Below are 113,295 nucleotides of genomic sequence, written 5' to 3' on the forward strand. Positions count from 1 at the left end.
GTCGCATCCGACATCAAGTGATCGGCGATGGCGGCGCGCAGCAAGCCACTTGCCTGGTTCGCCGCGCCGCTGGTGCTGTGGCTCGCGCTGGCCGGATCGGTGGCGGCCGAGCCGGAGCAACTCAATACGATCAGGGACGTTGTTCTGGCGATCCATCGCTGTTGGCGGCCGCCGCCGGCGGACAAGGCCGGCCCGATCGACATTACCGTCATTGTCAGCTTCAACCGAGAGGGCGCGATCCTCGGGCATCCCAGGATCAGCTATGAATCGCAGGAGGCGACCGACAACGACCGGATCGCGTACCGGGTCGCGGTGATGGAGGCGTTGCAACGCTGCACACCGATGCCATTTACCGAGAGCCTGGGCGGCGCGGTTGCGGGTCGTCCATTCGCAATCCCGTTCCGGAACAAGAAATATCCACCCCGAAGCCAGGAGAAGCGAGCATGGCTGCTACCGAAAATACTCTGATCCTCGAAACCACGCAGGGCCCGGTCACGATCGAGATGCGCCCGGATCTCGCACCCGGTCACGTCGCGCGGATCAAGGAGCTGGTGCGCGAAGGCTTCTACGACGGCATCGTGTTCCACCGCGTGATCGACGGCTTCATGGCGCAGACCGGCTGCCCGCAGGGCACCGGCATGGGCGGCTCCGGCAAGAAGCTGAAGGCCGAGTTCAACAAGGAGCTGCATGTCCGCGGCACCGCCTCGATGGCCCGCGCCGCCAATCCGGATTCCGGCGACAGCCAGTTCTTCATCTGCTTCGACGACGCCTCGTTCCTCAACGGCCAGTACACGGTGTGGGGCAAGGTCACCGAGGGCATGGAGAACGTCGACAAGATCAAGCGCGGCGAGCCGGTGAAGGATCCGGACAAGATCGTCAAGGCGCGCATGGCCGCCGACGCGGCTTAGGCAATTCGCTGTCATTCCGGGCGTCGCTAAAGCGGCGAACCCGGAATGACAACGATGCAGTAGTCGCGCCATGCGCACCGATCTCTTCGATTTCGAACTGCCGCCCGAGAGCATCGCGCTCCGCCCCGCGAGCCCGCGCGATTCCGCGCGGATGCTGGTGGTGCATCCGGACGGCGTGCTGCGCGACGCCACCATCGCGGACCTGCCGCGTTGGCTGGAGGCGGGCGATCAGATCGTGGTCAACGACACCAAGGTAATCGCGGCCCAGCTCAAGGGCCGCCGGATCGGCCGCGAGACCGAGCCGAAGATCGAGGCGACCCTGATCAAGCGGCTCGACGGCTCGCGCTGGCAGGCGCTGGTGAAGCCGGCGAAGAAGCTCGCGCCCGGCGACACGATCCGCTTCGGCAATGAGGGCAAGGTCTGCCTGCTCGGCAATCTCGATGCAGAGGTCGAGGCCAAGGGGCAGGAAGGCGAGGTGACGCTATCATTCTCGTTCCATGGTCCCGTGCTCGACCAGGCCATCGCCGATGTCGGCGCCACGCCGCTGCCGCCCTACATCGCCTCCAAGCGCACGCCCGACGACCAGGATGTCAGCGACTACCAGACCATGTTCGCCGCCAATGAAGGCGCGGTCGCCGCGCCGACGGCGGGGCTGCATTTCACGCCGGCGCTCGAGGCCACGCTGAAGAGCCGCGGCGTCGATCTGCATCGCCTGACGCTGCATGTCGGGGCAGGGACGTTCCTGCCGGTGAAGGCCGGTGAGACCTCCGAACACAAGATGCATGCCGAATGGGGCTGCATCACCGCCGAGACCGCTGCTGCCCTGAACGCCGCGCGCGCAAAGGGCGGCCGGATCGTCGCGATCGGCACCACGTCGCTGCGGCTGCTGGAGAGCGCTGCCAATGCCGACGGCACCATCCAGCCGTTTGCGGCGGAAACCTCGATCTTCATCACGCCGGGCTATCGCTTCCGCGCGGTCGATGTTCTGCTGACGAACTTCCACCTGCCGCGTTCGACGCTGTTCATGCTGGTCTCGGCCTTCTCCGGCCTCGAGACGATGCAGAACGCCTACGCACACGCGATCAGCGACGGCTACCGGTTCTATTCATACGGCGATGCCTGTTTGCTGTTCCGCGCAAAGGCGTAGAGTGGGTTAGGCGAAGCCGTAACCCACCGTTCCCATGTGCGGAGCGATGGTGGGTTACGCTTCGCTAACCCACCCTACGAACTGCGCAGTTCGTCTCCTCACGCCATCGCGCGTTCGGGCAACAGCTCGGCGATCTGCACCGCGTTCAGCGCAGCACCCTTGAGCAGCTGATCGGCCGCGACGAACATCGAGATCGAGTGCCCGGAGGGATCGCTGAGATCCTTGCGGATGCGGCCGACCAGCACATCGTCCTGGCCGGACGCATCGATCGGCATCGGGAAGTAGTTCTTCGCGCGATCGTCGACGATCTTGACGCCCGGCGCCTGCGCCATGAGCGCGCGCACCTGGTCCTCGGTGATCGGCTTCTCGCATTCGAAGGTGATCGCCTCGCAATGCGCGCGCAGCACCGGCACCCGCACGCAGGTGACGCCGACGGCGATCCTGTCGTCCTCGAAGATCTTGTGGGTCTCCTTGATGACCTTGGTCTCTTCGTCGTTGTAGCCGGTCTCCGGATCGATGGCCGTGTTGTGGTTGAACAGGTTGAAGGCGTAGGGGTGCGGCATCACCTTCGGGGTGTAGACCTGTCCGTTGAGATTGGCGCGGGTGGATTCGACGAGCTCCTCCATTGCGGCTGCTCCCGCGCCGCTCGCGGCCTGGTAAGTCGACATGATCACGCGCTTGATGCGGTTCTTCTGGTGGATCGGCCACAGCGGCACCAGCGCGGTGATGGCGGCGCAGTTCGGGTTGGCGATGATGCCCTTGTGGTTGCGGATGCGGTTGGCGTTGATCTCGGGGATCACCAGCGGCACGTTCGGATCCATCCGGAAGGCCGACGAATTGTCGACCACGACGGCGCCGGACTTCACCGCGACAGGCGCGAACTTCTTCGAGATGCCGCTGCCGGCCGAGAACAGCGCGATGTCGACGCCCTCGAAGGCGCGCTCGGTCAGCTCCTCGATCACGACCGGCTTGCCGCGGAAGTTGACGGTCTTGCCGGCCGAACGGGCGCTCGCCAGCGCCTTCAGCTTGCCGACGCGGAAGCCCCGCTTGTCCATGGTTGCGATGAATTCGGCGCCGACTGCGCCGGTGACGCCGACAATCGCGACGACGGGATCGTTACTCACTTTGTCCTCCATTCGAATTTGAGCATGACGCGGGCAACAAAAAAGCCCCGGACCTTCATCAGGCGGGGCTTCGGGTAGAGATGATGCTGTACGACCGACTACGCGCGCACGCCTCCCGAGGCCCCAGAGGGCTTGGTGGTTTTGGTCGTGCGTTTGGTCGCGGTGATCATGGTGCGGACTTATGCGGCAGAGATCGGCGTCCGTCAACGGCTCTTGGGCGAAAACTTGGCAAGGGAGAACCTGGCAGCGCCCGTGCCGCTCTCAGCGCCGGCGCGCGCCGGGCGGCTCGAGGATCACCTCTTTCAGGTCGCTGCCCGTCAGCACCACGATGACGAAATTGAGCTTGCCGCGTTCGCGCATCAAGCCGCCGCTGATCGCCTTGCCCGAGGTCGTGTGCTCGGCGACGCGCACCGCATCGGCGAGCCGATGCCGGAGCGCCCTGAGCACGGCAAGGTTGTCGCGGTCTTCGGCGTCGAGGGAGGCCAGCGGCGAAGGCGGCTCGCCGCCGACCACTTGGCCGGTCGAGGCGTCGATCGCATGTTGCCAGATGCGGTTCTGCTGCATGGTCTTGACCCGGTAGACCGCGGGATCCGACGCGCCGTCGAAGCTGATGTCGGCGGTGATCGAGCCTGAGTGCAGCGCCTCCGCAATCGCCATCGCCTTGCGCAGCGAGATCTGGGCGGACTGGAAGCTGTCGAGCTCGCGGCGAACCGCATGCATGTCGAGCGCGCTGTCACTGTCCTGCGGGGTGAGCGCGGCGGCAGCCGAACTCGTGATCGCATGGGCCGGCGACGCGAAGGGCAGCGCCAGCAGCGCGGTTGCAAGCAGCCGTGCTCCCAATGCCCAATGCCTCAGTGCGCGCAATCGTCCTGTCCTCATCGTCGAACCTGTATTGAACATGTGCACGCGCGTGACCCGCGCTCGCAGAGCGAGGGGCGGGCCGAGAAGGGTGCGGCCGACCTCTGTTAGTCAGAGGTCGGCCGCCGAACGTTCAGGCGGAGCGATGGCGGCAGCTCCGTCGTGACGATCGCAGTTACAAGGTGACGCAGAACCCTTGGGGGGCGATCCGGGCTGAGCGTCTCTTTGCAACTAAACAATACGGTTTCGTTCTGTTTATTCAAGACTCATCACGGCAACGTGTAGGGCGACGAAATGATCCCATAAAACGGTCAGCGCGCCGGCCGGCGACGAGCCTTGGCGGCGTCGCGCAGCCGGTCTCGCGGTCCCACGGCACCGGCGAGGAACAGCCGGATCGAGACTTCCATCCGCGTCACGGCGGCTTTCATGTCGATCGGAATCCCGAATGTCGCCATCCGGTGGGTGTGGCCGACCACCATGTTGAGAAAGGTCTCGGCCGCGATCGTCGTGTCCTCGAGGTCGAGGGCGCCGTTGTCGACCAGATGGTCAAAGAAATCCGCCGTCGTCGACACCGCCTTCGACCAGCCTTCGTCGACGGCTAGCTTGGCGACCTCGGGGAAATTGATCGCCTGCGCGGTCAGTATCCGGCTGAAAGCGATGGAGTCGGCGCTGCAGTTCAGCACCAGCAGCTGGCGCCCGAGCTCGATCAACCGTTCCTCGACCGAGCCATCGCAGCTATCGCCGGCCTGCGCTTCGGCCGCCGCGGCGGCGAGCGGGGCAAGCCACCGGGCAATTTCGCGCCTGAGCACCGCGGTGAACAGGCCGCGCTTGTCGCCGTACTGTCCGTAGACCGTGGGCTTGCTGACGCGGGCGGCCTCGGCCACGGCGTCGATCGACGTCGCATCGAAGCCGCGCTCGAGGAACAGGCGCGTAGCGACCTCGATCAGCCGCTGGTCGCGCTCGATCGCAGCATCCCGGGTCGGCCGGCCGCCACGTGACTTGATCACGCCGCGCTTGGCCACCTTGGCCTTGGTTGCCGTCAATCCCATTGCCCATTCATCTCGTTGTGCCTTCGGACGGGTCTGTCCGGTCTATAACCCGCGCAATGCGGATTCGTCCATTCGGTGGTACCGGGGGCTGGCCCGCTCAGGGCGGCGTCGCGGTCCAGGCCTGCCCCGCGGCGGCCTTCTCGTAGCCGTGCTGGTAGAGCGCGCGCATATAGGCGGTGTCGAAGCCCTGGGTTTGCGGCGCCGAATAGTCGCGCTCGATGTAGGACAGATGGAAGCCCAGCCGGTTGCGCCGGGCGAAATCATAGGTCGAGAGAATGACCGAGCGCGTCTGCGCCTGCGTGATCGCGGAAATGCTGCGCGAGGCGACGTCGATCGTCGAGTTCGACACCAGCTCGAAGTTGCCCTCGAGCTTCTTGTTGACGAGGATGTAAATTTTCATGCGGCTATCGGCGGGCCAGGCACGCTCGCGGAACAGCAATGCGTCCGGCAACGTCAGGACCGGCGCAGTCACGCCGCCGTCGACATGCATCTCCTGGAAGCGGCGACCCTGGCCGTCGGCGTCGATCATGATCGGCGGAAATACCAGCGGGATGCTGGCGGAGGCCGCCATCACGTCGCGAAACAGCTGCAGCGCCTCGGGCGTTCCGACGGAGGCGATCCGTCCCATGTCCCAAATCACCGTGCGCTGGGTGTCGAGATCGGTGGTGACGATCAGGAGCTTTCGGCCCTTGGCGTTTTCGCGCGCCACCTCGCTCAGGACGTCCTGGCCGACGTAACGGGCCACCAACTCGCGCAGTCGCTTGTTGCCGAACAGGCCGGAGCCGAACAGCACCCGCATCAGGCTCGGGTCCTGCAGCAGGCTTTCGGCGATGCCCGACGTGTAGACCTCCCTCAGCGTATCGTCGTAGCGCGGGCCGAGGAATGCAAAGGGCGCAATCAGTCCGCCGGTGCTGACACCGGAGACGACTGAGAAGCTCGGGCGGTTGCCCGCCGCGGTCCAGCCGTTGAGGACGCCGACGCCATAGGCGCCGTCGGCGCCGCCGCCGGAGAGGGCGAGATAGGTCTTGATCGGGGCGCGGTCGCTCTTCTCGAGCCGGAATTTGGACACCGGCTCGTCGGCGTAGCGGCGCAGCCCGTCGAGACCGAGCACCCGCGAATTGGCGGCGTCGGCAGCCGTGTAAGGCATGCGCGGCAGCGAGCTGCAGGCCGCCAGCGCGAAGGCAAGCCCGCACAGCAGCACCGCTTGCCGGATCGCATGAGCGGTAGTCATCCGATGGCGGACGCCGTCAGGCCGGGCGCTGCAGGGTGGGAACATCTCGGCCAGTCAGGTTTCACGCGGATTGCAGTCGCGGCGGGAACGATCCTCCGCCTTATTCTCGACCTAAAACGATACGGTTTCGTTTTGTTTAACGGAAGGACCGTTCCGGGGCAAGCATCCGCCCGGCAGCCGCCGTTCACGAAGTCGCGCGGAGACCGTTACCCGACGGGTTGATCGGGCACCGGCGACACGCAATAAGCAGCCGCATGACTCTTCCCAATCATTTCGAACTGCTGGCCACTGACGGCGCCGCCCGCACCGGGCGCCTGACCACGCCGCATGGCGTCGTCCGGACGCCCGCATTCATGCCGGTCGGCACCGCCGGGGCGATGAAGGGCATGCATTGGCGCGAGGTGCGCGATGCCGGCGCCGATATCGTGCTTGGCAACACCTATCACCTGATGCTGCGGCCGGGCGCCGAGCGGATCGCGGGGCTTGGCGGCCTGCAGCGCTTTACCGGCTGGGGCGGCCCGATGCTGACGGATTCCGGCGGCTTCCAGGTGATGTCGCTCTCGGAGTTGCGCAAGGTGACCGAGAAGGCCGTAACCTTCCGCTCGCATATCGACGGCGCCAAGGTCGAGCTGTCGCCGGAGCGCTCGATCGAGGTGCAGCGGCTGCTCGGCTCCGATATCGCGATGCAGATGGACGAGTGCGTACGGCTGCCGGCCGAGCGCGCCGACATCGAGCGCGCGATGCAACTGTCGCTGCGCTGGGCCGAGCGCTCCAAGCGCGCCTTCGAGAGCGCACCGGACGGTTACATGCTGTTCGGCATCGTCCAGGGCGGCGACATCCCCGATCTCCGCCACGTCAGCGCGCGCGGCCTGACGGGGATCGGCTTTCACGGCTACGCGATCGGCGGGCTGGCGGTCGGCGAGCCGCAGGCGGTGATGCTCTCGATGATCGAGGAGACCGCGCCGGCGCTGCCGTCCGATCGGCCGCGCTATCTGATGGGCGTCGGCACGCCGGAGGACATTCTGGAGGCGGTGGCGCGTGGCGTCGACATGTTCGACTGTGTGATGCCGACACGGAACGGGCGGCACGGCATGGCGTTCACCCGGTTCGGGCAGATCAACCTGCGCAACGCCCGGCACATCGGCGATCCGCGTCCGCTCGATGAAGAGAGCACGTGGCCGGCGGCGCGCAACACTTCGCGCGCTTATCTGCACCATCTGGTGCGTGCCGGCGAAACACTTGGGGCAATGCTGCTGTCCGAAATCAACGTCGCCTATTACCAGGAGCTGATGCAGGGCATCCGCGACGCGGTGGCAAACGGCACCTTCGAGGATTTCAAAACGAAAACGCGCGCCGGTTGGGCGCGCGGTGACATCGCTCCGAGGTGAGCTGTGTGATCAGTTGCACACGATCGGTTTCACCGTGTGCTTGGTCACGAACCCGTAACCGCAATTGTCGCAGGTCCAGAGATAGCTGATCAAATTGTCGAACAGGTAGGCGGACGCTTCTGCCGCTACCATGGAGTCAGCACACACAGGACAGGTCGGCAAATCGCTGCCTCGCGGATCGGGCCTGGACGCTGCGGTCGACAGAACTTCAGCGAGAGCTGGCATGTGACCTCCTTTGCGTTCTGAGCTGCACCTTACCAAAGTATATAGACGCATTTGTTTGACCTTGTCGCAACACAAATGCGTAGGTTTTACGTTATTTTCGCAGGTTCTAATTTTTGCGATGCAACGAATTTGAGTCTCGGCGGTTTCTCACTTGCGCGTCATGATGCGCTGCTTCTAATGAGAGAAGACCGCATATTTCCAGCATATCCGCAGCAGGAGCCGCTTGATGGACGCGCCGTCGACAACGAGTGCAGTGCAACCCGGACGCGGCCGCGTCTTTGACTCCATCGTCGATGCGATCGGCTCGACGCCGATCGTGCGGCTGCGCAGACTGCCGCAGGCAAGCGGCGTCAACGCGACGATCCTCGCCAAGCTGGAATACTTCAATCCAGCGGCCAGCGTGAAGGACCGCATCGGTGCGGCGATGATCGTGGCGATGGAGAAGGCCGGCATCATCAACGCCGACACCGTGCTGATCGAACCGACCTCGGGCAACACCGGGATTGCGCTTGCCTATGTCGCGGCATCGCGCGGCTATCGGCTGAAGCTCGTGATGCCGGAATCGATGTCGATCGAGCGGCGGCGGATGCTCGCCTTTCTCGGCGCCGAGATCGTGCTGACGCCGGCGGCGCAGGGAATGAAGGGCTCGATCGCGACCGCGGAAGAACTCGTGCGCACGACCCCCAACGCCGTCATGCCGCAGCAATTCAAGAACCTCGCCAATCCCGAAATCCATCGCCGCACCACGGCAGAGGAGATCTGGAACGACACCGGCGGCACCATCGATTATTTCGTCGCCGGCGTCGGCACCGGCGGCACCATCACCGGCGTCGGGCAGGTGCTGAAGCCGCGCAAGCCGTCATTGCGCGTCGTCGCGGTGGAGCCGGAGGAGAGCCCGGTGCTGTCGGGCGGCCAGCATACGCCGCACAAGATTCAGGGCATCGGTGCGGGCTTCATTCCTGACATCCTCGACCGCTCGGTGATCGATGAAATCGTCAAGGTCAACAGCGCGACCGCGATCGAGACCGCGCGCGCGCTGGCGCGCAACGAAGGAATTCCCGGCGGCATTTCGTCGGGGGCGGCGATCGCCGCCGCCTTGCAGATCGGCAAGCGGCCGGAGGCTGCGGGCAAGACCATCCTGGCGATTGTGCCGTCATTCTCGGAGCGCTATCTCTCGACGGTGCTGTTTGAAGGAATCTAGGACATGGCCGACCAGCCGAGACGACCGCGAACCCTGAACGATGCCCGCAGCGAAGCCGAGGCGGCGTTCAAACGGGCCACCACCAAGGTCGCGGATGCGCTGCCGAAGACTGCGGCCGTCCCGGTCCCCGGCGTCCGGGAGCAGGTCACGCTGCGGATCGATCAGGACGTGCTGGCATATTTCCAGGAGGGCGGCCCCGGCTGGCAGGACCGCATCAACGCGGCGCTGCGCAAGGCCGCCGGGAAGTAGCACGCTTTCGAAGCAGAGCAGCCCAGGATGATCCCCGGGCTTTGTGGTCGAGCGGCAGCGGTGTAGCGCTGCGCGGCGGTCATCTTGCGCGCGCCGGCAGCTTTGCGCCGGGCTTCAGGTTCAGGAGGTTGCCGGCCAGAATCATGGCGGCGCCAAGCACCGTGTAGGCGTCGAGCTGCTCGGCATAAATCAGCCACCCGACGATCGCGGTGAGCGGGACCCGGACGAAATCCATCGGGATCACGACGGTCGCATCAGCGTGGAGCAGGGCGCGCGCCATGCAGTAATGCGAGAAGGTGCCGCAGAATGCGATCACGGCAAGCCAGCCCCAGGTGGAGAGCGGCGGCCAGGTCCAGACATAGAGCGCAGGCCCGATGCTGGCGAGCGACTGCACCACCAGCATCCAGAAGATGATCGTCAGCGCCTGCTCGGTCCGCGTCAGCGATTTGACCACGACGATCGAGACTCCGAAGCCCATGGCCGCCGCAAGCGCGATCAGCTGGCCCGGATTGATCGCACCGGTCGCCGGCCGCACGATCACGATGACGCCGATAAGGCCAAGCACGATCGCGACGATCCTCCAGGATGTCATCCGTTCGCCGAGGAAGCCCGCCGCGAGGATCGCGGTCCAGATCGGCATGGTGAACTCGATCGCGACCACCTGGCCGATCGGGATCAGTGTCAGCGCATAGAACCAGCCAAGCTGCGCGCAGAAATGGATCAGGTTGCGCGCAATGTGCAAGTGCACGCGCGCGGTCTTCACGATCGCAAGCCCGCCATGGATGTGGACCAGCGGATACAGCATCACGAAGCCGAGCACGCCGCGCACGGCCATCAGCTGGAAGACGTTGACCTCGCGCGTCGCCTCGCGGCCGGCCACCGCCACGATCAGCATCAGCGCGAGCCAACCGGACATCCACAGTGCTGCGCGGGTCTTTGAGGGCGTGCGATCCATGATCGGAATGAGATGAGGAGGGATTCCCGGTATCGGCGAGCCGATATGAATTTGCAACGCGCAATTCTGCGATGCGGTGGTGCGCCAACCGCGTGATCTCTGCTAAGCAGGGCGGGAATAATCACATCAGGAGGATCTGCTCATGCGTGTCTTGCAACCGGCCGAGTGGTCGAAACCCCGCGGCTTCTCGCACGGTGTCGCGTTCGATGCGCCCGGCAAATGGATCGTCTTGGCGGGGCAGACCGGCGGCGATGAGAAGGGCGAGTACGCGCCCGAGATGGCTGCCCAGGTCGGCACGGCGCTGAAGCGCATCATCAAGCTGTTGAACGAAGCCAGTGCCGGTCCCGAGCACATCGTCCGCCTGACCTGGTACCTGACCAGCCGCAGCGAATACGAGGCCGCGGGCGCCGGTATCGGCGCGGCGTGGAAGGAGACGCTCGGACGCAATTTCCCGCCGTCCACGCTGCTCTATATCGACGGACTGGTCGATCAGCGCGCCAAGGTCGAGATCGAGGTGACGGCGTTCGTGCCTGCCGCATAGAGGCACATGCGAGCCATTGCCTGCGCAGCCAACAAAAAAAGCCCTCGGGGATGACCCGAGGGCTTTTGTCGTTCGGCGTGTCGATTGGTTACTTCGACAGCGTGATGTTGGCGCCGCGGAACTGGCTGTCGGCCCTGATCGTAACGGACTGCTTGTTGCCGGCGGTGCGCATCGCAATGTCGGCATTGAAGCCGGGCGCGCTGGCAACGACCTGGAAGTTGCCGCCGCCGCCGCGACCTCGCAGATCGCCGTTGACGTTGCGGCTGGACTCGCTCCAGGAGCCCGTGACCGCATTACCCTCGGCCTGGACATCGGCCGCCAGGTTGAACTTGTAGGCGTCGCTGGCGCAGGTGAGGCCCATAGTCATCCGGGGCCCGCCGACGTGGTAGGTCGCACGGCAGCGGATCCGCTCGCTGGAACCGTCATCCAGGGTGACGGTGCCGGCGCCCGACCAGGTGCCAGCCATGCCGGCGAACGGGCTGGACTGGGCATGGCTCGCGGTGCTTGCCAATGCGGTCACGAAAAACGCGGCGGCTGCAAATGCTGGCCGCCGCGCGATGGCGAAGAAACTCGATACGCTGGTGATCTTACTGACGGGATGCTTCCCATCGGCCGCTGCACGGTACGCCAGCTGATGCCCCATTCCACTTCCCCGATCCGGAGTTGCCACTGAGTTGTCCGTTCGCATATGCACCATTGATCGAGACTCGCACAAGGCCCCCGCTGCCCACGGTTCCGGAGATCGCCGCACCCGGCGCGGTGATCCTTCCGTCCGAGACGGTCAGGGTCGAGCTGGACGACGGCTCGCAGCTGCCGGTCTTGGTGACCACAGTGACGTTCCAGAGGCCGTCATAGGGCTGCTGGGCGGATACGGGAGCAGCGGTGAGGACAACAGCCGAAGCGACCGAGGTGACCAAAATCAGGTCGCGAATGCGGATCGAACGCATGAATCAAATCCCTGTAATTTCGTGTGATGACGCGGCTTATCCTGTCACAATGTGTTCAAAATTTGCTGCGTCGCGGGAGCCTTTGAATGTTCCTGTGAACTCAAACACATCATAGTGAATCTGGTTCCGAGTCAGGAACGAGAGTTTGTTCCGTCGTTTGATTGCTTCAGGTATTTGGATACCAAGTGCGCATTAGTGTTTGCCGGGGCTGAGGTTAGGCGCCTTGGTCGCAAACTGCTCATCCTGGGGTTTGGCCGGGAGCGTCTTGAAGGCCTTCGCGTAATCGATCACTTCACCGAGCAGGCGCAGGCCGAGCGGTGCCAGCGCACGCTCCCACAATTCGCGTGCGGTCTCGCCCTTCTTGACGAACACCCAGTCCTGGGCGGCGATGGCGCCGGCGTCCATGCGGTCGGCGAGGTGATAGATGCTACCGCCGGCGATCGGATCGCCTTCCTTGATGGTCCATTCCACCGCCGCGATGCCGCGGTGGCGGGGCAGCAGCGACGGGTGGTAGCCGACGCCACCAAACTTGGCCACGGCGAGGGCCTCCTTGCTGACCCGGGCGTGGCTGTGGGCCGTGACGATCAGGTCGGTGCCCGGCGCGATCTCGGCGGCCGTCACCAACTTGGGATCGGCCTGGACCACGACCTCGATGCCGGCCGCCCGGGCCGCGGCCGCCAGCCGGTCCTCGCCGTCATGGACGACCACCCGGGCGATCTCGACGGCGTGCTCGCGCAGCATGTTCAAGGTCGTCACGCCGAAATGGCGGGAACCGACGAGGGTAAGGCGCATGGGATCAATTCCGTGGGGGTTACGCGGGATTTGCTTGGGCTGCCGCCATGCCGATAGCACACCGCGGCCGCCTGTTTTGTTGTCCTGCCCGTTATCAACAGGTCGGCCGGCTGGCAACCTCAGGCCGCCGGCCGCTTGCTCGCCAGCACCTTGTCGATACGCCGGCCGTCGAGATCGACGATCTCGAAGTCCCAACCCTGCGCATTGATTTTCGCACCAACATCGGGGATCGCGCCAAACGCATGCAGCAGGAAGCCGGCGGCGGTCTGGTAGGGCCGCGGTGAGGGCAACGAGATGCCGAGCAGTTCGCTGAACTCGAGCGCCGGCATCCAGCCCGAGATCAGATAGGAGCCGTCGTCGCGCCTGACATAGGCGGGCTCGGCCGGGCCTTCCTCGGTATGGAAGGCACCGACGATGGCCTCGAGGATGTCGGCGCTGGTCACGACGCCCTGGAAGGTGCCGTATTCGTCGTGCACGAGGCCGATATGCACCGCGGAGTCGCGCAGGATCGCGACCACGTCTCGGGCGTCGACGGTCTCCGGAATGATCGGCGCATCGCGCGTCAGCGCGCGGATGTCGGGTGTCTGGCCGGCGAGGTAGACGTCGAGCACGTCCTTGGCCTGCACGATGCCGAGCGCATGATCGCGGTTGCCGTCGAACACCACGCAGCGCGAATGACTGCTCTTTTGCAGCGCCGCCAGGATCTCGGGCGCGGGGGCGGCGAGGTCGATCAGGCTGACCTCGTGGCGCGGCGTCATGACGGCGCCGACCGGCAGATCGCCAAGCCGCATCACGCCGGCGATCATCTCCTTTTCGCCGGGTTCCAGCACGCCGGCGTTTTCGGCTTCCACCACCAGCGTCTTGATCTCGTCCTCGCTGACGCGGTCCTGCGCATCCTCGCGATGGCCCAATAGCCACAGCAATGACTTGCCGGAGCGGTCGAGCAGCCACACCACCGGCAGCGACAATTTCGCCATCACCGTCATCGCCGGCGCGGCCCGCACCGCGATCGCTTCGGGATCGCGCAGCGCGATCTGCTTCGGCACCAGTTCGCCGACGATCAGCGAGGCATAGGTGATCACGCCGACCACGATGCCGACACCGGCAGCGTCGGCGACGTTGGCCGGCACGCCAAGCTCGAACAGCCATTGCGAGAGGCGCTGGCCCAGCGTCGCGCCCGAGAAGGCGCCCGACAGCACTCCGATCAGCGTGATGCCGATCTGCACCGTGGAGAGGAATTTGCCGGGATCGGAGGCCAGCGCAAGCGCGCGGCGCGAACCGCTGACGCCGCGTTCGACCAGCGCGGCGAGGCGCGCCGGACGGGAGGAGACGATCGCGAGCTCCGACATCGACAACAGACCGTTGACGACGATCAAGACCGCCACGATCGCAAGTTCCAGATATAACACGGGAGTCCCTGAGGTTTGGCGGCATGGGCCGCTCTGCAACGCCTTATATAGGCATATCGGGGCCGTCTTGCTGTGCCTTGTCAGGCGCCTCTGCACAAGCAGAGGGTGCGTATGGCGCGCATGCAGCAGGAGATCGCGGCATTTTGGGGCGCTGGCGCTTGTGACAGCGGTGCGTTTGCTTCGCGCGGGCCGCAATCCGCTGCGCTAGAAAACGCTCCTAGGCGAGTATCCGCAGCTGAGGTCGGACGAACGTCTTGCCCGATGCAGAAGGCTGGCTCAGCATCTGTTTGGAAGCGGCTTGCAGCCGCACGCGCAAATCGGCGTTGCATTGCTTCATCTGGTTGCGCAGTTCGCGTCGGGAGAAGGCGGTGAGCGAGGGGTCCGCAAGCTGCTGCCAGGCAGTGCGGAGCCATTCCTGCAGCTCGCGAATGTTCTGATCCAAAATCTTCTGATCCAGGACGCTGGGCTGGGTCATGCAGCCAAATCCCACGAAGTGATCAGTTGCAAAGTAACGCTGATTCGCGTCGCTTCACCTAGCGCTATGTTGCGCAGGCGCGTGTTCGGCAGGGGAGATCGGATGCGGCAGGCGCGCCGTTACCCGGCTCAGCGCGCCTTACCAGGGCCGGTGCGCAGGAAATCCAGCGCGATCGGCAGCGCCAGGAACAGCGCGGCCATCATCGAAAGATGGCGCGTCTGCGTGGCGGTTAGCCCGACATCGTATTGGGCGAGATAGGCGAGCATGATCGCCGTGTAGGCGGCGACGCAGATCGCGACGGCGACGCTCCCGAAATCGGTCTTGCTGTCGGTCTTATAGGTCATGGCGGCACCACTTCGTTGCGGGAGTGGTGGTAGCGTAGCTTACCTGCACCGACTATGAGCTGGATCACGGGCGCGAGACGGACGATCGGCTTCATTGGTCGCGGCGATCGATCAGGCTGGTTCGCGGCAAGAAGCCTAGCGAGGCAGCTTTCGTTCCGGCGGGCTTTCCTGCGGAAGCTTGATCGGGATGTGGGGCGATGTGCTCACCACACGCAGGCTTCCGTCGGAATGGGTTTGGCCGTTGAGCAATGTCTCGAGAACCAAAAAGAACTTTTCAGAAAGCATGGGCTTAGCCCTCGTCGTCTAATGTCCTTATGTCGCGGCGACCGGCGGAAAATTCGATCAACTAAAAGGGAGGCGCACCGCCATGGCGATGCTGCGGCGCGGGGGCTGCCCTGTGCAATCCGGGAGATTACCGGCGCCGAAGCCTTCAGCTTGCGCGTCGATGGTTGCCAAATTCCTAGCGGCGGCCGGTGCAGCGGCTGATCGCGTCACACCGTTCCTTCAAGGATCGACGTCAACGAGAGCGGCATGGATCGGGACCAGGACATCGACGAGGGATTTGGGTCGGCGCTGCGCCGCAGCTACGGCCGGCTCGCCTGGTGGATCGTGCGGCTTAACCGCGTGCTCGAGCCGTCGCGCTCGGCAGAGCCGCCGCACCCCGCCATCCCGCCGCGGCGATCCATCCCGCCGCGCCCGGAATAGACCACCAGAATACCGCCGTGTCCTGTATCGGCCGTTCGGCCGGACTGCTATGCATGCGCCATCCGCGGACCCTAAGGGTCCGCCGTTTTGACGATGCGGCCGCGAGGCGGCGCAAGCGACGAGAAGGGACAGACACAATGATCGAGACGGTTGGCATCATCGGCGCCGGAACCATGGGCAACGGTATCGCGCAAATCTGCGCGGCGGCGGGGCTTGCCGTGACCATGGTGGATATCTCGGACGCGGCGGTGCAACGCGGCCTGAAGACGGTCGGGTCCAGTCTCGACCGACTGGTCGCCAAGGAGAAGATGACGGCGGCCGATCGCGACGCGACGCTCGCGCGGATCAACGCGACCACCGACAAGTCCAAGCTTGCCGCCTGCGATCTCGTGATCGAAGCCGCCACCGAGAACGAGGAGCTGAAGGTCAAGATCCTGAAGGATCTCTGCGCCGGGCTGAAGCCGAGCGCGCTGGTCGCGACCAACACCTCGTCGATCTCGATCACCCGCCTTGCGGCCTCGACCGATCGTCCCCACCGCTTCATCGGGATGCACTTCTTCAATCCGGTCCCGGTGATGGCGCTGCTCGAACTGATCCGCGGCCTGCAGACCTCGGACGACACGGTCGCCAAGGCCGAAGCATTTGCCAAGCGTGTCGGCAAGGTCGCGATCACCGCGAAGAACAGCCCGGGCTTTGCGGTGAACCGCATCCTGTGCCCGATGATCAACGAGGCGATCTTCGCGCTGCAGGAAGGCATTGCGACCGCGGAAGAGATCGATGCCGGCATGAAGCTCGGCTGCAACCATCCGATCGGCCCGCTCGCGCTTGCCGATCTGATCGGGCTCGACACCATGCTGTCGGTGATGGAGGTGTTCTACACCGGCTTCAACGATCCCAAATACCGGCCGGCGCCGCTGCTGAAGGAGATGGTCGATGCCGGCCATCTCGGCCGCAAGACCGGGCAGGGGTTCTACAGCTACAGCAAGTGAAATCTGCGCGCGCCTGACCCCGTAGTCATCCGGGATGGATCGCGCGGACAAGCTCGCGTAACCACAACGCCTGATCCGCCACTGAGGCGGGGGACATCAGACACGAGGCTCGGGCTCCTAGGCACACCGGGCCTCGTGTTTTTTGTATGGTCCCGCGCCCATCCAGGGCGCCTGGCTTCCGATGCGAGCCTCCGCGCTCGGGTCACAGCTTCTTGAGGCGGTGAGCGGAAACCTCGCAGATCTTCCCGGCGTACCTAAATCAACGGCTGGGTGCCGATCGAGAAGGAAGCAGGATCATGCGCAGGTCGAATTTGGCAATTCTGGCGTTCGCGGCGCTCGGGACGAGCTGGATTGTCGGCTCCGCACAGCCGGCGGCGGCCGATCCCTACGACTATCCCTGGTGCATCCAGGGCAGGGATGAGGGATACCCCGGCTATTGCGGCTACCAGACCTACGAGCAGTGCCAGGCGTCGGCGTCAGGCCGCGATGCCTATTGCGGCATCAATCCGCGTGTTGCGTTCAGCCAGCAGCGGATAGCGCCGCGGCGGATACGGTAAGCGCCGCGAGCATGTCGGCCAGGGGCCATCAGGCATGATGGTTGCATTGCCGATGGTCGGAGAATTCACCCTGCGTTGGAGAGCACATGGGCGAGATCATCAGGTTCATCTCGAAGTCTGAACGCGAGCGTGCGCGTCTGATCCGCGAGGCCCGGGCCAACTACGAACGCATCTTTCCATCGGCCGATTCGGCTGATGTGCAAGGCGCCGCGGTCGAGGGCGACGGCAGCGAGGCGTCGTCGAAGCCGTAGCCACCGGTGTTTCGCTCGAGAGGATGCGGACGCCGCGATGTGGAAACGGAACTGGCGGCAGCTGTGGCAGCGGTTGTGGCAGACTTGGACGATCGACAAGCCGGCCGCGCTTGGCGACTGGCTCTGGCAGGTCCTGGTCGTTGAGCTCACGGCCTTGCTGGATCGGCTGACGTTGCGGAAGCTGGTTGCGCTGATCCCGGTCGTCATCTTGATCGGTGCCTATCTGCACCGGATTCCGCTTCCTCCCGAATTGATGCTCGTCGGCGATGTGCTGGCCTATATCGACGTGTTCTCGATGATCTTCCTGATCGGCCTGTTCACGCGCGTGGCGACCGTGATGGCCGTCGTGAGACAGGCCGTCGAGCTCGCTCAAGGCCTCGCGCGGCGTGTGCCGATGGCGCTACGCCGGTTGGACACGCGTCATCGTCGCGCCAAGGACAGCCCGCGCCGAAGACGCCTCACCGGTGCGAGGACCGACGATGATGAGCCCGCTGTCGCCGCCGGCCTGGCGTGGGCTTAGATCGAGGCGATGCGGCGGTGAGGAACGCAATTGCGCCAGCTATCGCGGCTGTCGGGCCTGTTCGTCGCTGTCGTCGGCCGCGGGCCGGGCAGGGCTACTTGCAGACGAGCCGTCCTGAGCGCCATCTTGGCCACGCCGGTGCGAGCTGGAGAGATCGGTTGCGCCCTGCCGGGAGCGATGAAACGCGATACCCATCTGGAAGCTCCAGACACCGAACAGCAGCGCGCCGGTCACACAGGCAGCCACAAAGGCCCAATCGCGTTTCTTCATCGGGTTCAACAATGCCAACTCAAGGATGCGCCGGCCACGGGCCTGCGCCAACGACCCCACCAAATGCATCGCCACCGCAATCCGCGCGAAGATGCCCCAACACTGCGGTCAAGACGTTGCTGCGTCCGAAGCAAGACTCACGCATACTGAAGCGATCAGGTGTGCTTGTCGATCCGCGCAGCACGCACCCGCGCTGGTCACGGAGCAGTGATTATCAAATCGCGCATCCAGAAACACTCCGACCAGATCATCCCGCGTCCGCAACAATCTTGCCAAACTTTCACTAGGTCGTTGGCGCACTGAGTTCGAAGATGCAGATGAAATCGGACGAATCGCAATGACTGAACTTGAGGAGCTTCGCTACTTCGAGCACCAGTGCCTGGAGATGGCCAAGCAGTCCACGCTGCCGGATGCTCGACGCGCGCTCCAGATCCTGGCGCGCAACTACGCCACGGCGGCCGAAATCCTCGAACGGCGCGCACAATCCGCCAACACGGCGCTCGCCCAATTGTTTCGATGCCTGAGGCTCTGACGAGCGGCCGGGCCGACACGGCTGCGACGCCGTGCGGATGATCCTGGCCCCATTGCGGTGGATGCCGCCACCGCGCCAACAACGTTTCGTTAACTCGACTCATTCACGCTCCCCTTGGGCCGTCTGGATGGGCCGCTATGCAGAAGGCCGCCACGACAAGCTCCGTGGCGGCCTTTTGCGTTCCGAGAGTGCTGCAGGAGACGACCGATGGACTACGGCGCCTTCACCGACGCCAGCCTGAAGATGATGTACGAAGCCATCCGCGGCGCGCTCAAAGCCGACGATGAATTCGAGGCCAACGGCGAAGATCCAAAATTCCGGGTCCGCTCGACGCCCGAGTGGAAACGCCACGCCGGCAGTCTCGAAGCAGAGATGCTGAAGCGCGGGCTGCAGCTCGATATCATCGACTGGACCAACGGTCAGGGCGAGCTGCCGCTGACGGTCGGGCCGTGAGCGCTCATCGAAGCTTGGTCGGCATTCGCTTCTGTCGCTCCTCGATCGGCTTTCGCTTGATGGACATAATCCATAGATGGCCGGCGGGCAGCTCCCCTGCGATTGGGCGGGACCGTCGCTCCTTGGGCTGGAGCGGCGATCCCTCATCGCGCGATATGCATGGTCGGTGTGTGGGTTGGTCGGCCAATCCGCACGATTGGGTACATCGTAAATCGAGTAATGCCCGCGGCGATTGCGATTATGAACTAGCCGGCGGATACCGCTGGAAGGCCAATCCCTCGCGCAAAGGTGGTGGTGCGCCGCAGCAAGAGAGGGGAGCAAGATCAGAACTGGTTTCGTTGCAATCTTCAACGAAACCTCAAAGCGGCCCTCGAGCGCGACGTCGTGGATTTTTTCACCGCGATTCACACACGTTATTTCCGGAACCTCAATCGCTCGGAATCATCCGAGACATGGGCAGGCAATTTCATTTCGTATTTTTACAGGCCCAGCACGGCCGCTGAATTTCGCTGCAATCGGCGGTCGGCGATAGCAGAGGAAGATGACGGCCTCAGCGTTGTTCCCCAACGCTGAGGCTGTTTCCGTTGTGCACGGACTCGATCGACTGAGAAAAGGAACGAAGCGCGTTGGGTAATGGTTGTCGTGATGCAGTGCCGACCTGCTGCCTCAACGGCGCTGACCCAAGTGCAACTTGAGTTTAATTTGGCCTCAGCTTGCCCCCCTCGCTGGGGCCGTTTCTTTCGGACCAAGACGGATGGAGAACCGTCCATGCAGGATGATTGCGAGATCTTTCGCGACGCAGAGCTTTGGTTGGCTGCTGGGGTGAGCTGCGCGCCGGCGTTACTGATCGCGGCCCTGATGATAGCATCGCTTATTCAGCCGCAGTTCCCGGGCTGACAAACTATGATTCAATCGGCGAAGTCGCGAGTAACAAGCAAAGTGCTAGACATGGTAGCAGGAGCAATTGTTCTGCTGGCGCTGTTGCTCATGGGCTTCGTTTTTAGCGCGATATAGCGAAGCGGCTGTATCGACGCCATGAACTAGTACCCTACGAAGATCGCGTTCGGCGAAATGCGCGAAACGGGCGCAACGTGCATCATTGCGGTTCTCTGCAAAGGCTATCAGTGCCAAGCCGCCTCCAAGTTGTCTGCCCGACTGGACAGCCGCCTGGATGTGAAAAGTACGCCGCCGGGCCCGAAATGGTTTGTCCCGGCGGCGGCAAGTTCTCGAAATTGAGGAGCCGGTGGGCAGGGCAGCGCGCCGGCTCCTCCGAAACGTGGCCGTAAGACGTCCCCAAACCGGCCCCGTCCCCCCGGGAAGCCTGCGGTCGACCTGCTTGCTGATCTGCTAACGGCCTCACCCAGCCAGCCCAATTGAACGAAGAATCGACATCGTTTTTCGGCGAGCACCACAGGCCGCCGATTCATGCTCGGTCGGTTTTCCTTGCAGCCGGCTGCGTTACCGACTTAGGCTGCCCTCGCTTATTTCAAGGAGGAGAGCCGGCGTGGCGACAGGTACAGTGAAGTGGTTCAATTCGACGAAGGGTTATGGCTTCATTCAACCCGACAACGGGGGGAAGGATGTCTTCGTACATATTTCAGCCGTTGAGAAGGCAGGGCTGAGCAGTCTCAACGAGGGCGCCAAGGTTAGCTACGAAGAGAGAGAAAACCGGGGCAAAACGTCGGCAGAGAATCTGAGAGTAGGCTAACGAACCGGGGCCGCCGGTTCATTTGGGCGGACTTTTGTCTGGGTTTTGAGGGGAGCGGCGACGGGTTGATCCGGCTTTCTGGATTGATGCCTTTCGGGCCGGCGCGTTTCCACTGGCCGCGTAAATCTGGCGGCCCACCGCCGCTCGAACTTTCTTTGTATATCCCGAGGAACGTCGCACATAACCCACCTCTAGGTTCAGCCCCTCGATGGGGCTCAACGCGCAAGGCCCACTCAGGGATCCCTAAACGGCGCTCCTGCAGTCACTTTCCCCCGACAACGGGAGCATTAAGTAACGGCCCCGATGTTCCCCACGTCGGGGGCCGTCCTTTTTTGGTTCGCCGTTGCCGGAAAACGGGACGGGAACAATCGGCAACCTAAAGCGTCATCATTTGCTTCCAGAGGTCACCAATGCCCAACCCCGACTGCTGGGAGTCAAATAAGCGGCCTCGATGCTCCCCGCGTCGGGGTCGTTTTCATTGTGCAGCCGCCGGGTATCACCCACCCGGTCTCAGGCTTTGCCGCAGCATCAAGTCCGCGTGAGATGTAAGGCCGTTCACATTTGAAAATCGCGAGTCGTTCTAACGACCGGCAAACCCCGTCTCGGAGAATCGCGATGCCATCATTCAGCAGCGAAAATTGGTCCGGAGTAGCGACCGCCTCGGTGCTCGGCATTCTCGTCGTAGCGCTTGCCTTTGCAGTCGTTGGTTATGTGGAGTGGTCATCGGACGCCAATCTGGCCCAATTCATGAGCCGGTCCACGACCGCGGTGGCCGTGGCCAGCTCCACTTCGATTCTGCCTCTCAAGGGACGAACAGGTTGCGGGCAGGCCAATAAGTCGCTGCCGTCGCTTGCGCTACCGCTCGAATGACATCGCTCGAACCGTAGTTGGCAGGCGATTATATCGCCTTTGACGACGACAAAAACTCCGCTCGCGCGCATGCTGTCTGACGGGCGGAGTTGATTCGGCCATGATGCTGGAAGCCGTCGTATCGCTGATGGGACTAGGCGCTTGCGCCTTGCTGCTCATTGCCTTCTGGGGGCTTACGTCGCGCTAATCCCAAAAAAAGACGCCGCCGGTCTCACAAATACACGCCCGGCGGCGTTTTCTTCCTGAACTGGGACACTGAAATCCCCAGCAGCAAGCAAATTGCAGGGACTATGCCACGGGCCGATGACCAAGGCCGGCCGGTTCGCGCCCGGCGGGTCGTCTTTCCGAGACGCGTTAGCGTCCCCGGCATGTCCCCAAGCAAAGCAGTGTTGCGTGCCCGGTCGTCTCAAATTTCGGAAATGCTTGGATCTATTGGTGAGCGCGGAGGGACTCGAACCCTCGACCCCATGATTAAAAGTCACGTGCTCTACCGCCTGAGCTACGCGCTCACTCACCTGAACATCGGAACCGGACGCAGGCCTTGAGCCGTTCCGGATCATGCTCCAGCCCGCGCTGTGTAGGGGGCAGGGCCCATCGGGTCAATAGCCGAAGGGCGGTCAATTGTGCACCGTGACGGCGGATTTGCCGTTCCGGCGCCTCGGGTTAGGCCGGTTTCTTGAAGTTAGTCAGCTGTCGTGGTGGATTTCCGAGCCGACCGGCTGCGACGGGGCGGCGACCGAGGGCAGGCTGACCGGGCGGAGCCCGATCAGTTCCGCCGTCCGGATCGCGCTGTTGCGCCAGAACGCGAACTCGTTGATCCGCGAATTCTCCAGGATCGCGATGGCGACGGCGGAGAGGAACGGCAGGCTTTCCAGCACCAGCACTCCGGCAAAGATGTAGATCTCCCGCACTTGCTTATAGCCGTTGGTGACGACAAGCACGATGGCGCCGACCAGGAGCAGCACGCCGATCACGGCTTCCCAGAACGCCTGGAATTCGATCGACATCCGCGACAGGCCGCCTTTCGAGGTGCGGGCGAACGCGAGGTGCTCGGTGATCAGGCCCTGCGCCACCGCGCGCGACACTGTCCATTGCACGCTCATCGCCGCGATCATGGCCCCCAACATCTGGCCGGCCTTGATGTTCACCCGCAGCCGGTAGAGCGCGACGAAATGCACCAGCGAGACGATGAAGGAGGCGATGATCGGCAGCGTCAGGATCTTGTCGGGGATCGCGATGTCGGCGAAGGCGACGATCGGGACCCAGATCAGATTGAGGATCGCGACCACGACGCCGAGGCTTTCGGCCCCGAGCCAGTTGAGCCAGCCGAGCGAGAACTCGCGGCGCTGGTCCGGCGTCAGCCGGCTGGCGCCGGGCAGGAAGCGCCGCCAGTGCTTCTTGACGATCTGGAAGCCGCCATAGGCCCAGCGGTGGCGCTGCTTCTTGAAGGCCTCATAGGTGTCGGGCAGCAGGCCTTCGCCGTAACGCACATTGGTGTAGTGCGTCAGCCAGCCCTGCTGCTGGATGGAGAGGCCGAGATCGGTGTCCTCGCAGATCGTGTCAGAGGACCAGCCGCCGGCCTTGTCCATCGCGGCGCGGCGGATCAGGCACATCGTGCCGTGCACGATGATGGCGTTGAACTCGTTGCGCTGCACCATGCCGATATCAAAGAACCCGGCATATTCGCCGTTCATGATGTAGTGCATCAGCGAGCGGTCGCCGTCGCGATGCTCCTGTGGCGCCTGCACCAGGCCGACGCGCGGATCGGCAAACGCCGGCACGAGGTCCTTGAGCCAGTCCGGATGCACGACATAGTCGGCGTCGATGATGCCGATGATCTCGGCATCCGCCGCGGTCCGCTCCATCGCAATCCGCAGCGCGCCGGCCTTGAAGCCCTGCACCTTCTCGGCATTGATGAACTTGAAGCGCTCGCCGAGCATCCGGCAGTGATCCTGGATCGGCCGCCAGAAGTCGGGATCGGGTGTGTTGTTGATGATGCAGACGCACTCGAAATTCGGATAGTCGAGCCGCGACACCGCATCGAGCGTCTGCTTCAGCATCTCGACCGGTTCGAAATAGGCCGGGATGTGGATCGAGACCTTCGGAAACGTCACATTCTCGCCCATCGTGGCCGGCGCAAGCGGCTCGCTTTTGCCGATCAGCCGGCGCGGGCCGCGGCCGAACGCCACTGCCGCGATCTCCTCGATCCGCGCCATCGCGATCAGGACCAGAGGAACCAGCAGCACCAGGCCGAGGCTGAGCGCGAAGGCCGAACCCCAGACGAAGTAGTGCGTGGTCCAGTACGAGAACACGGTCGCTACCCAGGCGCCGACACCGTTGGCTGTGGCCGACAGCAGCAGCGCCTGCATCACGGTCGGCTGCTCCAGCCGCAGGATCGGCAGCGACATGAAGAGGCCGACCAGCACGGCGACCAGCGCGATCTTCCAGTAGTTCAGATCGGTGACCGGGCCGGTCCAGGCGAACTTCGCCTCGCGGTCGGCATTGAGGATGCCCCAGTAGGGACCGACGCCGCCTTCATTGAACTTCCAGGGCTGATCGATGGCTTCGACGATGTTGTAGTCCATGCCGATGGCGTCGGCGCGGGCGACGAAATTGCGCAGCACGGTGGCCTGCTGGAACGCGCCCGGCTCGGCATTGCGAAGATTGTAGCCCTGGCTCGGCCAGCCGAACTCGGCGATCAGGATGCGCTTGCCGGGGAAGGAGTCGCGCAACAGATTGTAGCGGTCGACCGCTTGGTCCACCGCCTGCTTGTCGGTGAAGTTCTCCCAATACGGCAGCACGTGGGCGGCGACGAAGTCGGCCGAATTGGCGAGCTGCGGATGGTCGCGCCAGATGTTCCAGATTTCGCCCGTCGTCACGGGAACGCTGACCGATTTCTTGACGCGCTGGATCACCTTGATCAGTCGTTGGACGTTGTTCTCGGCAATCGCCCATTTCACGGCTTCATCCCGCTTGTCCTCGGGCTGTGCCTTGGCGTCTTGAAGTCGTGCCTCCTCTTCCTGATCGATGCGCGGGGTTTCCTCGCGCAGGAAGCGCGCAGATTCAGCAAGAAAGCGCTCGTTCTCTTCTTGAGTTGGCTTGAGCTTTGGTATCGGCCCGAGGTTTTCGATTGGAACCTGTTCGCCGCGATAGATAGCTTCGTTGCCGATCACGATACCTGTGACGTTGCTGTTGTTCTTTGCAAGATCGACAGCGGCTGCAAGTTCACGACTGTTGCGGTCGGCATCCGTGCCCATCCAGACGCCAATCGTGACCTTCATGCCGAACTCGGCAGCAATCGGCGGCACCAGTTCGTTGCCCTCAGTCGAGGAGTAGCCACGGACTGCCCGCGTCAAGGCGGAGAGCTTCTTCAGGTCGGCGCGCACCTTGTCGGAATCGCCATCGACGACCGTGTGCTTCGGCTCGAAGGGCGTATAGGACAGGCTCGGCAACGTGCCACGGAAATCGGGCGCCGACTGCTTCTCCTGGAAGAGACCCCACAGGGCGGCGTGGGCGGCGGTGACAAGCAACAGGACGGCGACGACGGCGCGCATCGCGGTTAAACCATACGGGGCCTGAGATTGAGGACTAAGCGAACCCGTCCCCTGGGTTCGACCAACATAGCGGCAGAGGGAAAGATATCTCCGCCATCCGATTTAACAACTGGTATGCCGCAATGGCGTTTTAAGGGCGCAAGCCGTTTCAGCCGCGAAAAAAAATCGCGGCCGTATCCGATCGTGCGATGCGGCTATTTCGATGTCGGCGCCGGTGTCGCCGACGGGGTCGGCGCAGGCGAGGGCGAGGCGGCCGGCGCAGGGGCGGCATTGCCGGCCGTCGACGGCGACGGGGTAGACGCGGCGGCTGCCGCGGCCTGCGGCTGGGCACCCGGATTGATCCAGCAGGCGTGGATGCGGCCGTCGAGGCTGCCGCGCACCTTGTCGTCGATCTGGGCGCCGAACCGGGTCAGGCAGCGGAAGGCGGCCTGGACGTGGCCGCCGGGGCAGCCGAACCGGTCATAGAGGTCGAGATGGCGGAAGGCGGTGTCGAGGTCGTCGTTCCACATCAGGCGGACCACGCGGCGGCCGAGCCAGACGCATTCCGGGTTGCCGGCCGGACCGTTGATGGCCTGCTGGGCCTCGACGAACTCCTCGACCTTGCGCTGGTTGGCTTCCCGCACGGCGTTGGCATTGGCGTCGGGCTGTCCAGGCTGCTGTTTGGCCTGATCAGGCGGATTCGGCGTGCCGCTCTGGGCGAACGCGCCGCCGGCTCCGTTCAAGAGCGCGAGCGCTGTGACGAGGCCCGTTACGGCAAGATGGCGCAAAGCAGTGTTCTTCAACTCAAGCAGCCGTCGACGCATGCATTCCCCGATATGTTCCGGCCCCGGCGGGATCATCCTAAACGGCTGGCGTGATGCCGTCCAAATAGGTCTCCAGTGCGGCGGAGACTCTGGCGAAGTCTGATGACTGGAATTTGGTATTTTGTCCAGCAAACTCACAACTTTATCGGCCCAGCGCAAAACTGTCGCAGGACAACCATGGTATTGACCGATTCCTGGACTTGGCAGACGGGCCGTGACCGGCTAATTCGACGGTCCCCCGGAGGATGGAACCGATTTCGCTTCGTACGCCGCTGGCGCTTCTCCTGATTTCGCTCGCTGTGATTGCATCTGTGTGGTGGTGGCTCGCCACGCCGATTACGCTCGCGCGTGCGCCGATCGATCCTGCCGCAAAGCTGCAATGCGTGTCCTACACGCCGTTCCGCGGCGCCCAGACGCCGCTCGATCCCACCACGCAGATTCCGGTCGAACAGATCGAGCAGGACCTCGCCGATCTCGCCAAGGTCACCGATTGCGTGCGGACCTATTCGATCGAGAACGGCCTCGACCAGGTGCCCGGCGTGGCGGCCAAGGTCGGGCTGAAGGTGATGCAGGGCATCTGGCTCAGCAGCAACCGCTTCAAGAATTTGCAGCAGATCGCGATCGCGGTCCGGCTCGCCAAGGAATATCCCGGCGTCGTCACCTCGCTGATCGTCGGGAACGAGGTGCTGCTGCGCGGCGAGATGACCGCCGCCGATCTTGCCGGCAACATCCGCGCGGTGAAGGCCGCGGCGGGCAATCTCCCTGTCACCTATGCCGACGTCTGGGAATACTGGGTGAAGAACCGCGAGATCTATGACGCGGTCGATTTCGTTACCATTCACATCCTGCCATATTGGGAGGACATCCCGGTCAAGGCGAAGTACGCCGCGGCGCATGTCGACGATATCCGCAAGCGGATGGCGGTGACGTTCCCGGGCAAGGAGATCCTGATCGGCGAGACCGGCTGGCCGAGCGCGGGGCGGATGCGGGAGGGCGCCTTGCCGTCGCGCACCAACCAGGCGCGGGTGGTGTCCGAGATCCTCGATCTCGCCAAGCGCGAGGGTTTTCGCGTCAATCTGATCGAGGCCTATGACCAGCCCTGGAAGCGCAAGCTCGAGGGTACGGTCGGCGGCAATTGGGGCCTCTTCGATGCGATCAAGCGGCAGGTGAAGTACCCGCCGGGCGTTGCGATCAGCAATTATCCGGACTGGAAGCTGCAGATGGCGGGCGGCATGGCGCTGTCCATCGCCACTTTCCTCGCGGCCTGGCTGACGCTGCGCCGGCGGCCCTGGACGCCGCGGCCGTCGGCCTGGATCGCGGTCGCGATTTCGGCGACGACGGCGGGGGCGCTGCTCGGGATCGCCGGCGACAAGATGCATTACGAGAGCTACGGTGTCGGCGGCTGGCTGCATTGGGGCATGCTGCTCGCAGCCGCGATCGCATCGCCCCTGCTGACCGCGCATGCGCTGATCGCCGGGCGCTCGCTGCCGACCTTCCTGGAGCTGGTCGGGCCGCGCGACTATCGCGGCAAGGGTGCGATCGGCGCATTGCTGGCGATCGTGCTGGTCATCACCACGGTCATCGCAGCCGAGACCGCGCTCGGCTTCGCCTTCGATCCGCGCTACCGCGATTTCCCGTACGCTTCGCTCACCATGGCGGTGGTGCCGTTCGCGCTGCTCACCATGCTCAATCGCCCGAAGGAAGGCGTCCGGCCGCTTGCGGAATCCGTGTTCGCCGGTCTGTTGGCGATCGCCGCCCTCTTCACGATCTACAACGAGGGCACGATCAACTGGCAGTCGGACTGGACCTGCGTGATGTACCTCTTGCTCGCCGCTACGCTGTGGCGGGCGCGGGCCGCGCAAAACCCAGGATAAACAAGCCGATCGCGAGCCCCGACAGCACGACGTTGTAGAGCACGATCCCGAGCCCGGCTGCGATCAAGCCAACGGTGAGCAGCACGATCGACGGCCGCGTCAGGTTCAGCACCGCAATCACCAGCGCGGTGATCCCGAACACCGAATTCTTGAACAGCACGGTCGAGAGCGCGCGGGCCTTGCAGATCATGGTCTGCGTGCCGGCGTCGCAGGCCAGTGCAACCGGCGAGAATTCGATGGCGAGATAGCGCACGTACAGCGCGTAGCCGACGGTGACGAAGCCCACAACCATCAGGAACTGGACCTGATAGGGGGAGAGGCGGAACGGAGGTTTTATCATCGCGGCACTATGGTCGGGAACGGGGTTTCGGACAAGGCTCGGTCAGAGCAGCGAAATCGGTTGAGAATTTGGGCGCAATCCTTTGCCGGACATGATTATTGGCTGTTCCGCCGGAACATCGAGGAGATTGTCGTCGGCTCGGGCTTCTTTTCCTCGGCAACCGGCTGCGACGGTGCGACTGTGCGCCTCGGCGCGGCCCGCCGGTGCGCCAACGCCGGCTTGGCTCCGGCAGGCGGCTCGTTCAGGGCCAACCGCTGGCCGTCATAGATCGCCGTCTCGCAGGTCCGCTGGACCAGGCTGAGGCCGGCGCAAATCCTGGCGGCGGTCCCGGCGTCGTTCAGCGGCCCGGCCACCAGGCGCAACTGCATGCCGAGCCCGTTGCCATTCTCCTTGATGACGATGATCGGTCGCAGCGCAGCCAGCGGCGCGTTGGCCTTCGACTTCAAGAGGCTGCGCCAGAGCGCGCGCAGTCCGTTGACCGAATTTGCCGTGCCGAGATCGACGCCGAACTCGGTGCGCTGGATCTGGGCCTTCGGCGCCTCGTCTTCGACGTCGGAGTCCGGATCCCGGGTGATCATCAGCGGCGGGATCGGCGCGGCGTTGACATCGCTCGAGGTCGGCGGCTTGGGCGCTTCGGTTGCCTTGCTCGGCGCAGGATCGCGCGATGCCATGAGCGGCTTGTCCGCAGCCGGCATGGCCGCGGGCGCTGGCGCGGCCGCCTTTACTTGGTCGGTACTGGCCGCAGCGGTCGCGGCGCTCATCGGACTGGCAACTGATGGGGCGGAAGCAGAAACCGGCGGCGAACTCTCGGAGGTCGACGGCTTCTCCGCAGCAACCGGCGGCCTGCTCGCGGCGGCCGTCGGCTTCTTGTCGGCCGGCATGGGCTTCTCGGCCGCTGCCACTGGTTTCTCGACCGGTGCCGACGCCTTGCTGTCGATGGATGCCACCACCTTGTCGATCGCGGTCGGCTTGTCCAACGGGGCAGGCGGCGTCGTTGCGACGGCGGCAACGGCTGGTGCCGCCGTCGCCGGCGCCGAATTGGCTGATGCGGGCGCCGTAGCAGGCGACGCTGCCGGAGTTGGTGGTGCCGGTGCGGCCGCCACCGGCTGCTTCGCGATCGTGCCGGTCACGGAGTCGAGACCCTGTTCCAGCGTGGTGACGCGCGAATACAGCCGGTCGCGGTCGGCGTTGAGCGTATCGATCGCGGATGCCAGTCGCCGCGTCTCGTTGTGGCTCTCGTTCGCCAGCGTCTGCAGCTGCTGGGCCTGGCGCGCGACATCAGATGCGGCGACCTGGTCGCGCCGCAGCGTCAGCGCCGACTGGTTGGCCATCACGGCGATGGTGAACGCACCGACCGCAACCACGCCCCACGAGCCGAGCCGCCACAGCACGCGGCGATCGAAAGCATCCTCCTCGGCCAAAAAGCCGGTGGTGCTTTCGGTGTCGAAATCCGCCGCCAGATTGTCGGGATCTTTGGCCAAAGCCCGCTTGGCCCTCCTCAAGGCCCGCCGAATCACGAGGCAAAGATTAACAGGAAATGGACCGGGAACTTGAATCTGGGGAGCCACGGAGGCGAATCGGTTTCTTCTGCCGGGGAAAACAATTAAAGACGGCCTCGAAGAAAGCGTTGCGCAGCTGACTGCGCGAACCGTCGAGGATGTGAATGACTGCGCGTACGAGCCTGACAGTGGTGCTTGCGGCCGGCGAGGGCACGCGGATGCGCTCGTCGCTGCCGAAGGTGTTGCACCCTGTGGCCGGGCAGTCACTGCTGGCGCATGTGCTCGATGCCGCCGGCTCCGGCGAGGGATCGCAGCTCGCGGTCGTGATCGGTCCCGACCACGAGGCGGTCGCCGCCGAGGCGCGCCGGGTGCGGCCCGATGCGCAGACCTTCGTGCAACGCGAGCGGCTCGGCACGGCGCATGCGGTGCTGGCGGCGCGCGAGGCGCTCGTCCGCGGCTCCGACGACCTGCTGGTCGCGTTCGGCGACACGCCGCTGATCTCGGCCGAGACCTTTGCGCGGATGCGTGCGCCGCTGCGCGACGGCGCTGCGCTTGCGGTGCTTGGTTTCCACGCCGCCGACCCGACCGGCTACGGCCGGCTGGTGACCGAGAACGGCAAGCTGATTGCGATCCGCGAGCATGCCGATGCCAGCCCCGAGGAGCGCAAGATCACGCTGTGCAACGCCGGCGTGATGGCGTTCGACGGCAGGAAGGCGCTCGCGGTCATCGAGAAGATCGGCAATGCCAACGCCAAGGGCGAATATTATCTGACCGATGCCGTCGGCATCGTCAGGGAATTGGGACTGGAGGCCGTCGTGATCGAAACCAGCGAAGACGAAGTGCGCGGCATCAACACCAAGGCGCAGCTCGCCGAGGCGGAGGCCGTGATGCAGGCGCGGCTGCGCAAGCAGGCGCTCGAGGCCGGCGTGACCCTGATCGCGCCGGACACCGTTTATCTCGCCGCCGACACCAGATTCGGCAAGGACGTCGTGATCGAGCCGTTCGTGGTGATCGGATCGGGCGTTTCGATCGACGACGGCGCCGTGATCCATTCCTTCTCGCACATTGTCGAGGCCCGTATCGGCAAGAAAGTGTCGGTCGGTCCCTATGCGCGGCTGCGGCCCGGCACCTCGCTCGGCGACGGCGCGCGGATCGGCAATTTCGTTGAGACCAAGGCCGCGACGCTGGAGGCCGGCGTCAAGGTCAACCATCTCTCCTATGTCGGCGACGCCCATGTCGGCGCCAATTCCAATCTCGGCGCCGGCACCATCACTTGCAACTATGACGGCTTCCTCAAGCACAAGACGCTGATCGGCGAGGGCGCCTTCGTCGGCACCAACACCTCGCTGGTCGCACCGGTGACGATCGGCAAGGGCGCCTACATCGGCTCGGGCTCCGTCATCACCAAGGACGTCCCCGACGACGCGATGGCGCTCGAGCGCAGTGAACAATCGATCCGCGAAGGCGGCGCCGCCCGCTATCGCGCGGCGAAGCTGAAGGCGAAGGCCGCGAAGGGGAAGTGAGGCCGTTGCGTCGCTGGCATGCGCCTGCCTGACGATGTCGTTGCTACGCATCCCAATCCAAGGTGTCATCACCCGCGTCAGTGATCTGTCCGGTCTAAACACCATGCGGGTGATCCAGTATTCCAGAGACGCCAGTGCTTGAGCCGTGAGGCCGCGGCGCACTGGATCGCCCGGTCCCCGTCTCCGCCAAGGCTTCGACGAGGCAACGCGTCATAGGCGCGCCGAAGCTTTAACGGAGGCCGCGAGCCGGGCGATGAAAGTGTGGGTGGGGACGCAACTGCGGATCTCGCGACATGATCCGCCCGAGCTTTGCTGTTCGTTTCGCCACTCTGAGACACACCCGTGACAATGCGCAGCGCCCCTCGATCGGGTGAGACGGGACAATTCACGGCACTTGACAGGTTTTGGCTGCGTTGCCCGTCGGGTCCGTTTGTCGCAGATGCGTCAGGCGGCACGCGCAGACTGGTCCGAGCCTTGAATCAGATTGTTCAGCATCTGACGTTCTTCCTTGATTCTTCGCTTGAATAGCTCCCGATCGTGCTCCGACTTCGCAGTATCGAGCAGGAATTGATAATGGCCTATGATTTTTTCACTGCCACGTACGAGCAGACGCTGCAGTTCTGTCATGGCTGCGCCTCGCCAGATCGGCTGATAATTTCATCGTCCGGTGGTCGGTCAACGGCGAGAGGCGGTATGTCGGCCACCAATATCTGCATCGCCATCTTCTCTTCAGAAAGACGTCGTTCAATGAACTTGCGTTCCAAGTCGGAAAGCTCGGTATTGAGCAGCCGCCTATACCGGCCGATATTGTTCCGATGCGTGCGCAGCCGTTCGAGGCGCTCGTCAATCAATTCTGAAGTTCGCTGCTTCTCTTTGCTGAATCGTGACCACCAACGCTCTTCAATCCTCTCGATGACTTGCTTCGGCAGTCTGATGCCGGTCATGGAACAGCACTCCTATGCAGCAGCGACGTTGCGCAGCGTGGAGCGCAGCCGAGCCGGCCTTCCTCCGGGTGGTTCACGCGGATCATCAAGGGCGCGTAGCGCGTCCAGGATATCGCTGACTGGAACGGGCGATCTGAGTTCTGCAGGAGCACGCAGCGCAGGATTGGACGCAACGGCGCAGGCATCCGAAGCCCAGGATGCCAGAATGGCTCTCTTCGTCGCCTTCGTCAGGTAGGGGTCGCGCACCAGATCGCGAGGATGCTCGTACTTTTGCCTGCCTCTTGTTGGCAGGCGAAATGCAAGGACATTGTCAACAGGCGCGGTCGTCGGCCGCATGGGTGCCTCCATTCTCAGGACGAAATCGGAAATGAGGAGCCGCGCTCCAGCGGAGCGCGGCTATGCGGGGCGTCAGGCTGCAACGCCTTCCAACTGGCGCGTTGCCTTGTTTGGAAGCGCATTGATCGCAATTCGCCTCGGCTTCATGGCCTCCGGCACTTCACGGGCGAGCTCGATCTTGAGCAGGCCGTTGTCAAAGGCAGCGCTCTTGACCTCGACATGATCGGCGAGACTGAACTGCCGCTTGAAGCGACGGGTCGAGATGCCCTGATAGATATATTGACGTTCGGCCTTTTCGACCTTCGTCCCCTCGATGGTCAGAACGTTCTGCTCTGCCGTCACCGAGATCTCGTCAGGTGCAAAGCCGGCAACCGCGAGCGCGATCTGGTACCGATCTTCCGCAAGCCGCTCGATATTATAGGGGGGATAATTGTCCTCGCCAGCACGCTGGACGGTTTCAGCGAGGTCAAAGAGCCGGTCAAAGCCGATGGCTGACCGGAACAGGGGAGAGAAGTCGTATGTGCGCATAGCCAAATCCTCCATAGAGCAAGATGGGTATGAACGGCACCGGACATGACCGGTGCCCGTCTCGCCTGAACCCGATTGGCGTTCAGGAGCCAAGCCCGTGGGGGCCTAGCGAGCAAAAAATTAGAAAACGGGTTTTCAAAGTCAAGAAGTGCGGCAAAAAAAATCTTGGCCTTAGCCAGCCGCTTTCGGCAGCGCCTGCTGGGGGCCGGGCGGGTGGGCAGCCGCTGCAGGCAAGGCAGGGTATTTGGTGCTTTGAGGACGAGCCGTCGCCGAACGAAGTTGAGGGAACCGGTGCCGGCAAGAACGCGATTTTGTCGTCGATCGGTCGACGCTGTTCAGGCCGCATTCTTCGCCTGATCCTGCGCGTCGGTGCTCGGCTGAACCGGTCCGAGCAGGATGCGCCGCTGCATCTCGTCAAAGGCGAGATTGGCGTTCTTCTCTGTCGTGACCAGCGATAGCAGGATCGCGACCGCGAAGGACAACGGCATGCTGATGATCGCCGGATTGCGCAGCGACACGAACCACCATTGATGCTCGACCGCGGTCAGCGGCTTGCCGAGAATGTCGACCTGGATGGTCGGCGACAGATAGATCAGCACCAGCGAGCTCAGCGTGCCGACGAGGATGCTCGCCGCGGCTGCAGGCGTCGTGAAGCGGCGCCAGGTGATGGCGAGCACCAGCGAGGGAAAGTTGGCGGCGCAGGCGATCGAGAATGCAAGGCCCGCCATGAAGGCGACGTTCTGGCCCTCGAACGCGATGCCGAGAAAGATGGCGAAGATCGAGATCATGACGGTCGCGACACGCGCGACCTTGAGCTGCTCGGCCTCCGAAGCGCTGCCGTTGCGGATCACGTTGGTCCAGACGTCGTGGCAGAGCGTGGCGACGCCCGACAGTGTCAGCCCGGCGACGACGGCGAGCATGGTCGCGAATGCGACCGCACAGATGAAGCCGAAGAAGGCATTGCCGCCGACCGTAAGCGCCAGCAGCGGCGCTGCCATGTTGCCGCCGCCTCCGGCTTTTGCCACCGCGTCGGCACCGACCAGCACCATGGCGCCGAAGCCGATGATGAAGACCATGAGATGAAAGACGCCGATCAGGCCGGTGGCATAGAGGATCGACAGCCGCGCGGCCTTGGCATCCTTCACCGTATAGGCCCGCATCAGCACATGCGGCATCGCGGCGGTGCCGAACATCAGGCCGAGCCCGAGCGAGATGGCGTCCCATTGGCCCGAGACCACCTTCGATCCTGGCTGCAGCACCTTGGTGCCGTATTTCTCGGATGCCGCGGCGAACAGCTTGAGCGGGTTCATCTCGAAATGGGTCAACACGAGGAAGGCGAGCAGGATGCCGCCGCCCATCAGCAGCGCAGCCTTCACCACCTGCACCCAGGTCGTTGCCAGCATGCCGCCGAACAGCACATAGACCAGCATGACGCTGCCGACCACGCCGACCGACCAGGTGTAGGGCAGGCCGAACAGCAGCTTGATCAGCGATCCCGTCGCGACCATCTGGGCGATCAGGTAGAACAGGATGACGGCAAGTGTCCCGACGGCGCCGGCGAGGCGCACCGGGCGCTGACGCAGCCGATAGGCCACGACGTCAGCGAAGGTGAAGCGGCCGACGTTGCGCAACGGTTCGACGATCAGGAACAGAATAATCGGCCAGCCGACCAGCCACCCGATCGAATAGATCATGCCGTCGAAGCCGTTTGAGGTGACGATACCGGCAATGCCGAGCAGGGCGGCGGCGCTCAGGAAGTCACCTGCGAGCGCCCAGCCGTTCTGCCACGGCGTGACCTGGCCGCCGGCGGCGAAGAAGTGTTCGGTGGTGCGCGTGCGCCGTGCGGCCCAATAGGTGATCGCCAGCGTCAACGCCATGAAGGCGAAGAAGAACCCGATCGAAAGCGTGCTGCTGCCCATCTTGCTCTGGTCCCTTTAGCGAAGATTGCGGATGCCGGCATCGAACACCCGGTTCGCCCACAGCACGTAGACCAGGCAGAGCGCGAAGGAGGAGATGATGACGAGCGGGCCGAGCACAATGCAGAGCGACAGGCCGGGCACGAGGATGGTGCCGAGCAGCGCCTTGTCGAACGCGAACAGCCCCATGAAGCTGAAATAGATCACGATCATCGCTGCACTGAGCACGAGCGCGACGATCAGCCGCTTCTTGGCCAAGGCGCTGACGCTCGGCGCCGGATCGGTATTGCCGGGAATAACCACGTTCATGTTTGCCCCCTCAAAACTTCAGCGCGCGCTACCTTGCGCCAATCGGACGAGCTTCAGCCGGGCTCCGATGGAAGGGAACTATGGATTTTTGCAATCTGCCGTGCGCGGCTGCGGCAGGGCATCGGCTAGCGTGACCTGCATGTCGGGGTCCTGCTTCAGGGTATTTTTCAGAAACGCGCGGACGGCGCGGATGCGCGGGGCAAATTGCAAGTCGCTGTGGACGTTGAGCCAGACCTCGCGAACGGTGCCGGCGAGGGTGGGCAGCACGGGGATCAGGTCGGGCCGGTCGTTGGTGGCAAAGCTCGGCAGCATGACGATGCCGAGGCCGCCCGCCGCGGCGTTCATCTGTGCGATCATGCTGTTGGAGTGGAAGGCGATCTTCGGCTCCTCGATGACGTCGGCGAGCCAGCGCACCGAATCGACCTGGATCAGGTCCTCGATATAGGAGACGAACCAATGATCGGCGAGGTCGCGAAGGCTTGCAGGCATGCCGTGATTGTCGAGATAGCTCTGGCTCGCGAATAGCCCGAGCCGAAACTTGCCGATGCGCTCGGAGATCAGGCCCGGACCGGGTGGCCGGAAGAACGACACGAACAGATCTGCTTCGCGCTTGTGCACATAGACCGTCTGCGCTGAGGTGACGAGTTCGACGGAGAGTTGCGGCGCGGTGCGACGCAGTTTCGCGAAGCGTTGCGCCAGATAGAGCGAGGCGATCCCCTCCATGGTGGCTAGCCGCACGGTCCCGACGAGTTCCTGGGTGTCGCTGGCGCTGGCTTCCTCGCGAATGGCGATCACCGCGCTCTCGACCCGCTCGGCATGACGCAGCAACCGCTCGCCGACTTCGTTGAGCTTGAGCCCGGTGCGGTGGCGTTCGAACACCGCAATCCCGAGGGAAGCTTCCATCTGGGCGATCCGCCGACTCACGGTGGAATGATCCAGCCGCAGCCGCTTTGCCGTCTGACTCAAATTTCCGGCACGCGCGGCACAGAGAAAGACCCGCAAATCGTCCCAGTTGATCGTATCGAACATGACCTGCCTCCGGATTGCGGACCTTGCCAGCAAAGCAATTCCCGTTCCAACGCGCGGTCGGCTCCGATCCTTCGCAACCGACCTTGCGACAATTCCCATGCATGCCGCGAAGGCAGGGATGATACCGCTTCGCCTCCCTAGTCCTAGTCGGGATTTTCGTCATGCTCCCTCGTTTCAAGGCTGCTGCCGTCCACGCCGCGCCCGTCTTCCTCGACAGCCGGGCGACCACCGAAAAGGCGATCGCCATCATGCGCGAGGCAGCCAGGGCCGGCGCCGAGCTGATCGCATTTCCCGAAACCTACATTCCCGCTTTTCCGGTCTGGGCCGCGCTGTGGCCGCCGATCGACAATCACGATCTGTTCGTGCGGATGGCGGAGCAGTCCGTGCTGGTGGACGGACCGGAAGTGGCGCGGCTGTGCGCCGAGGCGCGCGGCCTCGGCGTCACCGTCTCGATCGGCATCAGCGAGCGCTCGGCCGTCAGCGTTGGGGGGCTGTGGAACTCGAACCTGTTGATCGGCGAGACCGGCGAAATTCTGGTTCATCACCGCAAGCTGGTTCCGACCTTCTATGAGAAGCTGGTGTGGTCGTCGGGGGACGGTGCGGGCCTCAAGGTCGCCGAGACACGGCAGGGCCGGATCGGTGGGTTGATCTGTGGCGAGAACACCAATCCATTGGCCCGCTTCGCACTGATGGCGCAGGGTGAACAGGTGCACATCTCGAGCTGGCCGCCGATGTGGCCGACGCGGCGCCCGGCAGGCGGCGGCAATTTCGACAACGTCGCCGCCAACCGAATCCGGGCCAGCGCCCATTGCTTCGAAGCCAAGGTATTCGGGATCGTCACCGCCGGCTACATGGACCAGCCGATGCGGGCCTTCCTGGTTGAACGCGACAGAACCATCGCCGACGTGATCGACCAGACGCCACGTGCGGCTAGCTTCTTCGTCGATCCGACGGGTGGGGTCTTTGGCGATGAATTGCAGGACCAGGAAGGGATCGCCTACGCGGAGATCGATCTCAATCGCTGCGTCGAGCCGAAGCAGTTTCACGACGTCGTCGGCTACTACAACCGCTTCGACATCTTTGGCATCACGGTCGACCGCAGCCGGCTGACCCCGGCACGATTTAGCGACGAAGAACAGCCGATGGCAAAAGCGCAGGACGAGGCAATTCTGTCCGTCGATGCTGACGCCGTATCGAATGGGCAGAGGCGCGATGCCAGGAGTTGACCAAAAAGTCAGATCTCATTTGGGTCGCATGCGGACATCGCAGAGCCCGACGCTTTTGATCAGTGCGGAAACGAGCACCGTTGCCAATGCGGAAATGTATGGCTACGCTTTACCCCAGGTTAGCCCCCAAAGCGCTCGTTCGATCGGCCGGACGCTCATGCCCAAATTCCTTCGCATCGGAGTGCATCAGTCGAACGTGTCCGGATACACGTCAAAGGCATGGTGCATTCGACGGGCTGGCTCGACGGTCTTCCTGAAATGGGGCGCCGTTGAGGTTCAGGGCGCCGGAGCCGGGCGAAAGGTCTACTGGACGTTTCCACCGCAGGAAAAAACCATTCGCTGCCGCACGGTGCAGCGTGCCCAGGACTACACCAAGGCCGCAATCGCGCGGCGGCGCAGCCATCGCTATGAACCGCTGACGGGAAATATAGCGAACCGGCGTCGCACCGCCGATCGAGGCTCGGAGCTCAAACAGGCGCTCGCCACCATCCTCTTCGTCGATATCGTCCGATCCACCGAAAAAGCCGCGCGGCTCGGCGACTCGCGCTGGGCAACGGTGATGAATCACTACTACGCCGCCGTTCGCCGCGAGCTAAAGGCCTTGCGCGGCAAGGAGGTCGTGACGACAGGGGACGGCGTGCTGGCGACGTTCGGTGCGCCGGCTGCCGGGATCCGCTGCGCGACCGCGATCCGTGAAGCGGTGCGCACGCTGGGGCTCGAGATCAGGGTGGGACTGCACGCGGGCGAATACAAGGTGAGCGGCGCGGAGGTCATCGGCCTCGCGTTCCACATCGGTGCGCGCGTCGCCGCCAAGGCACGGGCCGGCGAGGTGCTGGTCTCGAGCGCGGTCAGGAATCTGATGTTCGAGTCTGAAATCCGTTTCAAGGATCGCGGCGCGCACCAGCTCAAGGGCGTGCCGGAGCGATGGCGGCTCTACCGGGTAGAACCTTAAGGCGTCCGGCAGGAATTGGACGCCGGTGTTGCGATCAACGCGGACGTGACGCGCTTATGACTGCATGCGCTAACCCTTGCGGGTCGAGATGCTCTCTCGAATTCGTTCCAGCCAGGCGATGATGGCGCCGAGCGCCTGATCGCCCTTGCCGAGAAGTCCCGCCAGTTCGCGCTCCGCACTGCCGCGTCGCGTGGAGTCGGGTTCGGGCAATGGCGGAAGAATGTGGGCGTAGTATGTCTTGTCGAGCAGCCGGTGCAGCAGGCGTTCACCCGGGAATGGTTCGTTGTTGTTCAGGGCACGCGCCCCCTTCAGGATGGTGCGGATATCATATTGCGTGGGGCTGATGTCCGGCACCTGCTTGGGGAGTTTGAGCAGCGTGTACACCGCGACCCGCGCGGTGCGGACCGAGCTGTCCATTGTGAAGATGATGTCGTTCGAGGTTTCCACGAACTGGCCCATCAGCCCCAGATTGGTGCAGCCCGCGGGGACTGGATGCGGCCGGTCGCCCGCCGCGCGGGGCATGAACATTGCGGTGATGTAGGGCATCAAGGCGAGGCGGGCCTTGGTGTTCGCCACCACGGCGTCCAGCTTGTCCTCGATGCCGAGGTGATAGCAAAGCTCCGCCAGGATTTCGCGGCCGGTGCAGGCCGGCATCGGCTTCTTGACGTAGTTGCCCTCCTTGTCCATCAGCAACGCATAGACCCAGACGACCAGGACGTCCTTGGGCTGGGTCGGAAAGTGCGGCTGCCGGTTGCAGGTGAAGCTGAGCACCCAATTGGAGTCGGTGAAGGTGATGATCCCGCCGGTGACCGTCTTGCCGGAATAGGGATCGTTGACCGAAAGCTCCTTCAGCCGGTCGACGAAGGGCGACGGCTTGCAGGTGAGGGTGACCGACTCCCACATCGACTTGTCGACATTGCCGTAGAATTTCTCCGGCTTGCCGAAGATCGGCGATTTCTTCGCCAGGTTCGTCCACAGCGTCCAGTCGCTGGATTCGCCCGGATCATGCTTGCCGCGCTGAAGAACCGGGGCGTGGTCCATGTCGCCATAGGCGGTGCCCTCGGTCATCGATCCCGTGAGTGCAAAGACCAGGTCTTTCGGACCGATCGGAATCCTGGTGTCGGCGCCGCCCACCTTGGCGTGGATCGCGGTCACCGTGCGGGCATCGCCCTCAACCTGGATGTCGAGATCGTGGACGCGCGTATCGAACTGCACCTTGACGCCGCGTTCGCGCAGATGGGTCACCAGCGGACGGACGAAGCTGTCGAACTGGTTGTACTTCGGAAAGATCAGCGCCGACATGTCGGTCAGCCCGTCGATCGCATCGAGGAAGCGATGCATGTAGAGCTTCATTTCGAGCAGGCTTTGCCAGTTCTCGAAGGCGAACATCGAACGCCAGAGGAACCAGAAATTGGTCTCGAGGAAGCCCGGGCTGAAATATTGCTCGATGGTGATGTCGTCGAGATCCTCCTTGCGCTTGAGGAGCAGGCGGATCAATTCCCATTGCTGCGGCTTCGACAGGCCGAGCGTCGAGAAGTCGCGGATCTGGCCGCGCTTGTGCATCAGTCGCGCCTTGGAGAAGTTCGGATCGTTGTCGTTGACGAGCCGGTATTCGTCGAGAACGCTGTATCCTTCGGGTAATTCGAGCGCCTGCACGTCCTGGAACATGTCCCAGAGATTGTCGTAGTTCCAGTTCATCTCGCGGCCGCCGCGGATGATGTAACCGTTCTCGGGATCGCCGGCACCGTCGAGCGAACCGCCCTCGATGTGCATCGTGTCGAGGATGGTGATGTCCTCGCCCTTCATGCCGCCGTCGCGGATCATATAGAAGGCCGCAGCCAGTCCCGCGATGCCGCTGCCGACGATCCAGGCCTTGCGGGCTTCGACCGGCCCCTTTGGCACCGGACGGTTGCGCATGTAGGCGCCCATCATGTCCGGCGGCGGCAGCGTGTTGTGGCTGCTGTTGTGCCAGTAGCGCCTGGACGCGTCGGTTTCGACCTCGAAGTTGGGCGTGCCGGAAGCTGTGACGTCAATCATTGGCGACCTTTCTGGGTGATTGGCATTCGCGATCTCCGTGGACCCGATGTTGGCAGGTCGCCGTGTCATTTTCTGGCCCAAGCCGGTTGCGGCGAAGATGTCGCGCCATGACCGGCGATGCTCCGTCAAGGAAGCGTGTCACGGAGCCGGCAAATTTTCTGTGATTTGGGGACGTCGGCCGCAATGCGGTGCAACGCTACCGCGCGCCGAGGATACGCTGCCACAGCCTGCCGCCGACCAGCTTCCAGCCGAGATAGAAATACAGCACGATCAGCGCGACAGCAGCAGTGCGGGGCCGCCGGTCTGATCGCTCGACATCGAGGTTCCTCATTATCCGCGACAGGCTATCTCGCTTGGCCGGTCAGGTGAAGGCGACCTCGATCCGGTTGTCGGCCTTCGCGGTGATGCGGCACGCCCGCGACAGCGCGTCGGCGGCGATCGCGAGCTTGAACTGATCGGGGATGCCCGAGATGGACAGCACCTCGATCGTCGCGGTGTCGCGCGACAGCCCGCGCACCGTGCAGTCGATCGTGGAATGGCCGGCGTTGAAGCTGATCTTGCCGGCCTTGAACACCCGCCGCGCGGTCGGCGCAATCGACGGCGCCCGGTCGACCCAGGCCATCGCCTGGTTGCGGCCGGCCTGCTTTGCGCCGTACATCGCGAAGTCGGCGTTGCGCAGCATGTCGTCGAAGCAGTTGCCGGGCGAGAGCACCGCGCCGCCGAGGCTGCAGGTGACACTGACCGTGCCGGCCGGCGTCTCGATCCGGGTTGCCGCGACGGCGGCGCGCACCTTCTCGAGCACGCCCATCGCCTGGTCGAGCCTGGTGTGCGGCAGCAGGATGCCGAATTCTTCGCCGCCGAGCCGGCCGATCACATCGGAGCCGCGCAGCGCACAGCGCGCGGAGTCCGCGACCGCCGCCAGCACCATGTCGCCGACGGCGTGCCCATAGGTGTCGTTGACCTGCTTGAAGTGATCGACATCGAGCACGGCGCAGGCCAGCGGACTGAGATGCCGCGCGGCCAGCGCAGTCAGCCGTTCGCCTTCGCCGCGGAAGGCGCGCCGCGACGAGCAGCCGGTGAGGCCGTCCTGCATGCTCAGGTTCCGCAGCATCATCTCGTCGACGGCGATGGCCGCAAGATCGCACAGCATGCTGACGGCATCGGCATCGAACTCGCGGGGACGGGTATCCATCGCGCACAACGTCCCGACGATCGCGCCTGAGATCTTGAGCTGGGCGCCGGCATAGAAGCGGATATGCGGCTTGCCGTGCACGAAGACATTGGTGGCGAGGCGCGGATCGAGCAGCGTGTCCGGAATGACGAGGGGATGGTCCTGCGCGATCGCAAAATTGCAGAGCGCAGGTCCGCGTGCGGTCTCGCGACTCTCCATGCCGTCGCAGGCCTTGAACCATTGTCGATGGCCGTCGATCAGCGTCAGCGTCGACATCGGCACGCGAAAGATCTTCCGGCACAGCCCGGTCAGGCGGTCAAAGGCGAGTTCGCGCGGCGTATCGAGGATGTCGAGTTCCGCCAGCACGTCGAGGCGCTGCGTTTCACGGTCGTGCGTGGCTTGCATCGGGGTACCTCCGGCCGCGGCACCCTCTCCGAAAGGCGTTAACGGTGCGTTGATGTTTGGAACACGTGGTGGTTGCCGGGCATGCCAGCTTCACCCGCCTGGACGCGTGCCGCATCGGTTCCCGCGCGGCCGGCAGGCGATCAGCCGGCACGGCACGCCGGGCTTTCCAATCCGTCGGCGCGGCCGTCTTCGGCGGAGTTCGAAGGCTTGCGGGCCTGACGGATCTTGAAGCGCAGCGCCGGTTGCTCGATGACGCGCCAGGTCGCGGCCGCCGCGATGGTCGTCGCAACGATCAGGAGGACTGCGGCCGGGAAGCCTTGCCATCCGAAGGCATGCAGCAGCATCACGATCGGCACGTGATGCAGATAGATGCCGTATGACAGGTCGGTGCCCGCGAGCGGCTTTGACAGATTGGTCCAGCTGAAGGCTGCCGACATCACGCAGCAGGCAAGAAGGATCGTCAGCACGGTCGATCGCAGTGTCGGGTGGTCATACACGATGCCGTGCTGGTCGCCGAAGAAGGCAATCGCCTCGGCATAGAGCAGGGCCACAGGATGAACTTATCGCGGAACAGCCGGTCGATTCGGCTCCAAAGCAGCGAAAAAAGCGAGCCGATGCCGAAGACCCAGAAATAGAACAGCGGATTTATGCCTCGAGTGACCTCGTCGGTCGCGGTCACGCTGGTCAGACGATGCGAATAGATGGTGAGGGCGAGAACCACGGCCACTGAGGCCCATCGGTAGCGCAGGACCGGCGGCAGGAAAATCACCGGAACGATCAGATAGAATCCCAATTCGAGCACAATGGTCCACAGCGCGACAACGGGCAGGAATGGCAGCGCGTCATTCCAGGCGAAGGGGTATGGCGGCAGCAGCCAGTTGGCGAGCGCGTCGGACCCGGTCGCAAGGATCACCGTCCAGTATCGAAGGAAGTCCGGGTTGAGCAGTGCGCCGAGCGGCAATGCGCCGAATGCGACCAGCAGCGCGAGAACGATCGCGAGATTGAGCCAGAGTGCCGGATAGATGCGCAGGCATCGATTGCGGAGAAAGGTGACGACGTCCCCATCACTGCGAAGGAAGGTGCCGGTGATGAGGAATCCGCTGATGATGAAGAAGATTGGAACGCCGGACGTGTAAGCGACCAGCAGAGGTATCGGCCTGGGCCACGGAACCTGCAGAAAGGCCGCATGCTGCAGCAGGACGTTGCAGGCTGCGAACAGCCGCAACGTGTCGAAATTATTCCTGTGGCCCACATTGCCCCCAGCCAGAGCAAACGCACTCTTGGCATGCTGCGCGAACTGTGTTTGATCGTGTTGGATTATTTCGCGCCGTGTCCGAAGTTGCCGTGGAGGGACTAACACACTCTTAACGTGTGTATTCGAACTCCGGGCATCGGGTCGCGCGAGGCGATTTTGTCGGGCCATGGTTAGCCCCGATTAACCAGCCTTTCGCATCCACCTTGCCGTTTAAGACTGTCGCAATCGGCAATAATTATTGAGTATCTTGCGGCCGGCGATTCCCGTTAAGGGACCGTGTCGCCGCTTTGGCAAATTTTCGGCGATTTTTGGGGACATTGAACCGCATGTGCGGCATCGTCGGCATTCTTGGACGCGCTCCGGTCGCGGAGCAACTGGTGGATTCGCTCAAGCGGCTGGAGTATCGCGGCTATGATTCCGCGGGTGTCGCCACGCTGGAGAACGGCGGCCTGGCGCGGCGCCGCGCCGAGGGCAAGCTGAAGAATCTCGAGGCCCTGCTGGAGGCAAAGCCGCTCGGCGGCCACACCGGCATCGGCCACACCCGCTGGGCCACCCACGGCAGGCCGACCGAGAACAACGCGCATCCGCACGCCACCGAACGCGTCGCCGTGGTGCATAACGGCATTATCGAGAATTTCCGCGAGCTGCGCGAGGAACTCGAGCACAAGGGCGCGGTATTTTCGACCGAGACCGATACCGAGGTCGTGGTGCATCTGGTCGACGATCTGCTGAAGGGCGGCGTCGCGCCGGTCGAGGCGGTGAGGGCGGTGCTGTCGCAGCTGCGCGGCGCCTTCGCGCTCGGCTTCATCTTCGCCGGCCAGGACGATCTGATGATCGGCGCCCGCAACGGCCCGCCGCTCGCGGTCGGCCATGGCGAGGGCGAGATGTATCTCGGCTCGGATGCGATCGCGCTCGGGCCGTTCACCGATACGATCAGCTATCTCGAGGACGGCGACTGGGTGGTGCTGACCCGCAAGGGCGCGACGATCTTCGACAAGGACAACGCCATCGTCCATCGCGAGGCGATCAAGCACACCACCGCAACGGCTTTGGTCGACAAGGCGAACTATCGCCACTTCATGGCGAAGGAGATCCACGAGCAGCCGGAAGTGGTCGGGCACACGCTCGCGCGTTATGTCGACATGGCGACCGAGCGCGTCGCCATGCCGGTCAAGCTGCCGTTCGACTTCAAGGATATCCAGCGCATCTCGATCACGGCCTGCGGCACCGCGAGCTATGCCGGCTTCGTCGCAAAATACTGGCTGGAGCGGCTGGCACGCGTTCCGGTCGAACTCGATGTCGCCTCCGAATTCCGCTACCGCGAGGCCCCGCTGCGCAAGGGCGACCTTGCGATCTTCATCTCGCAGTCCGGCGAGACCGCCGACACGCTGGCGGCGCTGCGCTACGCCAAGGCGCAGGGCGCGCATACGCTGTCGGTCGTGAACGTGCCGACCTCGACGATCGCGCGCGAAAGCGAGACGGTGCTGCAGACGCTTGCCGGTCCCGAGATCGGCGTCGCCTCGACCAAGGCGTTCACCTGCCAGCTGATGGTGCTGGCCGCGCTTGCGGTTGCCGCCGGCAAGGCGCGCGGCGAGCTGTCCGATGCCGACGAGGCCAAGCTGGTGCATGGCCTGGTCGAGATCCCGCGGCTGATGTCGGAAGCGCTCACGTCCGAGCCGCAGATCGAAAAGCTGGCGCGCGAGATCTCGAAGTCGCGCGACGTGCTCTATCTCGGCCGCGGCACCAGCTATCCGCTGGCGCTGGAAGGCGCGCTGAAGCTTAAGGAAATCTCCTACATCCATGCCGAGGGCTATGCCGCCGGCGAGCTCAAGCATGGGCCGATCGCGCTGATCGATGAGCACATGCCGGTTGTGGTGATCGCGCCCTATGACAAGGTGTTCGAGAAGACCGTCTCCAACATGCAGGAGGTCGCCGCCCGCGGCGGCAAGATCATCCTGATGACCGACGCCAAGGGCGCCGCGGAGGCGACCATCCAGTCGCTGGTGACGATCGTGATGCCGGACATGGGGGCGACGTTCGCGCCGATGGTCTATGCCGTTCCGGTGCAGCTGCTCGCCTATCATACTGCCGTGGTGATGGGCACCGACGTCGATCAGCCCCGGAATCTGGCTAAATCGGTCACGGTCGAATAGCCGCAAGTGACGCTGTCACGCAGCCCTTCAAAAACCTGCTAGAATGGCTTAGCTCAGGGGTGCCGCGCGCCGAAGTTCGGGGCAGGATCATCATCTCGCGCTAGCCTTTTGTTTATGCACGATCTTTTCGGAACTCCGCGGCGCACTTTTCCGGATCATGCTGGTGAGGACGGCCGCTTCGACCATCTGGAACAGCAATGACGTCCAACAAAGTGCCTCCCCCCGCGCCAGGTGAACTGCCCCCGGACGCTCCCCGCGGGCTGATGGCGCGGTTCCGCAACTATTTCCTGACCGGCCTGGTGGTGGCCGGACCGATCGCGATCACCTTCTATCTGACCTGGTGGTTCGTGAACTGGGTCGACAATCTGGTCCGGCCGTTCGTGCCCACAGCCTACCGGCCGGAAACCTATCTGCCGTTCGGATTGCCAGGTTCCGGCCTGATCGTCGCGGTCATCGCGCTGACGCTGCTTGGTTTCCTCACCGCCAACCTGATCGGGCGAACCCTGGTCGATCTCGGCGAACGGCTGCTCGGCCGTATCCCTGCGGTGCGTGCGATCTATCGCGGCCTGAAGCAGGTGTTCGAGACGCTGTTCTCCGGCAACGGCTCGAGCTTCCGCCGCGTTGGCCTGGTCGAATTTCCCTCGCCCGGGATGTGGTCGATCGTGCTGATCTCGCAGGCGCCGAGCGCCGAGCTCGCGGCCAGCCTGCCCGGCGAGGAGGAGCACATCTCGGTGTTCCTGCCTTGCGCGCCGAACCCGACCACCGGCTTCTTCTTCTACGTGCCGAGGAGCAAGATCATCGAGATCGAGATGAGCACCGAGGATGCCGCGACGCTGATCATGTCGGCCGGCGTGGTGCAGCCCGGCGCCAACGACCAGAAGCAGCGCGCCGCGGCGCTCGCCGGCATGGCCAACGCCGCGCGCGTCGCCAACCAGGCCTCGCTGCAACCGGCCACACAGCCCGCGCCGGCGAAGGTGGAGTAGAGGCGCGCGCTCCCATGCGGCGTGTCTAGGCGTACGATCGCGCTATTGCACCGTCGTCCTGAGGAGCGCGCTCTTGCGCGTCTCGAACGATGAATCGGCCCGGCTGGTGGCCGTCGATCCTTCGAGACGCGCTTCGCGCTCCTCAGGATGACGGGACGGACGGCGGCGTGTGTCGCTTTGAATCACCCCGCGCCGATCAGCGGCACGGCCTCGTCGCGTTCGTAGAGATAGAGCAAGCAGCGCAGCGCTTCGCCGCGTTCACCCTTCAGCTTCGGATCGTCCTTCATGATCCGCAGCGCCTGGTCGCGCGCCTGGGTGATGAGCTGACCGTGCACCTCGGAGCGCGCGATGCGATAGCCGGGCAGGCCGCTCTGGCGGATGCCGAGCACGTCGCCTTCGCCGCGCAGCTTCAAATCTTCTTCGGCGATCCGGAAGCCGTCCGTGGTCTCGCGGATCACTTTCAGCCGCGCCTTCGACATCTCGCCGAGCGGCTCCTTGTAGAGCAACAGGCAGGTCGAGGCCTCCGAGCCGCGGCCGATCCGTCCGCGCAGCTGGTGCAGTTGCGCCAGCCCAAAGCGTTCGGCGTTCTCGATCACCATGATGGTCGCCGCCGGCACGTCGACGCCGACCTCGACGACGGTTGTTGCGACCAGGAGCCCGATCTCGTGCGCGGCGAATTGAGCCATCACGCGATCCTTCTCGGTGCCCTTCATCTGGCCGTGCACCAGGCCGACGCGATCGCCGAACCGCTTTTGCAGGCTCTCGAAACGCTCGGTCGCGTTGGTGAGGTGCTCGGTGCCCTCGGCCTCGGATTCATCGACGAGCGGGCAAATCCAGTAGACCAGCTTGCCCGCGCCAAGCGCGCGGCCGACGCCGTCCATGACGTCCTCGATCCGGCTCATCGGCACCGCGCGGGTATCGATCGGCTGGCGGCCGGCGGGCTTTTCGCGCAGCTCCGAGACGTCCATGTCGCCGAAATAGGTCAGCACCAGCGTGCGCGGGATCGGCGTGGCGCTCAGCACCAGCACGTCGACGGCCTCGCCCTTGGAGGTCAGCGCTAGGCGTTCGCGCACGCCGAAGCGATGCTGCTCGTCGACCACGGCGAGCGCCAGCGCCTTGTAGATCACGTCGTCCTGGATCAGCGCGTGGGTGCCGACGAGGAGATTGATCTCGCCGGCCTCGAGCCGCGCCAGCAGTTCGCGGCGCTCCTTGCCTTTCTCGCGGCCGGTGAGGATGGCGACGCGCATGCCGGCACTCTCGGCGAGCGGCGCGATGGTCTTGATGTGCTGGCGCGCCAGAATTTCAGTCGGCGCCATCAGCGCGGCCTGCTTGCCGGCTTCGGCGACGGCAGCTGCCGCCAGCAGGGCCACCACGGTCTTGCCGGAGCCGACATCGCCCTGCACGAGGCGCAGCATGCGCACCGGCTGGCGCAGATCCTCCGTGATCGCGGCAACCGCCTGTTGCTGCGACCTGGTCAGCGCATAGGGCAGGGCGTCGATGATCCGGTTGCGCAGATGACCATCGCCGGCATTGCGGATGCCGGCCGGGCGGCGCAGCGTGGCGCGGATCAGCGCCAGCGCGAGCTGGCCGGCGAGCAGCTCGTCGAAGGCGAGCCGCGACCAGAACGGGCCGTCGGGCAGGATGTCGGTCAGCTCGACCGGTATATGGACGCGGGTCAGCGCCTCCCTGATCGGCGGGAAGTTGCAGCGGCGTAGCACCTCGGGGCTGATCCACTCGGGCAAATCCGGCAGCTTGGTGAGCGCCTGCGCGATGGCGCGGCGGAGCGAGCCGATCGCGAGCCCCTCGGTGAGCGGATAGACCGGATCGATGCCGGACAGCTTTGCGAAGCCGGCTTCATCGACGACGCGGTCGGGATGCACGATCTGCGGGATGCCGTCATACATTGCCAGCGTGCCGGAGACGTAGCGCTTCTCGCCGACAGGCAGCAGCTTTTCGACGTAGCCGGGCTGGGCGCGGAAGAAGGTCAGCACCACGTCGCCGGTGTCGTCGCTGGCATAGACGAGGTAGGGCGCGCGCGAATTGCGCGGTGGCGGCGGACGATGGCGGTCGACGGTGACCTCGAGCGTCACCATGGTTCCGACCGCGGCATCGCGGATCTTCGGCCGTGCGCGCCGATCGATCACGCTCGCCGGCAGGTGCAGCAGCAGATCGACCAGTCGCGGTGTCTCGCTGCGGTCGAGCAGATAGCGCAGCAGCTTGTCCTGCTTCGGGCCGACACCCTGGAGGGTCGTGACCTGGGCAAACAGCGGATTGAGCAGGCTGGGGCGCATCAGGAGAATCTAGGTCCGTTTTGACACGTCATGCCCCGCCTTGTGCCGGGCATCCACGTCTTTTTTTTTAGCGAGCATGAATTGCCGGGTCCCGTCTACGCCAAGAACCTGCACCAAGGCTTCGACGGGCACGCAAGCCCGGCAATGACGGCATGCGCCCAAAGCATCTCCAAAACGCGGCGAAAGAGGGCTGACATCGGCCGTCCCCATCGCTATATCAAACCCCGCCCGGCACGTCCGGGCTTTTGGCGTTCGATGGATTTTGGGACATGACGGGATCGACACGATCGAGCCACGGGCTCGATGACCGCCGCAAGCGGCTTTTATTTCGCTGCTGGCATCGCGGCACCCGGGAGATGGACCTGATCCTCGGCCGCTTTGCCGATGCGACCATCGCGGACCTTTCCGACCAGGAGATCGGCGAGCTCGAGCATCTGATCGAGGTGCCGGATCCCGACCTCTATGCCGCGCTGACCGGCGACAAGGTGCTGGCGGGCGAATATGCCACCGCGTTGTTTGACCGTATCAAGGCGTTCCAGGGCGCGGATCCCAGCGCATGAAGCAGCCGATGAAATCACCGGCCGCGATGCTCGCGCCCGGCCGGGTGCTGACCATCGCCAACGTCGCCGAGGGCGCCGAAGGGCTCGTCATCTCCGATCTGGCGCGCGCCATTGCCGCGCAGCCGAAGCGGCCGGCGGTCAGCCTCGCCGTGGTGTGCCGCGATGGCGCGCGGATGCAGCAGCTCGCCCGCGCGCTGGAATTCTTTGCACCCGATATCGCTGTCATGCAGGTTCCAGCCTGGGACTGCCAGCCCTATGACCGCGTCTCGCCGCATTCCGGCATTCTGGCGCAGCGGCTGACTGCGCTCGCCAAGCTGTCGCGGCTGGTCGGCAGCGACAAGCCGCTGATCGTGCTCACAACCGTGAACGCGGCCGTACAACGCGTACCGGCGCGCGATCAGGTCGCGGCGCAGGCGCTGTCGGTCGCGCCCGGCAACGTCGTGCCGATGGACTCGGTCGTCGCCTGGCTCGAGCACAATGGCTACACCCGCTCGTCCACGGTGCGCGAGCCCGGCGAATATGCGGTGCGCGGCGGCATCCTCGATCTTTTTCCGGCCGGCCTCGACCAGCCGGTGCGGTTCGACTTCTTCGGCGACTCTCTGGAATCGATCCGCACTTTCGATGCCGAGACCCAGCGCACGCTGCTCGACATGCGCGGGCTCGACCTCGTGCCGGTGTCTGAATTCCAGCTCACGACCGAAACCATCCGCCGCTTCCGCATGGGCTATGTCGCCGCGTTCGGCGCGCCGGGACGCGACGACCAGCTCTATGAAGCGGTCTCCGAGGGACGGCGCCACCCCGGCATGGAGCACTGGCTGCCGCTGTTCCAGGAGCGGATGGACACGCTGTTCGACTATCTCGACGGCGCAACGATCGCGATCGAGCCGCAGGGCGAGGACGCCGCGCGCGAGCGCTTCACGCAGATTGCCGACTACTATGACGCGCGGCGCGAGGCGCTGGAGCATCCGGGCAGCGGCGCGATCTACAAGCCGTTGCCGCCGGACAAGCTCTATCTGTCCGAGGCCGAATGGACCAGGCTGCTCGGCGAGGCACCGCTGGCGCGGCTGACGCCGTTCGCGGTGCCGGAAGGCTCGCCCGACGTGTTCGACGCCGGCGCGCGGCAGGGCCGCAATTTCGCGCCGGAGCGTGCCGACGGCAACGTCAACGTGTTCGAGGCCGTCGTCGGCCATATCGGTGCGTTGCAGTCGCAGCGCAAGAAGGTGATCGTCGCGCTGTGGAGCGAGGGCTCGCGCGACCGCATGGGCGCGATGCTGCGCGACCACAAGCTGCTCAACACCACCAGCGTCAACACCTGGCGGATCGTGCAGGCTACTCCCCGCAACGAAACCATGCTGGCCGTGGTGGGCATGGAGTCCGGCTTCGAGACCGACGAATTCGCCGTCATCAGCGAGCAGGACATTCTCGGCGACCGCCTGGTGCGTCCGCGCAGGGCGAGCCGCAAGCTCGACAATTTCATCTCCGAGGTGACGAGCCTTGCGACCGGCGATCTCGTGGTCCATGTCGAGCATGGCATCGGCCGCTTCGTCGGGCTGCAGACGCTGGAAGTCTCCGGCGCGCCGCATGACTGTCTTGAGCTGCATTATGCTGCGGACACCAAGCTATTCCTGCCGGTCGAGAACATCGAACTGCTGTCGCGCTACGGTTCCGACAACGCCAATGTCGAGCTCGACCGTCTGGGTGGCGGCGGCTGGCAGGCGCGCAAGGCGAAGCTCAAGAACCGCATCCGCGAGATCGCCGGCGAATTGATCAAGATCGCGGCCGAGCGGCAGCTGCACGAGGCGCCGAAATTCCCGCTGCAGCCGCATGTCTATGACGAGTTCTGCGCGCGCTTCCCCTATGAGGAGACCGAGGATCAGTTGGGGGCCATCAACTCGACCTTGAAGGACCTCGAAATCGGCCGCCCGATGGACCGCCTGATCTGCGGCGACGTCGGCTTCGGCAAGACCGAGGTGGCGCTGCGCGCGGCGTTCGCCGTCGCGCTTGAAGGCAGGCAGGTCGCGGTCGTGGTGCCGACCACGCTGCTGGCGCGGCAGCACTCGCGCACCTTCACCGAGCGCTTCCGCGGCTTCCCGGTCAATGTGGCGCAGGCGTCGCGGCTGGTGTCGACCAAGGAGTTGAACCAGGTCAAGAAGGGGCTCACCGACGGCAGCGTCGACATCGTCGTCGGTACTCATGCGCTGCTCGGCAAGGCCATCAAGTTCAAGGACCTCGGCCTCTTGATCGTCGACGAGGAGCAGCACTTCGGCGTCAGCCACAAGGAGCGGCTGAAGCAGCTGCGCGCCCAGGTCCATGTGCTGACGCTGTCGGCAACCCCGATCCCGCGCACGCTGCAACTGGCTTTGACCGGCGTGCGCGAACTATCCATCATTGCCTCGCCGCCGGTCGATCGCCTTGCGGTGCGCACCTTCGTCGCGCCGCATGATCCCCTGATGATCCGCGAGGCGCTGCTGCGAGAGCGCTACCGCGGCGGGCAGGCGTTCTATGTCGTGCCGCGGATCGAGGACCTCGCCGGCGTCAAGGATTTCCTCGACAAGAACGTGCCGGAGATGAAGGTCGCGGTCGCCCACGGCCAGATGCCGCCGACCGTGATCGAGGACATCATGTCCGCGTTCTACGACGGCAAATACGACATCCTGCTGTCGACCACGATCGTCGAGTCCGGGCTCGACATCCCGAACGCCAACACGCTGATCGTGCACCGCGCCGACATGTTTGGTCTCGCGCAGCTCTACCAGCTGCGCGGCCGTGTCGGGCGGTCGAAGCTGCGCGCTTATGCGCTGTTCACGCTGCCGGCACAGCAGAAGATCACGGCGCAGGCGGAGCGGCGGCTGAAGGTGCTGCAGTCGCTGGAGACGCTGGGCGCGGGCTTCCAGCTCGCCTCGCACGATCTCGACATCCGCGGCGCCGGCAATCTGCTCGGCGAGGAGCAATCGGGCCACATCAAGGAAGTTGGCTTCGAGCTGTACCAGTCGATGCTGGAGGAGGCGATCATCAACCTCAAGGCCGGCGTCGCCGAGCCCGCCGCCGACCGCTGGTCGCCGCAGATCACGATCGGCATGCCGGTCCTGATTCCCGAGGACTACGTCAACGATCTCAGCGTGCGGCTGTCACTCTATCGCCGCCTCGCCGACCTCGAGACCGACGACGAGATCGACGCTTTCGCCGCCGAGATGCGCGATCGCTTTGGCGTGCTGCCGGACGAAGTCCGCTACCTGTTCAAGGTCGCCGCGATCAAGGCCTACTGCCGCAGGGCCAATGTCGGGAAGGTCGATGCCGGCCCGAAGGGCGCCGTGATCGCGTTCCGCGACAACAGCTTTGCGCATCCGGAGCGGCTGGTGTCCTTCATCCGCCAGCACGGCCAGGCCGCCAAGGTGCGGCCGGACATGAAGGTGGTGTTCTTCCAGGACTGGGAGACGCCGGAAGAGCGGCTCGCCGGCACCACCGAGATCCTGCGCCAGCTCGCCAACCTCGCGGAGAGCAAAAAGGCGGCGTGAGGTTTCGGCCTCCGAGTTGCCGGGCAGACTTATTGGGAGTTGGAACCGCGAGCGACACCACGATCAATGGCGGCCGACTGACACTTGACAGTGGCTCAACCGCAAGCGTCACCAAGGTCGGCAGCAACGGCAGGCTGACCGTGTTCGGCGGCACCACCAGCGATACCACCATCGATGGCAACGAGGAGCCGGCGGAGGAAATCTATGGCGGCACCGTCATCAATACGACGATCAAGAACGGTGAGTTCCAGTACGTCTCGAACGACTGCAACAACAACCGTGGCGCCTACGGCAGCGCAGTCGTGTCCAACATGCTGTGGAAAGCGGCTCCGAACCGATCGTTGGATTTCTTAGGGTTGCCACCGCGATCGTCAGAGCAGACTTCGCCCAAGGCAAGCTGGTGCGGCGCTGGGATGCTGTTCATCGTTGTATGTTGTTTTGTTCCTGCGATTCCGGAGCAGCCCCGAAGGGGTACTCGCCAAGGTTTCGTTGACGAGGTTGTCAATCTCGCCTAGCTTTTTCTTACGTTTCGAGCAGTTGCTTTGTATTTCAGTGCAGGGGTTTTTCGTGAATGCGATTACCGTCGCGCCGGCGATCGCGCTGAAGCGCCCGGCGGACCATCTGCCGGAACATCCCAACGTCATCGTTGAGCGTTCGACTGACGCCGCGCCAGTCATGGTGACTTTTTCATTGGTCTGTCGAGCGGCCTATCGTGGCTTGCATGGGCGTCAGGAACGCCGGTCATCATGATCAGCGGGTTCACCCATCCCACCAACGAATTTGTAACGCCTTACCGCACTGTCAATTTTCACGCGTGCAACAGTTGCTGGAACGATCCGCGGATGCGTTTCGACCACAAGGATCTCCTGTGGCGTCCGCAGCATGCGAATTCACTGCGACAATTTGAATGCACGCGGCTGATTGCGGTCGATCACGTCAAGCAGGTTATTCAGCGCTTACCGGGATTTCCGGTCGGCGCCAGAGCATAGTGCGTAGAAGATATCGACGCCGACGGGCATCGATGCCCGAAACCGGCAAATGAATTTTATTCTGGCCTAGAGGCAGAGCCATGCAGACGATTTCAAGCGGCGTGACCGTTACTGTATCTTCTGGCACTGAATCCGGCGATACAGTCCTGACTGGCGGCACGCTAATCATCGAGTCCGGCGGCAGCGCCACTGGAACGACTGTGTCGGGTGGCGACGAGGTGATTTCGAGCGGTGGTGTCGACAGCGGCGCCACAATTCTGTCCGGCGGCAGCCAGAATGTTTCGAACGGCGGCCTCAGCGTCTCGGCCACGGTGTATGCAGGCGGCGCGATCAACGTTTCCTCGGGCGGTGAGGCGTCGTTCCTTGCCGTGTCGTCGGGCGGCACGCTGAACGTCGCCGGAACGGTGACAAGCCACGTTGAGGTCTATTCGAGCGGCCTTGTTGTGATCGCTTCCGGCGGCATCGAGACGGGCACTCCCGGCAGCGACGAGACGATTGTGTCGGGTGGCACGGTCAGCGTGACGTCGGGCGGCCAGCTGTCCTACTTCACGGTCAGGAGCGGCGGCCTTGTCACGGCCGACAATGGCGCGACGATCCACGACTTCGGCGTCAGCAGTGGCGGCACCCTCAATCTCGCAGGTTCTCAGACCAGCAACTCGGAGGTCTTCGCCGGCGGCACCGAGAACGTTTTTTCGGGAGGCAACGCGCAGAACTTCGATGTGTCGGGGGGCACGCTGAACGTGCTTTCTGGCGGCAATGCGCAGGACTTCACGGTGTCGGGAGGCTCGCTCAACGTCCTCTCCGGAGGCCTGTCCGAGTTCTTCACCTTGTCGTCCGGAGCCTCGGCCAGCGTCGCAACCGGCGCCACCGTTCACGATCTTACTGTATCGAACGGAGCAACGCTCAGCCTTCTGGGTACGGCGACGAACTTCATGTTCATTGCGGGCGGCGCCACAGTGAACGTCTCTGCCGGCGGTGCCATCAACGGATCATTGGATCCATCCGCCCTCCCAACGGTCACCGTTGTGGGCACAGTGAATGCATCCGCGGGTGCGTCCGTCAGCTACGTTGCGGTCAACGGCAACGGCGCCTTGAACTTGCAGGCCGGCGCGTCCGCGCATGACATCAATGTGAATAGCGGTGGCCAATTCAATCTCGCGGGAAGCACGACCAGTAACATCAACATCCACAACGGTGGCCTGGAAACCGTTTCGTCCGGAGGTGCCGAGAACGGCGCCAATATCTTCGGCGGCGGTGAACTCGATGTCCTTTCCGGCGGATCGGCAAACGCCACGATGGTCAATGGTGGTCTGCTGAAGCTGTTCTCAGGCGGGTCCCTCAGTGGCGTTTCGGTCAATTTCGGCGCCGTAGAACTGGTCAGCGGAGCGTCCGTTTCGCAGCTTTCCAACACCACTTTCGCTGCCGGCACCCACCTTGAGGTGGGTCCTGGCGCTGTCGTAAGTGGCTACTCGGCGGGTAGTGGCCCGATCCTCGACGTTTTGTCAGGCGGCTCAACCTCCGCCATCACCGTCGCCTCGAATGGGACGGAGAACGTGTTCGCGGGCGGCACGGCCCTGGGCACCTTCATTGGCGATGGCGGCTTCATGCAAGTCGGCATTCCGTCGTTCCAGGGATCGGGTGGTTCGGCGGGCGGAACCGCGAGCAATACGACCGTGGCGGGCGGTCAGCTCAGTGTGAACTCCGGTGGCCTTGCGGTGTCCACCACGATTTCCGACAATGGCGGCGCGCAGGTCACCTCGGGCGGTGCAGTATCCGGAACGACGATCTCCAACTCTGGCGGCATGACCGTCCTGAGTGGCGGCACGGCGACCGTCACGACGGTGCTGAGCGGTGGCTACTTCCAACTCGGATCGTTCAACGGCAGTGCCGTTTCAGCCGGTGGCAGCGCGACGGGCACGATCCTGTCTGGCAGCTTCGAGGCCGTCTTCAGTGGTGGAGTCGATTCCGGCGCCACGATTCTGTCGGGTGGAAGTCAGACGATTTCCTCTGGTGGCGTCACCATTGGCGCCATCGTTTCAAGCGGCGGTGTGTTGAATGTGTCGGCCGGCGGTTCGGCTGCGGCGGAAGTTTCAAGCGGAGGTGTTGAGAATGTATCGTCTGGCGGCCTGACGTTCAACACCGCGGTCTTCAGAGGCGGCGCCTTGAATGTTTCCGCCGGCGCGACGGCGCACGACCTCACCCTGTCGGGTGGAACGCTCAATCTTGGCGGCACCATCACCAGCAACGTTTTCATCTCGAGCGGCGGCATGGAAAACGTGCTGGTGGGAGGATTGGTCTCGGCATCCTCCAACGGTGTCGGGACGACGGTTTCGGCGGGCGGCATCCTTAACGTGATGGGGACCACCTCCAACATCGTGGTGGTGTCCAGCGGCGGCGTCGAGAACGTCTCGTCCGGTGGCGTCATCCAGGGCACCATCAGCGGCGCGGCCAGTGCGGGCACGTTCGTCGCGACCGGCGCAACGCTCAACGTCCTGGCCGGCGGCTCGGCCAGCATGATCAACGTGTCCGGCACGCTTAACGTGCAGGGCAAGATCACCAGCAATGTCACCATTCAGAGCGGCGGCCACGAAATCGTCTCTGCAGGTGGCTCCGTCACCGGCGTTACCGGTTCGGGGACCGTAATTTCCGGGCTGGTCGACGTTCTCTCCGGCGCGTCTTTCGAATACGCGACGGTCTTCAATGGTGGTGACCTGAATGTGTCGTCCGGCGCGACGGCGGACCATATCTCCGTCTCGAGCGGCGGCATCTTCAACGTTGGCGGCACGGTTCTGAGCAATGTCTCGGTCTTTGCCGGCGGCATCGAGAACGTATTCTCCGGAGGTGTGGTTACCGGTGTGACCGGCTCCGGAACCGGGATTTCGGGCGGCACGGTCAACGTGTCGTCGGGAGGCGCGATCGACCACACGACCGTCATCAGCGGTGGCGTGCTGAACATTAAGTCTGGAGCCGCGGCGCACGACATCGCGGTGTCGAGCGGTGGTGCGCTTAACGTTGCCGGCGCGGTGACGAGCAACGTCGCGGTCTTTGCCGGAGGCACGGAAGTCGTTTCCTCGGGCGGCTCCACGGGGCCGGTCACGATCTCCGGCGGCGTGGTCGAACTGCGGGCCGGCAGCGTCGCAAGCGGCGGCGTCACCTTCAGCGGTTCCGGCGGTCAGCTCAAGATCGATGGCACCTCCCTGGCCGGCACGACCATCAGCAGTCTGGTGCTGGGCGACAGCATTGATCTGGCAGGCCTCAATTTCGTATCGGGTGGGTCGGCGACCTTGCAGGCCGGCAACATCCTGCACGTCACCGAGGGGGCATCCTCCTTCGATCTGCAGCTTGATGCGATACCCGGCGTGCGGTTCAGCGTCAGCGCGGATTCAGGCGCCGGAACGCTGGTCACGACGCGTGCCGATATCGCGCCGGTCACGTCAGCGTCCAACATCCATGCAGGCTCTGGCCAGACCTCCGTGCTGGCTTCCAGCCTCTTTACGGTGTCGGACGCCGATGGCGATCCGATCACCACCTACGCGTTCTGGGACACCCAAGGTCACGGACACTGGGTCGTCAACGGCGTCGTCCAGGCTACCAATGCGGAGATCGATGTTGCGGCGGCGAACCTGTCGCAGGTGAGCTACGTCTTCGGTCCAAGCGGATCGACTGATACCCTTCTCGTTCGAGCCAATGACGGCACGGTTTGGGGCGGCTGGACTCAATTTACGGCCAAGGCATTTGGCGACACCGCGCCGACCGTGAACGCAGTCAACGTGACCGCGGTTCACGGTGAGACGTCGATTGCTGCATCGAGCCTGTTCACGGTGAGCGATCCGGACGGCGACACGATGACCCAGTACGCGTTCTGGGACACCCAAGGTAACGGACACTTTGTCGTCAACGGCGTCGTCCAGGCCACCAACGCCGAGATCGATGTGTCGGCGGCGAACCTGTCGCAGGTGAGCTACGTGTTCGGCCCCGGCGGTTCGACGCCCGATACGCTCTGGGTGAAGGCCAATGACGGCAGCATGTGGAGCGCCTGGAAGAGCTTCACGGCAACACCGGGCCCCGACACGGCCCCGGTCGTGACGGCGCCGAACGTGACCGCGGTTCATGGTGAGACGTCGGCGCTCGCCTCGAGCCTGTTCTCGGTGACGGACGCCGAGAACGATACGATTACTCAGTACGCGTTCTGGGACACCCAAGGTAACGGACACTTTGTCGTCAACGGCGTCGTCCAGGCCACCAACGCCGAGATCGATGTCTCGGCGGCGAACCTGTCGCAGGTGAGCTACGTGTTCGGCCCCGGCGGTTCGACGCCCGATACGCTCTGGGTGAAGGCCAATGACGGCAGCATGTGGAGCGCCTGGAAGAGCTTCACGGCAACACCGGGCCCCGACACGGCCCCGGTCGTGACGGCGCCGAACGTGAACGCGGTTCATGGTGAGACGTCGGCGCTCGCCTCGAGCCTGTTCTCGGTGACGGACGCCGAGAACGATACGATTACTCAGTACGCGTTCTGGGACACCCAAGGTAACGGACACTTTGTCGTCAACGGCGTCGTCCAGGCCACCAACGCCGAGATCGATGTATCGGCGGCGAACCTGTCGCAGGTGAGCTACGTGTTCGGCCCCGGCGGTTCGACGCCCGATACGCTCTGGGTGAAGGCCAATGACGGCAGCATGTGGAGCGCCTGGAAGAGCTTCACGGCAACACCGGGCCCCGACACGGCCCCGGTCGTGACGGCGCCGAACGTGACCGCGGTTCATGGTGAGACGTCGGCGCTCGCCTCGAGCCTGTTCTCGGTGACGGACGCCGAGAACGATACGATTACTCAGTACGCGTTCTGGGACACCCAAGGTAACGGACACTTTGTCGTCAACGGCGTCGTCCAGGCCACCAACGCCGAGATCGATGTGTCGGCGGCGAACCTGTCGCAGGTGAGCTACGTGTTCGGCCCCGGCGGTTCGACGCCCGATACGCTCTGGGTGAAGGTCAATGACGGCAGCATGTGGAGCGCCTGGAAGAGCTTCACGGCAACACCGGGCCCCGACACGGCCCCGGTCGTGACGGCATCGAACGTGGCCGGAATTCACGACCATTCGGTCGCGGCCTCGACCCTGTTCTCGACCACCGATGCCGAGCACGACACGATCACCCAGTACGCGTTCTGGGACACCGGCGGCAACGGCCACTTTGTGGTGAATGGTGCCATCCAGGCAGCCAACACCGAGATCGATGTCTCGGCGGCGAATCTCTCGCAGGTGAGCTACGTGTTCGGCCCCGGCGGTTCGACGCCCGATACGCTCTGGGTGAAGGCCAATGACGGCAGCATGTGGAGCGCCTGGAAGAGCTTCACGGCCACCGCAACCAACCAGGCACCGACGGTCTCGGTCTCTAACGTCGTGACGGTCTCGGGGCAGACCTTTCCTGCTGCGAACCTCGTCACGGCGACGGACGCCGATGGCGATGCCATCACGAAGTATGCGCTGTGGGATTCCAACACCAACGGGCATTGGAGCGTCAACGGAGCTACGCAGGCCGCGAATACCGAGATCGACATCACTGCGGCGCAACTTTCCCAGACGACCTATCAGGCCGGCTCGGGTACCGACCAACTCTGGATCCGGGCGTATGACGGCATTGCGTGGGGAGCCTGGCAGCCGTTCAACGCGACGGGCGAGAGCTCCGGCAGCGCCCACATCGCAGCGGGCGCCACCCTGGAATTGACCGGGGCGTCGGGCGCCACCGTCGCATTCCAGGGCTCGACGGGGACGCTGAAGCTCGACAATTCCGCGAGCTTTAGCGGAACCGTCGCCGGAATGACCGGTTCGGACGCGATCGATTTCGCGAACATCAGTTTCGCGAACGTTCACACGCCGACCTTCAGCGGAAGCAGCACGAGCGGAACGCTCACGGTGACGGACGGCACCGTCACGGCGAGCATTGCGCTGCTCGGCAACTACATGGCCTCGACCTTCACGACCTCGAGTGATGGCCATGGCGGGACCCTGGTTGTCGATCCGCCGGCGATGCAGGTCAGCCAGCTGGCGCAGCCGCAGCATGCGTGAGGCCTGAAGATGAGGCATGCGGAGCCGCCGCCGAGACAAGGTGGCTTCGCCTGCCGGCGCTGCCCGCGCAGCGATCGCGGCAACTGACAAGCGGCATGGAGCTTGTTACGACGCCGCGCGTTCCGGCGTGCCGAACAGGCGTCCGAGCAGCGAGAGGGCGGAATCGCCCGGCAGCAGCGTTGCGATGCTGACGGCCGGCTCGGCTCTGACATCGCGGCGGCCGTTCTGGGTGTGCCGCATCACGCTCGCTAATCGGCGCGTGATCGCCTGCGCGTTGCGCAGGTCGGTCCCGGCGAACGCCACGACCAGCGAGCGGTCGTCATGCACCGCGCCGAAATCGGTCTGGCGCATCAGCCGGCTGATGATCCGCGCACCGTCGAATTGCGCGCGCGGCTGCGTGTTGTCGAAGGTGAAGCGCGCCACCGAGAGCGCGCCGCCACGCTCGGCGGTCTGGTAGACGGCGGTCGCGAAGTCGCGTTCGAATGCAGCCTTGGTGAGCAGGCCGGTGCGGGGATCGATCAGGCCCTTCGCGTCGATCGCCTTGAGCATGCGGCCGAGCCGCGCCTCGAAGGCATGCTGCCGGATCATCGGCAACACCATGTCGCCGACGCGCGTCGGCCCGGCCGTGACGATCTCGAGATTGGGCAGCTCGTAACGCGGCGTCAGCTCACCGGAGGCGACGATCACGGGCAACGGACGGAAGCGAACATCCTCGGTCAGCACCGTCAGGAACGCATCCATCACGCGCGGGGTGAAGCCTTCGGCCAGCACGATGCCGTCGATGTCACGGTTGGAGAGATGCTTTGCGGCCGCCTCGATGCTCAGCGCGCCGACCACGCCGGCGCGCTCGCCGAGCGCGACCGACAGGGCCGGGTAGGCGCCGCCGCGACCGATCAGGAGCGCGGTGGCCTCTCCGACCGGATCGATATCGGATAATGCGATCGGCGTCGGCGGCACCAGGCGGCGCATCACGGTCGCATGCAGCGCGCGAACGCGTAAGGACGCGTTGAGCCGGGCGACCAGGCGATCCGGTATGCCCTTGTGCTGGAAGAACGCAATGACCGTGTCGGGCAGGGTGGTCGCGGGATCGACCGCGATCAGCGGCAGATAGGGCGCGCGGGCGGCCGCGCGCTTGGCGAGGCCCGACAGGGTGACGAAGTCGACGCCCTCGGCGGCCGCGATGATCGCGGCCGGCTTGACCTGCTCGATGGCGCGTCCGACCTCGCTCCAGTCGGTGACCACGACCGGAAACAGTTTCGTCTCATCGAGGACCGCGGCAAACGGCGGCTTTGCCGACGCCGATACGATGAGGACCGGACCTTGTTGAGACATTCGAACGCTCGAAACCAATGCTTAAGATCAGCAAACGGTTACGATGCTAGTTGGCATGGCTTAATGCGGCGTCAACACAATGCTAAGACTAATGCAATGATAAGAGTTTAAGGCATTCCGGTGCCGCTACGGTCCCGAAATGCTTCGACCATCAACGGGTTAAGCCCAAGTTCTGTCAGGGCGTCGCGGGCCCGCGCATTGTCCTGAGCCCGTCCGGCCAGCCGGTGGCCGCTCAGGCGGTCAGGCAGTGCCGTCAACAATGCGCCCTGGCCGAGTCGGCGCGACCACTCCTGCAACTCCCCGGCAAGGAAGCGGTAGCCGCCGACCGTCATGACCCCCGACGGCGGGGCGGTGATGTTGACGGCGCCGGTCGCGCGGTCGACCCGCGCGGCATATTCGGTGTCGACGTAATCACGCGGTGGCGGCGCAATCAGACTGTCGCCCGGGGGCGGCGGCGGCGCATAGGCGGCGACCGGCACCATGGGGCCGCGCAGGCCCAGCGTCCCCTTCGGGGTCAGCAGGATCTCGCCGGCGATCGATGCGCCGGGAGCCTCACGCGGCGCGCCGTGCGGACCGGGCTTGATCGGGGCCGGCGATCCATCCTCGGCGTTGCGGCGGGCGCCGAACAGCCCGGCCTCGCCGAACAGATAGACGTCGGTCAGGCTCACCCGCCGCGAGGTCCAGTGCGCACTGGAGGCAACCTGCTCCGGCGTCCGCCAGAGGCCGATCGCGTTGCGCAGGGTGGGCATGCGCTCCGACAGGCCGCACTCGTCGAGCCGCAGCGCGAGCTGCGTCGGCGCAATCAGCGTGTCGCAGCCGTGATCGTTGAACTGGGTTTCGAACGCTTCCTCGTCGAACGGGTGATGCATGACGAGCGTTCCGCCCGACAGCAGCCAGGTCACCAGCGACGAACAGATGCCGGCAAACGACATCGGCGCGAATGCCGACATGATGGTCGCGCCCTGGGCCAGGTCGCTCTCCAGCGACATCGCGAGCCCGCCGGCGATCACGCCGAAATGCGCGCGCGGCACGGGACGAAAACCCCCGCTGGTGACGTCGAAGGAGATCAGCGCCGGCTTGCGGCCGTCCTGGATCATCGGGCGGGAGGTCCGGGAGTCCTGCAGGATCGCGTCATCGAGCGACGCCATGCCTTCGGGCAGATCGGTGCCGAACCCGCAGACATGGCGGATCGAAAAGGCTTCCGCCGCGGCGTTCATGGCGATGTCGGCGTAGGAGACGCCGTCGATCCTGCCGCAGGTGACGATCGCTCGCGCCGCAGTGCGGTTGAGCACAGAGGTCAGCTCGGCCTGCCGCCACAATAGCGGCAACGGCGCCACCACGAGGCCGACACGATAGGCGGCGAGCACGGTCAGGGCGAATTCGATCGTCGAGGGAAGCTGAACGGCGATCACCGTATTGGCCGGCAATCCGCTCTCGACGAAGTGAGCGGCGATCGCCGAGATCGCGCGGTCGGCCTGGGCATAGCTCAGGCGCTTGGGGGGCTGTCCGGTGACGCGCTGCTTGTCGATCGGGTCGACCAGCGCCAGCGCCTCGGGGTGCCGCGCCAAACTGCGCTTGAACAGCGTATCGAGCGTGGGCGAGGTGATCGACTGGTTCACAGGTTCAACGTCGGTTGCATCGCTTCGATCAGATCGGACCATGCCGCGTCGGCTCGCAGCTCACTTGGCAGCTCACTTGGATTGCGCGCCGGGCTTCTGCCACCAGGTCTCCGGCAGGTAGCCCGTCAACGCTGTGGCCGAAGGTCGTTCTATCCGATTCCAGCGCGCGATCCATTGCTCTCCCAAGTTAAATAGGGGGATAGCGTAGAAGCCGGACATCAGGGCCCGGTCCAGCGCCCGCACCGCCGAGACGAAGGCCGGCCGCTCCCGCGCCGCGAGCAGCGCGGCGATCGTGGCGTCGATGGCCGGATCCCTGGCGCCCATGTAGTTGCGGGTGCCCGGCACGTCGGCTGCCTGGCTGCCCCAGTAGAACCACTGCTCGTTGCCTGGCGACAGCGACTGGTCCCAGCGAATGGGGATCATGTCGAAGTCATAGGCGACCCGGCGCTGCTCGAACTGCACCGCGTCGACCACCCGGACCGCGGCGTCGATGCCGGCCCGCTTCAGGTCGCGCTGATAGGCGAGGGCGATCCGTTCATGCTCGCGTGTCGTCACCAGGATCTCGATCCGGAGCGGCGTCCCGGTCGAGCGCTGCTTCAACACCGTGCCGTCGAGCGCATAGTCCGCTTCCGACAGCAGCGCGAGCGCGCTGCGCAGAACGGTGCGGTCGCGGCCTGAGCCGTCGGTGTCGGGGAGGCGATAGCGGCCCTCGAGAATATCGGGCGCAATATGCGACAGATACGGCTTGAGGAGATCGCGCTCGCGGTCATCGGCCGGGCGGCCATAGGCGGACAATTCCGAGCCGGCGAAATAGCCGCCGGCCCGCGAATAGAGTCCAAAATAGTAATTGCGGTTGATCCAATCGAAATCGAACAGCATCAGCAACGCCTGGCGCACCCTGACGTCGGCGAACTTCGGCCGCCTGGTGTTGAACACCAGGAATTCGGACGGATCGGGCGTGCCGATCTTGATGGTGTCGCGGATCACGTCGCCGCTTCTCGCGGCGGGAAAGTCGTAGCCGTCATGCCAGCGAAGCGGCTCGGGTTCGGTCCTGAAGTCATAGAGGCCGCGCTTGAACGCCTCGAACTGGCCGTTGGCGTCGCGATAGTAATCGAGCCTGATCTCGTCGAAATTCCAGAGGCCGCGGTTCACCGGCAGGTCGCGCCCCCAGTAATCCGGATTCCGGGTGAAGGTCACGCTGGTGCCGGGTTTGACCGCCGTCACGCGGTACGGGCCGGAGCCGATCGGCGGCGCCAATGTGGTCTCCTCGAATTTAGAGACGTCGGTGGCGTGGCGCGGCAGGATCGGCATCAGGCCGAGGATCAGCGGCAATTCGCGGTCCGCAACGCCGCCAAAATCGAACCGTACTGTGAGCGGGTCGAGCACCTCGGCCTTTGCGACTTTCGAATAATACTGGTGATGCAGCGGACGACCGTGATCGCGCAGCAGTTCGAGCGAGAATACCACGTCGTCCGCCGTGACCTCGTGCCCGTCGGAGAAGCGCGCGCGAGGATCGATGTGGAATGTCACATAGCTTCTGGCATCGTCGGTCTCGACGCTGCGGGCGAGCAGGCCGTACAGCGTAAAGGGCTCGTCATTGTTCCGCACCATCAGGCTTTCGTAGACGTAGCCGCGCTCGTAGGCGTAGCCCCGGAGCTGCTGCACGGCGAGACCCCTGACGATCAGGGGATTGAGGCTATCGAAGGTGCCGTCCCGGGGGCTCAGGACCAGACGCCCGCCCTTGGGTGCGTCAGGATTGGCGTAAGGCAGGTGGCTGAAGTCGACTGGCAGGGCCGGCGCGCCATGCATCGCGATGGCGTGGCTCTCGGTGGCGGCCGCGCTCGTCAGGAATGCCGGGATGGATGCCAGGACAAGCCAGATGGCGGCCAACGGGACGCGCCAACCGTGCCCGGGAACACGCGCGTGAGGCGCCGGATTTGATTCGCGAAACGTCACGCCCTGAGGTTTATCACAGGGCGCTGAAACTCGCCGTGACATGGGCGCAAATACGCTTGTCGGCATTGATCTTTCCGCGCGCCGCTGTATTGAAGGCGTGCAATTCGAAGGCGGGAACGCCTGTCACGTATCCGCCTCAATTGACTAGGAGACAGCCGCCCAAACGGCTATGTGTCGGCGCCTGCAGCGGTTTCGGGCGCTGCCGTTCAGAAAGGGTTTTCCGCAATGAATTTCCGTATCTTGGCCGCCCCGGTCCGGCCGCATGGGCGAATTGTTGCCCTGATGGCGGCGACGGCATTCTCTGCAGCGCTCCTGGTTCCTGCCGCTTGGGCCCAGCAGCCGGCAGCGCCGGCGCCTGCGGCACCGAAGGCAGCGCCCAAGGCGGCACCGAAGGCAGCTCCGAAGGCGCCGGCAGCCCAGCCGGCGCCCCAGGCACAGGCACCGGCCGCAGGTCAAGCGCCTGCCGCAGCCGCCCAGCAGCCGCCCCAGGATCAGCAGATCCAGCTGATCTACGCCCCCTGGACCAAGTTCTGTCTGAAGGGCCAGGAAGCCAACGCCAAGCAGGTTTGCTTCACCGGCAAGGACGGCCGCATCGAGTCGGGCCAGCCGGTGATTGCCGCCGTGATCATCGAGCCGGAAGGCGAGCCGAAGAAGATCCTGCGCGTCACGCTGCCGCTCGGCATGCAGCTCGTTCACGGCACCCGCATCATCGTCGACGGCAACCCGCCGCAGCAGGCGCCCTATGTGATCTGCTTCCAGAACGGCTGCATGTCCGACTATGAAGCAACCCCCGAGCTGATCGCCAACATGAAGAAAGGCCAGAACCTCGTGGTCCAGGCGATCAATTCGAACGGCGCGCCGCTGACGCTGCCGCTGCCGCTCAACACCGAATTCGCCAAGGCCTATGACGGCCCGCCGACCGATCCGAAGGTGTTCGAGGAAAACTCGAAGAAGCTGCAGGAAGAGTTGCAGAAGCGCGCCGAAGAGCAGCGCAAGAAGCTGGAAGGCGCGGGCGGTGGTGCGGCGCCGGCTCCGGCCAATCCGGCAGCCAAGTAACAACGTCGCGTTCAAGAAAGCGCGAGACCGTCGCAAGCAAAAGGCGCCCGCAAGGGCGCCTTTTTTGTCATGCGAAACAGACAGGCTGATGGCAGCCTGCCGCGCTGGTGATCGCGCGGGTCGTGTGCGATGGTCGCCTCAAGGCAAATCGATCGCGCCGAGCCGCATCGTGATTGCCTTGTCCGGACAAGTCCGGCGTCGAAGCACAATCATAAAATCCGTCACGGGAGGCCAGACGAAAGCGCGGAACGCGCGCCTTCGATGCGCAAATGCGCGCGTGGTTCTGTACGAACCCTGGCCGCCGTGCGGACGCCTGATGGCGCGACGCGACTGGACCTTGCTCGGGTCGCAAGCCCGTCCGCCGTTCGCAATCACGGAAGTCTCCCCAATGTCCCAGCGGGTCAACACGCAGCGGCGGGAACCGCTCTCCCGGCCTTCGGAGCAGCCGACCGAGCGCGCTTCGGCCCATGCCGGCGGGCGCCTCAATCAGGACAACGCCCGCGGGAACGTTCATCCGGGCATCGTTCATCTCGCGCTGGCGATGGGCGGGTTCGCGATCGGCATCGCCGAATTCGCGACCATGAGCCTGCTCCCGTTCTTCGCCCACGATCTGCACATCAGTGAGCCCCAGGCCGGTCACGCGATCAGCGCCTACGCGCTCGGCGTCGTGGTGGGCGCGCCTGTGATCGCCGTGCTGTCGGCGCGCATGGCGCGGCGGACGCTGCTGATCGCGCTGATGGGCTTCTTTGCGCTGATGAACGGCCTGTCCGGGCTCGCGCCCGACTACCACACCATGCTGGTGCTGCGCTTCCTCGCCGGGCTGCCGCACGGCGCCTATTTCGGCATCGCCATGCTGGTCGCGGCCTCGCTGGTCCCGATCGACAAGCGCACGGCGGCCGTCGGCCGCGTGCTGCTCGGCCTCACCATCGCAACGACGATCGGCGTGCCGCTCGCAAATGGCGTGGGGCAGGCGATCGGCTGGCGCTGGGCCTTCGCGATCGTTGCCGGCCTCGCGCTCTTGACCGCCATCCTGGTCCTGATCTTCGCCCCGCGTGACGTCGCCGACAGCAAGGCGAGCCCGTTGCGCGAGCTCTCGGCGCTCGGGCGCAAGCATGTCTGGCTGACCCTTGGGATCGGCGCCATCGGTTTCGGCGGACTGTTCTCGGTCTACACTTATCTGGCGTCGACCATGCTGGCGGTGACGCACACGTCGCCCGCGCTGGTGCCCGTCACGCTTTGCGTATTCGGGGCCGGCCTCACCGCCGGCAACATCATCGTGCCGCGCTTTGCCGATCGCGCGCTGATGACGACCGCGGGCGGGCTGCTGCTGTGGTCGGCGGCGACGCTGGCGTTGTATCCGCTGGCGGCGGCGAACTTCTGGACGCTGAGCGCCGACGTGTTCCTGATCGGGCTGGGCGGAGCGCTCGCCACCGTGTTGCAGACCCGGCTGATGGATGTCGCGGGCGAAGCCCAGAGCCTCGCTGCTGCGCTCAACCATTCCGCCTTCAACGTCGCCAATGCGCTGGGGCCGTGGCTCGGCGGAATGGCCGTCGTAGCCGGTTACGGCTGGACCTCGACCGGCCTCGTCGGCGCCGGACTGGCGTTGGCGGGTTTCGCGGTCTGGGCGATCGCGGCGGCGCTGGCCGCGCGTGAGGGGGGATGAGCAGGCCGGAAGCCGCGCCGTCGCGTCCGTCGCCGGACAGGCGCCGCGCGTCAGTTCAGCGACGGGTTGCGCGGACGGTAGCCGCCCGATTTGTCCTTCACGAAGATCTCCGCCACCTGCGAGTGCCGGATCGGCTCGCCGGAATCGTCGGGCAGCAGGTTCTGCTCGGACACATAGGCGACGTACTCGGTCTCCGAGTTTTCCGCGAGCAGATGATAGAACGGCTGGTCCTTGTGCGGCCGCATGTCCTCGGGGATCGACAGCCACCATTCCTCGGTGTTGTTGAACTCCGGGTCGATATCAAAAATCACGCCCCGGAAGGAGAACACCCGGTGACGGACGATCTGCCCGATCTGAAATTTGGCGGTGCGCGCTTTGATCATGGTTCGTCGATAGACCAACATTGTGGCCGATGCTAGGGGCTAAGCCTCGAATTAACCCCCGGTTTACCGATTCTAGCCGGGCCAATACGACCCGAAATCCGGCCGAGAAACTACTTTCAGAATGATCGATATCCTCAATCTGGCGTTGCCGTATTTCGGCTTGATCTTCATCGGCTACGTGTGCGGAAAAGCCAAGGGTTTGCCCGAGAGCGGGCTCGCCTGGATGAATTTCTTCCTGCTTTACGTTTCGTTGCCGGCGCTGCTGTTCGGGATCATGTCGAAGACACCGTTCGCCGAGCTGAACAACCCGCCATTCCTGATCGCCACCACGCTCGGAACCGTGATCGCGTTCTTCCTTGCGATGGTCGCAGGCAAGCTGATCGGAGGGCTGTCGCTGCGCGAGGCGACGCTGGCGGGCCTGTCCGGCGCCTACGGCAATATCGGCTATATGGGGCCTGGGCTGGCGCTCGCCGTGCTCGGCACCAAGGCGGCGGCGCCGACCGCGCTGATCTTCTGCTGCGACAGCATCTTCCTGTTCTCGATCGTGCCGCTCCTGATCGAACTCACCGACCGCGACCACCCCTCGCTGCTGCACGCGTTCGGCGTGGTGGTGCGGCAGATCGCGCAGAACCCGCTGATCATGTCGGCGGTGTTCGGCGCGCTTGTCGCCGCGTTTCACATCCCGATTCCGGTCGCGCTCGACCGCACCATCCAGTTCCTGCAGAACGCCGCCGCGCCGATGGCGCTGTTCGCGCTCGGCATCACCGTGGCGTTGAGGCCGTTCGAGCGGGTGCCGTGGGAGGTGCCCAGCGTGGTCGCGATCAAGCTTCTGATCCATCCGCTGTTGGCCTTCGGACTGATGCTGCTGTTCGGTCCGTTCGCGCAGCCGTGGGCTGCGACCGCGGTGCTGATGGCCTCGCTGCCGCCGGCGCTCAACGTGTTCGTGATTGCACGGCAGAACGACACCTGGATCGAGCCTGCGTCGGTCGCGGTGCTGATCGGCACCTTCGCCTCGGTGGTCACGCTGACCAGCGTGATGTGGTTCATCCAGAGCGGACGGCTGGTGTTTCCCTAGAGCATGATCCGGAAAAGTGCGAAGCGGTTTTCCGAAAGGATCATGCGCAAACAAGAAGCTAAAGCGCGATGACGATTCAACCTGATCTCATCGTGCTTTAGACGAACACTACCGCCGCCATGACGGCGCGAGGCCCTCGCGCATGGCCAGCCGCCGCAGCGGGCCGAAGGCGCCGAGCAGGTGCAGGCCGGCGGCACGCGCGGTCTGCACGCCGAGGAAATCGCTGAGCAGCGAGCGGTTGGCGATGTCGATCGCCCAAATCCGGCTGGCGACATCGGGACGCCGCGCCGCCTGGTAGCGTGCCAGCACATGTGGCGCGCCGGGATCCTCGCCGCGGCCGATCGCCTGGCCTGTGATCTCGGCGATATCGGCGGCATCGCGCAGCCCCATGTTGAGGCCCTGCGCGCCGATCGGCGGCAGCACATGGGCGGATTCGCCGACCAGCGCGATCCGGTTTTTGGCGAATTGCCTCGGCCGCTCGATGGCGAGGGGAAACACGTGACGGGCGCCCTGGACTTCGACGCGGCCGAGAATCGAATGCGACTGCCGCTCGGCCGCTTCGGACAATTCGTCATCGCCAAGCGCCTTCAGCCGTTCGGCTTCCTTGGGCGCCGAGACCCAGACCACGCTGCTGCGGTTGCCGCTGAGCGGCACGAACACGCAGGGGCCGTGCTCGGTGTGAAACTCGGTCGAGATGTTGTTGTGCGGCCGGCTGTGGCTGATGTTGAAGGTGAGGGCGGATTGGCCAAGCTCGCGGCTGACCACCTCGATGCCGGCGGCCTCGCGCGACAGCGAGTTGCGTCCGTCCGCGCCGACCACGAGCCGGGCCGACAGCGACTGGCCCTGCCGCGTCACCACCGTGACCGCAGCAGCATCCGGTCGTACCGAGGCGGCCTCATCGTCGAACCGCGTCAGCGCGGCCATCTCGCCGGCACGCTCCTCGAGCGCCGCCACCAGCGAGCGATTGTCGATGTTGAAGCCGAACTGCTCGCGGCCGATCTCGTCGGAGCAGAACCGCACTTCCGGGGCGCGGATCAGGCGGCCGGTATCGTCGACGAGGCGCATGGTCTTGAGCGCGGCGGCCTTGTCGCTGCAGCGCCGCCAGACGTCGAGCCGCTCCAGGATCTCGGTCGAGGCGCCGAGCAGCGCGGTGGTCCGGTTGTCGGCATAGGGGGCGCGGCGCGCCAACAGCGCGGTCCGCGCACCGGCCTCAGTGAGGGCAATCGCAGCCGTCAATCCCGCCGGGCCGCCGCCTATTACGATAACGTCATAATCCAGGGAGCTGTCGGTCATATCAGGACATTTGACATGCTTGGCCCGATTTTCAAGCCATCGGTAACCACCAAGAGTTTCCAACGATCTGCGCGGCGGAACGCCGCAAGACTGCATATGCAAAGCTGGCCGATTCCTGATAGCACTTCGGCCGATGGAGCACTCGAGCCAGCCGGATGCGTTGCCAGAACGGATGCGGACCGCCGCATTCTCCGTTCATATCTTCACGGCGCTCGGCGCCGGGGTCGCGCTGCTGGCGATGCTGGAGGCGGTGCGCGAGCACTGGGCCAACATGTTCGCCTGGCTCGGGATCGCACTGATCATCGACGGGATCGACGGCCCGCTGGCACGCCGGCTCGACGTGGTGCGGCTGCAGCCGAACTGGTCGGGCGAGGTGCTCGACCTGGTGGTTGATTTCGTCACCTATGTGTTCGTGCCGGCCTATGCGATCACCGCGAGCGGCATGCTGCTGCCGCTGGCCGCGCCGGTCCTCGGCATCGGCATCGTGGTCTCGAGTGCGCTGTATTTCGCCGACCGCCGCATGAAGGCCGACGACAATCATTTCCGCGGCTTCCCGGCGCTGTGGAATGCGGCGGCGTTCTATCTGTTCCTGCTGCATTTGCCGCCGGTGCTGTCGACGATCGTGGTCGCACTCCTGATCGTGCTGACCTTTGCGCCGTTCCATGTGCTGCACCCGTTCCGCGTGGTGCGGCTGCGCTGGCTCACGCTGTCGCTGCTTGGCGCCTGGGCGCTGCTCGGCTTGTACACGCTCGCCAACGATTTCATGGTCGGAGCCCCGATCACCTTCGGTCTCTGCGCCATCGCCGTCTACATCGTCGGCAGCGATACCCTGATCCGCCGGATGAAAGCCTTCAGAGCATGACGCAATTGATCACCAGCCCGGAAGCCTGGGCGGCGCTGCTGACCCTGACTGCGCTCGAGATCGTGCTCGGCATCGACAACGTCATCTTCCTGTCAGTGCTCGTCTCCCGGATTCCGCAACCGCAGGCCAACCGCGCGCGGCAGATCGGCTTGCTGCTGGCGCTGGTGTTCCGCATCATCCTGCTCAGCGTTCTGGTCTGGCTGATCGGGCTGACGCAGCCTGTGATCACCATCGAGAGTGTCGCGCTGTCGTGGCGCGACATCATCCTGATCGGCGGCGGCCTGTTCCTGATAGCGAAGGCGACCCACGAGATCCACGGCGAGGTCGAGGCGCGTGACGCCGAGGAGAATGGCGCGCCGAGCCCCAACGCGTTCTTCTGGGTGATCGTGCAGATCATCATCATCGACCTGGTGTTCTCGCTGGATTCGATCATCACCGCGATCGGCATGGCGCAGGACATCGAGATCATGATCGCGGCGGTGGTGATCGCCTGCATCATCATGTACGTCTCGTCGGGACCGGTGGCGCGGTTTGTCGCGGAGCATCCGACCACCAAGATGCTGGCACTGGCGTTCCTGGTGCTGATCGGCGTGGCACTGGTGGCCGACGGCTTCAAATTCCACATTCCGCGCGGCTACATCTATTTCGCCATCGCATTCTCGGCGGCAGTCGAGATGTTCAACGTGCTGGCCAGGCGCAACCGCAAGAAGCCGGCGCGCTAGCCCCGGTTCCAGGCCGCTTGGTTGACAAGCCGGTGCCGATGGCATTCGCTCGTCTGACGCTAATATCCGAGGGGAGCGACGACATGACCAAGGCTGTGCGGGTGCACAAGGTGGGGGGCCCCGAGGTCCTGACCTATGAGGATGTCGAGGTGGGGGCGCCGGGGACCGGCGAGGTCCGCATCCGCCAGCATGCGGTCGGGCTGAACTTCATCGACGTCTATTTCCGCACCGGCCTCTACAAGGCGCCGGGCCTGCCGTTCATCGCCGGCAACGAAGCCGCGGGCGAGGTCGTGGCCGTCGGTCCGGGGGTGACCAATTTCCACCCCGGCGATCGCGTCGCCTACTACTACAATCTGGGCGGGTACGCCTCCGAGCGCGTCATCCCGGCCGACAAGCTGGTCAAGTTGCCCGACCATATCACCTACGAGCAGGGCGCCGTGCTGATGCTCAAGGGGCTCACGGTCTGGTACCTCCTGCACAAGACCTTCAAGGTCGAGCAGGGCCATCGGGTGCTGATCCATGCCGCAGCCGGCGGCATCGGGCTGCTCGCCTGCCAGTGGGCCCACGCGCTCGGCGCGCATGTCATCGGTACCGTCGGCTCGAAGGCGAAGGCCGATATCGCGCTCGCCAATGGCTGCGACCACGTCATCCTCTACAACGAGGAAAATTTCGTCGAACGCGTCAAGCAGATCAGCCGCGGTGAGCTCTGCGACGTCGTCTATGACGGCGTCGGCAAGACCACCTTTCCGGGATCGCTGTCGTGCCTGCGGCCACGCGGCCTGTTCGTCTCGTTCGGCAACGCCTCCGGCCCGGTGCCGCCGTTCCCGCTCGCCGAGCTCAACAACCACGGTTCGCTGTTCGCGACGCGGCCGAAGCTCAACGACTATGTCGGCACCCGCAAGGAGCTGCTCGAAGGCGCCGACACGCTGTTCGCCGCTGTGATCAACGGCAAGCTGCACGTCCCGATCAACCACGCCTATGCGCTCAAGGACGCCGCCAAGGCGCATATCGATCTGGAGAGCCGGGCGACCACGGGGGCGGCGATCTTGAGGCCGTAAGCCTCTCCTCGTCATTGCGAGGTGCTCGCGACAAAATTGCAAAGCAATTTTGCGCTGAAGCGACGAAGCAATCCATTGTCCCGCACGCGTGGAGGGATGGATTGCTTCGCTTCGCTCGCAATGACGGGCGTAGCGGCCGTTACGCGACCCGCCGCGCCGCGCCGACTTTCGTCAGCACGGTATCGAGGCAATCGATGACGGCGGAAATCTCCTCCCGCGTCACGTTGAGTGCCGGCATGAAGCGCAGCGTGTCCGGCTGCGGCGAGTTGACCAGCACGCCGGCCGCGAACGCCTCGGCGACGACGGCGGCGCCGATCGGCATCTTGAGATCGAGCGCGAGCAGCAAGCCGCGGCCTCTGATCTCGCCGAGCCCGTGCCGTGCCGACAGCCGCTGCAATTCGCGCTCGAGCAGGAGGCCGGCGTCGGTGACCGATTTCAGGAAATCGGGTTGGCCGATCTGATCGAGCACGACACGCCCCGCGGCGCACATCAGGGGATTGCCGTTGAAGGTGCCGCCCTGATCGCCGTGATCGAAGCAGGAGGCATGTTCGGTCGCAAGCAGTGCCGCGAGCGGCACACCGCCGCCGATGCCCTTACCGAGCGTCATGATGTCGGGTTCGATTCCGGCGTGCTCATAGCCGAACAGCTTTCCGGTCCGGCCCATGCCGGTCTGGATCTCGTCGACGATCAAGAGCAGGCCGCGCTGTTGGGTCAGCGCCCGCAGCTCTTGCAGGAACGCGTCGGTCGCCGGCCACACGCCGGCTTCGCCCTGGATCGGCTCCAGCATGACCGCGACCGTCGACGCCGTGATCAGCTGGCGGACCGACTCGATGTCGTTCAGCCGCGCTTTCCGGAAGCCCGAGACTTTCGGCTCGAACAGCGGCTCGAACGCCTTCTTGCCCGACGCCGACATGGTCGCGAGCGTCCGGCCGTGGAAGCCACCCTCGAAGGTGATGATCTCGTGCGCGCCGTTCTTGTACTTGGCGCCGAATTTGCGCGCGAGCTTGATCGCGCCCTCGTTGGCTTCGGCGCCGGAATTGGCGAAGAACACCTGATCGAAGCAGCTGTTGTCGACCAGCGCCTTTGCCAGTTTCAGGCTCTGCTCGTTGTAGAATGCCGGGCTAGGCGTCAATAGCCGCCTGGCCTGCGCGGCCAGCGCGTCGGCAACGATGACCGGCGAGTGGCCGAGCGGATTCACGGCCCAGCCCTGCACGAAATCGAGATAGCGGTTGCGGTTGGAGTCCCACAAATACGAGCCCGCGCCGCGCACGAAGACGACCTCGGGGCGAGCGGTGATGTCCATCAGCGCATCGAACGGATGGGGTGCGTTGGTCATGTCGATCTCCTCTGGGGTCGGTGTGGGAAAGGGCAGGCCGAAAAAGCGAGAAGGCCGCGCTTTGCGGGCGCGGCCTTCTCGAAAACCTTGGCTGATTTAGCTAATCAGCGATGGCGTCGGACACGGCGCAGCCCAGCATCGTCGCGGGTGCGACGACGGTTGATGGCGCGGCGGTGGGTCCGGTTCAGCTTCATGGCGCAGGGCCATACAGCCGAAGGGACGGCAGTGTCAAGCGGGTCAGAATCCGGCGACACTGCCGTGCAGGTCGTATTCATCGGCGCGCTCGATCTTCGCGGTGACGATCTCGCCGACCTTGAGCGGGCGGCGGCTGGTCAGATAGACCGCGCCGTCGATCTCGGGCGCGTCGGCCTTGGACCGACCCTTGGCGACCGTCGGGCCGACCTCGTCGATGATCACCTGCTGGCGGGTGCCGACCTTGCGCTTGAGGCGCCGGGTCGAAATCTTCTGCTGCCGCGCCATCAGCGCATTCCAGCGCTCCTGCTTGACCTCGTCCGGCACGGCATTGGGAATCGCGTTCGACGTCGCACCAGCCACCGGCTCGTATTTGAAGCAGCCGAGACGGTCGATCCCGGCTTCGTCGAGCCAGTCGAGCAGATAGGCGAAATCGGAATCGGTCTCGCCGGGGAAGCCGACGATGAAGGTCGAGCGCAGCGTCAGCTCCGGGCACTGCTCGCGCCACTTCTGGATTCGCGCCAGCGTCTTCTCCTGGGCGGCCGGGCGCTTCATCGCGCGCAGCACGTCGGGGCTCGCATGCTGGAACGGGATGTCGAGATAGGGCAGCACCTTGCCCTCGGTCATCAGGCCGATGACCTCGTCGACATGCGGGTAGGGGTAGACGTATTGCAGCCGCACCCAGGCGCCGAGCTCGCCGAGCTCCTTGGCGAGGTCGAAGAACTTCGCGCGCACGCTGCGATCCTGCCAGGGGCTCTCGGCATATTTCAGATCGACGCCATAGGCCGAGGTGTCCTGCGAGATCACAAGCAATTCCTTGACGCCGGCCTTCACCAGCTTCTCGGCCTCGCGCAGCACGTCGTTGGCCGGCCGCGACACCAGATCGCCGCGCAGCTTCGGGATGATGCAGAAGCTGCAGCGGTTGTTGCAGCCTTCGGATATCTTCAGATAGGCGTAGTGCCGCGGCGTCAGCTTGACGCCCTGCGGCGGCACCAGGTCGACATGCGGGTTGTGCGCCGGCGGCAGTGCGCGGTGCACGGCGTCCAGCACGCTCTCATATTGCTGCGGCCCCGTGATCGAGAGCACGCCGGGATAGGCCGCTTCGATCTGCTCCGGCTCGGCGCCCATGCAGCCGGTGACGATGACCTTGCCGTTCTCGGCCATCGCCTCGCCGATCGCCGCGAGCGATTCCTGCTTGGCGCTGTCGAGGAAGCCGCAGGTGTTGACGATGACGATGTCGGCGCCATCATGCTTCCGCGCCAGCTCGTAACCTTCCGCGCGCAGCCGGGTGATGATGCGCTCGGAATCGACCAGCGCCTTGGGGCAACCGAGCGATGAAAAGCTAATACGCGGCGCTCTGCTCATGTGTTAGACCGTGAATGCATCTGAATTTTCCGATCTAACTAATTGGTTCGATAGTAAAATTCAATCTCATATCAGGCTCATTAGATGATAAAGTAATGTTCGGATTCGGCGAAATTAAATTCACCAAAGCCTAAGGCGTCACGGATTTGCCATAATTCAACGCGCGTGAGCGCATGAGGATAATGGAGTGGAAACGACCATCAAGAACGCGCCAACCGCGCCGAGGCCATACGGCTTTGGCGCGCGAACGCGTGCGCGGGAAGCATCCGCACCGACGACCACATCCGCGAGTTGGTGAAGGACGCCGCGGAAGAGATCGCGAGACTGCGGCAGCTTCCCAGTGATCAGCCGCGTGCAGGTACGCCAAAATAAGCTGCACAGGAGCGGACATCGGCCAGCCCACGCGATGGGCAAACGACAGACATTAACTATCGCTCGTTCTTGCCGTGAAAGTGCTTTGGATATAATTCGGAATGGCGGGGTCTCGGGGAGCGCGTTGCGAATGAGCACGGCCGAATTGCGGGTTGTCTACAGGTCAGATGACGAGTGGACGGGCGAAATCATCGCAACTGTGAAATCGGGCACTTTCTCTGCACGGGGATCGGCGTGGTTTGACCGCACGCACGTGAAGGAGACTTTTCTTGCCAACCTTCGATCCTTCCCGCTGACGCCAGCAAATCCGCCGACAATCGAGGGCGGCTTCTGGAATGGCACGGGCAGCCTCGAACAATGCCATCTCAGGATCAGCATTAAGCCCTACAACACCCGTGGAACGCTTCTTGTCCACGTCGACCTCGCCTCACAGGTCGGGAAAACGAAAACACCTGATGCCGATTTGCAGAACAGCGCCACTATACGGTTCCTGACGGAGTATGCGGCCGTCGACGGATTTGCCGAGCAATTCGAAAAGGTCTTGGATGGAAAAGAGGACGATGCTGTCCTACAAGGTGATGCGAATTGAAGACTGCGAATTTCTCTTCGGGTGATGGTGCTTCCGCCCGGGATTGAGCACGTGTGACCTGCTCCCCGATTTGCCCTCGTTTATAAGGAGAGTCTGTTCTGGGTTTGGCCCCTGTTGGGGCGGGTTGCAAACTCGGTCGGTGTGAGCCCGTTGAGGCTCGTGTGCGGTCGGTTGGTGTTGTAGTCGATCCTCCACTCTTCGATGATCCGGCGAGCCTCGTTGAGATTGGCAAACAGGTGCTCGTTCAGGCACTCGTCGCGCAGGCGGCCGTTGAAGCTTTCGACAAAGCCGTTCTGCATCGGCTTGCCGGGCGCAATGTAGTGCCACTCGATCCCGAGTTCTTCCTGCCAGGCCAGGATCGCATTTGAAGTGAACTCGGTGCCGTTGTCGCTCACGATCATGCGTGGGCAGCCCCGGCTTTCAATGATGTGGCCAAGCTCACGCACCACACGCAGGGCGGTGAGCGAGGTGTCGACGACCAGACCCAGGCATTCCCGGGTGAAGTCGTCGACCAGGGTCAGGACACGGAAGCGCCGGCCACTGACCAGCGTGTCCATCACGAAGTCGAGCGACCAGCGCAGGTTCTGATCCTGCGGGATCGTCATCGGCGCCCGGGTGCCCAGTGCCCGTTTGCGGCCACCACGCTTGCGCACGCTCAGCCGCTCCTCCTTGTAGAGCCGGTACAGCTTCTTCCGATTGATCCGGACCCCTTGCCGAGCCAATAGCAGCCCCAGGCGACGGTAGCCGAAGCGGCGACGTTGCGACGCCAATTCCTTCAGCCGGGCTCGCAACGGACCATCGTCCGGTCTCGTCGGGGCATAGCGATAGGTCTTCGGTTGCAGGCCAACCAGCCCGCAGGCCCGCCGCTGCGAGTAGCCCTTCTCATCGATCGCCCAGGTCACAGCGCGTCTCCGCAAGCTGGGCGTCAGAAGTTTTTTCCGAGCATCTCCTTCAGTGTCGATGCGTCTAGCATCGACTCCGCCAGCAGCTTCTTGAGCTTGCGGTTCTCCTCTTCCAGGGCCTTCAGCTTGCGGCCGTCGGAGATCTCCATCCCGCCATAGCGCGACCGCCACTTGTAGAAGGTCGCATCGCTGATGCCGTGCTTGCGGCACAGATCGCTCGCCGACATTCCGGCAGCGTGTTCCTTCAAGACCTTGATGATCTGCTCTTCCGTGAACCTGCCTTTACGCATCGTCTGTCTCCTCGGTGGAGAACAGAACCCTAACTCAAAACCGGGGGCGTTTCAGGGGAGCAGGTCACCACCAGCGCTTCGACTCGGGTTTCAGCCAAAATTCGAACCTTCTCGGATTGATGCTTCTTCTCAGAGAGACGTTCTCAATTCCTTCAAGCAGGCCAATCGTGGCCGCCTCTCTTACGTAGGCGTCCCCGTGGCAATGCCATCGCTCAACAACATCAAATACCGCGTCGAAATTTTGGGTCGCACCGGCTTCGAGCTGCTCCACGAGATGGTGAGCTAAATCTCCAAGCGCCAAATAGTACGGCAGTTCTTCGTTACTATCTTTCCATTGATCGAGGAAAGCGCGCCAGGCCGGGACGAATACCGGACACGCGACGAGCATCGGCTCGAACATCTCATTCTTGCAGATCATTGCCGGCACTGACGCTTGATAGTCCGGAGGACAGCCGCCTCCGGATGGCCATTCTTGGGAGCATGCGCCGAAAAGTTTACATTCGTTGTCTCAGGATCACCCCAAGGACACAAAGCTCACTTTCGGCGCGGCGGCCTCTTGCATATCTCTGAATCTGCCTGATTGATGGGCAGGAGCTAGTCCCAATTGCCGAGAATTACAACCCTTTCCGCACCGTCCCGGCGTGATATGGATGGTTCTTGCCGGGCTTTAAGAGTGGTCGATGAGCGCTGAATCGTCTCCCAAGATCGTCATCGTCGACGAGAGCCCGATCCGTGCGGCCATCCTCGAGGAGGGACTGCGGGAGGCCGGCTATACGGACGTGGTCCATATCAGCGAGATGCAGAGCCTGCTGTCGCGGATCTATGCGCTCGACCCTGAAATCATCGTCATCGATCTCGAGAACCCCAGCCGCGACGTGCTGGAACAAATGTTCCAGGTCAGCCGTGCCGTCCGCCGGCCGATCGCGATGTTCGTCGACCAGAGCGACGCCGCTTCGATCCAGGCGTCGGTGGAGGCGGGCGTCTCCGCCTACATCGTCGACGGCCTCAAGAAGGAGCGGATGAAGCCGATCCTCGACCTCTGCGTGTCGCGCTTCAATGCCTTCTCCAAATTGCAGGATGAGCTCGACCGCACCAAGCATGCGCTGGAGGAGCGCAAGGTGATCGACCGTGCCAAGGGCATCCTGATGAAGGTGAAGGGGCTGACCGAGGAAGAGGCCTACGTGCTGATGCGCTCGACCGCGATGCGCGAGAAGAAGAAGATCGGGGAGATCGCGCAATCGATCCTGACGGCGTCGGAGCTCTTGAAATGACCACACCCCTGCACATCGGATTCATTCCGCTGGTTGACGCTGCCGCCCTGATCGTCGCGGTCGACAAGGGATTTGCCGCAGCCGAAGGCCTCGATGTTGCCCTCGTGCGCGAAGTGTCGTGGTCGAACGTACGCGACAAGCTCAATATCGGACTATTCGACGCGGCTCATCTGCTGGCGCCGGTGGCGATCGCATCACACCTCGGGCTCGGCCACGTCAAGGTGCCGATCGCCGCGCCCTTCAGTCTCGGGCTCAACGGCAACGCCATCACGGTATCGCCGGCGCTGCACGCGGCGCTGATGGAAGAGATCGACGGCGACCGCTTCGATCCGATGGCGACCGCGCGCGCGCTTGCCCGCGTCGTGGCCAAGCGGCGCAAGAGCGGGGCCGAGCCGTTGACGTTCGGCATGACCTTTCCGTTCTCGACCCACAATTATCAATTGCGGTTCTGGATGGCCGCCGGCGGCGTCGATCCCGACGAGGACGTCCAGCTCGTGGTGCTGCCGCCACCCTACATGGTGGACAGTCTGGCCAACGGCCATGTCGACGGGTTCTGCGTCGGCGCGCCCTGGAATTCGATCGCGGTCGATCGCGGCGTCGGCCACATCCTGCACTTCGTCTCGGACATCCTGCTCAGCGCGGTGGAGAAGGTGCTGGCGGTGCGCCAGAACTGGTCGGAGAAGAACGCCGACGTCGTGGCCTCGCTGGTGCGCGCGCATCTGCGCGCCGCGGAGTTCATCGAGCAGCCGGAAAACCGGCTCGAGGTCGCGCGCATCCTGGCGCAGCCCGAGCGGCTCGGCGTCGACGCCGACGTCATCCAGCGCACGCTCGACGGCCGGCTGAAGATCTCGCCCGACGGCACCATGCGCGAAAGCAGTCGCTATTTGCTGGTCGGGCGCGAGGCGGCGGCGCGACCGGACCCGGGGCAGGCGGCCTGGCTCTACGCGCAGATGGTTCGCTGGGGCCAGACGCCGTACCGGCCGGAGGCACTTAAGGCTGCCATGGCGGTGTTCAGGCCGGACCTCTACGACGCCGCATCCGGGCGCCCGGCTGGCACCTCCAACGCCATCGGTGCGTTCGCCGGTCCGCCGTTCGATCCGAACGACGTTCCTGGCCATCTGGCGGCCTTCAAGATCGGGCGCTGGAAGCCCTGAGCGCGGTGCAGCGGCCGCTTCCACCGGCATGTGCACGGCTGTTACGTTTTGTTGCCGGGACAAGGATGAGCAACAGACACGGCAGCGGCCGCGCCTCAGCTATCCACCTCCGGCTACTTTGCATGGGGTTGTTTTCGAGAATTTCGATTATTGCGGGACTGGCGCGGGTTCCCGACGCCTCAGATTGCAACGAATAAGATTCTCGGCCGAGCGCACGGGAAAGAATTTTCCTCTCGGAACCGTGTTCCCGAAGGCGGTGGCATCGCTATTTTTGCTGCCCGCTTGAATCGGCGTGGGAACGCTATTCCATATGCTCGAGAATGGGGCGTTGGAGATCGACCATGCGCGAGCTATCGGCGGAAGCCCGCCTGCACTTTTACGCGCGACAAATTTCAAGGAAGTCCGCGACCGGAATTCACACTGCGGCGCTCTACAGCGCGTTCGCCGTGATCGCGGCCATCGTGTTCGGCACGCTGTCCGTCCACCCGTTCTGAGCCCTTCTGAAAATTCAAAAGCCGCCGTCTGATGTCCCCAGGCGGCGGCTTTGTGTTGTCTGGATGCTGACGGCTCAGTAGCCGTAGCCGCGTCCATATCCGTAGCTGTAGCCATAGCCATATCCACCGCCGCAGGTGTTGCAGGTCGGCTGGACCGGCGCGTAGTAGGAATAGCCCGGCGAGACCATCTGCGTGCGTTCCTGGGTGGCGTATTGCGGCGCGATGCGCTCATAGGCGACGCCTTCGGGCGCGACCATCACGGTCTTCGGCACCATCACGGTACGATACTGCGCGGGCGTGCGATGCGCGATCACGCGGCCCGGCGACACCATCACGGTCTCCTGCACGGTGCGATACTGCGGCGGCACCGTCTGCACCTGATAGCAGGTCGTGCAGGGCTGGGGCGGCGGCGTATAGCAGCTGTAGCAGCCGGCGGAGGCTGCGCTGGTGAATGCGGCCGTGGCAACCGCCGCAATTGCGAGGGAGAGGCTGGTGCGGAACATGCTTTCGTACCCAATTTCCTGAGAGGACAATCAAAGGCTCGGAAGCTGCACCTAGCAATCAAACGGCAAGTTTGGGTTTAAGAAGACTCTTAACGGAATCTAAAAGGGTCGGCGCGACAGCCGGCCCTTTTCAATCGATGCGTTGGCGGCTCAGTGCGCGGTCTTGAACGGCGCAACCGTGATGCCGGCCTTGCTCAACGCCTCGCGCAGACCGCGCGCGATCTCGACGGCGCCATGCGTGTCGCCATGGATGCAGACGGTATCGGTCTGCATCTTGATCACCTTGCCGGTGACCGAGACGACCGCGCCATCCTGCACCATCCGCACCACGCGCTCGGCGATCGCCTTGGGATCGTGCAGCACCGCGCCGGGCTTCTTGCGCGACACCAGATTGCCGTCGTCCTCATAGGCGCGGTCGGCAAACACTTCGTGCGCCATCCGCAGATTGGCGGCTTCGCCCGCGCGCACCAGCTTTGAGTTGGCGAGCACCACGAAGATGAGATTGCGGTCGACCGCCTTGATCGCATTGGCGATCGCCCGTGCGGTCATGTCGTCCTCACAGGCGACGTTGGAGATCGCGCCGTGTGCCTTCACATGGGTAACCTTGTGGCCGGCCGCGGTTGCGATCGCCTGCAGGGCGCCGATCTGATAGGCGATCAGGTTCTCGATCTCGGAGGATGTCAGCCCCGGCATCGGGCGGCGGCCAAAACCGTGCAGGTCGCGGTAGCCAGGATGGGCGCCGACGCTGACGCCGCGCGCCTTCGCGAGCTCGACGGTCTTGCGCATGATGTCGGCGTCGCCGGCATGGAAGCCGCAGGCGACGTTGACCGAGGTTGCAAGCTCGATCATCGCGGCATCATTGCCCATTTCCCAAGGGCCAAAACTTTCGCCGAGATCGCAATTGAGGTCGATGGTTGCAGTCATGACGATCGATCCGTTTGTTGTTCGTATTTGATTCAGGGTAGCGCAACTTGCCAGGTCGACACATCGACGGCGCTGACGGCCTGACCCGCGACATTCGCATCCCGCAGCGCCTCGATGTTGAGGCCAAAATCGTCGATGCCGCGGAGGCGATCGGGCAGGGAATGCAGAAGCGCGTGGAACTTGATCGCCTCGGCCTGCGCTTCCGCCATGGTCACGGCCTTGAAGCGGAACGGCCGGCCGGCGGAGGTCTGCGCGAAGCGGCCAAGGTCGGCCGTGATCACGGTTGCGATCTTTGGATAACCACCGCTGGTGCCGCGGTCCGACATCAGCACGATCGGCTGGCCATTGCCGGGCACCTGGATGCTGCCGTTGACGGTGCCGTCGGACACGATGTTGTGGCCGTCGCGGTGCTTGATGACGGCGCCTTCGAGCCGGTAGCCCATGCGGTCGCTGGTGGCCGAGATCTTCCACTCGCTGTCGAGGAACAGCTGCTTGTTTTCTTCGGTGAACTCGTCGTCCTGCGGGCCGAACACGATGCGTATCGGCGCATCGGTAGCGGCCGGCAACTCGATGCGGCGCTCGGCGGCGCCGCTCGCAGCTTTCGTCTTCAACTCGTCGCCGCTTTGCAGCGGCCGCGGGTAGGGGCTGCCGAGCCCGGCCCGGGCATTGACGGCGAGGCTGCCGAACATCGGCTCGCCCTCGATGCCGTGCTCGATCGCGAGATAGCTGAACGAGCCGCCGCGCGCAAAGCCGAGATTGAGCGTCTCGCCTTCGGCGAGCGTCGCCGAACTGTCGAACGCCACCGGCCGCCCGCCGATGTCGGCATTGCGCGATGCGCCGGCGAGTCCGATGCGCACCGCGCCGCCGCGCGCGGTGAAGGTGGCGCCGAATGGACCGATTTCGACCGCGGCGGCGAACGGCTCATTGCCGACCAGCGTGTTGGCGGCCGCCAGCGAAAGCCTATCCATCGCGCCGCTCGGCGTCAGACCGTAGCGCTGCGAGCCCGGACGTCCGCCGTCCTGTACCGAGCTTGCCGGGCCGATCGAGGTGACGACGAGCTTGCTCATGGCCTCACCAGTTCCGCGACGAACGCGCCGGCCTCGGCGGCGCGGTCCTGTTCGGCAAAGGTCTTGGCATCCACTGCCGTGAAGCTGACGGCATCGCCCGGCTCCAGCAGGAAGGTCGGTTCGCGATGCAATTGGTAGGTTCGCACCGGAGTGCGGCCGAGCAGGTGCCAGCCGCTCGGGCCGGCGAGGCACTGCACGCCGGTCTGGATGCCGCCGATCGAGATGGTGCCGGCTGGGGTCACGAGCCGGGGCTCCTTGCGCCTGGGTATATGCAGGAACTTTTCCAGCCCGCTGAGATAGGACCAGCCGGGCGTGAAGCCGATCATGGCGACGCGATAGTCGCCGGCGGCGTGGCGCGCGACGATCTCATCGGGCGTGGTCTGAAGTGCCTTCGCCACATCCTCGAGATCGATGCCGTGCTCGCCGCCATAGGTGATGGGGATCCGCCAGCGCCGCGTTCCGCCTTCGGTCGGCGGTGCCTTGGCGGCGCGCGCAAGCAGCTGCTCGCCGAGCGCATCGAAGGTGATCTGCGCGGGATCGTAATGCACCAGCAGCGACCGGTAGGTCGGCACGGTCTCGGTGATCCCGGCGATCGGCCCGGCTGCTATCACGCGGTCGAGCGCCAGCACCCGCCGGTTGGCGGCGTCATCGATGGTGCGGCTGAATTCCACCGTGATGGCGCTGTCGCCACTCGGCAAAAGGCGGGGAGGACTTAAGGGTTCGGCCATCGGCTCAAGCAGATTGGGTCGGCCATCAAGCTAGCGTGTTTCGATTCAAAACGGAATTCGCTTCGTGCAAAATGATGCAGCAACTTCAATAAATTAATCGGCATACCGACGATAAATTCAGGTGATCGCAGCTTTTTCGCGCAGCCCTTGACGCAGGGCCTTCGCCCGGCAACATGCGCCGGTCTTTTCCTCCCATCGGAGCAAGCTTTCCAGATGTCACTGTCCGCCGAAGCGATCGCGACGCTGTCGCACGTGTCCACCGCCACCATCACCACGGTCCTGCTCAAGAAGGGCCTGCGCAACATCTGGATGCGCGGCACCAAGCCCTTGAAGCCCGGGCAGAAGCGGTTGGTCGGACCGGCCTTCACGCTGCGCTTCGTGCCGGCCCGCGAGGATCTGGCGACGCCGGAATCCTGGTCGTCGCCGATCTCGACCCGTACCGCGATCGAGGCGATGCCGGCGGGCTGCATTGCCGTGGTCGATGCGATGGGCATCACCGATGCCGGCATTTTCGGCGACATCCTCTGCGCACGCATGGTCAAGCGCGGGGTGACGGCGCTGATCACCGATGGCGTGGTCCGTGACGTCGAGGGCGTGCTCGGCACCGGCCTGCCGGTCTGGTGCGACGGCTACGCGGCGCCGCCGTCGGTTGCAGGTCTGACCTTCGTTGGCTGGGGCGAACCGATCGGCTGCGGCGGCGTTGCCGTGTTTCCGAACGACGTGGTGGTGGCCGACCAGGACGGCGCGGTGCTGATCCCGCAGGCGTTCCTTGACCAGGTGCTGGCCGAAGGACCCGAGCAGGAGCGGATGGAAGCCTGGATCGTCAACGAGGTGAACAATGGCGCCCAGCTGCCCGGCCTGTATCCGATGAATGCCGAGACCAAGGCGCGCTACGCCGCAACCAAGAAATAGCGTCAAGAGAGGGAGGTAACCCCATGGATATCCACGTTTCCGGCTCGCGGCCGACCCGCCGCGCGCCGAAGGAGAACTTCACCGGCAGCGTGCTGCAGGACCCGATCAACATGGCGCCGGCGCCGGCGCGGCTGAATGCTTCGCGCGTGTCATTCGAGCCCGGTGCGCGCACCGCCTGGCACACCCATCCGCTCGGTCAGACGCTGTATGTGATCTCGGGCATCGGCCGCGTGCAGGCCAAGGGCGGGCCGATCCGGGAAATCCGCCCCGGCGACGTCGTCTGGATCCCGCCGAACGAGAAGCATTGGCATGGCGCTTCGCCCGACAACAGCATGACCCACATCGCCATGCAGGAGGCGCTCGACGGCGTCTATTCGACCTGGATGGAGCACGTCACCGACGAGGAATACAACGGCAAGGTCGGCTGAGCCGGCGTTGCTGGGCCACAAGAAAAAGCCCCGCTGATCAAGCGGGGCTTTTTGATTCCGGACCGCGATTTCGCGTCGCTCAGTTCACCCGCGTCCAGGTCTGGCCACCACAGAACATGCCCCCGAACGCGCAGCCCTGGACACGCAGCGTGTCGGGGCTCTTCAGGGCGATGGTGGAATCGTAGGTGCTGCCGCTGTTGGGATCGAAGATCCGGCCGCTCCATTTGTCCTTGCCCGGCTTCATGTTGATCAGAACCTGCTCGCCGTTGGCGTTCGATGTCTTGTCGACCGAGTAACCGCAGAGATTGGCGCCGCATTGCTCGATGCGGACCTTGCCTTCCTTCTCTTCAGTCAGCCAGACGCCGAGCGGCGAGTTGGCTGCTTGTAGGGGGTTCGCCGCCGGCTTGGGCGCGGGCGATGCGGCGCCGACCGTCGGCGCCGGGGCCGGCTTTGCCGACGCTGGCGCGGCACTTTGTTGCACAACTGGCGGCGCGGGTGGTGGTGGCGGTGTGGTTGCTGCCGTAGGCGGCGGTGACGCAACGCTCGTGTTTGCAGGCTCTGTCGTTGTTGCTGACGACGCTGGCGCCGCGGCCTGATCAACGGCAGTGGAAGAGGGTGAGGCAGCGCCCGCAGGTGGCGTGGCAGGCATGGACGCAGAATCCGTTTTGGCGTCCTTCGGAGCCGTCTCGCGCTTCTGCTCGGCGTCCCTGTGCTTGGCGCGCTTGGTGCTACGGCCGGTATTGTCATAGACGCCGGGGATCGAAACCGTTCCACGATCGGGATCGATGCGAATGGTGCGGCCGCCGTAATCGAACGTATATTGCGCCTGCGCTGTCGCCGTGCTCGCCAGCACGAGCGTGGCGATCGCCAGAAGCTTCCTCATCTCGACCTCCAGTGCAGGGAATCCCGTTCGCGAGGCTATTTGGTAGGCGCCTCGCTGAACGTGCCCCAAATCACGGTCAGAACATGAGTCGTGTCCTCGCGCCCCAGGTTCAAATCACTGGATGCGATCCGGTTCAGGCCGTGCGCATCAATTTGCCGCACGCGAGCAGCAAACTTGGCGCAGGCTATTCAAACCACGCGGCATAGATCTTCGCGTAGCTGCCGTCTTCGCGCGCGATATGGAGCCACTGGTCGACAAACGCCTTCAACGCGACGTCGCGCTGCATCCAGTAGGCCTTTTCCGCGAAGTCGAACGGCTGGTCGGGATGCACGGCGCAGAGCACGCCGGGATGCAGCTTCTGCTGATAGCGCGTCTCGGACGCGTCGGTCATCATCAGGTCGGCGTCACCCTTGGCGATCTCCTCGAAGATTTTGGTGTTGTCGTTGAAGACACGGATGTCGGCGGCCTTCACGTTGGCGCGCGCAAAACGCTCGTTGGTGCCGCCGGGATTGACGATGACACGGGTGCCGGGCTTGTCGATCTCGGCGATAGTCTCAAACTTGCCCTTGTCGGCGCAGCGCGCGATCGGCGTCTTGCCCTCGCGCATGATCGGCGTCGAGAACAGGCCCTTCTTCTGCCGGTCGAAGGTGATGGAGACGCCGCCCATCGCGATGTCGAAATTGCCCGATTCGAAATCCTTCATCATCTGCGGCCACGATGTCGGCACGAACTCGACCTTGACGCCGAGCGCCTTGCCGAGCGATTGCGCCATGTCGACGTCGAATCCGCGAAACGCGTTCGTCTCCTTGTCGAGCGCCGTGAAGGGCAGGTAGTCGCCGGTCATGCCGACGCGCAGCGTGCCGCGCTTGACGATCTCATCGAGCCGGGACGGCGCCGGCTGCGCTTGCGCGGCAGAAACAAGCAAAGCGAGAGCGAGGCCGGCCAGCGCGCGAAACATCAAATTTTCTCCATCCGCTCTTTTGCGATGCCCGTGAGCACGTATCGCGTGTCAGGTCTCGTGGCGGTCCTTGCTGGCCTGAAGGACGGCCGCCGTACGGCTGACGATCTCATGCTTGAAATGCTCGAAGCGGCGCCGCGCTTCGGCCTCGCGATCGTCGACGAATCTGATCGCGGCATCCCGGTCCATGGGGCCATTGACCAGCGGGGTCGATCCTTCGCCGACGGTCTCGTCGACATAGTATTGGGCGCCGTCCTCGCGCACCGTCCAGCGGAAGCGCAGCGCAGCCATCGGGCCTGGTCCGGACTTGGAATAGCCATTGGCCTCGATCGGTTGGGGCGGCTGGATCGGCTCCGGCTCCGGCACGCTCGGCTCGGGTTCGCTCAGCTCGGTCTCACTCGGCTCAGACTGTTCGACCAGGAACTCGGGTTCCTCGATCGGCGGCGGCTCGGCAAGCGCGGCCTCCACGGACACGGTCTTAATGGACACGGTCTCGACGGTAATGATCTCGACGGACGAAGGCAGGGGCGGTGGCATCGCTATCGAGACCGGCGGCTCCTCCACAGGCTCGGATGCCTTGTCCGCCGTCTTGCCGGAGGACTTGTTGTCCGACGACTTGGGCTTCTCGGGAGGCGACGTCGTCTGATCGAGAATGCTCGCGATTGCGGCGAGCGCATTGTCGGTCGGGTCACTCACGGTTCGGCCTCCCAGGCATGACGCCGGCGGAATCGTGCCGGCGCCCCTTCTATCTACCTGATCTGACTGCCCTTTGTCAGCCCAGCGCTTCGTTCCTGATTGCTAGGCGCAGACCGGGGGCCGCCGGTCCTTCCAGGGGCGAACCTGCTCGAGCTGGCTGGCGAGGCGGAACAGCAGTCCTTCTTCGCCAAGCTTGGCCGCGAACATCATGCCGAGCGGCAGACCGGCCTTGTTCCAGGCCAGCGGCACCGACATTGCCGGCTGCCCGGACATGTTGAACATCGAGGTGCCAGGCATGTAGCGGCGCAGCACCGGCGCGATGTGGGTCAGGTCCTCGGACATCGTGTTCAACTCGCCAATGCGGAGCGGCGGCGCGCACAAGGTTGGGCTGAGGAAGATGTCGCAGCCCTCGAAGAAGGTCGCAAGCCCGCGCGAGATCTGGAACGCCGCAAGCTGCGCGGCGACGTAGTCGGCGGGGGTCATCTTGACCGAGTTCTGACCGCTGGCGAGCGTCAGCCGCTCGACATCGTCCGACGTCAGCGTGCGCCCGACGCGCTGTTCGAGCAGGCGGATCGTCAGCGCCGTGTTGCCGCCGACGATCGTCGTCATGACCGCGGCGGGATCGGCGGCAAGCGGCGGTGCACGCTCCTCGACATGATGGCCGAGGCCCGCCAGCAGCTTGGCAATGTCGCGGACCGCCGTGGCGATCTCGGGATCGATCGCATCGCCATAGGGCGACTTGTCGGTGAAGCTGATGCGTAAATGGCCGGGGTCGCGTCCGACCTCCTGGGAAAACGGCCGCTCCGGCGGCGGCGCGACGTAGAGGCTCGACGGCTCAGGACCATGGATCGCATCCATCATGACCGCGCTGTCGCGGACGCTGATGCTCAGCACATGGCCGACGGAGAAGCCGCCCCAGCCCTCGCCGCGATCGGGGCCGCAGGGGTTGCGGGCGCGCGTCGGCTTCATGCCGAACACGCCGGAGGCGGAGGCGGGGATCCGGATCGAGCCGCCGCCGTCGCTGGCATGCGCAACGGGCAGGATGCGCGCGGCGACAGCAGCCCCCGCGCCGCCGGACGAGCCGCCGGAAGAATGGTCGAGATTCCAGGGATTGCGGGTCGGGCCGAACAGGCGGGATTCCGTCGTCGGCATCAGGCCGAACTCCGGGCTCGCGCTCTTGCCGAAAATCGCAAGACCCGCATCGAGGAAGCGCTGGGTCAGCGTGCCATTGTGGTCCGCGACGAAGTCCTTCAGCAGGCTGGCGCCCGACGTGGTCCGGGTGCCCTCGAGCAGATCGAGATCCTTCACCAGGAACGGCACGCCGGTGAAGGGGCCGTCGGGCAACCCCTTGGCGATCTGGCGCTCGGCGTAGTCGTAGTGCTTGACGACGACTGCGTTGATCTTCGGATCGACGGCGGTCGTGCGCGCAATCGCCTCGTCGAGCAGCTCCTTTGCCGTGACGTCCTTGTTGCGGACGAGCTCGGCGAGACCGACCGCGTCGTAGTTGCCGAATTCCTTGAAAGCCATGTGCATGCTCCGCATCGCCGGGCCGACCTCGGGGGATCGGCCGGGGCGCAAACGAGAAAGGCCGAAAGCTCAGCCGAGGACGTCCTGATTGATCACGTTCTGGCGCAGCGGATTGCCGTCCAGCACGCTCAGGATATTGCGCGCGGTCTGCTCGCTCATGCGATCGACAGCCTCTACCGTCACGCCCGCGACATGCGGTGCCATGATCACATTCGGCAGGGCGTGCAGGGGCTGGCCGACCGGCGGAGGCTCGACCTCGAACACGTCGAGGCCGGCGCCGGCGAGCTTGCCCGACACCAGCGCGTCGTGCAGCGCCTTCTCGTCCACGATGCCGCCGCGGGCGGTGTTGATGAGATAGGCGGTCGGCTTCATCAGCCTGATCCGTGCGGCGTTGAACAGGCCGACTGTCTCGGGCGACTTCGGGCAATGGATCGTGACGAAATCCGCCCGCGGCAGCGCTGCTTCGAGGCTCGGCACCGCCTCACAGCCGGCCGCGGTGATCTCGCCGGCCGCCTTGTAGGGATCGTAGACCAGCACGTTCATTTCCATCGCAAGGCAGCGCTTGGCGGTGCGGGTGCCGATGCGGCCGAAGCCGACGATCAGGACCGTCTTGCCGTAGAGGTCGAACGGCAGCACGCCGAGCCGGCTCGCCCAGGTGCCTTCCTTGACCATCGCGTGCATTTCCTGCGCGCGCTTGGCCAGCGTCAGCATCATGAACAGGGCCTGCTCTGCCACCGACGGCGAGTTCGCGGTGCCTGCGACCATCAGCGGCACCTTGCGGCGCGACAGCGCCGGCACGTCGACCGCGTCATAACCGACGCCGATCCGGGTCACCACCAGCATGCCCTTGGATGCCTCCAGCTCCGCCTCGCCGAAGCGGGTCGCGCCGAGCGCCACGCCATGGACCGGCGCATGCTGCTCCAGCATCGCCTGGAAGTCCTTGGCCGAGATCAGGTTGGGAAATTCGACGAGTTCTACATCATCCCGTTCATTGAGGAGGGCCCGTGCCCCCGGAGACAGAGTCTGGGTGATGAAAATCTTCTTCTTGTTGGTAGCCATTTCCTGCCCTTGAGGTTTCTTGTGCGCCGTCAAAGCACGGCGCCGGTCACCTCGTTTAGCAAATGCATATTGTTGAGGTCCACAGCCAATCGGAGCGGGCTGCCATCCCGCGCGCCGGCATTGGGATTGACCCGGCCGCAGAGCTGGGAGCCCTCGAGCGTGAAGTAGACCAGCGTCTCCATGCCCATCGGCTCCGTGACGTCAAGCATCGCATCGAAGGGCTCGATACCGGGCTCGGCGTGCGGCCGCGCCTCCATGACATGCTCGGGCCGCAGACCCAGCAGCAGCTTGTCGGTGCGGGAAAGGCCCTGGTAGCGGGCGGCGCGCGCCGGCGGCAGCGGGAAGGAGAGCCGATCGGTCAGCCGCACGTTGAGCTTGCCGCCGACGTCCTCGAGCCGACACGGCACGAAATTCATCGCGGGCGAGCCGATGAAGCTTGCGACGAACCGGGTCGCCGGCTTGTGATAGAGCTCGTTGGGCGTGCCGATCTGCTCGATCTTGCCGTGGTTCATCACCACCACGCGGTCGGCCAGCGTCATCGCCTCGACCTGGTCATGAGTGACGTAGACGGTCGTGGTGCGGACCTTCTGGTGCACCTTCTTGATCTCGATCCGCATCTGCACGCGCAGCTTGGCATCGAGATTGGACAGCGGCTCGTCGAACAGGAACACCTTCGGGTTGCGGACGATCGCGCGTCCCATCGCGACGCGCTGGCGCTGGCCGCCGGAGAGCTGCTTCGGCTTGCGGTCGATCAGGTCGGTGATGTCGAGCATGCGGGCGGCTTCCGTCACCCGGCTCTTGATCTCGGCCTTGGGGTAGTGCTTGAGCCGCAGCCCGAACGACATGTTCTCGGCGACGGTCATGTGTGGATACAGCGCATAGTTCTGGAACACCATTGCGATGTCACGGTCCTTCGGCGGCACGTCGTTGACGACATCGCCGCCGATCATGATATCGCCGTCGGAAATGTCCTCGAGGCCGGCGATCATCCGCAGCGTCGTCGACTTGCCGCAGCCGCTCGGCCCGACCAGCACCACGAACTCATGGTCGGCGATATCGAGGTCAATGCCGCGCACCGCCTCGACCTCGTCGTAACGCTTCACCACCTTGCGCAAACTCACGTCGGCCATGAATCCTACCTTTGTCGCGTTCAACCCTTTGTCGCACCGGCGGTCAGGCCGGCAATGTAGTAGTCCATCAGGAAGGCGTAGATGATCAGCGGCGGCGCGGCGCCGAGCAGGGCGCCGGTCATGATCTGCCCCCAGTTGAAGACGTCGCCCTTGATCAGGGTCGTGATGATTCCGACCGGGAGCACAAGCTGATCGGTGGAGGTGGTGAACACCAGGGGATAGAGGAACTGGGCCCAGGAGACGGTGAAGGCAAAGATCGTTGCCGCGATCAGGCCGGGCAGGGCGACCGGGATGAAGATCCGGGTCAGCGTCTGGAACCAGCTCGCGCCGTCGATGATCGCAGCTTCGTCGAGCTCCTTCGGGATCGAGGCGAAATAGCCGATCATGATCCAGGTGCAGAACGGCACCGTCAGCGTTGGGTAGATGAACAGCAGCACATACCAGCGGTTTATGAGCTGAATGCCGGTCCAGTCGCCGATAACCGCGAACATCTTGAACAGCGGGATGAACAGCAGGCTGTCCGGAATGAGGTACGTCAGGAACACCCCGGTTGCGAGCGTCGCCGAGCCCCAGAACTTCATCCGCGCCAGCGCAAAGGCCGCCGGCACGCTGATCAGCATCGTGATGGTAACCACGATGATCGAGACCCAGGCCGAATTCCAGAAGAAGCGCAGGAACTGGTTCGAGGTCAGGAGCTGAATGTAGTTCTCGAGTGTCGGGTGGTAGACCCACCACGGATTGGTCGCTGCCGAGATCTCCGCGCTGCCTTTCAGGGAGGTGATCAGCATGTAGAGCGGCGGCACCAGCGAGAAGATCGCAAACAGCGTCAGGAAGAAATAGGACCAGCGTAGCGCCCAGGTCCGGTCGCGACTCATGCTGCCGTATTTGACCTTGCGGGTCGGTCCCGACTTGTCGATCGTCACCGTGCTCATCAGGATTCATTCCCGCGTTTGGTGATGTCGCGCAGGATGAAGATCGCCGCGACCGCGAGGATCGGCACCATGAACAGCGAGACGCTGGCGCCGAGCGGAATGTCACTACCCTCGATGCCGACGCGGAACGCCCAGGTGGCGAAGATGTGGGTGTGGTCGAGCGGCCCGCCCGCGGTCAGGATGCGCACGATGTCGAAATTGGCGAAGGTCACGATCAGCGAGAACAGCGTCGTGATCGCGATGATGTTGCGCATCATCGGCAAGGTCACGTACCAGATCCGCTGCCACCAATTGGCGCCGTCGATCGCGGCCGCCTCATAGAGCTGCTCGGGGACCGATTTCAACGCCGCCAGATACATGATCATGAAGAACGGCGCGCCGTACCAGACGTTGACCAGGATCACCGAGAAGCGCGCCCACATCGCGTCGCCGGTCCACGGGATCGGCCCGAGGCCGAAGAACGCAAGCGTGTAGTTGAAGGCGCTGTAGGAGGGGTCGAACAGCCACAGCCAGGCCAGCGTGCTCATCGCCGGCGGGATCACCCATGGCACCAGCAGCATGCCGCGCCATTTGCGCTGCTTGTTGGCGGGGACGTTGTGCACGAAATGCGCGACGATGAAACCGATCAGCGCTTTGAAGACCACCGCCGAGATCGCAAAGATGCAGGATTGCTTGACCACCAGCCAGAAGGTTTCGCGCTTGAACAGGAACTCGAAATTGCCCAAGCCGACGAACTTCGTCATCGCCTTGTTCAGCGTCGCCAGATGCAGGGAATAGAGGGCCGGATAGATCACGAGCACGGCGATCAGCAGGATCAGCGGCAGCGTCATCAGGAACGCGGACATCGACTTGCGCCGCAGCGCGTTGCGCAGGCCGGCGCGCCTTCGCCCTGTCGGGGCCGCAGCTGTGCGGTTGGATTGGAATGCGACATCAACCATTACGCAGGTTCCTCGCGCGGGTTGGTTGCACGGCTCGCCGGTCCGGCGGTTGGGCTATAAAGACGAGACCTCGCGCGGCCCGCACGGTCGGCGGCCGCGCGCGAACTCGTCCGTTCGTCAGCTTCGCATGAAGCCTTCACACTCGCCTTCGGCCCAGGCGAGCGTCTTTTCCATGTTTTCACCCTGATAGTATCGCAGACACATCTTGGTCAGCGTGGCCTGGAAGTAGATCTGCTGCGCGACCTTGGGCGGCGCGGGTGACGCCGCGATCGACAGCGTCTGATGATGGTAGGGGTTCGGGTAGTGGTAGAGCGTGCCCTTTGGCGGCGCAGCCTCGGCCCAAACCTTCAACGTCGTGAGCTTTTCGTAGGCCGGCAGGTCATATCCGCCGCTCGCGACCACCATCTTTTCGATCGATGCGGGTTGCGACAGGAAGGACAGCAGGCTCTTGGCCGCCTCCTTGTTCTTCGAGAACGACCAGATCGACCAGAAGAACGGCAGATAGGGCGCGAAGCGTCCTTTCGGCCCCGCTGGGAACCCATGGGTCCAGCATTGCTCTGCGACCTGCGGAGCATCGCGCTTGGCGACCGCCCACGCGCTCGGCGGGTTCATGATCATCGCACCCCGGCCCGAGACCAGCCACTTGTTGTTGGAGGCATCGTCCCACGCGGAAACATCGGGCGGCAGGAAGGCGAGCAACTTCTTGTAGAATTCGAGCGACTGGCGCACCGCGTCGGTCTTGACGGTGAGGTTGCCCTTGGCATCGACCAACTGCGCGCCGAACGACTGGAAGATCGCGCCGGCAGTGTCGACACTGTCGCTGGTTTCGCCGAGACCGATGCCGAACGGGAAGCCGGCCTTGTGGCAGGCTTCAGCCGCCTTGAGGAACGTATCGAGGGTCCAGTTGTCCGCTTTCGGGGGGCTTCCGGCCGGATACATTTCCTGCACGTCGATATTGGCATACTTCTTCATGAGGTCGATGCGGGAGCAGGGACCCTTGATCTGGCTGCCGACGCTGGCGGGAACGCCGAGCCATTTGCCGTCGGCCTGGCCGAGATACTTCACGGTACCGTTGACGTCGCCGTTCAGCTTGATGAGCGGGTCCATGATGTCGTTGACCGGCTCGAGCAGCTCGGCATTGGACTGCGGCCACCACGTCGGCATCTGGAAGATATCGTGACCGGATTTCGCCTGCGCCTCGGCGGCGATGGTGACGATGTTCTTGTTGCCCTGGCTGGTGATGTAGTCGATCTCGACCTCGACCTTTTCCTTGGCGCCCCATTCCTTGACGAGTTCGGTGGACGCACTGTTCGCGCCCGGCACCCAATGATCCCAGAAGCCCATCGTGAGCTTTCCGGCTGCGTAGGCGCCACGTACGTAGGGGGCTGTAATGAGCGCCGCCGATGACAGCGCTGTCGCTGCAACGAATTCTCGCCGCGAAAGCTTCTTCCGTGACATGGCATTCCCTCCCTGGTAGCCGACGGACAAAGACTTTTTAAATCCCGTTGTTGTTTTTGTGCGTCGCGTTCGCGCGACGTCGCGGGATTTCGTTCACACTGATCAGAACAGAATTGCCGGCTGCTGTCGAGAAACGAGATGCCTGTGCCAAGTAGTACTAACGTTGTGGTCAAATCGCAGGCAGTGTCATCGGCATCACTGCAGTTGCCCATGGTTTGCCGCGCTTCCGGTGATCATGCTGCGACGCACGCGAAGGTTGGCGCAGCGATGCTCGTAGACGGCGCGCGGTTGAGCCGCGGGTTTCCGGCCAAGCCCTGACCGAGCCGTGTTTCGTCATGTTGACGGCCGGCGCGACCGATAGACTTGCCGAAGCCGGAAACGATAAGCTCCGGATTCGTCAAACCTGCCCGCCGCGTCAGTCCAATCCACTATCGATCACGGAGACCCGATCATGCTCATCCCGGTAGCGAAGCTGCGAGCGCAATGGAGATTGTGCGCCGCGGTTGGGGCCGCCGCCGTCACGCTGCTTGCAGTGCCTCATATGGTCGATGCGCAGATCGTGCAGGGCGTCGAAAACGGCGCGCGTGAAGGTAACAAGGCCGCCGGACCGGTTGGCGGCGTTCTGGGCGGAGCAATCGGCGGCGTCGTCGGGGTGGTGACCGGCGTGACCGGGGTGCTGACCGGTAACAACAACGCCAACCCTAATGCCGGCAACGGCAAGAATGCACAGGCTCCGGCGTCCGGTGACAAGCAGGGCGCCAAGGCCGCCAAATCGGCCAAGACCGCCGCCAAGGACAAGGGTGCGAAGCAAGCGCCGACCGTGCTGACCCAAGCCGGCGCACCGCAGCTCACGGCCGAACAGATCGTCGCGAACAGCGACGCCAACATCGAGCGGATCAAGAAGGAGCTCAACCTGACGCCGGAGCAGGAGAAGAATTGGGCCGGCTTCAACAGTGCGATGCACTATCTCGGGCACAATGGCGCCGACCGCCTCAACCTGCGCATTGCACGGGCGCAACGCGATCCACCTGATGACATCATCGAGCAGATGCGCAACGAGGCCCAGTTCCTCAATGACCGCGCCGTCGATCAGCGCGGCGTCGCCGACGCCGCCGAGCCGCTCTATGCGAGCCTCGACGACAAGCAGAAACAAATCTTCATCAACGAAATGGTCCGCCTCAGCCACGAACGCGGGCTGGACTAGGGTCATTTCCGCCAGCGGAGTCCGACAGCGGAGTGGGGACGAATAGCCGGGCCACCAGGCCCTGGGGTAGGTTAAAGGCGCAGCACCCGGCTATTCTGCCGCAGCGGCGCGGCCTGGCTAATTCGTCATTTAATGTTGAAGAAAAACGGACCGGATCACGCCCGAGTGATGGCCGAGTCAGGGCCTTGTCGGGAACCGTTTTGCCGACTTGAAAATTTGGCCGGCACATGCGCCGGCCAATTGTTGGGCAGCGGAATAATCCGGCGAAGCTGTTCAGCCCTTCGGGAAGTTCAGTTCCACGCCGATGCCGTCGGGATCGTAGAGGAATATCTGGGTGTCGCCGGTGCGCGGCACGATCTGCTCGCGGAAGCTGACGTTCTTCGCCTGCAGGCGTCTGCGCACGGCGTCGACGTCGGTGGCGGCGAAGGCAATATGATCGAGCCCCCGGTGTCCTCATATTTCTTCTCGGTGCCGCGCACCACGATGCCGTCGCGCGGTTTGCGAGTGCCCATTAAATGGACAGTGGCCTGGCCGCCGGAATGGAGCCAGTAGCCGGGAAAATCGAGCGGCGGACGATCGCCATTCTCAAGCCCGAGCACATCGCAATAGAACGCCTTGGTCTTCTCCAGGTCCTGCGGTTCGATCGTGAAATGCTGTAGTCCACCCAGTGGCATGGTTCTTCTCCCTGAGAAATCGGGTTAAACGAAGCTGAGGTCGGCATCGACGCCCAGCATCCAGGCGCCGACGGTCTCGAAATGGCTGAAGCGCCCCTGCAGTTGCTGGGTCACGGTGTGGATGTCGCGGAAGCGCCGCTCCAACGGATGGCCGTCGAAGATCGCGGTGGCGCCGGCCGTGTTGTAGGCGAAGTCGACGGCTTCCCGCGCCTTGTGGATGGCGTGCGTTGCCGCCATCCGGATCGTCATGCGCTGCGCGACCGTAATGCTGTGCCCGGCAACCAGGTCCTGCCAGATATCCGCCATCGACTGCAGCAGGAAGGCGCGGGCGGCGCGCAGATTGACCTCGGCCTGGGCGAGGCCGGATTGCACCACGGCATTGTCGCGCAGCGTCTGCTTCATGCCGCGCGGCACCTTGTTGCGGGCGACGTCGACGAAATTGTCCAGTGCGCTGCGCGCAATGCCGCAGGCGACCCCGGCGAAGCCGACCTGATAGCAGGTGTGGTTGCTCATCCGGTACAGCGGACCATTCTCGCGGCATTCGCGATCGAATTCGCGGGTGATCGAATGGTCCGCGCGGACGAAGACGTCGGCCAGCGCGAACTGGTCGCTGGCGGTGCCGCGCAGCCCGACCGTGTTCCAGATGTCGGTCCATTCGACGTCTTCGGTCCGCACCAGCATGGTGCGCTCGACTTGCTCGCCATTGGCGTCGCGGCGCGGCGAGCCGTCCGCGGCATAGACCGGGCAGTGGGCGCCGAGCCAGGTGGCGTGCCGGCCGCCGGAGGCAAACGACCAGACCCCGGTGACGCGGTAGCCGCCCGCGCACTCGACCGCCTTGACCTTCGGGCCGGGTCCCCAGGCCAGCACGGCGCGCGGGTCGGCAAACATCTCTTGCGCGACCGGCAGGTCGAGATAGGCCGCCGACATGGCACAGCCGCCGGCCTGGCTCAGGCACCACGCCGTCGAGGCATCGGCCTTGGCGATGGTCTCGATGACATGGAAGAAGGTGACGGGATCGGTCTCGATCCCCTCGGTCGAGCGCGGCAACAGCAGGCGGAACAGCCGCGCCTCATGCAGCCGGTCGAGCAGATCGGGCGGCAGGCGGCGGATCGTCTCGATCTCGTCGGAGGCGGCTGCAACCGCGTCCCTGACCGCCTCGGCGCGGGCGATCACGTCGCGATCGCCGGCAAGATCGGCAGAAGGTGCGCTCATGTTGGCTCCCTCAGGCGCGCCGGATCGTTGCGGAGGCCGCGACGTCAGCCGTCGCGTTGAGCTCCTTGTCGATCTGCTCGATCGACTTGCCCCGGGTCTCGAGCCCGAAGAACAGATAAACAGCGCCCGCCATCAGGAACCAGCAGCCGAGATAGACGAAGGCAGCCGGGATCTGGGTGAGCGGCACATCCGGCTTGAGATAGTTGTTCGAACCGACGATCAGGGCAAGCCCGACCGGCCCGATGATCTTGCCGATGCCGCCGAAGCCGTAGGCCGATCCCATCCCCGTGGTGCGCAGATGCGACGGCCAGACCTCCGCGGCATAGGGGCCGACGATCGCAAAGCCGCCGTCGGCGAAGAAGAACGCGGCGCCGAGCAGCAGCCAGAATGCCGACATGCCGAACAGCGTCGCGTCGTAGTGATAGCCGGCAATGATGGTCAGCGCGCCGGCGCCGAAGCCGAGCAGGCCGCCGGCGATGCGCCGTCCCAGCAGTTCCGAGAACCAGGAGAACGAGATGCGTCCGAGGAAGCCGGTGATGCTGAGCAGGATCATCATCTTGGCGGCCTCCTGCGGCGAGACCTTCAGGAGAAGCACGAACAACGCGGGCGCCCACAGCGTGATGCCGTAGACGCCGGTCTGCGCGCCGGCGTTGCCGAGCCAGGAGACGATCAGGCTGCGCGGATATTTGAACAGGTCGAACCAGCTTGTCTTGACGATTGGGCCGGCGTCGGCCGCGCTCGGCAAGGGCAGCTCCGATGGCGGCATCTGCAGCGCCCAGGCCAGCGACTTGCGGGCTTCGTCATAGCGTCCCTGCCGGCACAGCCAGCGCGGCGACTCCGGAACCCAGAGCCGGACCAGCAGTACCATCGCCGATGGCAACACGCCGATCGCAAACAGCAGCCGCCACTGATCGGTACCCATCACGGCTCCAAGCACCGCGCCGAGGCCGACGCCGAGCGGGATCACGCAGGTGACGAGGCCGCCGACCCAGCCGCGCTTGTGCGAAGGCATGAACTCCTGCACCAGCGGTAGGTCGACACAATAGAGCCCGCCGACGCCGGTGCCGACGAAGAAGCGCAGGATCGCCAGATAAACCCAGCCATTGTCGGGCGTGAAATAGAGCAGGCCGGTCGCGATCGAGAAATTCAGCACGGTGCCGATGAAGACGATGCGGCGTCCGACCCGGTCGGCGAGCCAGCCCCACAGATAGGCGCCGAGGATGGCACCGATGCCGGAACTCATCAGCACGGTGGCCGACTGGCCAAAGGTGAGTTTCCAAGGCCCGATCAGGAACGCGAGCACAAAGCCGATCAGAAAGTAGTCGAAGAATTCCAGCGCATCGCCGATGATGGCCGCCGCAAGGATCTTGATCTGGTTGCCGGTCAGAGTCGTCCGGCGATCGAGAATCTCGAACATGGCACGTCTCCCCATGGCGCCTGTTCGTTGTTGTCCAGAGCGTGCGTCGCGCCAGCGCATCGCCCATAGCGTGAGGCTATCCTCACGCTGTCGCGAACGGCAAGCCCGCACCGACGCGGGGCTCATCTGCACGGGCGCGATAAGCAATTCGGCTTACTGCTACGCACAAATCGTGGTGCGAAAGCCAGATGCGGGCCGCGGGGGCCGTTGACTCCTGCAATGCCGATCGCCCACGTTTGCGTGAGGAACGCTTGAGGGGGAAGGCCGGGTGGACGAAAAGCGCAAGCATCCGCGAACCGAGGTCAATGAACCCGGCTATGTCTCGTCGGGCGGTTCGGTCATGCACTGCACGATCGTGAACATGTCGCCGGAGGGGGCCGCCATCGAGGTCGAGAATCCGGCCTTCGTCCCGCACCGATTCCGCCTCGTGATGGCCCGGAACGCCTCGGTTGTCTATGACTGCCAGGTGATCTGGAGCAAGAAGACGCGGATTGGAGTGAGTTTCGTGACCACCGCCTGAGCGCGGCAATCTCGTGTGGACGCCATGACCGATCGAGCCAGCGTGGGGTGGCTTCGTTACTGAAACAGCAGGTGAAACAACTGCGCCGCAGCGATCTGGCGCTATGACGGCATTCTCAACAAGACGATCGGTGATGCCGTGTTCGCGATCTTCAATTTTCCGGTGCGCCGGGACGACCATGCCGTTCAGGCTTTGCTGGCAGCGCGCGATCCAGCGCCGTTTCCAGGAAAGGCACGACGCCCTGGTGCGGACGATCGGCGCCGGCGACGTCGAGCTCGGCATCGGGATCGGGATGGACAACGGTGACACCAATTTCGGAACGTTCGGCCAGACCCATCGCGACCTGACGGCGGTCGGCACGGTGGTCAATCGCGCGCCACGCGCCCAGGCGATGGCAAAATCCGGCGAGATCCGGGTCACGACGGCCGTGCGTGATCGAACCCGCGACATGATCACCGCGTCCGGTTCCGATTATAGGTTGAAGGGCTTCGACCAGCCGGTTACGCGGGGAAAAAAAGACGGCTCCAGCGTGCCATTGCGCGCCGAAGCCGTCGGGATGGTCGTTTGCCGATTACGAACGTCGCCTCAACGCCGGACCGGCGGCTTCGTTCCCGCCCACCTGAATTCCTTTTGAACCGGGTCAGCGCCACATGCCGCGCATCCGGGCGCCAATATCGATCGGCGGCGCACGGCTGGCGGAGGAGGTCTGCGCGGCCGCGGCGCGCGGCCAGCTGGTCCGCTCGAACATCGGCAGCAGCCGCTCCGGGATGAAGCGGGTGCGCGAGGCGTACATGTGGCGGTCGCCCTTGGCGGCCTGGCCGTGGACGAAAAAGCGCTGCGGTACGAGCAGATGCAGATCGTCCTTGGCGCGGGTCATGGCGACATAGAGCAGGCGGCGCTCCTCCTCGAGTTCAGCGGACGTGCCGGCGCCGAGATCGGAGGGCATGCAGCCGTCGACGACGTTGAGCACGTAGACGGATTTCCATTCCTGCCCCTTGGCGGAGTGGATGGTCGACAGGATCAGATAATCCTCGTCGAGCAGCGGCACACCGGCCTGGTCGCTGGTCGCATCGGGCGGATCGAGCGTGAGCTCGGTGAGGAAGCGTTCGCGTGACGGATAGCCGGCGGCGATCTGCTCGAGCTGAATGAGGTCGGCGCGGCGGACTTCGCTGTCCTCGTGGATTCGATCGAGATGCGGCTCGTACCAGAGGCGCGCGCGTTCGATGTCGACGGGCCATTCCGAGTAGCGGAGGTTCTCGATCGCCTCGACGAACAGCCGCCAGTCGGCGCCGGCGCGGGGCGGGGCAGGCAGCGCAACCAGTGCCGCGATCGGATCGGCGGCCTCAGCCATGCGGTCGAGCACGCGCTGCGCCGAGGCCGGCCCGACGCCGGGCAACAGATGCAGGATACGAAAGCCGGCGACCCGGTCGCGCGGATTGGCGGTGAAGCGCAGCAGCGCCAGCATATCCTTGACGTGCGCGGCATCGAGGAATTTGAGGCCGCCGAACTTCACGAAGGGAATGTTGCGGCGGGTCAGCTCGACCTCCAGCGGACCGCTGTGCGAGGAGGTGCGGAACAACACCGCCTGATGCTTCAACAGCGTGCCTTCCTCACGGTTGGCCAGCACCTGCTCGACGATGTAACGGGCCTGATCAGCTTCGTCGCGGATGGTGACGAGCAGCGGCTTGCGGGTCGAGGTCCGGTCGGTCCACAGGTTCTTGGTGAAGCGTTCCTTGGCGAGCGAGATGACGCCATTGGCGGCCGCCAGGATCGGCTGCGTCGAGCGATAGTTGCGGTCGAGCGTGACGATCTCGGCGGCCGGGCTGAACTGCGCCGGGAAGTCGAGGATGTTGCGCACGGTGGCGGCGCGGAACGAGTAGATCGACTGCGCGTCGTCGCCGACGACGGTGAGCCCGCGTCCCGCCGGCTTGAGTGCGAGCAGGATGGAGGACTGCAGGCGGTTGGTGTCCTGATATTCGTCGACCATCACGTGGTCGAAGCGGCCGCCGATCTCCTCGGCCAAGGCCGTATCGGTCACCATCTGCGCCCAGTACAGCAGCAGGTCGTCGTAATCGAGCACGTTCTGCCGCTGCTTGGCTTCGACATAGCCCGCGAACAATTGCTTCAACTCGCTGGCCCAGCCGGAGCACCACGGGAAGAACTGGCCGAGCACAGCCTCGATCGGCATCTCCGCGTTGACGCAGCGCGAGTAGATCGAAAGGCATGTGCCTTTGGTGGGAAACCGGCTTTCGGTGCGGGAGAAACCGAGATCGTGGCGGACCAGGTTCATCAGGTCGGCGGAGTCCTCACGGTCATGGATCGTGAAAGCCGGGTCGAGGGCGATGCGTTCGGCGAATTCCCGGAGCAGCCGCGCGCCGATGCCGTGGAACGTGCCAGCCCAATTCAGCGCATCGGTCATGACGGAGGCGCGATCGCCGAGCACGCGCCGCGCGATGCGTTCGACGCGGCCGGCCATCTCGGCGGCTGCGCGTCGCGAAAAGGTCATCAACAGGATGCGCCGCGGATCAGCGCCCGCGACGATCAGATGAGCGACGCGATGGGCGAGCGTATTGGTCTTGCCGGAGCCTGCGCCCGCGATCACCAGCAACGGGGCGCCGACGATGCCATCCGTGCCGACCCCGTGCTCGACGGCACGGCGCTGCTCGGAATTGAGCGCATCGAGATAGGCTGTGTTGGCAAGATCAGGCACGAATCACCCCCACGAAACGCTAACAGACATTGCGATTCCGTGGAGCCGGCGCACCCGCGTGGGAGCAGAGAAATTAGATTGACATTAACGCACCGCGGAGCACAACCGCGTCATGGGTGACGTTTCCAAATCCGACACGCCGCTGAAGGCGACGTTCAGAGTGCGGCTGAACGGCGAGACGGTGACACTCGCGACCGTCGGTCAGGCCTACCGCTTCATCAGCAATCTCAGCGCCGTCGAATGGATGGAGTTCCGCTCACTGCATGACGACGCGCTGGTCGCGCTGGAACGCGCGGCCGGTAACGCCATGCTGACGGTGCAAGCAACCTCCGCGCTGCGAATGCTGTTCGTCCGCGCCAAATTGCTTTGAAAAGAATGGGCCGCCTTGGCCCTCCGCGGCGGCCCGAGAGTGCGGCCGAAGCGCATTGCGCACCCGGCCGTCGCGTGTACCGCCGTTACCTTGTTTGCGGCCATAACGAACGGGCCTTACGAAAGGCGCGCCGATTCGGCTGTAGCTGCAACACCACAATCAGTGGCCGACGTCGTCGACGAGGCGGTCATACACAAGGGCAGAGCGCAGATTCATCGTTGCGATCTTCAAATAGCCGGGTTCGCGCATGGCGTTGTTGAACATCATGATCGCCGTCTTCCAGTACCCGCGTTCGCGCTGATCCGCGTTCAATGCTGACAGGTAATCCGCCGCGTCGCCAACGGTCGCGAGTGTTCGCCCGTCTTTCAGCATGATCGGGAACGCAAGCGGCGACCGCTTCTCCAGTTCCAGCACGAAGGGCTCCCCCAAAAGGCAAACAGCAATAACAGAACAGACCTAGCTGCGCCGCTATATCAAAGCCTTAAGGGAGTGTCCGGCCTGGTCCGGGTTGGGCGGTTCAGAAGGAATCCGCCAGTGCGATCTCCGCCCTGAGGGCATCGATGCGCCGTTCGGCCTCCTCTGATGTCAGGTCGCGCGCGTACTGGTTCGGCTGATAGGCCTCCTCGGCCAGGGTCCTCAACCGCAGCGCCTGGGCACGCGACATCAGCCCGCCCAGCCGCTCCGCAACCCCGCCAAATCTCACCGCTGCCATGCTCATCGCTCACCTCGCTTGCCTGAACGTGACTTGACAATATGTTCTATTTTTGTTCTAAGAAGCCATGGACAATAAAATTACTGAAATTCGTCGCAAGATCAGCACTTTGCGGGCTGAGATGACACTGGTCGAAGCGTCGATCCGGGATCAGGTCAACCGCGATCTGGATTGCAGCGAAGCGTCATACCGGCTGATGGCGATGCGCGCCGAAGTGACCGAGCTCATCAGCCGGTGGAAGGCCGCCGGCGGCGGCGAGCGCCTCCCCGCGGTGCGGGAGCGGTTGAGCCGAAGCTTTGCGGATCGCTCCGTTGTGACCGGCAAGCCGGCTCCCGACAAATCGGACAAGGGCAGGCTCAGGCCCAGCAACGCGAGGGTTTGATCGGTCCGCCCGAACAGGACAGCGCGCCACCCACCGGGCTGGAGCCGAAATCTGGTTTCGAGGCGGGAACCCTGACCGCGGGTGGGCATTTCCTTGTGGTGAGAGCCAACGCCATAGCATCGCCCAGCGCCATGATCGCCGATCCGACCGCGCCACCGCGGGCATCGATGAATGACGATCGCAGTCCGTTGCTGACGCTGATCTCCTGCATCAGCTGCATCAGGACGATGCGGCTTGAGAGCAGCTCTCCGGGCAGCGAGGGCAAGGACATCCTTCAATATCGCTGCGAACAATGCAGCCGCATCGAACGGGTGCAATTGGTGCGGCGAACCTGGCCAGCGGACCGTTAGCCCTCCGTTTGAAAATTATGACCGCGCTCTCGCTTTTCTGGGCACATCTTCATTTGCCGGGAGATCGTCCGACACGCTTTCGGAGCGTTGCCCCGTCAGCTTCGAGAGTTCGCGGCTGAGGTCGTGAATGTGGTACGGCTTGCGCAGGACTGGAAAGTCGGACCGCACGTCGCGCGCACTCTCGCTGTAGCCCGTCGTCAGCAGGATCGGCAGCTCGGGCCTCCTGTCCCGGATCGTGCGCGCCAACTTCAGCCCATCCATCTTGCCGGGCATCACGATGTCGCTGAACACCACATCGATCCCGTTGGCGTCGATTTCCGATAAGGCAGCCTCTGCGCTCGAAGCCCAGCGCACAGTGTAGCCGAGCTGTTCGAGCAGGCCGGTGCTCGCATCCGCGACGGCCGGATTGTCCTCGATCAACAGGACCGTCGCTGAGCCGCGGACGCTGTGGCCCGCGGTCGTACCCGTTGCGGCCGCGGTCCCGCGCGGGAGGTAGATGCTGACCGTGGTGCCCTTGCCAAGCGTGCTTGCAATCTCGATCCGGCCGTCGGCCTGGTGCGCGAAGCCGTGGACCTGGGACAGTCCGAGGCCGGTCCCTTTGCCGATCGGCTTGGTGGTGAAGAACGGGTCGAAGACCTTGCTCAGCACATCCTGGGGGATGCCTTCGCCGGTATCGGCCACGCCGACGGCCACCTCGGTGGTTGCGGGTACGTTTCGGGCCGAGACCGTCAGTGTACCGCCACTAGCCATCGCGTCCCGCGCATTGACGACAAGGTTGATCAGCGCGGTCTCAAACTCGTTGGGGTCAACGAAGACCGGCCAGAGATCCGGCTCGATCTCCATGTTCAGCTTGATCGCGCCGCCGAGCGCGCTGCTCAGCACCTCGCGCACCGCGGTGATCCTGTCGGCGACATGGATGGTCTGCGGGTTGACGCTCTGGCGGCGCGCGAAGGTGAGCAGTTGGCTGGTCAGGGATGCGGCGCGCTCGGATGCGGTTTCGATCGCGCTCAGGGCAAGCTGGCCACGCTCGCTCGTCACCTCGCGCTTGATCCGGTGCAGATTGCCCGAAATGATCATCAGCAGGTTGTTGAAGTCGTGCGCGACGCCGCCGGTCAATTGGCCCAGCGCATCCATCTTCTGCGATTCCGCCAGTTGTCGCTGCACCAGTTCGAGCTTCTGCTGCGCCTCGCGCCGCTCGGAAATGTCCCGCGTGATCTTGGCAAAGCCGACCAGGCTGCCGTCGCTGTCGCGGATCGGGTCGATCACGACGCTGGCCCAGAAGAACGAGCCGTCCTTGCGGACGCGCCAGCCATCCTCCTCGTAGTGCCCGGTCTCTTCCGCGATCTTGAGCGCACGGGCCGGCTTGCCCACGGCCTGGTCGGCCGGCGTGTAAAACCGCGCGAAGCTCTGGCCGATGATTTCGCCGGGCGAATAGCCCTTGATGCGTTCGCCGCCGGCGTTCCAGTTGGCGACGATGCCCTCCGGCGTCAGCATGTACAGCGCGTAGTCGGTGACATTGCTCACCAGCAGGCGGAACTGGCTTTCGCTGGCCGCGAGATCCGCGCGGGCCTGCCGGCGCTCGGTGATGTCGCGGGTGACCATCGCGTAGCCGACGAGCTTGCGCTTCTCGTAGATGGGATCGATGACGATAGAGGCGTAGAATTGCGAACCATCCTTGCGGACGCACCAACCCTCCGCCACGGCATGCTTTTCTTTCCGCGCCATTTGCAACGCTTTCGCGGCAAGTCCGGATGCGCGGTCGTCCGCGGTATACAAGAGTGCGAAGTGCTTGCCGAGGATCGCCTTAGCCGGATAGCCGGTGATGCGCTCGGCGCCCTTGTTCCAGTTGATCACCCGTCCATCGGGGGCGAGCGTGCAAATCCCATAGTCAATCGCCCCTCCAACCAACAGCTGGAAGCTGCGCTCGCTTTCGAAGATGCCCCGCTTGAGCTGGTCTGATTTCTTAACCATCACCAATCCTGCCAACGCCGGGAACGTTCCGGCGAGGCCAATGTTCCAATGCGGATCAAATGCGCCGATCGGGCCCAAGCAATACGAACGGCTTACGCTACTGCGCAAGAAGTTCCAATGCGCATTGGAACTTTTGGTTCCATTCGCGATTAAGCCCCTCGGTTTGCGTCACAAATCGCGGTTTTGGCGTTTTCCCGCTTGAATAGATTAAGGGCAGTCATTCTTATGGTCACACTGGCTCCTCCGAGTCCCTGGATTCGTAGCCAGCGCGTAGGGGAAATTACATGACCGATCTCGGTTCGCCGCCTCGTCCCCGTGCTGAAACACGCCGCGCCCAATCATCGAACGGAAGCCTCGATTCCTCGCACGACCTGCTGCAATCGCTGCAGGCGATGCGCGGTGGCGACTTCTCGGTTCGGATGCGTGGCGACTATCTCGGTATCGACGGCAAAATCGCGGACGCCTTCAACGAAATCGCCGCCGCCAACGAGCGCATGGCGCAGCAATTGGCGCGCGTCGGACAGGTCGTCGGCCGTGAGGGACAGACCCGCCAGCGCGTCAATTTCGGCCTCGCCAGCGGCGCCTGGGCCGACATGGAGAGCTCGGTCAACACCCTGATCGACGATTTGCTGTGGCCGACTCGCGAGGTCACCCGCGCGGTCGCCGCGGTGGCGCAGGGCGACCTGCTGCAGACCGTGCAACTCGACGTCGAAGGCAGGCCGCTGCGCGGCGAATTCCTGCAGTCGGCGAACATCGTCAACACGATGATCAAGCAGCTCTCGGTGTTCACCTCGGAGGTGACGCGCGTGGCCCGCGAAGTCGGCACCGAGGGCAAGCTCGGCGGCCAGGCCCAGGTGCCGGAAGTGACCGGCGTCTGGAAGGACCTGACCGAGAGCGTCAACTCGATGGCCAACAACCTGACCGGCCAGGTCCGCAACATCGCCGAGGTGACGATCGCGGTCGCCAACGGCGACTTGTCCAAGAAGATCACGGTCGACGTCCGCGGCGAGATCCTGCAGCTGAAGGAGGCCATCAATACGATGGTCGATCAGCTGCGTTCATTCGCCTCGGAAGTGACGCGCGTGGCGCGCGAGGTCGGCACCGATGGCAAACTCGGCGGCCAGGCGATCGTGCCCGGCGTTGCGGGCACCTGGAAGGACCTGACCGACTCGGTGAACGCGATGTGCGGCAACCTGACCGCTCAGGTTCGCAACATCGCCAACGTGACCACGGCGGTGGCGCGCGGTGACCTGTCGCGCAAGATCACGGTCGACGTCAGCGGCGAGATCCTCGAGTTGAAGGACACCATCAACACGATGGTGGACCAGCTCAACTCGTTTGCGTCGGAAGTGACGCGCGTGGCGCGCGAAGTCGGCACCGAAGGCAAGCTCGGCGGCCAGGCCCAGGTGCCCGGCGTCGCCGGCACTTGGAAGGACCTCACCGACAACGTCAACTTCATGGCGTCGAACCTGACCGCCCAGGTCCGCAACATCGCCGACGTCGCGACCGCGATCGCCGGCGGCGACTTGTCGAAGAAGATCACGGTGAACGTGTCGGGCGAGATCCTTCAGCTGAAGGAGACCCTCAACACGATGGTCGACCAGCTCAACGCCTTCGCCTCCGAAGTGACGCGCGTGGCGCGCGAGGTCGGCACCGAAGGCAAGCTCGGCGGCCAGGCCAACGTGCTCGGCGTCGCCGGCACCTGGAAGGACCTCACCGACAACGTCAACTTCATGGCGTCGAACCTGACCGCGCAGGTTCGCAATATCGCCGGCGTCACCACCGCGGTCGCCAATGGCGACCTGTCGAAGAAGATCACGGTCGACGTGCGCGGCGAAATCCTCGAGCTCAAGGACACCATCAACACGATGGTGGACCAGCTCAACGCCTTCGCCGGCGAGGTGACGCGCGTGGCGCGCGAGGTCGGCACCGAGGGCAAGCTCGGCGGCCAGGCCGAGGTGCGCGGCGTCGCAGGCACCTGGAAGGATTTGACCGACAGCGTCAACTCGATGGCCTCGAACCTGACGGCACAGGTCCGCAACATCGCCGAGGTCGCGACCGCGGTGGCGAAGGGCGACCTGTCGAAGAAGATCACAGTGAACGTGTCGGGCGAAATCCTCCAGCTGAAGGAAACGCTCAACACGATGGTCGACCAGCTCAACGCCTTCGCCGGCGAAGTGACGCGCGTGGCGCGCGAGGTCGGCACCGACGGCAAGCTCGGCGGCCAGGCCGAAGTGCCCGGCGTCGCCGGCACCTGGAAAGACTTGACGGACAGCGTCAACTCCATGGCCGGCAACCTGACGGCTCAGGTCCGCAACATCGCCGAGGTCGCGACCGCGATCGCCGGCGGCGACCTGTCGCGCAAGATCACGGTCGACGTGCGCGGCGAGATCCTTCAGCTGAAGGAAACGCTGAACACGATGGTCGACCAGCTCAACCGCTTCGCCGGCGAGGTGACGCGCGTGGCGCGCGAGGTCGGCACCGACGGCAGCCTCGGCGGCCAGGCCAACGTGCCCGGCGTCGCCGGCACCTGGAAGGACCTCACCGACAGCGTCAACTCGATGGCCGGCAACCTCACGGCACAGGTCCGCAACATCGCCGAGGTGACGACGGCCGTGGCGCGCGGCGACCTGTCGCGCAAGATCACGGTCGACGTGAAGGGCGAAATCCTCGAGCTGAAGAACACCATCAACACGATGGTCGATCAGCTCAACGGCTTCGCCGGCGAAGTGACGCGCGTGGCGCGCGAGGTCGGCACCGAAGGCAAGCTCGGCGGTCAGGCCGAAGTGCCCGGCGTCGCCGGCACCTGGAAAGATTTGACCGACAACGTCAACTTCATGGCGTCGAATCTGACCGCGCAGGTCCGCAACATCGCCGAGGTCGCGACCGCGATCGCCGGCGGCGACCTGTCGAAGAAGATTACGGTGGACGTGCGCGGCGAGATCTTGCTGCTCAAGGACACCCTGAACACGATGGTCGAGCAGCTTCGCTCGTTCGCCGCCGAAGTGACCCGCGTGGCGCGCGAGGTCGGCACCGAAGGACGGCTGGGCGGCCAGGCCGTGGTGCCCGGCGTCGGCGGCACCTGGAAGGACCTCACCGACAATGTCAACCTCTTGGCCGCGAACCTGACCACACAGGTCCGCAACATCGCCGAAGTGACGACGGCCGTGGCGCGCGGCGACCTGTCGCGCAAGATCACGGTCGACGTGAAGGGCGAAATCCTCGAGCTGAAGAACACCATCAACACGATGGTGGACCAGCTCAACGCCTTCGCCGGCGAGGTGACGCGCGTGGCGCGCGAAGTTGGCACCGAGGGCAAGCTGGGCGGCCAGGCCGAAGTGCGCGGCGTTGCCGGCACCTGGAAGGATTTGACCGATACCGTCAACGTCATGGCGGCGAACCTGACCGAGCAGGTGCGCGGCATCGTCAAGGTGGTGACCGCGGTCGCCAACGGCGACCTGAAGCAGAACCTGACGGTGAAGTCGAAGGGCGAGGTGGCAGCGCTCGCCGACACCATCAACAACATGACCGAGACGCTTGCGACCTTCGCCGAACAGGTCACCAGCGTGGCGCGCGAAGTCGGCGTCGAGGGCCGGCTCGGCGGTCAGGCCAACGTGCCCGGCACCGAAGGCACCTGGAAGGACTTGACCGGCAACGTCAATCTGCTCGCAGCCAACCTGACCTCCCAGGTGCGCGCGATCGCGGAAGTGGCGACCGCCGTGACCAAGGGCGACCTGACACGCTCGATCCAGGTCGACGTGCGCGGCGAAGTCGCGGAGCTGAAGGACAACATCAACACGATGATCGGCAACCTCCGTCTCACCACGGAGCGCAACACCGAGCAGGACTGGCTGAAGACCAATCTGGCGCGCTTCACCAACATGCTGCAGGGCCAGCGCGATCTTGCGACCGTCGGCCGCCTGCTGCTGACCGAGCTGGCGCCGCTGATCAACGCGCATATGGGCGTGATCTACCAGGTCGACAATCCCGAGAATGCGCAGCTGCGCTTGCTGTCGGCTTATGCCAGCGACAGCAGCAATCCGCATCCGCAGATCGTTCAGTTCGGCGAAGGACTGATCGGCCAGTGCGCACTCGACAAGCGCCAGCGCCTCGTCTCGGACATTCCCGGCGACGCGGTGCCGGTCAATTCGGCGCTGATGCGGATCATGCCGAAGAACCTCGTCGTATTCCCGGTGCTGTTCGAGAACCAGGTCAAGGCGGTGATCGAGCTGTCCTCGATCTCGTCGTTCACGACATCGCAGATCACCTTCCTCGAACAGCTGACCGACAGCATCGGCATCGTGCTCAACAGTATCGAGGCGACGATGCAGACCGAGGCGCTGCTCAAGCAGTCGCAGCAGCTCGCCGGCGAATTGCAGACCCAGCAGAAGGAGCTGCAGCAGACCAACGACCAGCTCGAGCAGAAGGCCCAGCAGCTGGCCGAACGCAATGTCGACGTCGAGCGCAAGAACCAGGAAATCGAGCAGGCCCGCCGCGCGCTGGAGGAGAAGGCGACCGAGCTGTCGCTGACCTCGAAGTACAAGTCCGAATTCCTCGCCAACATGTCGCACGAGCTGCGCACGCCGCTGAACTCGATCCTGATCCTGGGCCAGCAGCTCACCGAGAATCCGGACGGCAATCTGACCGGCAAGCAGGTCGAATTCGCCCGCACCATTCACGGCGCCGGCACCGACCTGCTGAACCTGATCAGCGACATCCTCGATCTGTCCAAGATCGAGTCCGGCACGGTGACGGTCGATGCCGAGGAAATCCTCACCTCGAGCCTGCTCGAGACGGTCGGGCGGCCGTTCCGGCACGAGGCGGAGAACCGGCATCTGTCCTTCAGCATCGATGTCGACGCCAATCTTGCGCGCAGCATGGTGACGGACTCCAAGCGGCTGCAGCAGGTGCTGAAGAATCTGCTGTCCAACGCATTCAAGTTCACCGCGGAGGGCGGTGTCAGCCTGACCGTGTCGGCCGCACTGGGCGGCTGGAGCGCCGAGCATCCGATCCTGAACGCCGCACCAGCCGTGGTCGCATTCGAAGTGTCGGATACCGGCATCGGCATTCCTCAGGACAAGCAGAAGCTGATCTTCGAGGCGTTCCAGCAGGCCGACGCCGGCACCAGCCGCAAATATGGTGGCACGGGCCTTGGCCTTGCCATCAGCCGCGAACTGGCGGGCCTGCTCGGCGGCGAGATCCATCTGCGGAGTGCGCCGAGCAAGGGTTCGACTTTCACGCTCTATTTGCCGCTGAAATATGCCGGACCGTCGGTGGCCTTGCGCCCGCAGGCGCAGGCGCTGGCGATGCCGCACACGGCGGCGCCATCGCTGCAGTCGTCCGGCACACAGGAGCGCGTGATTGAGCAGCTGCCGGACGACCGGCTCGATCTCGAGCCCGGCGATACGATCCTCTTGATCGTCGAGGACGACCCGCATTACGCGCGGGTGCTGATCGATCTGGCGCGCGACAAGGGCTTCAAGGTGCTAGTCGCAAGCCGCGGCGCCGAGGCGCTGGATCTCGCCAAGCAGTTCCAGCCGAGCGCGGTTTCGCTCGACGTCTTCCTGCCCGACATGCTGGGCTGGACGGTGCTGAGCCAGCTCAAGCACAATCCGCTGACTCGTCATATTCCAGTCCAGATCATTACGCTCGACGAGGACCGGCAACATGCGCTGGCGCGCGGCGCCTTCTCCTTCGTCAACAAGCCGACCACGACCGAGGGCGTCAGCGCGGCGCTGTCGCAGATCAAGGAATACGCCAGACCGCGTCGCAAGCGCCTGCTGATCGTGGAGGACAATGCGGCGGAGCAGCTCAGCATTACCGAGTTGCTCGGTCACGAGGATATCGAGATCGTGACCAGCGGAACCGGGGCAGGGGCGCTCTCAACGTTGCGCGAGCATCCATGCGACTGTGTCGTGCTCGATCTGCGCCTGCCCGACATGAGCGGCTTCGAGGTGCTGGATCATATCCGCAAGGACGAGACGCTCTCCAGTATACCCGTTGTCGTGTTTACCGGCCGGGAACTTTCGGCCGAAGAGGACGCGGAACTGCACACGATGGCGCGCAGCATCGTCGTCAAAGGAGTGGAGTCGCCGGAACGCCTGCTCGACGAAACGTCACTGTTCCTGCACCGTGTGATCACGGAATTGCCTGTCGAAAAACAGAGGATGCTGGAGAAGCTAAATAGTTCCGATGAGGATCTTATTGGCAAGACCGCGCTCCTGGTCGACGACGACGCCCGCAACATCTTCGCGCTGTCGAGCGTGCTGGAGCGGCGAGGTATGAAGGTGTTGACTGCGACAACCGGTCACGAGGCGATCTCGCTGGTGGAGTCCAATCCGAAGATCGCGATCGTGCTGATGGACATCATGATGCCGCAGATGGACGGTTACCAGACCATCGGCGCCATCCGGCAAAATCCCGCCTTTGCGCGGCTGCCGATCATCGCGCTGACTGCGAAGGCGATGAAAGGTGACCGGGAGAAATGCCTGGAAGCAGGCGCATCCGATTATCTGGCGAAACCCGTGAACACCGAGCAACTGCTGTTGGCGATCCGCATGTGGCTGCACCGCTGATCGGCGATCGAATATGATGGACCATGAAAAGGTAAACATCCTTCTGGTCGATGACCAGCCGGCCAAGCTGCTGGCTTATGAGGTCATCCTGAAGGAGCTCGGCGAGACGCTGG

Annotated in this window: 108 protein-coding genes, 1 tRNA gene and 1 pseudogene (2 of these 110 only partly in view); 49 read left to right on the top strand and 61 right to left on the bottom strand. The window is 64.3% G+C overall.

Annotation, left to right across the window (positions count from 1 at the left end):
• The 4 genes from HAP47_RS19935 to queA form a co-directional block, all read left to right on the top strand.
• A protein-coding gene (locus tag HAP47_RS19935; protein WP_173643492.1) for a peptidylprolyl isomerase crosses the window boundary here: on the top strand, window positions 1-21 show its final stretch. The gene continues 543 nt to the left of window position 1, outside the view; only the last 21 of its 564 coding nucleotides appear in the window; the start codon falls outside the window, past its left edge; it ends in the stop codon at window positions 19-21.
• Between the two features lie 6 nt (window positions 22-27).
• The gene (locus HAP47_RS19940; protein ID WP_173643493.1) at window positions 28-468 is read left to right on the top strand and encodes a hypothetical protein; all 441 of its coding nucleotides are present in this window, start codon (window positions 28-30) and stop codon (window positions 466-468) included.
• Window positions 444-908 (top strand): peptidylprolyl isomerase, encoded by a 465-nt coding sequence (locus HAP47_RS19945; protein ID WP_173643494.1) that lies wholly within the window; start codon window positions 444-446, stop codon window positions 906-908. The genes HAP47_RS19940 and HAP47_RS19945 overlap by 25 nt, the downstream gene beginning before the upstream one ends.
• A gap of 70 nt (window positions 909-978) precedes the next feature.
• The gene (queA, locus tag HAP47_RS19950; protein WP_173643495.1) at window positions 979-2,055 is read left to right on the top strand and encodes a tRNA preQ1(34) S-adenosylmethionine ribosyltransferase-isomerase QueA; all 1,077 of its coding nucleotides are present in this window, start codon (window positions 979-981) and stop codon (window positions 2,053-2,055) included.
• Between the two features lie 98 nt (window positions 2,056-2,153).
• Here the strand turns inward: queA and HAP47_RS19955 are convergent, their stop codons facing one another.
• The 4 genes from HAP47_RS19955 to HAP47_RS19970 all read right to left on the bottom strand — a co-directional run bounded on the left by HAP47_RS19955 (window position 2,154) and on the right by HAP47_RS19970 (window position 6,317).
• A complete protein-coding gene (locus tag HAP47_RS19955; protein WP_173643496.1) occupies window positions 2,154-3,191 on the bottom strand; it encodes an aspartate-semialdehyde dehydrogenase in 1,038 nt (345 codons plus the stop codon).
• Window positions 3,192-3,440: 249 nt separating this feature from the next.
• Window positions 3,441-4,043 carry a PepSY domain-containing protein gene (locus HAP47_RS19960; protein WP_231168938.1) on the bottom strand — a complete coding sequence of 201 codons (603 nt, stop codon included), beginning with the start codon at window positions 4,041-4,043 and terminating at the stop codon, window positions 3,441-3,443.
• A gap of 305 nt (window positions 4,044-4,348) precedes the next feature.
• Window positions 4,349-5,086 carry a TetR/AcrR family transcriptional regulator gene (locus tag HAP47_RS19965; RefSeq protein WP_173643498.1) on the bottom strand — a complete coding sequence of 246 codons (738 nt, stop codon included), beginning with the start codon at window positions 5,084-5,086 and terminating at the stop codon, window positions 4,349-4,351.
• Window positions 5,087-5,183: 97 nt separating this feature from the next.
• Window positions 5,184-6,317, bottom strand: a complete 1,134-nt coding sequence (locus HAP47_RS19970; protein WP_173643499.1) for a patatin-like phospholipase family protein — start codon at window positions 6,315-6,317, stop codon at window positions 5,184-5,186.
• Between the two features lie 254 nt (window positions 6,318-6,571).
• Here HAP47_RS19970 and tgt point away from each other — a divergent pair, with 254 nt between their 5' ends.
• Window positions 6,572-7,705, top strand: a complete 1,134-nt coding sequence (gene tgt, locus HAP47_RS19975; RefSeq protein WP_173643500.1) for a tRNA guanosine(34) transglycosylase Tgt — start codon at window positions 6,572-6,574, stop codon at window positions 7,703-7,705.
• A 9-nt stretch (window positions 7,706-7,714) separates the two neighbouring features.
• Here the strand turns inward: tgt and HAP47_RS19980 are convergent, their stop codons facing one another.
• A complete protein-coding gene (locus HAP47_RS19980) occupies window positions 7,715-7,930 on the bottom strand; it encodes a hypothetical protein (protein ID WP_092114096.1) in 216 nt (71 codons plus the stop codon).
• 226 nt (window positions 7,931-8,156) lie between these two features.
• Here HAP47_RS19980 and cysK point away from each other — a divergent pair, with 226 nt between their 5' ends.
• Together cysK and HAP47_RS19990 are read left to right on the top strand one after the other, a co-directional pair.
• A complete protein-coding gene (gene cysK, locus HAP47_RS19985) occupies window positions 8,157-9,131 on the top strand; it encodes a cysteine synthase A (protein WP_176396306.1) in 975 nt (324 codons plus the stop codon).
• Window positions 9,132-9,134: 3 nt separating this feature from the next.
• Window positions 9,135-9,380, top strand: a complete 246-nt coding sequence (locus HAP47_RS19990; RefSeq protein WP_092114100.1) for a BrnA antitoxin family protein — start codon at window positions 9,135-9,137, stop codon at window positions 9,378-9,380.
• 79 nt (window positions 9,381-9,459) lie between these two features.
• On the opposite strand, the gene HAP47_RS19995 is transcribed toward HAP47_RS19990, so the two are convergent.
• Window positions 9,460-10,335 carry a DMT family transporter gene (locus tag HAP47_RS19995; RefSeq protein ID WP_173643501.1) on the bottom strand — a complete coding sequence of 292 codons (876 nt, stop codon included), beginning with the start codon at window positions 10,333-10,335 and terminating at the stop codon, window positions 9,460-9,462.
• A 142-nt stretch (window positions 10,336-10,477) separates the two neighbouring features.
• On the opposite strand from HAP47_RS19995, the gene HAP47_RS20000 reads away from it, so the two are divergent.
• Entirely contained in the window at window positions 10,478-10,876 is a 399-nt protein-coding gene (locus HAP47_RS20000; RefSeq protein WP_092114104.1) for a RidA family protein, read from the top strand.
• An 88-nt stretch (window positions 10,877-10,964) separates the two neighbouring features.
• On the opposite strand, the gene HAP47_RS20005 is transcribed toward HAP47_RS20000, so the two are convergent.
• The 6 genes from HAP47_RS20005 to HAP47_RS20030 form a co-directional block, all read right to left on the bottom strand.
• Window positions 10,965-11,342, bottom strand: a complete 378-nt coding sequence (locus HAP47_RS20005; RefSeq protein ID WP_371821819.1) for a hypothetical protein — start codon at window positions 11,340-11,342, stop codon at window positions 10,965-10,967.
• Window positions 11,343-11,463: 121 nt separating this feature from the next.
• On the bottom strand, window positions 11,464-11,823 hold the full coding sequence (locus tag HAP47_RS20010) for a hypothetical protein (protein ID WP_231168939.1): 360 nt from the start codon (window positions 11,821-11,823) through the stop codon (window positions 11,464-11,466).
• A gap of 192 nt (window positions 11,824-12,015) precedes the next feature.
• Window positions 12,016-12,615, bottom strand: coding sequence for a formyltransferase family protein (locus HAP47_RS20015; RefSeq protein ID WP_173643503.1), 600 nt, complete (start codon window positions 12,613-12,615; stop codon window positions 12,016-12,018).
• Between the two features lie 119 nt (window positions 12,616-12,734).
• Entirely contained in the window at window positions 12,735-14,024 is a 1,290-nt protein-coding gene (locus HAP47_RS20020) for a hemolysin family protein (protein WP_173643504.1), read from the bottom strand.
• A gap of 217 nt (window positions 14,025-14,241) precedes the next feature.
• Entirely contained in the window at window positions 14,242-14,499 is a 258-nt protein-coding gene (locus HAP47_RS20025) for a hypothetical protein (RefSeq protein ID WP_173643505.1), read from the bottom strand.
• 128 nt (window positions 14,500-14,627) lie between these two features.
• Complete coding sequence (locus HAP47_RS20030; RefSeq protein WP_173643506.1) at window positions 14,628-14,843, bottom strand: hypothetical protein; 216 nt, start codon at window positions 14,841-14,843, stop codon at window positions 14,628-14,630.
• Window positions 14,844-15,374: 531 nt separating this feature from the next.
• On the opposite strand from HAP47_RS20030, the gene HAP47_RS20035 reads away from it, so the two are divergent.
• From HAP47_RS20035 to HAP47_RS20055, 5 genes are all read left to right on the top strand, one after another.
• Entirely contained in the window at window positions 15,375-15,548 is a 174-nt protein-coding gene (locus tag HAP47_RS20035; RefSeq protein WP_173643507.1) for a hypothetical protein, read from the top strand.
• A gap of 137 nt (window positions 15,549-15,685) precedes the next feature.
• Window positions 15,686-16,537, top strand: a complete 852-nt coding sequence (locus HAP47_RS20040) for a 3-hydroxybutyryl-CoA dehydrogenase (protein WP_231168940.1) — start codon at window positions 15,686-15,688, stop codon at window positions 16,535-16,537.
• Between the two features lie 296 nt (window positions 16,538-16,833).
• On the top strand, window positions 16,834-17,094 hold the full coding sequence (locus tag HAP47_RS20045; RefSeq protein ID WP_097672123.1) for a DUF3551 domain-containing protein: 261 nt from the start codon (window positions 16,834-16,836) through the stop codon (window positions 17,092-17,094).
• An 86-nt stretch (window positions 17,095-17,180) separates the two neighbouring features.
• The gene (locus HAP47_RS20050; protein ID WP_173643509.1) at window positions 17,181-17,345 is read left to right on the top strand and encodes a hypothetical protein; all 165 of its coding nucleotides are present in this window, start codon (window positions 17,181-17,183) and stop codon (window positions 17,343-17,345) included.
• Between the two features lie 37 nt (window positions 17,346-17,382).
• Window positions 17,383-17,865, top strand: coding sequence for a hypothetical protein (locus HAP47_RS20055; RefSeq protein WP_231168941.1), 483 nt, complete (start codon window positions 17,383-17,385; stop codon window positions 17,863-17,865).
• Between the two features lie 39 nt (window positions 17,866-17,904).
• Here the strand turns inward: HAP47_RS20055 and HAP47_RS20060 are convergent, their stop codons facing one another.
• A complete protein-coding gene (locus HAP47_RS20060) occupies window positions 17,905-18,186 on the bottom strand; it encodes a hypothetical protein (protein ID WP_173643510.1) in 282 nt (93 codons plus the stop codon).
• A gap of 286 nt (window positions 18,187-18,472) precedes the next feature.
• Here HAP47_RS20060 and HAP47_RS20065 point away from each other — a divergent pair, with 286 nt between their 5' ends.
• The 4 genes from HAP47_RS20065 (at window position 18,473) to HAP47_RS20080 (ending at window position 21,698) form a co-directional block, all read left to right on the top strand.
• Complete coding sequence (locus tag HAP47_RS20065; protein WP_092114120.1) at window positions 18,473-18,667, top strand: hypothetical protein; 195 nt, start codon at window positions 18,473-18,475, stop codon at window positions 18,665-18,667.
• A 207-nt stretch (window positions 18,668-18,874) separates the two neighbouring features.
• Window positions 18,875-19,120: a hypothetical protein gene (locus tag HAP47_RS20070; RefSeq protein WP_092114122.1), complete on the top strand. Its 246-nt coding sequence runs from the start codon at window positions 18,875-18,877 to the stop codon at window positions 19,118-19,120.
• Between the two features lie 1,504 nt (window positions 19,121-20,624).
• Window positions 20,625-20,828 (top strand): cold-shock protein, encoded by a 204-nt coding sequence (locus HAP47_RS20075; protein WP_092114124.1) that lies wholly within the window; start codon window positions 20,625-20,627, stop codon window positions 20,826-20,828.
• A gap of 615 nt (window positions 20,829-21,443) precedes the next feature.
• Entirely contained in the window at window positions 21,444-21,698 is a 255-nt protein-coding gene (locus tag HAP47_RS20080) for a hypothetical protein (RefSeq protein WP_173643511.1), read from the top strand.
• 433 nt (window positions 21,699-22,131) lie between these two features.
• On the opposite strand, the gene HAP47_RS20085 is transcribed toward HAP47_RS20080, so the two are convergent.
• From HAP47_RS20085 to HAP47_RS20095, 3 genes are all read right to left on the bottom strand, one after another.
• A tRNA-Lys gene (locus tag HAP47_RS20085) sits at window positions 22,132-22,207 on the bottom strand.
• A gap of 177 nt (window positions 22,208-22,384) precedes the next feature.
• The gene (locus tag HAP47_RS20090; protein WP_173643512.1) at window positions 22,385-25,252 is read right to left on the bottom strand and encodes a glycosyltransferase; all 2,868 of its coding nucleotides are present in this window, start codon (window positions 25,250-25,252) and stop codon (window positions 22,385-22,387) included.
• A 194-nt stretch (window positions 25,253-25,446) separates the two neighbouring features.
• Complete coding sequence (locus HAP47_RS20095) at window positions 25,447-26,055, bottom strand: beta-1-3, beta-1-6-glucan biosynthesis protein (protein WP_173643513.1); 609 nt, start codon at window positions 26,053-26,055, stop codon at window positions 25,447-25,449.
• A 245-nt stretch (window positions 26,056-26,300) separates the two neighbouring features.
• Between HAP47_RS20095 and HAP47_RS20100 the strand changes: the two genes are divergently transcribed.
• Window positions 26,301-27,929: a glycoside hydrolase family 17 protein gene (locus HAP47_RS20100; RefSeq protein WP_173643514.1), complete on the top strand. Its 1,629-nt coding sequence runs from the start codon at window positions 26,301-26,303 to the stop codon at window positions 27,927-27,929.
• Here the strand turns inward: HAP47_RS20100 and HAP47_RS20105 are convergent.
• Window positions 27,889-28,269, bottom strand: coding sequence for a hypothetical protein (locus HAP47_RS20105; RefSeq protein ID WP_173643515.1), 381 nt, complete (start codon window positions 28,267-28,269; stop codon window positions 27,889-27,891). The genes HAP47_RS20100 and HAP47_RS20105 overlap by 41 nt on opposite strands.
• A gap of 95 nt (window positions 28,270-28,364) precedes the next feature.
• Complete coding sequence (locus HAP47_RS20110; RefSeq protein WP_173643516.1) at window positions 28,365-29,750, bottom strand: hypothetical protein; 1,386 nt, start codon at window positions 29,748-29,750, stop codon at window positions 28,365-28,367.
• Window positions 29,751-29,932: 182 nt separating this feature from the next.
• Here HAP47_RS20110 and glmU point away from each other — a divergent pair, with 182 nt between their 5' ends.
• On the top strand, window positions 29,933-31,291 hold the full coding sequence (gene glmU / locus HAP47_RS20115; protein ID WP_173643517.1) for a bifunctional UDP-N-acetylglucosamine diphosphorylase/glucosamine-1-phosphate N-acetyltransferase GlmU: 1,359 nt from the start codon (window positions 29,933-29,935) through the stop codon (window positions 31,289-31,291).
• 444 nt (window positions 31,292-31,735) lie between these two features.
• Here glmU and HAP47_RS20120 read toward each other — a convergent pair whose 3' ends face one another.
• The 7 genes from HAP47_RS20120 to HAP47_RS20150 form a co-directional block, all read right to left on the bottom strand.
• A complete protein-coding gene (locus HAP47_RS20120; protein ID WP_173643518.1) occupies window positions 31,736-31,918 on the bottom strand; it encodes a hypothetical protein in 183 nt (60 codons plus the stop codon).
• Window positions 31,915-32,235 (bottom strand): hypothetical protein, encoded by a 321-nt coding sequence (locus HAP47_RS20125; RefSeq protein ID WP_231168307.1) that lies wholly within the window; start codon window positions 32,233-32,235, stop codon window positions 31,915-31,917. Before HAP47_RS20125 ends, HAP47_RS20120 begins: the two co-directional genes overlap by 4 nt.
• 12 nt (window positions 32,236-32,247) lie before the next feature.
• Entirely contained in the window at window positions 32,248-32,571 is a 324-nt protein-coding gene (locus HAP47_RS20130) for a hypothetical protein (RefSeq protein WP_173643519.1), read from the bottom strand.
• 72 nt (window positions 32,572-32,643) lie between these two features.
• Entirely contained in the window at window positions 32,644-33,099 is a 456-nt protein-coding gene (locus tag HAP47_RS20135; protein WP_173643663.1) for an Hsp20 family protein, read from the bottom strand.
• 335 nt (window positions 33,100-33,434) lie between these two features.
• Window positions 33,435-35,018, bottom strand: a complete 1,584-nt coding sequence (locus tag HAP47_RS20140; RefSeq protein ID WP_173643520.1) for a solute symporter family protein — start codon at window positions 35,016-35,018, stop codon at window positions 33,435-33,437.
• A gap of 15 nt (window positions 35,019-35,033) precedes the next feature.
• A complete protein-coding gene (locus HAP47_RS20145; RefSeq protein WP_173643521.1) occupies window positions 35,034-35,324 on the bottom strand; it encodes a DUF485 domain-containing protein in 291 nt (96 codons plus the stop codon).
• Between the two features lie 78 nt (window positions 35,325-35,402).
• Window positions 35,403-36,353, bottom strand: a complete 951-nt coding sequence (locus tag HAP47_RS20150) for a LysR family transcriptional regulator (RefSeq protein WP_173643522.1) — start codon at window positions 36,351-36,353, stop codon at window positions 35,403-35,405.
• Window positions 36,354-36,514: 161 nt separating this feature from the next.
• Between HAP47_RS20150 and HAP47_RS20155 the strand changes: the two genes are divergently transcribed.
• Together HAP47_RS20155 and HAP47_RS20160 are read left to right on the top strand one after the other, a co-directional pair.
• On the top strand, window positions 36,515-37,579 hold the full coding sequence (locus HAP47_RS20155; RefSeq protein WP_173643523.1) for a carbon-nitrogen hydrolase family protein: 1,065 nt from the start codon (window positions 36,515-36,517) through the stop codon (window positions 37,577-37,579).
• 157 nt (window positions 37,580-37,736) lie between these two features.
• Window positions 37,737-38,531 carry an adenylate/guanylate cyclase domain-containing protein gene (locus HAP47_RS20160; protein WP_173643664.1) on the top strand — a complete coding sequence of 265 codons (795 nt, stop codon included), beginning with the start codon at window positions 37,737-37,739 and terminating at the stop codon, window positions 38,529-38,531.
• Between the two features lie 69 nt (window positions 38,532-38,600).
• Here the strand turns inward: HAP47_RS20160 and HAP47_RS20165 are convergent, their stop codons facing one another.
• The 5 genes from HAP47_RS20165 to HAP47_RS20180 all read right to left on the bottom strand — a co-directional run bounded on the left by HAP47_RS20165 (window position 38,601) and on the right by HAP47_RS20180 (window position 43,369).
• Window positions 38,601-40,568 (bottom strand): oleate hydratase, encoded by a 1,968-nt coding sequence (locus HAP47_RS20165; protein ID WP_173643524.1) that lies wholly within the window; start codon window positions 40,566-40,568, stop codon window positions 38,601-38,603.
• A 196-nt stretch (window positions 40,569-40,764) separates the two neighbouring features.
• Complete coding sequence (locus HAP47_RS41355; RefSeq protein ID WP_256458894.1) at window positions 40,765-40,899, bottom strand: hypothetical protein; 135 nt, start codon at window positions 40,897-40,899, stop codon at window positions 40,765-40,767.
• A gap of 30 nt (window positions 40,900-40,929) precedes the next feature.
• The gene (locus tag HAP47_RS20170; RefSeq protein WP_173643525.1) at window positions 40,930-42,144 is read right to left on the bottom strand and encodes a sensor domain-containing diguanylate cyclase; all 1,215 of its coding nucleotides are present in this window, start codon (window positions 42,142-42,144) and stop codon (window positions 40,930-40,932) included.
• A 140-nt stretch (window positions 42,145-42,284) separates the two neighbouring features.
• Entirely contained in the window at window positions 42,285-42,611 is a 327-nt protein-coding gene (locus HAP47_RS20175) for a hypothetical protein (protein ID WP_173643526.1), read from the bottom strand.
• Window positions 42,605-43,369: an acyltransferase family protein gene (locus tag HAP47_RS20180; protein ID WP_173643527.1), complete on the bottom strand. Its 765-nt coding sequence runs from the start codon at window positions 43,367-43,369 to the stop codon at window positions 42,605-42,607. The genes HAP47_RS20175 and HAP47_RS20180 overlap by 7 nt, the downstream gene beginning before the upstream one ends.
• A 356-nt stretch (window positions 43,370-43,725) precedes the next feature.
• Between HAP47_RS20180 and glmS the strand changes: the two genes are divergently transcribed.
• The gene (glmS, locus tag HAP47_RS20185; RefSeq protein ID WP_173643528.1) at window positions 43,726-45,552 is read left to right on the top strand and encodes a glutamine--fructose-6-phosphate transaminase (isomerizing); all 1,827 of its coding nucleotides are present in this window, start codon (window positions 43,726-43,728) and stop codon (window positions 45,550-45,552) included.
• Window positions 45,553-45,749: 197 nt separating this feature from the next.
• A complete protein-coding gene (locus HAP47_RS20190; protein WP_173643529.1) occupies window positions 45,750-46,535 on the top strand; it encodes a DUF502 domain-containing protein in 786 nt (261 codons plus the stop codon).
• 182 nt (window positions 46,536-46,717) lie between these two features.
• Here HAP47_RS20190 and recG read toward each other — a convergent pair whose 3' ends face one another.
• On the bottom strand, window positions 46,718-48,826 hold the full coding sequence (gene recG / locus HAP47_RS20195; RefSeq protein ID WP_173643530.1) for an ATP-dependent DNA helicase RecG: 2,109 nt from the start codon (window positions 48,824-48,826) through the stop codon (window positions 46,718-46,720).
• A gap of 269 nt (window positions 48,827-49,095) precedes the next feature.
• On the opposite strand from recG, the gene HAP47_RS20200 reads away from it, so the two are divergent.
• From HAP47_RS20200 to HAP47_RS20225, 6 genes are all read left to right on the top strand, one after another.
• Complete coding sequence (locus tag HAP47_RS20200; RefSeq protein WP_173643531.1) at window positions 49,096-49,386, top strand: FAD assembly factor SdhE; 291 nt, start codon at window positions 49,096-49,098, stop codon at window positions 49,384-49,386.
• Window positions 49,383-52,901 (top strand): transcription-repair coupling factor, encoded by a 3,519-nt coding sequence (mfd, locus tag HAP47_RS20205; protein ID WP_173643532.1) that lies wholly within the window; start codon window positions 49,383-49,385, stop codon window positions 52,899-52,901. Before HAP47_RS20200 ends, mfd begins: the two co-directional genes overlap by 4 nt.
• A gap of 32 nt (window positions 52,902-52,933) precedes the next feature.
• The gene (locus HAP47_RS20210) at window positions 52,934-53,416 is read left to right on the top strand and encodes a hypothetical protein (RefSeq protein ID WP_173643533.1); all 483 of its coding nucleotides are present in this window, start codon (window positions 52,934-52,936) and stop codon (window positions 53,414-53,416) included.
• A 52-nt stretch (window positions 53,417-53,468) separates the two neighbouring features.
• Window positions 53,469-53,651 carry a hypothetical protein gene (locus tag HAP47_RS20215; RefSeq protein ID WP_173643534.1) on the top strand — a complete coding sequence of 61 codons (183 nt, stop codon included), beginning with the start codon at window positions 53,469-53,471 and terminating at the stop codon, window positions 53,649-53,651.
• Window positions 53,648-53,890 carry a hypothetical protein gene (locus HAP47_RS20220; protein ID WP_210285386.1) on the top strand — a complete coding sequence of 81 codons (243 nt, stop codon included), beginning with the start codon at window positions 53,648-53,650 and terminating at the stop codon, window positions 53,888-53,890. Before HAP47_RS20215 ends, HAP47_RS20220 begins: the two co-directional genes overlap by 4 nt.
• An 80-nt stretch (window positions 53,891-53,970) precedes the next feature.
• Entirely contained in the window at window positions 53,971-59,958 is a 5,988-nt protein-coding gene (locus tag HAP47_RS20225; RefSeq protein WP_173643535.1) for a hypothetical protein, read from the top strand.
• 105 nt (window positions 59,959-60,063) lie between these two features.
• On the opposite strand, the gene HAP47_RS20230 is transcribed toward HAP47_RS20225, so the two are convergent.
• The 3 genes from HAP47_RS20230 to HAP47_RS20240 form a co-directional block, all read right to left on the bottom strand.
• On the bottom strand, window positions 60,064-61,290 hold the full coding sequence (locus tag HAP47_RS20230; RefSeq protein ID WP_173643536.1) for a GGDEF domain-containing protein: 1,227 nt from the start codon (window positions 61,288-61,290) through the stop codon (window positions 60,064-60,066).
• 107 nt (window positions 61,291-61,397) lie between these two features.
• Complete coding sequence (locus HAP47_RS20235) at window positions 61,398-62,909, bottom strand: AMP-binding protein (RefSeq protein ID WP_173643537.1); 1,512 nt, start codon at window positions 62,907-62,909, stop codon at window positions 61,398-61,400.
• 72 nt (window positions 62,910-62,981) lie between these two features.
• Complete coding sequence (locus tag HAP47_RS20240) at window positions 62,982-64,718, bottom strand: extracellular solute-binding protein (protein ID WP_231168987.1); 1,737 nt, start codon at window positions 64,716-64,718, stop codon at window positions 62,982-62,984.
• Window positions 64,719-65,090: 372 nt separating this feature from the next.
• Between HAP47_RS20240 and HAP47_RS20245 the strand changes: the two genes are divergently transcribed.
• Window positions 65,091-65,921 carry an invasion associated locus B family protein gene (locus HAP47_RS20245; RefSeq protein WP_173643538.1) on the top strand — a complete coding sequence of 277 codons (831 nt, stop codon included), beginning with the start codon at window positions 65,091-65,093 and terminating at the stop codon, window positions 65,919-65,921.
• A 388-nt stretch (window positions 65,922-66,309) separates the two neighbouring features.
• Window positions 66,310-67,584: an MFS transporter gene (locus HAP47_RS20250; protein WP_210285384.1), complete on the top strand. Its 1,275-nt coding sequence runs from the start codon at window positions 66,310-66,312 to the stop codon at window positions 67,582-67,584.
• Window positions 67,585-67,634: 50 nt separating this feature from the next.
• On the opposite strand, the gene hspQ is transcribed toward HAP47_RS20250, so the two are convergent.
• Window positions 67,635-67,967, bottom strand: a complete 333-nt coding sequence (gene hspQ / locus HAP47_RS20255) for a heat shock protein HspQ (RefSeq protein ID WP_024584048.1) — start codon at window positions 67,965-67,967, stop codon at window positions 67,635-67,637.
• 121 nt (window positions 67,968-68,088) lie between these two features.
• Here hspQ and HAP47_RS20260 point away from each other — a divergent pair, with 121 nt between their 5' ends.
• Window positions 68,089-69,042: an AEC family transporter gene (locus HAP47_RS20260; protein WP_173643539.1), complete on the top strand. Its 954-nt coding sequence runs from the start codon at window positions 68,089-68,091 to the stop codon at window positions 69,040-69,042.
• A 108-nt stretch (window positions 69,043-69,150) separates the two neighbouring features.
• Here the strand turns inward: HAP47_RS20260 and HAP47_RS20265 are convergent, their stop codons facing one another.
• On the bottom strand, window positions 69,151-70,335 hold the full coding sequence (locus HAP47_RS20265) for a UbiH/UbiF family hydroxylase (RefSeq protein WP_173643540.1): 1,185 nt from the start codon (window positions 70,333-70,335) through the stop codon (window positions 69,151-69,153).
• 133 nt (window positions 70,336-70,468) lie between these two features.
• Here HAP47_RS20265 and pcsA point away from each other — a divergent pair, with 133 nt between their 5' ends.
• The 3 genes from pcsA to HAP47_RS20280 all read left to right on the top strand — a co-directional run bounded on the left by pcsA (window position 70,469) and on the right by HAP47_RS20280 (window position 72,977).
• Complete coding sequence (gene pcsA, locus HAP47_RS20270; protein WP_173643541.1) at window positions 70,469-71,197, top strand: phosphatidylcholine synthase; 729 nt, start codon at window positions 70,469-70,471, stop codon at window positions 71,195-71,197.
• On the top strand, window positions 71,194-71,919 hold the full coding sequence (locus HAP47_RS20275) for a TerC family protein (protein ID WP_173643542.1): 726 nt from the start codon (window positions 71,194-71,196) through the stop codon (window positions 71,917-71,919). The genes pcsA and HAP47_RS20275 overlap by 4 nt, the downstream gene beginning before the upstream one ends.
• 83 nt (window positions 71,920-72,002) lie before the next feature.
• Window positions 72,003-72,977, top strand: a complete 975-nt coding sequence (locus tag HAP47_RS20280; RefSeq protein WP_173643543.1) for a quinone oxidoreductase family protein — start codon at window positions 72,003-72,005, stop codon at window positions 72,975-72,977.
• A 139-nt stretch (window positions 72,978-73,116) separates the two neighbouring features.
• Here the strand turns inward: HAP47_RS20280 and HAP47_RS20285 are convergent, their stop codons facing one another.
• Both HAP47_RS20285 and rimO read right to left on the bottom strand, forming a co-directional pair.
• Entirely contained in the window at window positions 73,117-74,313 is a 1,197-nt protein-coding gene (locus HAP47_RS20285) for an acetylornithine transaminase (RefSeq protein WP_173643544.1), read from the bottom strand.
• A gap of 237 nt (window positions 74,314-74,550) precedes the next feature.
• Window positions 74,551-75,870, bottom strand: a complete 1,320-nt coding sequence (gene rimO, locus HAP47_RS20290) for a 30S ribosomal protein S12 methylthiotransferase RimO (protein ID WP_173643545.1) — start codon at window positions 75,868-75,870, stop codon at window positions 74,551-74,553.
• 502 nt (window positions 75,871-76,372) lie between these two features.
• On the opposite strand from rimO, the gene HAP47_RS20295 reads away from it, so the two are divergent.
• Window positions 76,373-76,831: a hypothetical protein gene (locus HAP47_RS20295; RefSeq protein ID WP_173643546.1), complete on the top strand. Its 459-nt coding sequence runs from the start codon at window positions 76,373-76,375 to the stop codon at window positions 76,829-76,831.
• Between the two features lie 80 nt (window positions 76,832-76,911).
• Here the strand turns inward: HAP47_RS20295 and HAP47_RS20300 are convergent.
• Both HAP47_RS20300 and HAP47_RS20305 read right to left on the bottom strand, forming a co-directional pair.
• A protein-coding gene (locus tag HAP47_RS20300) for an IS3 family transposase (protein ID WP_173643547.1) occupies window positions 76,912-78,023 on the bottom strand; the annotation gives its coding sequence in 2 pieces (ribosomal slippage) (window positions 76,912-77,768 and window positions 77,768-78,023; 1,113 coding nt in all).
• A gap of 64 nt (window positions 78,024-78,087) precedes the next feature.
• Window positions 78,088-78,423 carry a DUF7674 family protein gene (locus tag HAP47_RS20305; RefSeq protein WP_231168309.1) on the bottom strand — a complete coding sequence of 112 codons (336 nt, stop codon included), beginning with the start codon at window positions 78,421-78,423 and terminating at the stop codon, window positions 78,088-78,090.
• A gap of 280 nt (window positions 78,424-78,703) precedes the next feature.
• Between HAP47_RS20305 and HAP47_RS20310 the strand changes: the two genes are divergently transcribed.
• The 3 genes from HAP47_RS20310 to HAP47_RS20320 all read left to right on the top strand — a co-directional run bounded on the left by HAP47_RS20310 (window position 78,704) and on the right by HAP47_RS20320 (window position 80,942).
• A complete protein-coding gene (locus tag HAP47_RS20310; RefSeq protein WP_018271619.1) occupies window positions 78,704-79,294 on the top strand; it encodes an ANTAR domain-containing response regulator in 591 nt (196 codons plus the stop codon).
• Window positions 79,291-80,448: a CmpA/NrtA family ABC transporter substrate-binding protein gene (locus HAP47_RS20315; RefSeq protein ID WP_173643549.1), complete on the top strand. Its 1,158-nt coding sequence runs from the start codon at window positions 79,291-79,293 to the stop codon at window positions 80,446-80,448. Before HAP47_RS20310 ends, HAP47_RS20315 begins: the two co-directional genes overlap by 4 nt.
• 341 nt (window positions 80,449-80,789) lie before the next feature.
• Window positions 80,790-80,942: a hypothetical protein gene (locus HAP47_RS20320; protein ID WP_173643550.1), complete on the top strand. Its 153-nt coding sequence runs from the start codon at window positions 80,790-80,792 to the stop codon at window positions 80,940-80,942.
• 74 nt (window positions 80,943-81,016) lie between these two features.
• Here the strand turns inward: HAP47_RS20320 and HAP47_RS20325 are convergent, their stop codons facing one another.
• The 4 genes from HAP47_RS20325 to pxpB all read right to left on the bottom strand — a co-directional run bounded on the left by HAP47_RS20325 (window position 81,017) and on the right by pxpB (window position 84,164).
• Complete coding sequence (locus HAP47_RS20325; protein ID WP_173643551.1) at window positions 81,017-81,445, bottom strand: hypothetical protein; 429 nt, start codon at window positions 81,443-81,445, stop codon at window positions 81,017-81,019.
• Window positions 81,446-81,595: 150 nt separating this feature from the next.
• The gene (locus HAP47_RS20330; RefSeq protein WP_092114433.1) at window positions 81,596-82,369 is read right to left on the bottom strand and encodes a LamB/YcsF family protein; all 774 of its coding nucleotides are present in this window, start codon (window positions 82,367-82,369) and stop codon (window positions 81,596-81,598) included.
• Between the two features lie 32 nt (window positions 82,370-82,401).
• On the bottom strand, window positions 82,402-83,436 hold the full coding sequence (locus HAP47_RS20335; protein ID WP_173643552.1) for a biotin-dependent carboxyltransferase family protein: 1,035 nt from the start codon (window positions 83,434-83,436) through the stop codon (window positions 82,402-82,404).
• Entirely contained in the window at window positions 83,433-84,164 is a 732-nt protein-coding gene (pxpB, locus tag HAP47_RS20340; protein ID WP_173643553.1) for a 5-oxoprolinase subunit PxpB, read from the bottom strand. The genes HAP47_RS20335 and pxpB overlap by 4 nt, the downstream gene beginning before the upstream one ends.
• A 213-nt stretch (window positions 84,165-84,377) precedes the next feature.
• On the opposite strand from pxpB, the gene HAP47_RS20345 reads away from it, so the two are divergent.
• Both HAP47_RS20345 and HAP47_RS20350 read left to right on the top strand, forming a co-directional pair.
• On the top strand, window positions 84,378-85,076 hold the full coding sequence (locus HAP47_RS20345; RefSeq protein ID WP_092114436.1) for a ribonuclease activity regulator RraA: 699 nt from the start codon (window positions 84,378-84,380) through the stop codon (window positions 85,074-85,076).
• 23 nt (window positions 85,077-85,099) lie between these two features.
• Complete coding sequence (locus HAP47_RS20350; RefSeq protein WP_146985948.1) at window positions 85,100-85,504, top strand: (R)-mandelonitrile lyase; 405 nt, start codon at window positions 85,100-85,102, stop codon at window positions 85,502-85,504.
• A gap of 79 nt (window positions 85,505-85,583) precedes the next feature.
• On the opposite strand, the gene HAP47_RS20355 is transcribed toward HAP47_RS20350, so the two are convergent.
• From HAP47_RS20355 to HAP47_RS20395, 9 genes are all read right to left on the bottom strand, one after another.
• Window positions 85,584-86,387, bottom strand: a complete 804-nt coding sequence (locus tag HAP47_RS20355) for a DUF2147 domain-containing protein (RefSeq protein WP_173643554.1) — start codon at window positions 86,385-86,387, stop codon at window positions 85,584-85,586.
• A 184-nt stretch (window positions 86,388-86,571) separates the two neighbouring features.
• Window positions 86,572-87,345, bottom strand: a complete 774-nt coding sequence (locus tag HAP47_RS20360; RefSeq protein WP_371821631.1) for a transporter substrate-binding domain-containing protein — start codon at window positions 87,343-87,345, stop codon at window positions 86,572-86,574.
• A 51-nt stretch (window positions 87,346-87,396) separates the two neighbouring features.
• Window positions 87,397-88,041: a hypothetical protein gene (locus HAP47_RS20365; protein WP_231168311.1), complete on the bottom strand. Its 645-nt coding sequence runs from the start codon at window positions 88,039-88,041 to the stop codon at window positions 87,397-87,399.
• Window positions 88,042-88,143: 102 nt separating this feature from the next.
• Window positions 88,144-89,568, bottom strand: coding sequence for an amidase (locus HAP47_RS20370; protein ID WP_173643556.1), 1,425 nt, complete (start codon window positions 89,566-89,568; stop codon window positions 88,144-88,146).
• Window positions 89,569-89,637: 69 nt separating this feature from the next.
• Window positions 89,638-90,627: a hydroxyacid dehydrogenase gene (locus HAP47_RS20375; protein WP_173643557.1), complete on the bottom strand. Its 990-nt coding sequence runs from the start codon at window positions 90,625-90,627 to the stop codon at window positions 89,638-89,640.
• 29 nt (window positions 90,628-90,656) lie between these two features.
• Window positions 90,657-91,757, bottom strand: a complete 1,101-nt coding sequence (locus HAP47_RS20380) for an ABC transporter ATP-binding protein (protein ID WP_173643558.1) — start codon at window positions 91,755-91,757, stop codon at window positions 90,657-90,659.
• Between the two features lie 20 nt (window positions 91,758-91,777).
• Window positions 91,778-92,689: a carbohydrate ABC transporter permease gene (locus HAP47_RS20385; RefSeq protein WP_092114443.1), complete on the bottom strand. Its 912-nt coding sequence runs from the start codon at window positions 92,687-92,689 to the stop codon at window positions 91,778-91,780.
• Window positions 92,689-93,627, bottom strand: coding sequence for a carbohydrate ABC transporter permease (locus HAP47_RS20390; RefSeq protein WP_173643559.1), 939 nt, complete (start codon window positions 93,625-93,627; stop codon window positions 92,689-92,691). Before HAP47_RS20390 ends, HAP47_RS20385 begins: the two co-directional genes overlap by 1 nt.
• Window positions 93,628-93,744: 117 nt before the next feature.
• Window positions 93,745-95,085, bottom strand: coding sequence for an ABC transporter substrate-binding protein (locus HAP47_RS20395; protein WP_173643560.1), 1,341 nt, complete (start codon window positions 95,083-95,085; stop codon window positions 93,745-93,747).
• 451 nt (window positions 95,086-95,536) lie between these two features.
• On the opposite strand from HAP47_RS20395, the gene HAP47_RS20400 reads away from it, so the two are divergent.
• Window positions 95,537-96,289, top strand: a complete 753-nt coding sequence (locus HAP47_RS20400) for a Spy/CpxP family protein refolding chaperone (RefSeq protein WP_371821632.1) — start codon at window positions 95,537-95,539, stop codon at window positions 96,287-96,289.
• Window positions 96,290-96,562: 273 nt separating this feature from the next.
• Here the strand turns inward: HAP47_RS20400 and HAP47_RS20405 are convergent, their stop codons facing one another.
• The 4 genes and pseudogenes from HAP47_RS20405 to HAP47_RS20420 form a co-directional block, all read right to left on the bottom strand.
• Entirely contained in the window at window positions 96,563-96,691 is a 129-nt protein-coding gene (locus tag HAP47_RS20405; RefSeq protein WP_231168312.1) for a hypothetical protein, read from the bottom strand.
• A 164-nt stretch (window positions 96,692-96,855) separates the two neighbouring features.
• A pseudogene (locus tag HAP47_RS41595) lies at window positions 96,856-96,963 on the bottom strand (VOC family protein); the annotation flags it as partial.
• 24 nt (window positions 96,964-96,987) lie between these two features.
• Window positions 96,988-98,175 carry an acyl-CoA dehydrogenase family protein gene (locus HAP47_RS20415; protein WP_173643562.1) on the bottom strand — a complete coding sequence of 396 codons (1,188 nt, stop codon included), beginning with the start codon at window positions 98,173-98,175 and terminating at the stop codon, window positions 96,988-96,990.
• Window positions 98,176-98,185: 10 nt separating this feature from the next.
• Window positions 98,186-99,592, bottom strand: coding sequence for an MFS transporter (locus HAP47_RS20420; RefSeq protein ID WP_173643563.1), 1,407 nt, complete (start codon window positions 99,590-99,592; stop codon window positions 98,186-98,188).
• 268 nt (window positions 99,593-99,860) lie between these two features.
• Between HAP47_RS20420 and HAP47_RS20425 the strand changes: the two genes are divergently transcribed.
• Both HAP47_RS20425 and HAP47_RS20430 read left to right on the top strand, forming a co-directional pair.
• Window positions 99,861-100,112, top strand: coding sequence for a PilZ domain-containing protein (locus tag HAP47_RS20425; protein ID WP_173643564.1), 252 nt, complete (start codon window positions 99,861-99,863; stop codon window positions 100,110-100,112).
• A 178-nt stretch (window positions 100,113-100,290) separates the two neighbouring features.
• The gene (locus HAP47_RS20430; protein WP_173643565.1) at window positions 100,291-100,746 is read left to right on the top strand and encodes an adenylate/guanylate cyclase domain-containing protein; all 456 of its coding nucleotides are present in this window, start codon (window positions 100,291-100,293) and stop codon (window positions 100,744-100,746) included.
• Between the two features lie 6 nt (window positions 100,747-100,752).
• Here HAP47_RS20430 and HAP47_RS20435 read toward each other — a convergent pair whose 3' ends face one another.
• Window positions 100,753-102,822, bottom strand: a complete 2,070-nt coding sequence (locus HAP47_RS20435; protein ID WP_173643566.1) for an ATP-dependent helicase — start codon at window positions 102,820-102,822, stop codon at window positions 100,753-100,755.
• Window positions 102,823-102,934: 112 nt separating this feature from the next.
• Here HAP47_RS20435 and HAP47_RS20440 point away from each other — a divergent pair, with 112 nt between their 5' ends.
• Complete coding sequence (locus HAP47_RS20440; RefSeq protein ID WP_092114453.1) at window positions 102,935-103,192, top strand: hypothetical protein; 258 nt, start codon at window positions 102,935-102,937, stop codon at window positions 103,190-103,192.
• A 159-nt stretch (window positions 103,193-103,351) separates the two neighbouring features.
• Here HAP47_RS20440 and HAP47_RS20445 read toward each other — a convergent pair whose 3' ends face one another.
• Both HAP47_RS20445 and HAP47_RS20450 read right to left on the bottom strand, forming a co-directional pair.
• Window positions 103,352-103,606, bottom strand: coding sequence for a hypothetical protein (locus HAP47_RS20445; RefSeq protein ID WP_173643567.1), 255 nt, complete (start codon window positions 103,604-103,606; stop codon window positions 103,352-103,354).
• Between the two features lie 103 nt (window positions 103,607-103,709).
• Window positions 103,710-103,910 (bottom strand): DUF3072 domain-containing protein, encoded by a 201-nt coding sequence (locus tag HAP47_RS20450; protein WP_229166414.1) that lies wholly within the window; start codon window positions 103,908-103,910, stop codon window positions 103,710-103,712.
• A 115-nt stretch (window positions 103,911-104,025) separates the two neighbouring features.
• On the opposite strand from HAP47_RS20450, the gene HAP47_RS20455 reads away from it, so the two are divergent.
• A complete protein-coding gene (locus tag HAP47_RS20455; RefSeq protein WP_173643568.1) occupies window positions 104,026-104,286 on the top strand; it encodes a hypothetical protein in 261 nt (86 codons plus the stop codon).
• Entirely contained in the window at window positions 104,283-104,636 is a 354-nt protein-coding gene (locus tag HAP47_RS20460) for a hypothetical protein (RefSeq protein ID WP_231168314.1), read from the top strand. Before HAP47_RS20455 ends, HAP47_RS20460 begins: the two co-directional genes overlap by 4 nt.
• 15 nt (window positions 104,637-104,651) lie before the next feature.
• Here the strand turns inward: HAP47_RS20460 and HAP47_RS20465 are convergent, their stop codons facing one another.
• The gene (locus HAP47_RS20465) at window positions 104,652-106,607 is read right to left on the bottom strand and encodes a hybrid sensor histidine kinase/response regulator (RefSeq protein ID WP_173643569.1); all 1,956 of its coding nucleotides are present in this window, start codon (window positions 106,605-106,607) and stop codon (window positions 104,652-104,654) included.
• A gap of 284 nt (window positions 106,608-106,891) precedes the next feature.
• Between HAP47_RS20465 and HAP47_RS20475 the strand changes: the two genes are divergently transcribed.
• Complete coding sequence (locus tag HAP47_RS20475; RefSeq protein ID WP_371821633.1) at window positions 106,892-113,182, top strand: HAMP domain-containing protein; 6,291 nt, start codon at window positions 106,892-106,894, stop codon at window positions 113,180-113,182.
• A gap of 16 nt (window positions 113,183-113,198) precedes the next feature.
• A protein-coding gene (locus tag HAP47_RS20480; RefSeq protein WP_231168988.1) for a sensor histidine kinase crosses the window boundary here: on the top strand, window positions 113,199-113,295 show its start. Its footprint extends 1,400 nt past the window's final position; 97 of the gene's 1,497 nt are visible here — the first part of the coding sequence; it begins with the start codon at window positions 113,199-113,201; its stop codon lies beyond the right edge, outside the window.

Origin of the sequence: Bradyrhizobium sp. 41S5 (assembly GCF_011516665.3) — a bacterium.
Lineage (GTDB): Bacteria > Pseudomonadota > Alphaproteobacteria > Rhizobiales > Xanthobacteraceae > Bradyrhizobium > Bradyrhizobium quebecense.

Bases quoted from the DNA above. Each gene is read 5' to 3' on its own strand.
- HAP47_RS20465 (WP_173643569.1), bottom strand. From the start codon at position 106,607: ATGGTTAAGAAATCAGACCAGCTCAAGCGGGGCATCTTCGAAAGCGAG.
- HAP47_RS20125 (WP_231168307.1), bottom strand. From the start codon at position 32,235: ATGACCGGCATCAGACTGCCGAAGCAAGTCATCGAGAGGATTGAAGAG.
- HAP47_RS20345 (WP_092114436.1), top strand. From the start codon at position 84,378: ATGTCACTGTCCGCCGAAGCGATCGCGACGCTGTCGCACGTGTCCACC.
- HAP47_RS20400 (WP_371821632.1), top strand. From the start codon at position 95,537: ATGCTCATCCCGGTAGCGAAGCTGCGAGCGCAATGGAGATTGTGCGCC.
- recG (WP_173643530.1), bottom strand. From the start codon at position 48,826: ATGCGCCCCAGCCTGCTCAATCCGCTGTTTGCCCAGGTCACGACCCTC.
- HAP47_RS20335 (WP_173643552.1), bottom strand. From the start codon at position 83,436: ATGAGCAAGCTCGTCGTCACCTCGATCGGCCCGGCAAGCTCGGTACAG.
- HAP47_RS20140 (WP_173643520.1), bottom strand. From the start codon at position 35,018: ATGGGCAGCAGCACGCTTTCGATCGGGTTCTTCTTCGCCTTCATGGCG.
- cysK (WP_176396306.1), top strand. From the start codon at position 8,157: ATGGACGCGCCGTCGACAACGAGTGCAGTGCAACCCGGACGCGGCCGC.
- HAP47_RS20455 (WP_173643568.1), top strand. From the start codon at position 104,026: ATGACACTGGTCGAAGCGTCGATCCGGGATCAGGTCAACCGCGATCTG.
- HAP47_RS20040 (WP_231168940.1), top strand. From the start codon at position 15,686: ATGATCGAGACGGTTGGCATCATCGGCGCCGGAACCATGGGCAACGGT.
- HAP47_RS20135 (WP_173643663.1), bottom strand. From the start codon at position 33,099: ATGCGCACATACGACTTCTCTCCCCTGTTCCGGTCAGCCATCGGCTTT.
- HAP47_RS20380 (WP_173643558.1), bottom strand. From the start codon at position 91,757: ATGGCCGACGTGAGTTTGCGCAAGGTGGTGAAGCGTTACGACGAGGTC.
- HAP47_RS20000 (WP_092114104.1), top strand. From the start codon at position 10,478: ATGCGTGTCTTGCAACCGGCCGAGTGGTCGAAACCCCGCGGCTTCTCG.
- pxpB (WP_173643553.1), bottom strand. From the start codon at position 84,164: ATGGCCGAACCCTTAAGTCCTCCCCGCCTTTTGCCGAGTGGCGACAGC.
- glmU (WP_173643517.1), top strand. From the start codon at position 29,933: ATGACTGCGCGTACGAGCCTGACAGTGGTGCTTGCGGCCGGCGAGGGC.
- rimO (WP_173643545.1), bottom strand. From the start codon at position 75,870: ATGAGCAGAGCGCCGCGTATTAGCTTTTCATCGCTCGGTTGCCCCAAG.
- HAP47_RS20395 (WP_173643560.1), bottom strand. From the start codon at position 95,085: ATGTCACGGAAGAAGCTTTCGCGGCGAGAATTCGTTGCAGCGACAGCG.
- HAP47_RS20265 (WP_173643540.1), bottom strand. From the start codon at position 70,335: ATGACCGACAGCTCCCTGGATTATGACGTTATCGTAATAGGCGGCGGC.
- HAP47_RS20250 (WP_210285384.1), top strand. From the start codon at position 66,310: ATGTCCCAGCGGGTCAACACGCAGCGGCGGGAACCGCTCTCCCGGCCT.
- HAP47_RS20280 (WP_173643543.1), top strand. From the start codon at position 72,003: ATGACCAAGGCTGTGCGGGTGCACAAGGTGGGGGGCCCCGAGGTCCTG.
- HAP47_RS20230 (WP_173643536.1), bottom strand. From the start codon at position 61,290: ATGTCTCAACAAGGTCCGGTCCTCATCGTATCGGCGTCGGCAAAGCCG.
- HAP47_RS20415 (WP_173643562.1), bottom strand. From the start codon at position 98,175: ATGAGCGCACCTTCTGCCGATCTTGCCGGCGATCGCGACGTGATCGCC.
- HAP47_RS20105 (WP_173643515.1), bottom strand. From the start codon at position 28,269: ATGATAAAACCTCCGTTCCGCCTCTCCCCCTATCAGGTCCAGTTCCTG.
- HAP47_RS20390 (WP_173643559.1), bottom strand. From the start codon at position 93,627: ATGGTTGATGTCGCATTCCAATCCAACCGCACAGCTGCGGCCCCGACA.
- HAP47_RS19970 (WP_173643499.1), bottom strand. From the start codon at position 6,317: ATGACTACCGCTCATGCGATCCGGCAAGCGGTGCTGCTGTGCGGGCTT.
- HAP47_RS20440 (WP_092114453.1), top strand. From the start codon at position 102,935: ATGGGTGACGTTTCCAAATCCGACACGCCGCTGAAGGCGACGTTCAGA.
- HAP47_RS20120 (WP_173643518.1), bottom strand. From the start codon at position 31,918: ATGACAGAACTGCAGCGTCTGCTCGTACGTGGCAGTGAAAAAATCATA.
- HAP47_RS20145 (WP_173643521.1), bottom strand. From the start codon at position 35,324: ATGAACGTGGTTATTCCCGGCAATACCGATCCGGCGCCGAGCGTCAGC.
- HAP47_RS20010 (WP_231168939.1), bottom strand. From the start codon at position 11,823: ATGCGTTCGATCCGCATTCGCGACCTGATTTTGGTCACCTCGGTCGCT.
- pcsA (WP_173643541.1), top strand. From the start codon at position 70,469: ATGGAGCACTCGAGCCAGCCGGATGCGTTGCCAGAACGGATGCGGACC.
- queA (WP_173643495.1), top strand. From the start codon at position 979: ATGCGCACCGATCTCTTCGATTTCGAACTGCCGCCCGAGAGCATCGCG.
- HAP47_RS20055 (WP_231168941.1), top strand. From the start codon at position 17,383: ATGTGGAAACGGAACTGGCGGCAGCTGTGGCAGCGGTTGTGGCAGACT.
- HAP47_RS20015 (WP_173643503.1), bottom strand. From the start codon at position 12,615: ATGCGCCTTACCCTCGTCGGTTCCCGCCATTTCGGCGTGACGACCTTG.
- HAP47_RS20240 (WP_231168987.1), bottom strand. From the start codon at position 64,718: ATGCATGGCGCGCCGGCCCTGCCAGTCGACTTCAGCCACCTGCCTTAC.
- HAP47_RS20150 (WP_173643522.1), bottom strand. From the start codon at position 36,353: ATGTTCGATACGATCAACTGGGACGATTTGCGGGTCTTTCTCTGTGCC.
- HAP47_RS20475 (WP_371821633.1), top strand. From the start codon at position 106,892: ATGACCGATCTCGGTTCGCCGCCTCGTCCCCGTGCTGAAACACGCCGC.
- HAP47_RS20200 (WP_173643531.1), top strand. From the start codon at position 49,096: ATGACGGGATCGACACGATCGAGCCACGGGCTCGATGACCGCCGCAAG.
- HAP47_RS20330 (WP_092114433.1), bottom strand. From the start codon at position 82,369: ATGACTGCAACCATCGACCTCAATTGCGATCTCGGCGAAAGTTTTGGC.
- HAP47_RS20295 (WP_173643546.1), top strand. From the start codon at position 76,373: ATGAGCACGGCCGAATTGCGGGTTGTCTACAGGTCAGATGACGAGTGG.
- HAP47_RS20245 (WP_173643538.1), top strand. From the start codon at position 65,091: ATGAATTTCCGTATCTTGGCCGCCCCGGTCCGGCCGCATGGGCGAATT.
- HAP47_RS20165 (WP_173643524.1), bottom strand. From the start codon at position 40,568: ATGATTGACGTCACAGCTTCCGGCACGCCCAACTTCGAGGTCGAAACC.
- HAP47_RS20035 (WP_173643507.1), top strand. From the start codon at position 15,375: ATGGATCGGGACCAGGACATCGACGAGGGATTTGGGTCGGCGCTGCGC.
- HAP47_RS19995 (WP_173643501.1), bottom strand. From the start codon at position 10,335: ATGGATCGCACGCCCTCAAAGACCCGCGCAGCACTGTGGATGTCCGGT.
- HAP47_RS20160 (WP_173643664.1), top strand. From the start codon at position 37,737: ATGCCCAAATTCCTTCGCATCGGAGTGCATCAGTCGAACGTGTCCGGA.
- HAP47_RS20005 (WP_371821819.1), bottom strand. From the start codon at position 11,342: ATGGCTGGCACCTGGTCGGGCGCCGGCACCGTCACCCTGGATGACGGT.
- HAP47_RS20095 (WP_173643513.1), bottom strand. From the start codon at position 26,055: ATGCGTCGACGGCTGCTTGAGTTGAAGAACACTGCTTTGCGCCATCTT.
- HAP47_RS20025 (WP_173643505.1), bottom strand. From the start codon at position 14,499: ATGACCCAGCCCAGCGTCCTGGATCAGAAGATTTTGGATCAGAACATT.
- HAP47_RS20385 (WP_092114443.1), bottom strand. From the start codon at position 92,689: ATGAGCACGGTGACGATCGACAAGTCGGGACCGACCCGCAAGGTCAAA.
- glmS (WP_173643528.1), top strand. From the start codon at position 43,726: ATGTGCGGCATCGTCGGCATTCTTGGACGCGCTCCGGTCGCGGAGCAA.
- HAP47_RS19990 (WP_092114100.1), top strand. From the start codon at position 9,135: ATGGCCGACCAGCCGAGACGACCGCGAACCCTGAACGATGCCCGCAGC.
- HAP47_RS20420 (WP_173643563.1), bottom strand. From the start codon at position 99,592: ATGTTCGAGATTCTCGATCGCCGGACGACTCTGACCGGCAACCAGATC.
- HAP47_RS20090 (WP_173643512.1), bottom strand. From the start codon at position 25,252: ATGCGCGCCGTCGTCGCCGTCCTGTTGCTTGTCACCGCCGCCCACGCC.
- HAP47_RS19945 (WP_173643494.1), top strand. From the start codon at position 444: ATGGCTGCTACCGAAAATACTCTGATCCTCGAAACCACGCAGGGCCCG.
- HAP47_RS20275 (WP_173643542.1), top strand. From the start codon at position 71,194: ATGACGCAATTGATCACCAGCCCGGAAGCCTGGGCGGCGCTGCTGACC.
- HAP47_RS41355 (WP_256458894.1), bottom strand. From the start codon at position 40,899: ATGAGGAACCTCGATGTCGAGCGATCAGACCGGCGGCCCCGCACTGCT.
- HAP47_RS20375 (WP_173643557.1), bottom strand. From the start codon at position 90,627: ATGGCTACCAACAAGAAGAAGATTTTCATCACCCAGACTCTGTCTCCG.
- HAP47_RS20170 (WP_173643525.1), bottom strand. From the start codon at position 42,144: ATGCAAGCCACGCACGACCGTGAAACGCAGCGCCTCGACGTGCTGGCG.
- HAP47_RS19980 (WP_092114096.1), bottom strand. From the start codon at position 7,930: ATGCCAGCTCTCGCTGAAGTTCTGTCGACCGCAGCGTCCAGGCCCGAT.
- HAP47_RS20350 (WP_146985948.1), top strand. From the start codon at position 85,100: ATGGATATCCACGTTTCCGGCTCGCGGCCGACCCGCCGCGCGCCGAAG.
- HAP47_RS19940 (WP_173643493.1), top strand. From the start codon at position 28: ATGGCGGCGCGCAGCAAGCCACTTGCCTGGTTCGCCGCGCCGCTGGTG.
- HAP47_RS20130 (WP_173643519.1), bottom strand. From the start codon at position 32,571: ATGCGGCCGACGACCGCGCCTGTTGACAATGTCCTTGCATTTCGCCTG.
- hspQ (WP_024584048.1), bottom strand. From the start codon at position 67,967: ATGATCAAAGCGCGCACCGCCAAATTTCAGATCGGGCAGATCGTCCGT.
- HAP47_RS19955 (WP_173643496.1), bottom strand. From the start codon at position 3,191: ATGGAGGACAAAGTGAGTAACGATCCCGTCGTCGCGATTGTCGGCGTC.
- mfd (WP_173643532.1), top strand. From the start codon at position 49,383: ATGAAGCAGCCGATGAAATCACCGGCCGCGATGCTCGCGCCCGGCCGG.
- HAP47_RS20450 (WP_229166414.1), bottom strand. From the start codon at position 103,910: ATGAGCATGGCAGCGGTGAGATTTGGCGGGGTTGCGGAGCGGCTGGGC.
- HAP47_RS20070 (WP_092114122.1), top strand. From the start codon at position 18,875: ATGGACTACGGCGCCTTCACCGACGCCAGCCTGAAGATGATGTACGAA.
- HAP47_RS20315 (WP_173643549.1), top strand. From the start codon at position 79,291: ATGACCACACCCCTGCACATCGGATTCATTCCGCTGGTTGACGCTGCC.
- HAP47_RS20310 (WP_018271619.1), top strand. From the start codon at position 78,704: ATGAGCGCTGAATCGTCTCCCAAGATCGTCATCGTCGACGAGAGCCCG.
- HAP47_RS20050 (WP_173643509.1), top strand. From the start codon at position 17,181: ATGGGCGAGATCATCAGGTTCATCTCGAAGTCTGAACGCGAGCGTGCG.
- HAP47_RS20360 (WP_371821631.1), bottom strand. From the start codon at position 87,345: ATGTTTCGCGCGCTGGCCGGCCTCGCTCTCGCTTTGCTTGTTTCTGCC.
- tgt (WP_173643500.1), top strand. From the start codon at position 6,572: ATGACTCTTCCCAATCATTTCGAACTGCTGGCCACTGACGGCGCCGCC.
- HAP47_RS20260 (WP_173643539.1), top strand. From the start codon at position 68,089: ATGATCGATATCCTCAATCTGGCGTTGCCGTATTTCGGCTTGATCTTC.
- HAP47_RS20355 (WP_173643554.1), bottom strand. From the start codon at position 86,387: ATGAGGAAGCTTCTGGCGATCGCCACGCTCGTGCTGGCGAGCACGGCG.
- HAP47_RS20030 (WP_173643506.1), bottom strand. From the start codon at position 14,843: ATGACCTATAAGACCGACAGCAAGACCGATTTCGGGAGCGTCGCCGTC.
- HAP47_RS20190 (WP_173643529.1), top strand. From the start codon at position 45,750: ATGACGTCCAACAAAGTGCCTCCCCCCGCGCCAGGTGAACTGCCCCCG.
- HAP47_RS20370 (WP_173643556.1), bottom strand. From the start codon at position 89,568: ATGGCTTTCAAGGAATTCGGCAACTACGACGCGGTCGGTCTCGCCGAG.
- HAP47_RS19965 (WP_173643498.1), bottom strand. From the start codon at position 5,086: ATGGGATTGACGGCAACCAAGGCCAAGGTGGCCAAGCGCGGCGTGATC.
- HAP47_RS20045 (WP_097672123.1), top strand. From the start codon at position 16,834: ATGCGCAGGTCGAATTTGGCAATTCTGGCGTTCGCGGCGCTCGGGACG.
- HAP47_RS20155 (WP_173643523.1), top strand. From the start codon at position 36,515: ATGCTCCCTCGTTTCAAGGCTGCTGCCGTCCACGCCGCGCCCGTCTTC.
- HAP47_RS20325 (WP_173643551.1), bottom strand. From the start codon at position 81,445: ATGTTCCGCACCAGCCTCTCCCTCGCAATTGCGGCGGTTGCCACGGCC.
- HAP47_RS20080 (WP_173643511.1), top strand. From the start codon at position 21,444: ATGCCATCATTCAGCAGCGAAAATTGGTCCGGAGTAGCGACCGCCTCG.
- HAP47_RS20225 (WP_173643535.1), top strand. From the start codon at position 53,971: ATGCAGACGATTTCAAGCGGCGTGACCGTTACTGTATCTTCTGGCACT.
- HAP47_RS20100 (WP_173643514.1), top strand. From the start codon at position 26,301: ATGGAACCGATTTCGCTTCGTACGCCGCTGGCGCTTCTCCTGATTTCG.
- HAP47_RS20065 (WP_092114120.1), top strand. From the start codon at position 18,473: ATGACTGAACTTGAGGAGCTTCGCTACTTCGAGCACCAGTGCCTGGAG.
- HAP47_RS20285 (WP_173643544.1), bottom strand. From the start codon at position 74,313: ATGACCAACGCACCCCATCCGTTCGATGCGCTGATGGACATCACCGCT.
- HAP47_RS20430 (WP_173643565.1), top strand. From the start codon at position 100,291: ATGCCGTTCAGGCTTTGCTGGCAGCGCGCGATCCAGCGCCGTTTCCAG.
- HAP47_RS20320 (WP_173643550.1), top strand. From the start codon at position 80,790: ATGCGCGAGCTATCGGCGGAAGCCCGCCTGCACTTTTACGCGCGACAA.
- HAP47_RS20305 (WP_231168309.1), bottom strand. From the start codon at position 78,423: ATGTTCGAGCCGATGCTCGTCGCGTGTCCGGTATTCGTCCCGGCCTGG.
- HAP47_RS20220 (WP_210285386.1), top strand. From the start codon at position 53,648: ATGATCAGCGGGTTCACCCATCCCACCAACGAATTTGTAACGCCTTAC.